The 111413-nt window shown below is 70.7% G+C and carries 107 protein-coding genes (2 of these 107 only partly in view); 52 read left to right on the plus strand and 55 right to left on the minus strand.

Annotated features, from left to right (window positions below; genetic code table 11):
• The 5 genes from ACFSNB_RS02315 to ACFSNB_RS02335 all read left to right on the plus strand — a co-directional run.
• Positions 1–722, plus strand: the 3' portion of a protein-coding gene (locus ACFSNB_RS02315) for a sulfite exporter TauE/SafE family protein (protein ID WP_377314119.1). It extends 211 nt beyond the left edge of the window; 722 of the gene's 933 nt are visible here — the last part of the coding sequence; its start codon lies beyond the left edge, outside the window; its stop codon occupies positions 720–722.
• Positions 719–1480: a TIGR02186 family protein gene (locus ACFSNB_RS02320; RefSeq protein ID WP_377314121.1), complete on the plus strand. Its 762-nt coding sequence runs from the start codon at positions 719–721 to the stop codon at positions 1478–1480. Before ACFSNB_RS02315 ends, ACFSNB_RS02320 begins: the two co-directional genes overlap by 4 nt.
• A 54-nt stretch (positions 1481–1534) precedes the next feature.
• A complete protein-coding gene (locus ACFSNB_RS02325; RefSeq protein WP_377314122.1) occupies positions 1535–2002 on the plus strand; it encodes a universal stress protein in 468 nt (155 codons plus the stop codon).
• A gap of 73 nt (positions 2003–2075) precedes the next feature.
• Positions 2076–3950: a hypothetical protein gene (locus ACFSNB_RS02330; protein ID WP_377314124.1), complete on the plus strand. Its 1875-nt coding sequence runs from the start codon at positions 2076–2078 to the stop codon at positions 3948–3950.
• A 155-nt stretch (positions 3951–4105) separates the two neighbouring features.
• Positions 4106–6055 (plus strand): methyl-accepting chemotaxis protein, encoded by a 1950-nt coding sequence (locus ACFSNB_RS02335; protein ID WP_377314126.1) that lies wholly within the window; start codon positions 4106–4108, stop codon positions 6053–6055.
• Positions 6056–6375: 320 nt separating this feature from the next.
• On the opposite strand, the gene ACFSNB_RS02340 is transcribed toward ACFSNB_RS02335, so the two are convergent.
• The 10 genes from ACFSNB_RS02340 to dapD all read right to left on the minus strand — a co-directional run bounded on the left by ACFSNB_RS02340 (position 6376) and on the right by dapD (position 17442).
• Positions 6376–6945: a hypothetical protein gene (locus ACFSNB_RS02340; RefSeq protein WP_377314128.1), complete on the minus strand. Its 570-nt coding sequence runs from the start codon at positions 6943–6945 to the stop codon at positions 6376–6378.
• 713 nt (positions 6946–7658) lie between these two features.
• Positions 7659–8768 carry an ABC transporter permease gene (locus tag ACFSNB_RS02345; RefSeq protein WP_377314130.1) on the minus strand — a complete coding sequence of 370 codons (1110 nt, stop codon included), beginning with the start codon at positions 8766–8768 and terminating at the stop codon, positions 7659–7661.
• A gap of 2 nt (positions 8769–8770) precedes the next feature.
• Positions 8771–9895 carry an ABC transporter permease gene (locus ACFSNB_RS02350; protein WP_377314132.1) on the minus strand — a complete coding sequence of 375 codons (1125 nt, stop codon included), beginning with the start codon at positions 9893–9895 and terminating at the stop codon, positions 8771–8773.
• Positions 9892–11667: an ATP-binding cassette domain-containing protein gene (locus ACFSNB_RS02355; protein ID WP_377314134.1), complete on the minus strand. Its 1776-nt coding sequence runs from the start codon at positions 11665–11667 to the stop codon at positions 9892–9894. Before ACFSNB_RS02355 ends, ACFSNB_RS02350 begins: the two co-directional genes overlap by 4 nt.
• Positions 11648–12694: a secretion protein HlyD gene (gene hlyD / locus ACFSNB_RS02360; RefSeq protein WP_377314136.1), complete on the minus strand. Its 1047-nt coding sequence runs from the start codon at positions 12692–12694 to the stop codon at positions 11648–11650. Before hlyD ends, ACFSNB_RS02355 begins: the two co-directional genes overlap by 20 nt.
• Positions 12691–13386: a CerR family C-terminal domain-containing protein gene (locus ACFSNB_RS02365; protein ID WP_377314138.1), complete on the minus strand. Its 696-nt coding sequence runs from the start codon at positions 13384–13386 to the stop codon at positions 12691–12693. Before ACFSNB_RS02365 ends, hlyD begins: the two co-directional genes overlap by 4 nt.
• Before the next feature lie 149 nt (positions 13387–13535).
• Positions 13536–14831, minus strand: coding sequence for an HD-GYP domain-containing protein (locus ACFSNB_RS02370; RefSeq protein ID WP_377314140.1), 1296 nt, complete (start codon positions 14829–14831; stop codon positions 13536–13538).
• Between the two features lie 78 nt (positions 14832–14909).
• Positions 14910–15464 carry a hypothetical protein gene (locus ACFSNB_RS02375; protein ID WP_377314142.1) on the minus strand — a complete coding sequence of 185 codons (555 nt, stop codon included), beginning with the start codon at positions 15462–15464 and terminating at the stop codon, positions 14910–14912.
• Positions 15461–16603, minus strand: coding sequence for a succinyl-diaminopimelate desuccinylase (gene dapE, locus ACFSNB_RS02380; RefSeq protein WP_377314144.1), 1143 nt, complete (start codon positions 16601–16603; stop codon positions 15461–15463). Before dapE ends, ACFSNB_RS02375 begins: the two co-directional genes overlap by 4 nt.
• Positions 16600–17442, minus strand: coding sequence for a 2,3,4,5-tetrahydropyridine-2,6-dicarboxylate N-succinyltransferase (gene dapD / locus ACFSNB_RS02385; RefSeq protein ID WP_377314146.1), 843 nt, complete (start codon positions 17440–17442; stop codon positions 16600–16602). Before dapD ends, dapE begins: the two co-directional genes overlap by 4 nt.
• Positions 17443–17683: 241 nt before the next feature.
• Here dapD and folE point away from each other — a divergent pair, with 241 nt between their 5' ends.
• Positions 17684–18304, plus strand: coding sequence for a GTP cyclohydrolase I FolE (gene folE / locus ACFSNB_RS02390; RefSeq protein WP_377314148.1), 621 nt, complete (start codon positions 17684–17686; stop codon positions 18302–18304).
• A 111-nt stretch (positions 18305–18415) separates the two neighbouring features.
• Positions 18416–18955: a DUF3833 family protein gene (locus ACFSNB_RS02395; protein WP_377314150.1), complete on the plus strand. Its 540-nt coding sequence runs from the start codon at positions 18416–18418 to the stop codon at positions 18953–18955.
• A gap of 73 nt (positions 18956–19028) precedes the next feature.
• Here the strand turns inward: ACFSNB_RS02395 and ACFSNB_RS02400 are convergent, their stop codons facing one another.
• The 9 genes from ACFSNB_RS02400 to ACFSNB_RS02440 all read right to left on the minus strand — a co-directional run bounded on the left by ACFSNB_RS02400 (position 19029) and on the right by ACFSNB_RS02440 (position 28566).
• Positions 19029–19874, minus strand: coding sequence for a peptidylprolyl isomerase (locus ACFSNB_RS02400; RefSeq protein WP_377314152.1), 846 nt, complete (start codon positions 19872–19874; stop codon positions 19029–19031).
• Between the two features lie 134 nt (positions 19875–20008).
• Positions 20009–20767 (minus strand): precorrin-4 C(11)-methyltransferase, encoded by a 759-nt coding sequence (gene cobM / locus ACFSNB_RS02405; RefSeq protein ID WP_377314154.1) that lies wholly within the window; start codon positions 20765–20767, stop codon positions 20009–20011.
• A gap of 158 nt (positions 20768–20925) precedes the next feature.
• Entirely contained in the window at positions 20926–22116 is a 1191-nt protein-coding gene (locus ACFSNB_RS02410) for a phosphoglycerate kinase (protein ID WP_377314156.1), read from the minus strand.
• A 23-nt stretch (positions 22117–22139) separates the two neighbouring features.
• Positions 22140–23147 (minus strand): type I glyceraldehyde-3-phosphate dehydrogenase, encoded by a 1008-nt coding sequence (gap, locus tag ACFSNB_RS02415; RefSeq protein WP_377314158.1) that lies wholly within the window; start codon positions 23145–23147, stop codon positions 22140–22142.
• 353 nt (positions 23148–23500) lie between these two features.
• A complete protein-coding gene (locus tag ACFSNB_RS02420) occupies positions 23501–24109 on the minus strand; it encodes a hypothetical protein (RefSeq protein WP_377314160.1) in 609 nt (202 codons plus the stop codon).
• A gap of 62 nt (positions 24110–24171) precedes the next feature.
• Positions 24172–25107 (minus strand): Hsp33 family molecular chaperone HslO, encoded by a 936-nt coding sequence (gene hslO, locus ACFSNB_RS02425; protein ID WP_377314162.1) that lies wholly within the window; start codon positions 25105–25107, stop codon positions 24172–24174.
• Complete coding sequence (gene argF, locus ACFSNB_RS02430; protein ID WP_377314164.1) at positions 25104–26021, minus strand: ornithine carbamoyltransferase; 918 nt, start codon at positions 26019–26021, stop codon at positions 25104–25106. Before argF ends, hslO begins: the two co-directional genes overlap by 4 nt.
• Positions 26018–27196 carry an aspartate aminotransferase family protein gene (locus ACFSNB_RS02435; protein WP_377314166.1) on the minus strand — a complete coding sequence of 393 codons (1179 nt, stop codon included), beginning with the start codon at positions 27194–27196 and terminating at the stop codon, positions 26018–26020. The genes argF and ACFSNB_RS02435 overlap by 4 nt, the downstream gene beginning before the upstream one ends.
• 191 nt (positions 27197–27387) lie before the next feature.
• A complete protein-coding gene (locus ACFSNB_RS02440) occupies positions 27388–28566 on the minus strand; it encodes an MFS transporter (RefSeq protein WP_377314168.1) in 1179 nt (392 codons plus the stop codon).
• Positions 28567–28671: 105 nt separating this feature from the next.
• Between ACFSNB_RS02440 and ACFSNB_RS02445 the strand changes: the two genes are divergently transcribed.
• Complete coding sequence (locus ACFSNB_RS02445) at positions 28672–29544, plus strand: LysR family transcriptional regulator (protein ID WP_377314170.1); 873 nt, start codon at positions 28672–28674, stop codon at positions 29542–29544.
• 195 nt (positions 29545–29739) lie between these two features.
• Here ACFSNB_RS02445 and grxC read toward each other — a convergent pair whose 3' ends face one another.
• The 7 genes from grxC to nadA form a co-directional block, all read right to left on the minus strand.
• Positions 29740–30003, minus strand: coding sequence for a glutaredoxin 3 (gene grxC, locus ACFSNB_RS02450; RefSeq protein WP_377314172.1), 264 nt, complete (start codon positions 30001–30003; stop codon positions 29740–29742).
• Between the two features lie 86 nt (positions 30004–30089).
• Complete coding sequence (locus tag ACFSNB_RS02455; protein WP_377314174.1) at positions 30090–30830, minus strand: ComF family protein; 741 nt, start codon at positions 30828–30830, stop codon at positions 30090–30092.
• Positions 30827–31927, minus strand: coding sequence for a glycosyltransferase family 4 protein (locus tag ACFSNB_RS02460; protein ID WP_377314176.1), 1101 nt, complete (start codon positions 31925–31927; stop codon positions 30827–30829). The genes ACFSNB_RS02455 and ACFSNB_RS02460 overlap by 4 nt, the downstream gene beginning before the upstream one ends.
• A gap of 192 nt (positions 31928–32119) precedes the next feature.
• Positions 32120–32524, minus strand: coding sequence for a hypothetical protein (locus ACFSNB_RS02465; RefSeq protein ID WP_377314178.1), 405 nt, complete (start codon positions 32522–32524; stop codon positions 32120–32122).
• Between the two features lie 33 nt (positions 32525–32557).
• A complete protein-coding gene (gene nadB, locus ACFSNB_RS02470; protein WP_465264557.1) occupies positions 32558–34171 on the minus strand; it encodes an L-aspartate oxidase in 1614 nt (537 codons plus the stop codon).
• Positions 34172–34184: 13 nt separating this feature from the next.
• Positions 34185–35042 (minus strand): carboxylating nicotinate-nucleotide diphosphorylase, encoded by an 858-nt coding sequence (gene nadC, locus ACFSNB_RS02475; protein WP_377314182.1) that lies wholly within the window; start codon positions 35040–35042, stop codon positions 34185–34187.
• On the minus strand, positions 35032–36051 hold the full coding sequence (nadA, locus tag ACFSNB_RS02480) for a quinolinate synthase NadA (RefSeq protein ID WP_377314184.1): 1020 nt from the start codon (positions 36049–36051) through the stop codon (positions 35032–35034). Before nadA ends, nadC begins: the two co-directional genes overlap by 11 nt.
• 185 nt (positions 36052–36236) lie before the next feature.
• Here nadA and ACFSNB_RS02485 point away from each other — a divergent pair, with 185 nt between their 5' ends.
• Positions 36237–36665 (plus strand): response regulator, encoded by a 429-nt coding sequence (locus tag ACFSNB_RS02485; RefSeq protein ID WP_377314186.1) that lies wholly within the window; start codon positions 36237–36239, stop codon positions 36663–36665.
• Between the two features lie 78 nt (positions 36666–36743).
• Here ACFSNB_RS02485 and ACFSNB_RS02490 read toward each other — a convergent pair whose 3' ends face one another.
• A complete protein-coding gene (locus ACFSNB_RS02490) occupies positions 36744–37919 on the minus strand; it encodes a hypothetical protein (protein WP_377314188.1) in 1176 nt (391 codons plus the stop codon).
• Positions 37916–40051 (minus strand): tetratricopeptide repeat-containing sulfotransferase family protein, encoded by a 2136-nt coding sequence (locus ACFSNB_RS02495; protein ID WP_377314190.1) that lies wholly within the window; start codon positions 40049–40051, stop codon positions 37916–37918. The genes ACFSNB_RS02490 and ACFSNB_RS02495 overlap by 4 nt, the downstream gene beginning before the upstream one ends.
• A 380-nt stretch (positions 40052–40431) precedes the next feature.
• Between ACFSNB_RS02495 and ACFSNB_RS02500 the strand changes: the two genes are divergently transcribed.
• Positions 40432–40953: an invasion associated locus B family protein gene (locus tag ACFSNB_RS02500; protein WP_377314192.1), complete on the plus strand. Its 522-nt coding sequence runs from the start codon at positions 40432–40434 to the stop codon at positions 40951–40953.
• A 285-nt stretch (positions 40954–41238) separates the two neighbouring features.
• Here the strand turns inward: ACFSNB_RS02500 and ACFSNB_RS02505 are convergent, their stop codons facing one another.
• The 3 genes from ACFSNB_RS02505 to ACFSNB_RS02515 form a co-directional block, all read right to left on the minus strand.
• On the minus strand, positions 41239–42132 hold the full coding sequence (locus ACFSNB_RS02505; RefSeq protein WP_377314194.1) for a LysR family transcriptional regulator: 894 nt from the start codon (positions 42130–42132) through the stop codon (positions 41239–41241).
• 95 nt (positions 42133–42227) lie between these two features.
• A complete protein-coding gene (trxB, locus tag ACFSNB_RS02510) occupies positions 42228–43193 on the minus strand; it encodes a thioredoxin-disulfide reductase (RefSeq protein ID WP_377314196.1) in 966 nt (321 codons plus the stop codon).
• A 119-nt stretch (positions 43194–43312) separates the two neighbouring features.
• Positions 43313–43936 carry a peroxiredoxin gene (locus ACFSNB_RS02515; RefSeq protein ID WP_377314197.1) on the minus strand — a complete coding sequence of 208 codons (624 nt, stop codon included), beginning with the start codon at positions 43934–43936 and terminating at the stop codon, positions 43313–43315.
• Positions 43937–44179: 243 nt separating this feature from the next.
• Between ACFSNB_RS02515 and trxA the strand changes: the two genes are divergently transcribed.
• The 4 genes from trxA to ACFSNB_RS02535 all read left to right on the plus strand — a co-directional run bounded on the left by trxA (position 44180) and on the right by ACFSNB_RS02535 (position 47737).
• The gene (trxA, locus tag ACFSNB_RS02520) at positions 44180–45109 is read left to right on the plus strand and encodes a thioredoxin (protein WP_377314199.1); all 930 of its coding nucleotides are present in this window, start codon (positions 44180–44182) and stop codon (positions 45107–45109) included.
• 33 nt (positions 45110–45142) lie between these two features.
• Entirely contained in the window at positions 45143–45331 is a 189-nt protein-coding gene (locus ACFSNB_RS02525) for a Trm112 family protein (protein WP_377314200.1), read from the plus strand.
• Positions 45332–45771: 440 nt separating this feature from the next.
• Positions 45772–46110 carry a P-II family nitrogen regulator gene (locus ACFSNB_RS02530; protein WP_377314202.1) on the plus strand — a complete coding sequence of 113 codons (339 nt, stop codon included), beginning with the start codon at positions 45772–45774 and terminating at the stop codon, positions 46108–46110.
• A gap of 265 nt (positions 46111–46375) precedes the next feature.
• Positions 46376–47737 carry an ammonium transporter gene (locus ACFSNB_RS02535; RefSeq protein WP_377314204.1) on the plus strand — a complete coding sequence of 454 codons (1362 nt, stop codon included), beginning with the start codon at positions 46376–46378 and terminating at the stop codon, positions 47735–47737.
• Positions 47738–47869: 132 nt separating this feature from the next.
• Here ACFSNB_RS02535 and ACFSNB_RS02540 read toward each other — a convergent pair whose 3' ends face one another.
• Positions 47870–48364: a Dps family protein gene (locus tag ACFSNB_RS02540; RefSeq protein WP_377314206.1), complete on the minus strand. Its 495-nt coding sequence runs from the start codon at positions 48362–48364 to the stop codon at positions 47870–47872.
• A gap of 273 nt (positions 48365–48637) precedes the next feature.
• On the opposite strand from ACFSNB_RS02540, the gene irrA reads away from it, so the two are divergent.
• The 7 genes from irrA (at position 48638) to dapA (ending at position 58592) form a co-directional block, all read left to right on the plus strand.
• Positions 48638–49057, plus strand: a complete 420-nt coding sequence (gene irrA / locus ACFSNB_RS02545) for an iron response transcriptional regulator IrrA (protein ID WP_377314208.1) — start codon at positions 48638–48640, stop codon at positions 49055–49057.
• Between the two features lie 396 nt (positions 49058–49453).
• Positions 49454–50944 carry an ArnT family glycosyltransferase gene (locus ACFSNB_RS02550; protein WP_377314210.1) on the plus strand — a complete coding sequence of 497 codons (1491 nt, stop codon included), beginning with the start codon at positions 49454–49456 and terminating at the stop codon, positions 50942–50944.
• Complete coding sequence (locus tag ACFSNB_RS02555) at positions 50941–52146, plus strand: glycosyltransferase family 9 protein (RefSeq protein ID WP_377314212.1); 1206 nt, start codon at positions 50941–50943, stop codon at positions 52144–52146. Before ACFSNB_RS02550 ends, ACFSNB_RS02555 begins: the two co-directional genes overlap by 4 nt.
• Positions 52147–52319: 173 nt before the next feature.
• On the plus strand, positions 52320–53717 hold the full coding sequence (locus ACFSNB_RS02560) for an NAD(P)H-dependent flavin oxidoreductase (protein ID WP_377314214.1): 1398 nt from the start codon (positions 52320–52322) through the stop codon (positions 53715–53717).
• A 151-nt stretch (positions 53718–53868) separates the two neighbouring features.
• On the plus strand, positions 53869–56922 hold the full coding sequence (locus tag ACFSNB_RS02565) for a DUF748 domain-containing protein (RefSeq protein WP_377314216.1): 3054 nt from the start codon (positions 53869–53871) through the stop codon (positions 56920–56922).
• Between the two features lie 258 nt (positions 56923–57180).
• Positions 57181–57642 carry a hypothetical protein gene (locus tag ACFSNB_RS02570; protein WP_377314218.1) on the plus strand — a complete coding sequence of 154 codons (462 nt, stop codon included), beginning with the start codon at positions 57181–57183 and terminating at the stop codon, positions 57640–57642.
• A gap of 11 nt (positions 57643–57653) precedes the next feature.
• Entirely contained in the window at positions 57654–58592 is a 939-nt protein-coding gene (gene dapA / locus ACFSNB_RS02575) for a 4-hydroxy-tetrahydrodipicolinate synthase (RefSeq protein WP_377314220.1), read from the plus strand.
• A 331-nt stretch (positions 58593–58923) separates the two neighbouring features.
• Here dapA and ACFSNB_RS02580 read toward each other — a convergent pair whose 3' ends face one another.
• From ACFSNB_RS02580 to ACFSNB_RS02640, 13 genes are all read right to left on the minus strand, one after another.
• The gene (locus ACFSNB_RS02580; protein ID WP_377314222.1) at positions 58924–59379 is read right to left on the minus strand and encodes an RrF2 family transcriptional regulator; all 456 of its coding nucleotides are present in this window, start codon (positions 59377–59379) and stop codon (positions 58924–58926) included.
• Between the two features lie 4 nt (positions 59380–59383).
• Complete coding sequence (dut, locus tag ACFSNB_RS02585; RefSeq protein ID WP_377314224.1) at positions 59384–59878, minus strand: dUTP diphosphatase; 495 nt, start codon at positions 59876–59878, stop codon at positions 59384–59386.
• Positions 59879–59906: 28 nt separating this feature from the next.
• On the minus strand, positions 59907–61112 hold the full coding sequence (gene coaBC / locus ACFSNB_RS02590; RefSeq protein ID WP_377314373.1) for a bifunctional phosphopantothenoylcysteine decarboxylase/phosphopantothenate--cysteine ligase CoaBC: 1206 nt from the start codon (positions 61110–61112) through the stop codon (positions 59907–59909).
• Between the two features lie 214 nt (positions 61113–61326).
• Positions 61327–62436, minus strand: coding sequence for a GTP cyclohydrolase II (ribA, locus tag ACFSNB_RS02595; protein WP_377314225.1), 1110 nt, complete (start codon positions 62434–62436; stop codon positions 61327–61329).
• A 73-nt stretch (positions 62437–62509) separates the two neighbouring features.
• A complete protein-coding gene (locus ACFSNB_RS02600; RefSeq protein ID WP_377314227.1) occupies positions 62510–63001 on the minus strand; it encodes a YchJ family protein in 492 nt (163 codons plus the stop codon).
• 7 nt (positions 63002–63008) lie between these two features.
• On the minus strand, positions 63009–63374 hold the full coding sequence (locus tag ACFSNB_RS02605; protein WP_377314229.1) for a hypothetical protein: 366 nt from the start codon (positions 63372–63374) through the stop codon (positions 63009–63011).
• Between the two features lie 34 nt (positions 63375–63408).
• Positions 63409–64290 carry a ParB/RepB/Spo0J family partition protein gene (locus ACFSNB_RS02610; protein WP_377314231.1) on the minus strand — a complete coding sequence of 294 codons (882 nt, stop codon included), beginning with the start codon at positions 64288–64290 and terminating at the stop codon, positions 63409–63411.
• 29 nt (positions 64291–64319) lie between these two features.
• The gene (locus ACFSNB_RS02615; RefSeq protein ID WP_377314233.1) at positions 64320–65222 is read right to left on the minus strand and encodes a ParA family protein; all 903 of its coding nucleotides are present in this window, start codon (positions 65220–65222) and stop codon (positions 64320–64322) included.
• Complete coding sequence (gene rsmG / locus ACFSNB_RS02620; protein ID WP_377314235.1) at positions 65203–65841, minus strand: 16S rRNA (guanine(527)-N(7))-methyltransferase RsmG; 639 nt, start codon at positions 65839–65841, stop codon at positions 65203–65205. Before rsmG ends, ACFSNB_RS02615 begins: the two co-directional genes overlap by 20 nt.
• An 8-nt stretch (positions 65842–65849) precedes the next feature.
• Complete coding sequence (mnmG, locus tag ACFSNB_RS02625; protein WP_377314237.1) at positions 65850–67727, minus strand: tRNA uridine-5-carboxymethylaminomethyl(34) synthesis enzyme MnmG; 1878 nt, start codon at positions 67725–67727, stop codon at positions 65850–65852.
• A gap of 229 nt (positions 67728–67956) precedes the next feature.
• Positions 67957–69282 (minus strand): tRNA uridine-5-carboxymethylaminomethyl(34) synthesis GTPase MnmE, encoded by a 1326-nt coding sequence (gene mnmE, locus ACFSNB_RS02630; RefSeq protein WP_377314239.1) that lies wholly within the window; start codon positions 69280–69282, stop codon positions 67957–67959.
• A 1-nt stretch (position 69283) separates the two neighbouring features.
• Positions 69284–69640: a (2Fe-2S) ferredoxin domain-containing protein gene (locus ACFSNB_RS02635; protein WP_377314241.1), complete on the minus strand. Its 357-nt coding sequence runs from the start codon at positions 69638–69640 to the stop codon at positions 69284–69286.
• Entirely contained in the window at positions 69637–69894 is a 258-nt protein-coding gene (locus ACFSNB_RS02640) for a DUF6489 family protein (protein WP_377314243.1), read from the minus strand. The genes ACFSNB_RS02635 and ACFSNB_RS02640 overlap by 4 nt, the downstream gene beginning before the upstream one ends.
• 136 nt (positions 69895–70030) lie before the next feature.
• Between ACFSNB_RS02640 and ACFSNB_RS02645 the strand changes: the two genes are divergently transcribed.
• Genes ACFSNB_RS02645 through scpB form a run of 3 tightly spaced genes read left to right on the plus strand, consistent with a single transcriptional unit; the run spans position 70031 to position 71756 of the window.
• Positions 70031–70501 (plus strand): methylated-DNA--[protein]-cysteine S-methyltransferase, encoded by a 471-nt coding sequence (locus ACFSNB_RS02645; protein WP_377314244.1) that lies wholly within the window; start codon positions 70031–70033, stop codon positions 70499–70501.
• 58 nt (positions 70502–70559) lie between these two features.
• The gene (locus tag ACFSNB_RS02650; protein WP_377314246.1) at positions 70560–70949 is read left to right on the plus strand and encodes a hypothetical protein; all 390 of its coding nucleotides are present in this window, start codon (positions 70560–70562) and stop codon (positions 70947–70949) included.
• 27 nt (positions 70950–70976) lie between these two features.
• Positions 70977–71756, plus strand: a complete 780-nt coding sequence (gene scpB / locus ACFSNB_RS02655; RefSeq protein WP_377314248.1) for a methylmalonyl-CoA decarboxylase — start codon at positions 70977–70979, stop codon at positions 71754–71756.
• A gap of 137 nt (positions 71757–71893) precedes the next feature.
• Here scpB and pap read toward each other — a convergent pair whose 3' ends face one another.
• A complete protein-coding gene (gene pap, locus ACFSNB_RS02660) occupies positions 71894–73414 on the minus strand; it encodes a polyphosphate:AMP phosphotransferase (protein ID WP_377314250.1) in 1521 nt (506 codons plus the stop codon).
• Between the two features lie 176 nt (positions 73415–73590).
• On the opposite strand from pap, the gene ACFSNB_RS02665 reads away from it, so the two are divergent.
• From ACFSNB_RS02665 to recN, 5 genes are all read left to right on the plus strand, one after another.
• Entirely contained in the window at positions 73591–75504 is a 1914-nt protein-coding gene (locus tag ACFSNB_RS02665; RefSeq protein WP_377314252.1) for a polysaccharide biosynthesis protein, read from the plus strand.
• A 6-nt stretch (positions 75505–75510) separates the two neighbouring features.
• The gene (gene asnB, locus ACFSNB_RS02670; RefSeq protein ID WP_377314254.1) at positions 75511–77271 is read left to right on the plus strand and encodes an asparagine synthase (glutamine-hydrolyzing); all 1761 of its coding nucleotides are present in this window, start codon (positions 75511–75513) and stop codon (positions 77269–77271) included.
• Positions 77268–78083 carry a polysaccharide deacetylase family protein gene (locus ACFSNB_RS02675; protein WP_377314256.1) on the plus strand — a complete coding sequence of 272 codons (816 nt, stop codon included), beginning with the start codon at positions 77268–77270 and terminating at the stop codon, positions 78081–78083. The genes asnB and ACFSNB_RS02675 overlap by 4 nt, the downstream gene beginning before the upstream one ends.
• Before the next feature lie 280 nt (positions 78084–78363).
• Positions 78364–79293 (plus strand): outer membrane protein assembly factor BamD, encoded by a 930-nt coding sequence (locus ACFSNB_RS02680; RefSeq protein ID WP_377314258.1) that lies wholly within the window; start codon positions 78364–78366, stop codon positions 79291–79293.
• Positions 79294–79297: 4 nt separating this feature from the next.
• Positions 79298–80962 (plus strand): DNA repair protein RecN, encoded by a 1665-nt coding sequence (gene recN / locus ACFSNB_RS02685; protein WP_377314260.1) that lies wholly within the window; start codon positions 79298–79300, stop codon positions 80960–80962.
• A 121-nt stretch (positions 80963–81083) separates the two neighbouring features.
• On the opposite strand, the gene ACFSNB_RS02690 is transcribed toward recN, so the two are convergent.
• From ACFSNB_RS02690 to hemE, 5 genes are all read right to left on the minus strand, one after another.
• Positions 81084–81299 carry a hypothetical protein gene (locus tag ACFSNB_RS02690; protein WP_377314262.1) on the minus strand — a complete coding sequence of 72 codons (216 nt, stop codon included), beginning with the start codon at positions 81297–81299 and terminating at the stop codon, positions 81084–81086.
• A 199-nt stretch (positions 81300–81498) separates the two neighbouring features.
• Positions 81499–82755 carry a transcription termination factor Rho gene (gene rho / locus ACFSNB_RS02695; protein WP_377314264.1) on the minus strand — a complete coding sequence of 419 codons (1257 nt, stop codon included), beginning with the start codon at positions 82753–82755 and terminating at the stop codon, positions 81499–81501.
• Positions 82756–83029: 274 nt separating this feature from the next.
• The gene (hemJ, locus tag ACFSNB_RS02700) at positions 83030–83467 is read right to left on the minus strand and encodes a protoporphyrinogen oxidase HemJ (protein WP_377314266.1); all 438 of its coding nucleotides are present in this window, start codon (positions 83465–83467) and stop codon (positions 83030–83032) included.
• Positions 83461–84489, minus strand: a complete 1029-nt coding sequence (gene hemH, locus ACFSNB_RS02705; protein ID WP_377314268.1) for a ferrochelatase — start codon at positions 84487–84489, stop codon at positions 83461–83463. The genes hemJ and hemH overlap by 7 nt, the downstream gene beginning before the upstream one ends.
• A complete protein-coding gene (gene hemE, locus ACFSNB_RS02710; RefSeq protein WP_377314375.1) occupies positions 84489–85538 on the minus strand; it encodes a uroporphyrinogen decarboxylase in 1050 nt (349 codons plus the stop codon). The genes hemH and hemE overlap by 1 nt, the downstream gene beginning before the upstream one ends.
• A gap of 399 nt (positions 85539–85937) precedes the next feature.
• Here hemE and ACFSNB_RS02715 point away from each other — a divergent pair, with 399 nt between their 5' ends.
• Genes ACFSNB_RS02715 through coaE form a run of 4 tightly spaced genes read left to right on the plus strand, consistent with a single transcriptional unit; the run spans position 85938 to position 88769 of the window.
• Positions 85938–86768, plus strand: coding sequence for a pyruvate, water dikinase regulatory protein (locus ACFSNB_RS02715; protein ID WP_377314377.1), 831 nt, complete (start codon positions 85938–85940; stop codon positions 86766–86768).
• Positions 86765–87355 (plus strand): Maf family protein, encoded by a 591-nt coding sequence (locus tag ACFSNB_RS02720; protein ID WP_377314270.1) that lies wholly within the window; start codon positions 86765–86767, stop codon positions 87353–87355. The genes ACFSNB_RS02715 and ACFSNB_RS02720 overlap by 4 nt, the downstream gene beginning before the upstream one ends.
• On the plus strand, positions 87352–88191 hold the full coding sequence (locus tag ACFSNB_RS02725; RefSeq protein ID WP_377314272.1) for a shikimate dehydrogenase: 840 nt from the start codon (positions 87352–87354) through the stop codon (positions 88189–88191). The genes ACFSNB_RS02720 and ACFSNB_RS02725 overlap by 4 nt, the downstream gene beginning before the upstream one ends.
• Positions 88191–88769 (plus strand): dephospho-CoA kinase, encoded by a 579-nt coding sequence (gene coaE, locus ACFSNB_RS02730; RefSeq protein WP_377314274.1) that lies wholly within the window; start codon positions 88191–88193, stop codon positions 88767–88769. Before ACFSNB_RS02725 ends, coaE begins: the two co-directional genes overlap by 1 nt.
• A 110-nt stretch (positions 88770–88879) precedes the next feature.
• Here coaE and hpnI read toward each other — a convergent pair whose 3' ends face one another.
• Positions 88880–90010, minus strand: a complete 1131-nt coding sequence (hpnI, locus tag ACFSNB_RS02735) for a bacteriohopanetetrol glucosamine biosynthesis glycosyltransferase HpnI (RefSeq protein ID WP_377314276.1) — start codon at positions 90008–90010, stop codon at positions 88880–88882.
• Positions 90011–90149: 139 nt separating this feature from the next.
• Here hpnI and hpnA point away from each other — a divergent pair, with 139 nt between their 5' ends.
• The 19 genes from hpnA to ACFSNB_RS02830 all read left to right on the plus strand — a co-directional run bounded on the left by hpnA (position 90150) and on the right by ACFSNB_RS02830 (position 109731).
• On the plus strand, positions 90150–91145 hold the full coding sequence (hpnA, locus tag ACFSNB_RS02740; RefSeq protein ID WP_377314278.1) for a hopanoid-associated sugar epimerase: 996 nt from the start codon (positions 90150–90152) through the stop codon (positions 91143–91145).
• Positions 91142–92293, plus strand: coding sequence for a glycosyltransferase (locus ACFSNB_RS02745; RefSeq protein ID WP_377314280.1), 1152 nt, complete (start codon positions 91142–91144; stop codon positions 92291–92293). The genes hpnA and ACFSNB_RS02745 overlap by 4 nt, the downstream gene beginning before the upstream one ends.
• The gene (hpnD, locus tag ACFSNB_RS02750; protein ID WP_377314282.1) at positions 92290–93138 is read left to right on the plus strand and encodes a presqualene diphosphate synthase HpnD; all 849 of its coding nucleotides are present in this window, start codon (positions 92290–92292) and stop codon (positions 93136–93138) included. The genes ACFSNB_RS02745 and hpnD overlap by 4 nt, the downstream gene beginning before the upstream one ends.
• Positions 93139–93192: 54 nt before the next feature.
• Positions 93193–95136, plus strand: coding sequence for a squalene--hopene cyclase (gene shc / locus ACFSNB_RS02755; RefSeq protein ID WP_377314284.1), 1944 nt, complete (start codon positions 93193–93195; stop codon positions 95134–95136).
• Entirely contained in the window at positions 95126–95839 is a 714-nt protein-coding gene (locus ACFSNB_RS02760) for a phosphorylase family protein (RefSeq protein ID WP_377314286.1), read from the plus strand. Before shc ends, ACFSNB_RS02760 begins: the two co-directional genes overlap by 11 nt.
• Positions 95840–96045: 206 nt before the next feature.
• On the plus strand, positions 96046–96741 hold the full coding sequence (locus tag ACFSNB_RS02765; RefSeq protein WP_377314288.1) for a beta-ketoacyl synthase chain length factor: 696 nt from the start codon (positions 96046–96048) through the stop codon (positions 96739–96741).
• Positions 96734–97516, plus strand: a complete 783-nt coding sequence (locus ACFSNB_RS02770; RefSeq protein ID WP_377314290.1) for a lysophospholipid acyltransferase family protein — start codon at positions 96734–96736, stop codon at positions 97514–97516. Before ACFSNB_RS02765 ends, ACFSNB_RS02770 begins: the two co-directional genes overlap by 8 nt.
• Positions 97513–98829, plus strand: coding sequence for an AMP-binding protein (locus ACFSNB_RS02775; RefSeq protein WP_377314292.1), 1317 nt, complete (start codon positions 97513–97515; stop codon positions 98827–98829). Before ACFSNB_RS02770 ends, ACFSNB_RS02775 begins: the two co-directional genes overlap by 4 nt.
• Complete coding sequence (locus ACFSNB_RS02780; protein ID WP_377314294.1) at positions 98822–99181, plus strand: 3-hydroxyacyl-ACP dehydratase FabZ family protein; 360 nt, start codon at positions 98822–98824, stop codon at positions 99179–99181. The genes ACFSNB_RS02775 and ACFSNB_RS02780 overlap by 8 nt, the downstream gene beginning before the upstream one ends.
• Complete coding sequence (locus ACFSNB_RS02785) at positions 99178–100842, plus strand: glycosyltransferase family 2 protein (protein ID WP_377314296.1); 1665 nt, start codon at positions 99178–99180, stop codon at positions 100840–100842. Before ACFSNB_RS02780 ends, ACFSNB_RS02785 begins: the two co-directional genes overlap by 4 nt.
• Positions 100839–101249, plus strand: coding sequence for an acyl-CoA thioesterase (locus ACFSNB_RS02790; RefSeq protein WP_377314298.1), 411 nt, complete (start codon positions 100839–100841; stop codon positions 101247–101249). Before ACFSNB_RS02785 ends, ACFSNB_RS02790 begins: the two co-directional genes overlap by 4 nt.
• A 134-nt stretch (positions 101250–101383) precedes the next feature.
• Positions 101384–101980, plus strand: coding sequence for a LolA family protein (locus ACFSNB_RS02795; protein ID WP_377314300.1), 597 nt, complete (start codon positions 101384–101386; stop codon positions 101978–101980).
• Complete coding sequence (locus tag ACFSNB_RS02800; RefSeq protein WP_377314302.1) at positions 101977–104271, plus strand: MMPL family transporter; 2295 nt, start codon at positions 101977–101979, stop codon at positions 104269–104271. Before ACFSNB_RS02795 ends, ACFSNB_RS02800 begins: the two co-directional genes overlap by 4 nt.
• Positions 104272–104369: 98 nt before the next feature.
• Positions 104370–104897, plus strand: a complete 528-nt coding sequence (locus tag ACFSNB_RS02805; RefSeq protein WP_377314379.1) for a DUF3261 domain-containing protein — start codon at positions 104370–104372, stop codon at positions 104895–104897.
• Positions 104894–106075: a beta-ketoacyl-ACP synthase gene (locus tag ACFSNB_RS02810; protein WP_377314304.1), complete on the plus strand. Its 1182-nt coding sequence runs from the start codon at positions 104894–104896 to the stop codon at positions 106073–106075. The genes ACFSNB_RS02805 and ACFSNB_RS02810 overlap by 4 nt, the downstream gene beginning before the upstream one ends.
• A complete protein-coding gene (locus tag ACFSNB_RS02815; RefSeq protein WP_377314306.1) occupies positions 106072–106536 on the plus strand; it encodes a hotdog family protein in 465 nt (154 codons plus the stop codon). Before ACFSNB_RS02810 ends, ACFSNB_RS02815 begins: the two co-directional genes overlap by 4 nt.
• Complete coding sequence (locus ACFSNB_RS02820) at positions 106533–107270, plus strand: 3-ketoacyl-ACP reductase FabG2 (RefSeq protein ID WP_377314308.1); 738 nt, start codon at positions 106533–106535, stop codon at positions 107268–107270. The genes ACFSNB_RS02815 and ACFSNB_RS02820 overlap by 4 nt, the downstream gene beginning before the upstream one ends.
• A complete protein-coding gene (locus ACFSNB_RS02825; protein ID WP_377314310.1) occupies positions 107270–108493 on the plus strand; it encodes a beta-ketoacyl-ACP synthase in 1224 nt (407 codons plus the stop codon). Before ACFSNB_RS02820 ends, ACFSNB_RS02825 begins: the two co-directional genes overlap by 1 nt.
• 86 nt (positions 108494–108579) lie before the next feature.
• Positions 108580–109731, plus strand: a complete 1152-nt coding sequence (locus tag ACFSNB_RS02830) for an iron-containing alcohol dehydrogenase (RefSeq protein WP_377314312.1) — start codon at positions 108580–108582, stop codon at positions 109729–109731.
• 178 nt (positions 109732–109909) lie between these two features.
• Here the strand turns inward: ACFSNB_RS02830 and ACFSNB_RS02835 are convergent, their stop codons facing one another.
• The 3 genes in view from ACFSNB_RS02835 to ACFSNB_RS02845 are tightly spaced (at most 33 nt apart) and all read right to left on the minus strand, a layout consistent with a single transcriptional unit that may run on beyond the window.
• A complete protein-coding gene (locus ACFSNB_RS02835) occupies positions 109910–110533 on the minus strand; it encodes a LysE family translocator (protein ID WP_377314314.1) in 624 nt (207 codons plus the stop codon).
• Positions 110534–110566: 33 nt separating this feature from the next.
• The gene (ybaK, locus tag ACFSNB_RS02840; RefSeq protein ID WP_377314316.1) at positions 110567–111043 is read right to left on the minus strand and encodes a Cys-tRNA(Pro) deacylase; all 477 of its coding nucleotides are present in this window, start codon (positions 111041–111043) and stop codon (positions 110567–110569) included.
• Positions 111040–111413, minus strand: the 3' portion of a protein-coding gene (locus ACFSNB_RS02845) for a DUF7168 domain-containing protein (protein WP_377314318.1). The gene runs 325 nt beyond the window's last position; 374 of the gene's 699 nt are visible here — the last part of the coding sequence; the start codon falls outside the window, past its right edge; its stop codon occupies positions 111040–111042. The genes ybaK and ACFSNB_RS02845 overlap by 4 nt, the downstream gene beginning before the upstream one ends.

Here is a 111413-nt window from a genome sequence, read left to right on the forward strand (position 1 = left end):
CGCAATGGCGGCGCGGCAACGTCGATGCCCGGATGGGGCTGGTCCTGATCCTCGGCGGGCTGGTCGGCTCCGGCTTCGGCGTGCTGCTGTTCCGCTGGCTGCGCCGGCTCGGCCACATCGATCTGGTGATCTCGGCCAGCTACATCGTCCTGCTCGGCAGCGTCGGCGGGCTGATGGTGGTCGAAAGCCTGCGCGCCCTGCGCCGCGCCCGCGCCGGTGGCGGCGATGCCGCGCCGAAACGCCCCCATCCACGCGGCTGGACCGACCGGCTGCCGCTCAAGATCCGCTTCCGCCGCTCGGGGCTTTATCTCAGCGCGCTGCTGCCGGCCGGGGTCGGCGCGGCGGTCGGGCTGATCTCGGCGGTGCTGGGGGTCGGCGGCGGCTTCGTGCTGGTGCCGGCGATGATCTATCTGCTCGGCATGCCGACCGCGGTGGTGATCGGCACCTCGCTGTTCCAGATCGTGTTCGTCACCGCCAGCGCCACCTTCCTTCACGCCGCGATCAACCACACCGTCGATGTGGTGCTGGCGCTGCTGCTGCTGCTCGGCGGGGTGATCGGCGCCCAGATCGGGGTCAGGGTCGGCGCCGGGATGAAGGGCGAGCATCTGCGCGGGCTGCTCGGGCTGCTGGTGCTGGCGGTGGCGGTCAAGCTGCTGGTCGATCTGCTGCTGCCGCCGGCCGAGCCGTTCTCGCTCGGCCTCGTCACCGGAGCGGTGCCGTGAGGCGGGCCGCCCCCGCCGCGCTGGCCGCCGCCCTGATCGGCGGCGCGGCGGCCGCCAGTGCCGCCGAGCCGCCGCTGGTGATCGACCTGTCGCGCCATCTGGTCGAGATCACCACCGGTTTTTCCGGCACCGACCTGCTGCTGTTCGGCGCGGTCGAGCCGGTACGCGGCGACGCCGAGCCCGACGTGGTGGTGGTGGTGCGCGGCCCCAATCTGCGGGAAACCATCCGCCGCAAACAGCCGGTGGCGGGGTTCTGGATCACCACCGGTTCGGCCCAGGCGGTCGAGGTGCCGGGCTTCTACCGTGTCGCCGCCACCCGGCCGCTCGACCGGATCGCCCCGCCGGCGCTGCGCGACCGGCTCGGCCTCGGGGTCGAACGGCTGCCGCTGCCGGTCACCCCGGCCGACCCCGAGGCCGACCCCGCCCCCTACCGCGCCGCGCTGCTGCGGCTGATGGCGGCGCGCGGGCTGATCGACGACCGGCTCGGAACCGTGGCCCTGCCGGGCCAGCGGCTGTTCCGCGCCGACGTCCATTTTCCCGCCACCGTGCCGGTCGGGCTGTACAAGGTCGAGGTCCACCTGATCAGCCACGGCCGCCTGATCGCCAGCCGCGAGACCCCGCTGGCGGTCGATCGGGTCGGGCTGGGCGCCGAGATCCACCGCTTCGCCCACCAGCAGGCCGGCCTCTATGGCCTGGGCGCGGTGCTGCTGGCCGCCTTCGCCGGCTGGCTGGCCGCCTGGGTGTTCCGCAAGGGGTGATGGGGTCCAGCGGCCGGGCGGCGCCCGGCAAACGCAGAGGGGGGAGAGAGCGAGATGTCGGGACGTCGAGTCTTCCTGGTGGTGGTGGACGACACGCCGGAAATGGCGGTGGCGCTGCGCTATGCCAGCCGCCGCGCCGCCGCCACCGGCGGGGGGGTGGCGCTGCTGCGGGTGATCGAGCCGGCCGAGTTCCAGCAATTCGCCGCGATCGGGGCGCTGATGCGCGACGAGGCCCGGGCCGAGGCCGAGATGCTGCTGACCCGCTTCGCCGCCGAGGTCGAGGCGGTGGCCGGCGCCGTCCCCACCCTTTACGTGCGCGAAGGCCAGCCGCGCGAGGAATTGCTGCGTCTGATCGCCGACGAACCGTCGATCTCGCAATTGGTGCTGGCGGCCGATCCCGGCCCGAACGGCCCGGGGCCGCTGGTCACCGCCCTGACCGGCCGCGCCGTCGCCCGGCTGCGGGTGCCGGTGACGATCGTGCCGGGCAGTCTCAGCGACCGCCAGATCGACCTGATTTCCTGATCGGGCCGCCCCGGCGGCCCATGCTATACAGGCGCCGCGCCGCTTCCGGCGCCATCCAACCCGAGGAACCGACGTGATCCGAGACGCCATCGCCTTCCTGCTGACCAACGGGCCGGCCCTGGTGCCGACCCCGGCCGACCTGACCGGCCTTGCCGCGCTGCTGGCGGTGGCGGCGGCGCTGGCGGTTCTGGGCGGCGGGCTGCGGGTCGCCGCCGGTGGCGACGATGCCCTCGCCAGCGCCGATCTGGTGGTCGGCTGGGCCGCTGCGGTGGCGGTGCTGGTGGTCGGCGGCACCCTGTTCGGGCTGGCGCTGACCCCGCTGGCGCTGGCGCTCGCCCTCGCCGTCCTGGCCGGCGCGGTGCTGCTGGTCCGCCGCCGGGTGATGCCGCTGGGCGGCGGGCTGGGCTGGCTGCTGCTGGCATTGCTGCCGGCGCTGGCGCTGACCGCCTCGATGCGGCCGTCGGAAGGCGACGATTTCGGCACCTGGCTGCCCAACCTGCGCTACCTTGCCTTGTTCGACCATTTCCCCGGCGCCGGCCTGCCGCTGTCGGACAGCCAGTTCCCCGCCTATCCCCCCGCCGGCACCCTGGTCGGCACGCTGACCGGACGGCTGACCGGAACCCTGGCCGAAACCGCCGCCAATCATTTCAACCTCGTCTTGCTGGCCGGGCTGGCCCTGCTGATGATCGACACCTGCCGCGCCGCCGCCGGAGCCGCCATCCGCGCCCCCGGCGCCCGCGCGGTGGTGATCGCCCTGGCGGCGGCGACGCTGGCCTCGCCGACCTTCGTCCCCCGGCTGGTGCTGGCCAATTACGCCGAAACCGCCACCGCGGTAACCCTGGCCTTCGCCGCCGCGCTGGGCTTGCGGCTGGTGCTGGCCGAGGACCGGCCCGGGCGCGGCCTCACCCTCCAGACCGCGCTGGCGTTCGCGCTGCTGGTGCTGACCAAGCAATCGACCCTGGCCCTGTTCGGCCTGCTGGCGCTCGGCCTCGGCCTGCTGGCCCTGCGCGCGGGCGGGGCGGGCCGGCTGGTGCGCCTGCTGCCGCCGCTGCTGGCCGCCGCCGCCGCGCTGCTGCTGTGGAAGCATCAGGTGGCGATGCTGGGCGGCGGCGAGATGCGGGTCGGCGCCTTCGCCCAGTGGCAATGGAACGCCCTGCCCGAGACGCTGGGCTCGATGCTGACCGTCGCCGCCAACAAGGCCGGCTATTTCGGGCTGGCGGTGGCGCTGGTGGCGGCCGGGCTGGTCCTGCTGCGCCGCCGCCTCGACCCGGCGCTGGCGGCGGTGCCGCTGTTCGGGATGGTGTTCCTCGGCTTCACCCTGTTCCTGACCTGGACCTACCTCGCGGTGTTCTTCGGCTATGAGGGGCGCTCGGCGGCATCGTTCTGGCGCTACAACACCCAGCTCGGCGCGCTGCAATTGCTGGCGGTGGCGGCGCTGGCCGGGGCGGCATGGCGACGCTGGGGACAAAGCCCGGCCGCGTCCCGGCTGCGCACAGGCGCCGCCGCGCTGGCGGTGGCTGCCCTGGTGATCGGACCGGTGGCGGCGATCCCGGTGCTGCGCTTCGACGTCAACCCGGTCAAGGCCCACATCGCCGCCACCGCCACCGAGGCGCGCGCCCTGCTGCCGGAGGGGGCCAAGGTCTGGTACGTCGATCCGCCCCGGGTCGGCCTCGCCAACCAGATCGACTATTACCTCGGCTTCGGCGTCCAGATCGCCGGGATGATCACCTATTTCGAGGCCGAATCGCTCTACCGCCCGCTGCTCGACGGCGACCGCGCCGCCTTCGCCTATGTCCTCAACGCCACCCCGGCGCTGGAGGCGGCGGTCGGGCTGGCCCTGCCCGACGGCGCCAGCTATCTGATCGCCCGCGACGCGCCCGGCCAGTGGCACGTGGTCCGGGCCTGGCCCTATCGCGGCTTCGCCTCCGCCCGCGCCTTCAAGTACTGACCGCAACCGCCGGCGGGCTCCCTCTGCCGGCGGTTGTGCCCGACCTATTACTTCGGATATAGTCATCTCCCGGGCAGGTTCGGCGCGGCCGCGCTGGATTCCGCCCGCGCCCCGGCGGCAACCGGCGGCGCGGAACCAGGTCGGGGAGGGCGCCGATGATCCCGTTGCGTATCGCGACCAAGATTCACCTCGCCATGGGGGCACTGGCGCTGGCGGCGCTGGTGGTCGGCCTCAGCGGCCTCGCCTCGCTGCGGTCCTACCGTCAGGTCAGCGACGAGATGGCCCGCGCCGCCCGCAGCGCGGTGCTGGGGGAACGGACCAACGCCCTGATCCTGGCGGTGGTGATGGATTCGCGCGGGATCTACATGTCGCGCGACGCCGCCGCGGCGGAAAAATTCGCGCAGCCGCTGCTGCAGAACCTCGACCGCCTGCGCGACACCCTGACGGAATGGCGCAAGGTTCACACCGGCAGCCAGGAAAATTTCGCGGCGGCGCAGCAGGCGGCCGACGAGTTCATCCGCTTCCGCGCCGAGCTGGTCCGGCTCGGCCGCGAGGTCTCCACCGCCGAGGCCCGCGTCTTCGGCGACAACGACGCCAACCGCAAGGTGCGCACCGCCCTCAACGATCGGATCAAGGCGCTGGCGGCGGCCGACGCGGTCGAGGTCAACCGGCTGGAACAGCGGGTCGATGGCGAATATGACCGCGACCTGCGCTGGCTGCTGACGGTGCTGGCGCTGGGGCTCGCGATCGGCATCGGCGCCGCCGGGCTGGTGGTGTCGCGCCAGATCGTCCGCCCGCTGCGGGCGCTGACCGACGCCACCCGGGGGGTGGTCGAGGGCCGGAGCGACGCCACGGTGCCCGGCACCGGGCGCGGCGACGAGATCGGGGTGCTGGCGCGCGGTCTCGACGCGGTGCGGCAATCGGTCGGCGAGGCCTTTCGCCTCAACCGGCTGGTCGAGGAGCAGCCGGCGGCGGTGATGCTGTGCCGGCCCGACCTGACCATTTCCTACCTCAATCGCGCGGCCCGCGACATCCTCGCCCGGATGCAGCGCGGCGGCGGAACCGACCTCGGCGAGGTGGTCGGGCGCAGCGTGCTCGATTTCCACCGCGATCCCGCCCGGGTGCGGGCGATTCTGACCGACCCCGCCCACCTGCCCTTCAGCGGCAAGTTCACCATGGGCGGTGTCACCATCGAGAACCATGTCGCCCTGCTGCGCGACCAGGACGGCGCCGTCACCGGCACCGCCCTGACCTGGAAGGACGTCACCGGCTATGTCAGCCTCGCCGAGGCGTTCGAGACCGAGGTGCGCGCCCTGGCCCAGAGCGTCAACGCCGCCTGCGAACGCCTGCGCGCCGCCGCCGAGGCGATGAACGGCAATGCCGACCAGACCCGCGCCGCAATCGGCACGGTGGCGCACGCCTCGGAACAGGCCACCACCAGCGTCGAGAGCGTCGCCGCCGCCGCCGAGCAATTGTCGGCCTCGATCGGCGAAATCAGCCGGCAGGTGTCGGGCTCGGCCGCGCTGGCGCGCGACACCGCCGAGCGGGCGCGCAAGGCCAGCGACACCCTGACCGCGCTGGTCGAATCCGCCAGCCGGATCGGCGCGGTGGTCACCCTGATCAGCGACATCGCGGCGCAGACCAACCTGCTGGCGCTGAACGCCACCATCGAGGCGGCGCGGGCCGGCGAGGCGGGCAAGGGCTTCGCCGTGGTCGCCAACGAGGTCAAGGGGCTGGCCAACCAGACCGGCCGCGCCACCGAGGAGATCGGCGGACAGGTCACCCAGATGCAGGCGATCACCGAGGAGACGGCGCGGACGATCGAGGACATCATCGCCCAGATCGGCGCGATCGACACCACCTCGGCCGGCATCGCCGCCGCGGTCGAGCAGCAGGGCGCCGCCACCGCCGACATCAGCCGCAACATCCAGGTCGCCGCCAGCGGCACCGGTCAGGTCGGCGGCGGCATCGCCTCGGTGATCCAGGCGGCCGAACGCACCGGCCTCGCCGCCGGGGCGATCCTGGGCGAGATCCGCGACCTCGCCCGCCAGACCGGCGAACTCGACCAGCGCCTCGCCGCCTTCCTCGCCCAGATGCGGCAGTAACGGGATCCCGGCATCACTTTTGAACCATTACAAAAATATCACCCGCCCGCCACCCTGCGGTAAGGCGGGCGGTGGCAGTCTCTCCTCATAAGCTTTTGAGCCTCAGCCACTCAGAAAGTCTCCCTCCAGCGACCCGCCCCCGCACCTCCCCCCCTTGGTGCGGGGGTTTCGCGTCTGAGGCAATGGATTCCCGGGCTCCGCCCGGACCCGCCAAGGGCCGCAAGGCCCTTGGATCCCTTTCCCGGTCGTCGGTGTCGGGCGGCAGCCCCGCTGCGGGACGCCGGGCCACGGCATCCTCTCTGGAAGATTACGCCCCTTCCTCAGCCGACGATGGTTGCCAGCACGGACGACTGGGTTGCCGCGTCGATGCCGCGCGCTGCCAGGGCGTTCCTCAGAAGCGACGTGTTGCAGCCATGATCGCGCATCCAGTGGGCGATGAGTTCGGCCCGGTCCCTGCGGTCGCGGTAGAGTTCGGTTGCCAGCCGCAGTTCGGGCGCCACCACCGCGACGCGATCATCACCAACGGCGATCTCGGAAAAATGCGTCCAGGGACCGCTGCCGAAGGCCTCGATCCAGGGGGACTGCGACGGAGACTCGACGGTGCTGGCATCGACCTGGACGCCGTCCACCTCGAACGCCGCGTAATATTGCCCGCAACAAGGCATCCAGCTCGGCGGGGTCAGGCATCGATGGGCGGCCAGCGCCCGCGCGAAGACATCGACATCGGCACGCGCGCGCGCCAGAAGATCGACGTCGCCGGGCTCGATCGGGACCCCGCGCAGCAGGTCTGCCGCCGTGCCGATCAGGCGGTAGCTGAGGGTGCCCTCCCGTGCCGCCAAGCCAAGCACGGTGGTGAGCGTGTGGCGCAACTGCTCCGTTGTCAGCGTCATGAGACCAAGTCCTTCCTGCGGCAGCCCGGCAAGGGTGGGGCGCGTCCATGCCTTCGCGCGAGGCGGGGGGATCGATATCGGCCGGGCATTTTATCCCGAAAACGGCGGCAGGATCCCCCTCCCGGGAAAGCACCGTCTGAATTTACGGTCATTCCGCCTGGTGACGCTGATCCGGGCCGAGGCGCGTTATCTTTGAACCATTACAAAAAGATCACCCGCCCGCCACCCTGCGGTAAGCCAGGCGGTGGCATCCTCTCCCCATAAGCTTTTGAGCCTCAGCCACTCAGAAAGTCTCCCTCCAGAGCCCCCCGCACCTCCCCCCTGGTGCGGGGGGTTCGCGTCTGGGGGCAGGCGGGCGGCGTTAGGCGGCCATAAGCGCCGCTTGATCGCGATCCCTCTCGAACCTTGACGGCCGGAGGCGGGACAATGCCCGCCAGCGTCGAACAACGGGTCGATCCCCGGAAGCGGGAGGGCGTCATGTCGGTTCAGGATCTGTTGGGCCTGATGATCGGCCTGTTGGTGCTGGGAGCCACCACCGTCTATCTGATCGTCGTCTACCGTCACCCCGAGTCCTTCCGCTGGCTCGAACTGCCGGGACAGAGCGTCTCCCCCCTGCCCGCGCCGGGCCTGAACGCGGCCGGCCCCGCCCGAGCGTCGCTGGAGCCCGGGGGCCTTGCGGCCCTTGGCGGGTGGGGGCGGCGCCCGCGTCGGGGCTATTCCAGCCGGCGGCGGAACAGCCACGCGGCGGCGGCGAGCGTGACCAGCGCGATCAGCCCGAGCGGCAGGGTCTGGGCCAGCACCTCGGCCGCCGGCAGGTCCTTGAGGAAGATCCCCTTCACCACCACCAGGAAATAGCGCATCGGGTCGAGCAGGGTCAGCGGCTGCAACCAGTCCGGCATGTTCTCGATCGGGGTGGCGAAACCCGACAGCAGCATCGCCGGCACCATGAACAGGAAGGCGCCGAGAATCGCCTGCTGCTGGGTCGCCGACAGCGCCGAGATGAACAGCCCGACCCCGATCACCGCGGCGAGGAACACCAGACCGCTGGCATAGAGCAGCGGCAAGGAGCCGCGCAGCGGCACCCCGAACACCAGCACCGCGGCGAGGATGAACAGGGTCATGTGGACCAGCCCGATCAGCAGCGGCGGGATCACCTTGCCCAGCAGGATCTCGTGGGTGCGCAGCGGCGACACCAGCAATTGGTCGAAGGTACCGAGTTCGCGCTCGCGCGCCACCGACAGGGCGGTGACCGTCAGCCCCATCAGCATCGCGATCACCCCGACCAGACTGGGGACCATGAACCAGGGATAGATCAGGTTGGGGTTGAACCAGGTCCGCGTCTCCGCCCCCACCGTCAGCGGCGCCGCCCGCCGCCCGGCCGGGCTTTCGGCGGCCAGCTCGCGCACGATCTGCTCGACATAGCCGGCGACGATCTGGCTGGCATTGGAGCGGCGCCCGTCGAGGATGATCTGGAGGTCGGCCGGCCGGCCGGCCTCGAGATCGCGCGAGAAGGTCGGGCCGATCTCGACCGCCGCCAGCACCCATTGGCGATCGATTGCCGCGCGCAGCTCGGCCGGATCGTGCAGCGGGTGCAGGCCGCGCACCGCCGGGGCGGCGGCGAGGCGCTGGGTCAGTTCCGCCCCCCACCGCCCGCCGTCGCGGTTGAGCAGGCCGAGATCGACGTTGGTGACCTCGAGGGTGGCGGCGAGCGAGAACACCACCAGCTGCACCAAGGGCGGCACGATCAGGATCATCCGCCCGCGCGGGTCGCGCAGCACCGCCAGCAATTCCTTGATCACCAGGGCGCGGATCCGGCTCCACATCGTCAGTCGATCCTTTTGCGGGTGCGGCGCAGGGCGATGGCGAAGAACACCGTGCCGATCAGCAGCATCATCCCCATCGCCGGCAGGAACATCGGCCAGAGGTCGCCGGTCAGGAACACCGTCTGCAACGACGGGATCAGGTAGCGCGCCGGCACGATCGCGGTGAACCACTGGATCGGTTGCGGCATCGAGCCGATCTCGTAGAGAAAGCCCGACAGCAGGAAGGCGGGCAGGAAGCCGCTGATCAGGGCAAGCTGGGAGGCGAGGAACTGGTTGCGGGTCACCGCCGAGATCAGCAGCCCCTGCCCCAAGGCCGGCATCAGGAAGCAGGCCGACAGGGCGTAGAGCGCGCCGAGCGAGCCCCGGAACGGCACCGCGAACACCGTCAGCGCCAGCACCAGACAGATCGTCATCGCCCCCAGCCCAAGCAGGAAATAGGGCAGCAGCTTGCCGATCAGCAATTCGGCGGTGGAGAGCGGCGTCGCCATCATCGCCTCCATCGTGCCGCGTTCCCATTCCCGCGCGATCACCAGCGAGGTCAGCAGGGTGCCGACCAGGGTCATCACGATCGCGATCGCCCCCGGCACCAGGAAATTGCGGCTTTGCAGTTCGGGATTGAACCAGAAATGGGGATGAAGGCTGATCGCCGCCCCGCCGCCGCGCTCGGCCGCCTGCCGCGCCGCCCAGGTGGCCAGGGTGGCCTGGACGTAATTGCGGACGAAATTGGCGGTGTTGGGATCGACCCCGTCGGCGATCACCTGGACCTTCGGCGCCCGCCCGGCGGCGAGGTCGGCCGGCAGCAAGGCCGGGATCACCACCAGCCCGCGCAGCCGGCCCAGCACGAGGTCCTGTTCCAGCTCGCGGCGGTCGCGCCCCTCGCGCACCGCGAAATAGCGCGAGGCGTGGAAGCTGGCGGCAAGGTCGCGCGCCAGCGGGGTGGGATATTCCACCACCAGCCCGAGCCGGGTGCGGCTGGCGTCGAGCGAGATGGCGAAGCCGGTCAGCAGCAGCAGCACCACCGGCAGGATGAAGGCGATCAGGATGCTGCTGGGGTCGCGCAGCACCTGCCGGCTTTCCTTGACGATCAGGGCGGCGAGCCGGCGCAGCCGGGCGGCGGCGGGGCTCATGACGCCGTCTCCACCGCTGGGGCCTCGCCGGCGCGGATCAGGGCGATGAAGGCCTCCTCCATCGTCGGCAGCGCCGCCCCGGCCGGCACCGCGCGGGCCTTCAGCGTGTCGGGCGGCCCCAGCGCCAGCACCCGGCCGCGATCGATCAGGGCGATGCGGTCGCAATATTCCGCCTCGTCCATGAAATGGGTGGTGACCAGCACGGTGACCCCGGTCTCGACCAGGGCGTTGATGTGGGTCCAGAATTCGCGCCGGGTGATCGGATCGACCCCCGAGGTCGGCTCGTCGAGGAACAGGGCCGCCGGCTCGTGCATCACCGCGCAGGCCAGGGCGAGGCGCTGCTTGAGCCCGAGCGGCAGATCCCTGGCCGACTGGCGGCGATGGGCGCCGAGGTCGAAGATCTCGGTCATCAGGGCGATCCGCTCGCGCCGCCGCTCCCGGCCCAGCCCGTAGACCCCGGCGAAGAAATCGAGATTCTGGCCGACGCTGAGATCGCCGTAGAGCGAGAATTTCTGGGCCATGTAGCCGAGATGGCGCCGCGCCTCGGCCCGCTCGCGCCGCAGGTCGCGCCCGGCCACCCGCCCCTCGCCCGCGCTCGGGCGCAGCAGGCCGCACAGCATGCGGAAGGTGGTCGATTTGCCGGCGCCGTTGGGACCGAGCAGGCCGAAGATCTCGCCACGCGGGATGGCGAAGCTGATGTCGCGGGCGGCGGTGAAGTCGCCGAAACATTTGGTCAGGCCGCAGGCCTCGATCACCGGCCGGTCGGCGCCGCCGCCGGCCGGCGGCGACGGCGGCCGGGCCGAATCGACCAAGGCGGAGCGGCCGCCGGGGCCGCCGCCGAGCAGATCGACATAGGCGTCCTCGAAGCGGGGTGGCGTCGGCTCCAGCCGGCCGCCGGCCAGGGTGGCGGCGGCGGGGGCGGCCCCGGCGGCGGTGACCAGCCGGATCGCCTCGCCCTGGATCACCCCGTCGATCACCGCCGGATCGTCGAGCGCCTCGGCCAGCACCCGCCGCCGCCGCCCGGCGCTGCCGACCAGCCGCGCCACCCGGCCGGCGACCCGGCCGGTCAGGTCGCCCGGCGGCCCGGCATGCAGCAGCCGGCCGCGATCGAGCAGCAGCACCGAGCGGCAGGCCTCGGCCTCGTCGAGATAGGCGGTGGACCACACCACCCCGATCCCCTCGGCGACGAGATGCTCGACCATCGCCCACAGGTCGCGGCGCGAGATCGGATCGACCCCGACCCCGGGCTCGTCGAGCAGCAGCAGGCGCGGCGTCTTCAGCAGGGCACAGGCGAGACCGAGCTTCTGCTTCATCCCGCCCGACAGGCGCCCGGCGAGCCGGCCGGTGAAGCGGGCGAGGTCGGTGAAGCCGAGCAGGCGGTCGAAGGTGGCGGTGCGCTCGGCCGGATCGAGCCCGCGCAACTCGGCATAGAGGCGCAGGTTCTCGGCGACGGTCAGATCCTCGTAGAGGCCGAAACGCTGCGGCATGTAGCCGATCTCGGCCTGGATCCGCCCCGCGTCGCGCCCGCTGTCCCAGCCCAGCACGCTGATGCTGCCGGCATCGGGCCGCATCAGCCCGGTCATCAGCCGGATCAGGGTGGTCTTGCCGGCGCCGTCGGGACCGACCAGCCCGGTGATCTCGCCGCCGCGCAGGGAGGCGCTGATCCCGGCGAGCGCGGGCGGCCCGTCGCGGCCGAACCGTTTGACCACCCCGTCGAGGCGGACCGCCACCGCCGGAGCGGACGGGGCCGGCTCAGCGGCCGGCGGCGCCATCGCCCGCCTCCACCGCCGGCGGGGGAACATGGACCGTCACCGGCATCCCCTGGCGCAGGCCGGGATCGGGCTGGTCGATCACCACCCGCAGCCGGTAGACCAGATCGGTGCGCAGATCGGGGGTTTCGACCGATTTGGGGGTGAATTCGGCCACCGGCGAGATGAAGCCGACCGTGCCGGGGCGCGGCCGCGCCGGCTCGCCGTCGGTGGTGACGGTGACGGCCATCCCGGGATGGATCCGGCCAAGCGCGGCTTCGGCGACATAGGCGCGCACCCACACCGGCCGTTCGAGCGACAGGGTCAGCACCGGATCGCTGGGCGAGACGATCGCCCCCGGCTCGCGCAGGCGCGACAGCACCACCCCGGCGGCGGGGGCGCGCAGGTCGGCATCGGCGAGATCGGTGCGGGCGGCGGCCAGCTCGGCCTGGGCGGCGGCGGCGGCGGCGCGGCCGGCGGCGATCTCCTCGGCGCGGGTGCCCTGTTCGAGCAGGCGGAGGTTTTCGCGCGCCGAGGCGGCGCGGGCGGCGGCCATGCCGCGATTGGCCTCGGCCTGATCGAGCGCGGCCTGGGCGATGGTGCCGCTGTGGCGCAGGGCGCGGGCGCGCTCCAGCGCCAGCTCGGCGTTGCGCAGGTCGGCCAGCCGCTCGGCATGGGCGGCGCGGCCGGCGGCGATCTCGGCCGGGCGCGGGCCGGCCACCAGCCGGGTCAGGCTGGCCTCGGCCTCGGCGGCGCGGGCGAGCGCGGCGGCGACCCGGTCGCGCAGCGGCTGGGGATCGAGCCGGGCCAGCGGCTGGTCCGGCGCCACCCGGTCGCCTTCATCGACCAGCAGCGCGGCGATGCGGCCGCCGACCCGAAAGCCGAGCTGGGCCTGACGGATATCGACATTGCCGTAGAGGGTCAGTTCGGCCGGGGCGGGGGAACGCCCGGCCAGCCGGGCCGGCAGATCGGCCCGCCAGCCGGCGAAAGCCAGTCCGCCCGCCAGCAGCAGGACGGCGAGGGAACGGACAACCAGCGCCCGACGGATCATCGCGTCGCCTCCCCTGCCGCCGGCAGCCCGGCCACCAGCTCTTCGACCAGCCGGCGGATCAGCGCGATCTGCTCCGGCCCCATCGTCTCCCAGCCCATCCCGCGCAGCACCGCGCCATGGGCGGTGCGGAACATCAGCACCCCGCCGATCAGGCCGAAGGTGCGCACCCCGACCCATTCGTTGGCCGGATCGAGCCCGGCCACCCGGCCGACCAGCAGGCGGGCGGCGGCGAATTGCGGCTCCATCCCGACCCGGAACAGATAGTCGAACGCCGGGCTCGGCTCCATCTGCTCGCGGATCACCACCCGGGCCCAGCTTTCCATCTCGGGCCGGATCAGGAATTCGGCCAGGGTCCGCAGCAGATCGACCAGCAGCACCCGCGCCTCGTCGGCGATGATCGGCTGGCCGTGCGCCTCGGCGGCGAAGCGGGCGGCGAGACGCAGCCGCAGCGGCCCCATCCGCGCGGCGATGTGGTCGGCGATATGGGCCACCACCGCCTGATACAGCCCCTCCTTGCCACCGAAATGATAGGGAATGGCCTGGAGATTGACCCCGGCCGCCACCGCCAGCGCCCGGGTGGTGGCGCCGTCATAGCCGAGCCGGCCGAACACTTCGATCGCCGCCAGCAACAGCTTGTGGCGGGTGGTGTCGCCGCGCTCGGCGGCAGGGGAACTGGTTTGAGTCCGTTTCATCCCTTCAAATTAATCCATTCGAATGAATTAGGCAAGTGAGACGCGGGCTCTGCCCGCACCCGCCAAGGGCCGAGGGCCCTTGGAACCCTTTGATGATCGAGGGGATCCAAGGGCCCACGGCCCTTGGCGGGCGTGGGCAGCGCCCACGTTCATTCCGCCGCGAGGCGGAAATAATGGGCGAGAACGCGGTCGGTCATCGCCTCGATCCCCGCCTCGTCGCTCTGGCTGAGGGTCCGATGCAGCTCGGGCGCGATGGCGGCGAAGCGACCGAGCAGCTCGGGATCGAAATGGCTGCCGCGCCCCTGCTCCAGCAGGGCGAGGGCGGCGTCGAGCGGCAGGGCCGGCTTGTAGGGGCGAACGCTGGTCAGGGCGTCGAACACATCGACGATGGCGAAGATCCGCGCCGCCAGCGGCACCTCGCTGCCGGCGGCGCCGTGGGGATAGCCGCTGCCGTCGAGCCATTCATGGTGGCCGCCGACCACGGTGGCGGCGTCGCGCAGCCAGGTGCTGGCGGCGATGATGTCGAGGCCGTGGGCGACATGGCCCTTCATCTCCTCGAACTCGGCCGGGTCGAGCTTGCCCGGCTTCAGCAGCACCGCGTCACGCACCGCGATCTTGCCGACATCGTGCAGCAGCGCCCCCTTGATCAGGCTGCGGATCGCCGCCGGGGCCAGCCCGAGCGCCTCGGCCAGCCGGACGGCGTAGAGGGTGACGCGGAAATTGTGGGTGCGGGTGCCGTAATCGCGCTTGGCCACCGCGCTGCCCAGCAGCTTGAGGGTGTCGAGGTTGGCCCGCAGCAGGTGGCGCGCCTCGGCCACCACCCGCCCCTGCAACGCCGCCAGCAGCGGATAGAGCGCCAGCGCGGTCAGCAGCACCGCGCCGATGGTGATGGCGAACAGGGTGACGTTGTCGAGCCGGATCGCCTGGAGGGTCTGCGGCGCCACCCGGAACAGCCCGGCGAAGCGGCCCAGTTCGCGCCCGTCGCCGTCGAGGATCGGCTCGTCGAAGCGGACGAACACCGAATCGCCGATCAATTGGCGATTGCAGCGGTCGGCGCCGAACTGGGAATGCTGGCCCTCGCAGCGTTCGAACCGGCCGATCGCCTCGGCGAACGGCGGCGCGGCGGCGCGGGCGATCACCGCGCCGGCCGGGCCGTGGCGGATCTCGACCTGGACGAAGCCGCCCCGGCTGCTGGCCAGCGATTGGTGGATCGCCGCGCGCAGGGCGGCGTCGCGGGCCGGACCATCGGTGTCGGCCACCAGCACCCGGGCGAAATTGCGCGCCTCCAGCGCGGCCAGATTGGCGCAGACCCGCTCGATCCAGCCGCTTTCGATCACGAACAGCGCCGCCCCGGCCAGCAGCGAGGCCGCCAGCCCGACCAGCACCAGCCGAAAGATCAGCTGGCGGCGGAAATAGGATGGACTGCGAATATCCTCCGGGCGCATCCCCCGCTCCGGCACGAATCGGGTCGAGCGGTCAGTCTAGCCGGTTTGCGGCGGCGGCGGAATCGCCGGCGGCGGGACTCAGCCGCCGATCCGGTCGGCGACGCCCTGGATCAGGGTGCCGAGCAGCAGATCGAGCACCACCAGCAGCGAGGCGGTCAGGCCGTTGACCGCCAGCGCCACCCGGGCGACATAGGTCTGATAGAACAGCAGGGCGATGGTGACGACGAGGTTGAGCAGCGACGGCAGCGGCCCCGGCACCGCCCAGGCCAGCAGCGCCACCGGCAGCAAGGCGGCGAGCTGGATCACCGCGCTCCAATTGTAGGCGACCAGATAGCGGCAGAACAGCGGGCCGCGCCCGATCTCCTCGGTGATCTGCGCCACCAGCAGCGGAAAGGCGGTGCAGCCGATCACGAAGGCGATGATCTGCGTCACCAGCGGCCGCAGCGACCCCGCGTCGAAGGCGCCGTCGAGCCCCTGCACCAGCAGCACCCCGGGCAGCACCAGCACCGGCCCCCAGAACGAGCGCCACACCCCGCCGGCCGACAGGGTGAACCAATCCAGCCCGCCGGCATCGCCGCGGGCGAGGCGCCAACCGCCGTAGATCGACCGGGCGATCTCGGCGAGGCCGATCATCGCCCGACCCAGCCGGCCAGCAGGCGGTGGTAGATCGCGGTCAGCCGGTCCAGGTCGGCGACGGCGACGTTCTCGTCGGCCTTGTGGATGGTCTGGCCGACCAGACCGAACTCGACCACCGGGCAAAGGGCATGGATGAAGCGGGCGTCCGAGGTGCCGCCGCTGGTCGACAGGTCCGGCAGCAGCCCGGTCTCGGCCTGGATCGCCGCGACGAGGCGGTCCGACAGCGCCCCGGGCGGAGTCAGGAACGGCTCGCCCGACACCGCGACCTCGATCTCGACCCGGCCGAGATCGGCGGCGGCGACGCTCTGCTCGATCCAGGCCTTCAGCGAGGCGCCGCTGTGGCGGTCGTTGAAACGGATGTTGAAGGCGGCGCGCGCCTCGGCCGGGATCACGTTGGTGGCCGGATTGCCGACATCGACCGTGGTCAGCGTCAGGGTCGAGGGCTGGAAATGGTCGGTGCCGTCGTCGAGCGGATGGGCGGTCAGCCGCCGCAGCAGGTCGATCAGGCGGGGGATCGGGTTGTCGGCCAGATCGGGATAGGCGGCGTGGCCCTGGGTGCCGAGCACGCGCAGGCGGGCGTTGAGGCTGCCGCGCCGGCCGATCTTGATCATCTCGCCCAGGCGGCGGGGGTTGGTCGGCTCGCCGACCAGACAGGCGTCGAGCTTTTCCTCGCGCGCCGCCAGCCACTCCAGCACCTTGACCGTGCCATCGACCGCCGGCCCCTCCTCGTCGCCGGTGATCAGCAGCGAGATCGAGCCGTGCGGCGCGCCCTCGGCCAGCAGCCGGGCCACCGCGGCGACGAAGCAGGCGATGCCGCCCTTCATGTCGGCGGCGCCGCGCCCGAACAGCCGTCCATCCCGCAGCTCGGCGGCGAAGGGATCGACGCTCCAGCCCGAACCGGGCGGGACCACGTCGGTATGGCCGGCGAAGCAGAAATTGGGGCCGGCCTCGCCGCGCCGGGCATAGAGGTTGCGGATCTCCGGCCCGCCGCTGGCCGAGCGGATCTCGTGGCAGACGAAGCCGAGCGGGGTCAGGGTCTCGATCAGCAGATCGATCGCCCCGGCGTCCTCGGGGGTGACGCTGGGGCGGCGGATCAGGGCGCGGGCGAGCGCCAGCGGATCGGTGGCCGGGCTCAATCGCGCAACAGTTCGTTGATCGACACCTTCGACCGGGTCTTGGCATCGACCTTCTTGACGATCACCGCGCAATAGAGCGACGGGCCCGGGGTGCCGTCCGGCAGCGGCTTGCCCGGCAGGCTGCCCGGCACCACCACCGAATAGGCCGGCACCCGGCCGACATACACCGCGCCGGTCTCGCGATCGATGATCTTGGTCGAGGCGCCGAGATAGACCCCCATCGACAGCACCGCCCCGGTCTCGACGATCACCCCTTCCGCCACCTCGGCGCGGGCGCCGATGAAGCAATCATCCTCGATGATCACCGGCCCGGCCTGGAGCGGCTCCAGCACCCCGCCGATCCCCGCCCCGCCCGACAGATGGACGTTGCGGCCGATCTGGGCACAGGAACCGACGGTGGCCCAGGTATCGACCATCGTCCCCGACTCGACCCGGGCGCCGAGATTGACGAAGGACGGCATCAGCACCACCCCGGGGGCGATGTAGGCCGAGCGGCGCACCACTGCGCCCGGCACGGCGCGGAAGCCGGCGGCGCGGAAGCGCGCCTCGTCCCAGCCCTCGAACTTGGTCGGCACCTTGTCGAACCAGGCGCTGCCGCCGGGCGCGCCGGGGATCGGCGCGGTCTCGGTCAGGCGGAACGACAGCAGCACCGCCTTCTTCAGCCACTGATGCACCGCCCAGGCGCCATCGATCTTCTCGGCGACGCGGAACGAGCCGTCGTCGAGCCCGGCCAGCGCCGCCTCGACCGCGTCGCGCACCGCGCCGACCGTGGCCGGGGTGATGGTGTCGCGCGCCTCCCAGGCGGCATCGATGGTCTGGGCGAGGGCGTGGGGGGACATCGGCGGAACTCCTTGGCTGCGGTCGGCGCGAACGGCAAACCATACTCCGCGAAAAAGCGGAGTCAACGAAACGGAACCCTCGCCAACCTATACCTTAGCCATAGAAAACGGCGGCATAACCCAATTTATTCTTATTTTAACCTCCCCGCCCCCTGGCGCTCCCCCTTCCCCTTGCCTACCTTCCCAAAGGTTGAGCGTGTCTCGTGCGACCCCCCTTCTCTCGAGCCAAGGAGTTCCGGCCATGAATGCTCCCAGCGTCCCTTTCCGTCCCGACCCGTCCTGGAGCGCCTCCCGCCCCAGCCGCGCCGAGGCCGAGGCGGCGGTGCGCACCCTGATCCGCTGGGCCGGCGACGATCCCGAGCGCGAGGGCCTGATCGACACCCCGGCGCGGGTGGCGCGGGCCTATGAGGAATTCTTCGCCGGCTACGATCAGGACCCGGTCGAGGTGCTGACCCGCACCTTCGAGGAGACCGACGGCTATGACGAAATGGTGATGCTGCGCGGGATCCGGCTCGAATCCCACTGCGAGCACCACATGGTGCCGATCCTCGGCGTCGCCCACGTCGCCTATCTGCCCGACCGCCGGGTGGTGGGGATCTCGAAGCTGGCCCGGGTGGTCGAGATCTTCGCCAAACGGCTCCAGATCCAGGAAAAGCTGACCGCCCAGATCGCCAACGCGATCGAGGAGGTGCTCCAGCCCAAGGGGGTGGCGGTGGTGATCGACGCCGCCCACCAATGCATGACCACCCGGGGCGTCCACAAATCCGGGGTGTCGATGGTCACCAGCCGGATGATCGGCGCCTTCCGCACCGATCCCGCCCTGCGCCGCGAGTTCCTCTCCCTGGCCAATCGCGGCGAATAGGCCGCCCGCCCCCTCCCAATCGCCTCTTGCCGCCGGGCCGGCCGGCCCGGCACGATGGGGACGGCCGCCTCCGCGGGGGAACGCGGGCGGCCGTAACGGGGGGACCGACAGATGACGATCGTGTTTTCGCTGCTGGTGCTGGCGGTCGCGGCATTTCTGCTGCGCCGGCTGTTCCGGATGCGGCCGGGCGATTTCGCCGGGGCCGAGACCGAATTGGCGCTGGAACGCTATTTTTCCGGCCATCTGCGCGGCTGGGGCCTGTTCGAGGACCGCTTCGGCCGGGTGCGCCGGCAGTTCAGCATCGATTCGACCGGGCAGTTTTTCGACACCACCCTGCAAATCGACCAGACCATCACCTTCGAGGACGGCAGCAGCCATCAGCGGGTGTGGTCGTTCCACCGCCAGCCCGACGGCCGCTATGTCGGCACCGCCAACGACGTGATCGGCGAGGCGACCGGGGCCAGTTCCGGCAACACCCTCAAACTGACCTACGCGGTGCGGCGGCGGCTGCTGGGGTTGCTGCCGCAGCGGGCCGAGGTCGAGGACTGGATGTTCCTCCAGCCCGACGGGGTGGTGATCCAGCGCGCCCGGGTGGCGAAATGGGGCTTCACCGTCGGCTGGATCAGCGCCTTCTACATCGCCGACGCGTGATCCCGCGTCGCGGGCATCAAAAACCCCTCCCGGCCGGGCCGGGAGGGGGGGAAACATCCGGGCGGCAGCCTGATTACTGCTGCGGCGCCTGGGCCGGCTTGTCCGGCAGCGCCGCGCCGTCCGGCCCGAAGCGCTTGACCTTGGCCTTCTCGCGCAGATCGGTCAGGGTCTGCTGGGCGACCTGCTCGGCCAGCTGCTGGCCGATCCGGCCCTTGGCCTGCTCGAACGGCGGCAGCTGGGACATGCGGCGGTCCTCGACCTTGATCACGTGCCAGCCGAACTGGGTCTTGACCGGGGTCTTGGAGACCTGGCCGGGCTGGAGGGCGAAGGCGGCGGCGGCGAATTCCGGCACCATGTCCTTCTGGGTGAAGTAGCCGAGATCGCCGCCGGTCTGGGTGCCGGACGGATCCTTGGTGCGGGTGCGGGCCAGCTCGGCGAAGTCGGCGCCCTTGTTCAGTTCGGCGATCACCGCCTTGGCGGCATCCTCGCTGTCGACCAGGATATGGCGGGCGTGGACTTCCTCGGCCGGAACGAAGGCCTTGGCCAGCTCGTCATAGCGGGCGCGGATCGCATCGTCGCTGACCGCGGCGCGGACGCGGTGGGCCATCCAGGCCTGGCGCATCAGGGTGGTTTCCGCCTGCTTCAGCGCCGCCTTGACCTCGGGATCGGTCTCGAGCTTTTCCTTCTTGGCCTGCTGATAGACCAATTCGTTGTTGATCGCGACCTCAAGCAGCGCGTCGTAGGGAGGCTGGCCCAGCGCCGGCGGCAACTGACGGGCGAGTTCTTCCATCTGCGACAGATGCACTTCGCTCCCGTTGACCACGGCAACCACCGTGTTCTTGTCGGCGGCAAAGGCGGGGGCGGCGGCCAGGCCGAAAGCCAGGACCAACGCCTGACCGCGCGCGGACAGCTTGTTCATGGGCGGTGTTTCCTTTTTGCGCGAAAGGCCGCAGGGCATCGCGCCGTTGCGGTCTGACAGGATGAGCAGGGGTTAAGCACAACCGACGATCCGGCACAAGCGAAAGTGTCGTGTCCGCACGGCGGCCGCAGGGGTCACGCCAGCGACTCGGCGGTGCGGCCGTGACCGCGGGAATACAGGCAGGATTCGCTGAATTCCTTGGCCTCCAGCACCCGTCCGACCAGGATCAGCGCGGTGCGGGTCAGGCCGGCGGCGGCGACCTTGCCCTCGATGTCGGCAAGGCAGCCCCGCACCAGGCGCTGATCGGGCCAGCCGACCCGGAACGCCACCACCACCGGGCAGTCGGCGCCGTAGAGCGGGGTCAGTTCCTGGACGATGTGGGCGACGTTGTGGACCGACAGATGGATCGCCAGCGTCGCCCCGCTGGCGCCGAGGGTGGCGAGATCCTCGCCATAGGGCATCGGCGTCGCCCGGCCGGTGGTGCGGGTCAGCACCAGGGTCTGGCTGATCCCGGGCAGGGTCAGCTCGGCCGCCAGGGCGGCGGCGGTGGCGGCGAAGGCCGGCACCCCCGGGGTGACGTCGTATTCGATCCCGAGCTGGTCGAGCCGGCGCATCTGCTCGCCGAGCGCGCTGTAGATCGACAGGTCGCCGGAATGCAGCCGGGCGACGTCATGGCCGGCATCGCGGGCGGCGACGAACTCGGCGGCGATCTGGTCGAGGTCCATCAACGCGGTATCGACCACCCGCGCCGCGGGCGAGGCCTCGGCGATCACCTCGGCCGGCACCAGCGAGCCGGCATACAGCACCACCGGGCAGCGGCGGATCAGGGCGAGGCCGCGCACGGTGATCAGATCAGGGGCTCCCGGCCCGGCACCGATGAAATGGACCTTCATGAACAACCCTGCCCGCTATCGGGGATTTCGCGGGCTCTGCCCGCCCCCGCCAAGGGCCGAAGGCCCTTGGAACCCATTCCTTAGTCTTTTCCGCGCCCCGCCATCAAGGGGATCCAAGGGCCTTGCGGCCCTTGGCGGGTGCGGGCGGAGCCCGCGTCTCAGGCGGCGCCGCCCAGGGCGGCGACGCCGGGCAGGGTCTTGCCTTCCAGCCATTCGAGGAAGGCGCCGCCGGCGGTCGAGACGTAGGACAGCTGATCCACCACCCCGGCCTTGTCCAGCGCCGAGACGGTGTCGCCGCCGCCGGCCACGCTGAGCAGCCGGCCCTGGCCGGTGCGTTCCGCCACCCAGCGGGCGACGGCGTTGGTGGCGGCGTCGAACGGCGCCACCTCGAACGCGCCGAGCGGGCCGTTCCACACCAGGGTGTTGCAGCCGCCGAGGCGGTCGATGATGGTCTCGGCCGAGGCCGGACCGGCATCGAGGATCATCTTGCCCTCGGGCACGGCGTCGATGCCGACCACCTCGGTCTCGGCGCCGGGAGCCAGCTTGTCGGCCACCACCACATCGACCGGCAGGACGACATGGCACTGGGCGGCGCGGGCCTTCTCCAGGATGGCGCGGGCGGTGTCGGCCAGATCGCGCTCGCACAGCGAGGCGCCGACCGGCTTGCCCTCGGCGAACAGGAAGGTGTTGGCCATCCCGCCGCCGATGATCAGGTAATCGACCTTGGCGACCAGATTGCCGAGCAGGTCGAGCTTGGTCGAGATCTTCGAGCCGCCGACGATCGCCGCCACCGGCTTTTCCGGCTTCTCCAGCGCCTTGCCGAGCGCCTCCAGCTCGGCCTGCATCAGCCGGCCGGCCGCCGACGGCAGCAGATGCGCCACCGCCTCGATCGAGGCATGGGCGCGGTGGGAACAGGAGAAGGCGTCATCGACATAAAGATCGGCCAGCGCCGCCAGCTCGCGGGCGAAGGCCGGGTCGTTGGCCTCCTCCCCCGGATAGAAGCGCAGGTTCTCGAGCAGGGCGACCTCGCCGTCGCGCAGGCTGGCGACCGCCCGCTGGGTGGCCCGGCCGATGCAGTCATCGACCCAGCGCACCGGCTGGCCGAGCGCCTGCGACAGCGGCTCGACCAGCAGTTTCAGCGAGAAGGCCGGATCGGCCGCCTTGGGGCGGCCGAAATGGCTGACGAGGATCACCCGGGCGCCCCGCCGGGCCAGATCGATCAGGGTCGCGGCCGAGCGCTCGATCCGGGTGGTGTCGGTCACCACCCCGTCGGCCGCCGGCACGTTGAGATCGGCGCGCACCAGCACGCGCTTGCCGCGAACATTGAAGCTGTCGATGGTCCGGAACATGGCGAGGCCCCCCTACTGGCCGCTCAGATCAGCTTGGCGATGGCGACGGCGGTGTCGGCCATGCGGTTGGAGAAACCCCACTCGTTGTCGTACCAGGACAGGATGCGGACCAGGGTGCCGTCGATCACCTTGGTCTGGGTCAGGTCGAAGGTCGAGGAATTGGGGTTGTGGTTGAAGTCGATGCTGACCAGTTCGCCCGCCTCGGTGCCGAGCACGCCCTTGAGCGGGCCTTCGGCGGCGGCGACCATCGCCTGATTGATCTCTTCCTTGGTCACCGCCCGCTCGGTGACGACCTTGAGGTCGATCATCGACACGTTGGGGGTGGGGACGCGGACCGAGACGCCGTCGAGCTTGCCGGCCAGTTCCGGCAGCACCAGCCCGATCGCCTTGGCGGCGCCGGTCGAGGTCGGGATGATCGACTGCGAGGCGGCACGGGCGCGGCGCAGATCCTTGTGCAGGGTATCGACGGTGCGCTGGTCGCCGGTGAAGGCGTGGACGGTGGTCATGAAGCCGTGCTTGATCCCGGCGAGCTGATGCAGCACCTGGACCACCGGGGCGAGGCAGTTGGTGGTGCAGGAGCCGTTCGACACCACCAGATGCTCGGCGGTCAGCTTGTGATGGTTGACGCCGTAGACCACGGTCAGGTCGGCGCCGTCGGCCGGGGCCGACACCAGCACCCGCTTGGCGCCGGCGGTCAGATGGGCGGCGGCCTTGTCGCGCTTGGTGAACAGGCCGGTGCATTCGAGGGCGACGTCGATGCCGAGGTCCTTCCACGGCAGCTGGGCCGGGTCGCGCTCGGCCAGCACCTTGATCGCCTTGCCGTTGACGGTGATCGCCTCGGGGGTCGCGCTGACCGGGAACGGCAGCACGCCATGGACCGAATCGTACTTCAGCAGGTGGGCATTGGCCTCGGCGGAGCCCAGGTCGTTGATGGCGACCACTTCGATGTCGGTACGACGCGATTCAACGATGGCGCGCAGCACCAGCCGGCCGATGCGGCCGAAGCCGTTGATGGCAACGCGAACAGTCATGGGAATCCTCCACAGGGTCCGGGACGGGGCGGTGACCATATTGCACAGAGTCGGCGGCGAATCCACCCCCGCTCCGGGCTTTTTTTGATGCTTGATCAAGGGGTGAGCCCAGACGGGACCGGCGCCCGGCCGGGGGAAGCCGGGCGCCTTGCTCCACGGACCTCGGAGCGTCGGGCGAGGCGGAGGGGGGGGGGGGAGCCCCGCCCGGGCCGGCGCCCCTGGGGGAAAGGGGAAGCCGGCGTCGTTACCCGAGATGTGGGGTGCCGTGACGGACACGCCACCGCGATGTTAGCGCATATCTGTCATGCGCAAAACGCATTTCTGCCCCCCCGGACCGGGGGAGGCCGACGCGATCAGCGCACCAGCCAGCGGCCGAAATAATCGCGGATCAACTGGTCGAGCTGGCGGTCGATCTCGTGCGACAGATCGTCGGTGATCTCGTACAGCACCTTGTCGCGCTGGTTGACCGACAGACCCTCCGGCACGCTGCGCGAACGCTGGGCGGTGGCGGTGACGTCGGCGACGGTCATGTGCCGGGCGTCCTGGATCTCGATCGACACCTTGAGATTGGCGTCGTAGCGCAATTCCTGCTCGGTCTTGAACGCGCCGGAGAAGCCGCGATCGACCCGCAGCGGCACCTCGACCACGCTGCCGTCGCGGATCACCACCCGGGCCGAGCCGCTATCGGCCCGCCCGATCGGCCGCAGCCGGTCCTGGGCCCAGCGCTCGATCGCGCTGCCCGGGGCCACCTGCATCACCTGATCGACGTTGGGATACTGCCCGGGGGGCTGGTATTCCCACACGATCTCGATCTGGGCGACGTTGAGCCGGAACGGCGCGCGGTCGGCAAAGCTGATCTGCGGCAGGGTCTGCGCCGGCGGACCGGCATTCTGGCACGCGGAGACGGACAGGGCGAGGGCGAGCGTGGCAGCCGCCACGCCGAGAGGCCGGATCAGACGCATCGCGAGCATCCCCAAGGCTGGAGGTAACGCCGGGCGCATTGTCGGGGCGACCGCCACCGGCGTCAAGCCGTCTGCGGTCGCGGCGCCAGTTCGGACAGGGAAAGGACGTGGCGGGTGCCGCAGAACTCGCAGGTCACCTCGATCCGCCCCTCGGCATCGGCGAGGCCGGGCAGATCGGCGTCCGGCAGCGAGGTCAGCGCCGCCGCCACCCGCTCGCGCGAACAGCGGCAGCCGGCTTCCAGCGGCCGCGCCGGGGTCAGCCGCAGATCCTCGCCGTGATAGAGCCGATGCAGCAGCCGCTCCGAACTCAGCGCCGGATCGGCCAGTTCCGCCTCGGTCAGGCTGGCGAACAGGATTTCGGCCCGGCGCCAGGTTTCCTCGGCCTCCTCGGCCAGCAGGATCGGCGCCTGCCCCGACCCGGCCGGCAGGCGCTGGATCAGCGCGGCGCGGCCGAACCAGCCGCCGTCCGCCGCCGGAGCCACCGCCAGCCGCACCCGGGTGTCGAGCTGTTCGGACTGGCGGAAATAGCCTTCGGCCGCGCTGGCGAGGCTGTCGCCCTCAAGCGCGACGATGCCCTGATAGCGGTCGGTGCCGGGGCCCTGATCGACGGTGAAGGCGAGATGGCCGGCGCCGAGCAGCGCCGCCGGGCTGGAAGAGGCCGGCGCGGCGGCCAGCCGCTCGCGGTCGAACCGGGCCATCGCCCGAACGGTGCCGGCGCTGGTCAGGTCGGCCACCACCAGCCGCACCGGGCCGTCGCCCTGGGCCTGGAGGGTGAACACCCCGTCATATTTCAGCAGCGAGGCCAAAGCCGCCGCCACCAAAGCGGTTTCCGCCACCAGCCCGGCCACCGCCGGCGGGGTGTCGGCATGGGCGGCGAGAATCCGGTCGAGCGCCGGCCCGAGCTGGACCACCCGGCCGCGCACCAGCCCGGCCGCGACCGAGAAGGACAGCGCCTGATCGGGACCGGTCCCCGCCGGGGCGGCTGCCGGCTCGCTCACGACAGGCACCAGGTCAGGATCGCCTTCTGGACGTGCATGCGGTTTTCCGCTTCGTCCCACACCACCGAACGGGGACCGTCCATCACCGAATCGGTGACTTCCTCGCCGCGATGGGCCGGCAGGCAATGCATGAACAGGGCATCGGCGGCGGCGCGCGCCATCAGCGCGTCATTGACCTGATAGGGGGCGAGCAGGCTGGCGCGGCTTTCGTCGCGGCAGCCCATCGACAGCCAGGTGTCGGTCACCACCAGATCGGCGCCTTCGACCGCCACCGCCGGATCGGTCATCAGATCGACCCGGCCGCCGCGCTGGCGGGCCCAGGCCACCGCCTTGGCCGACGGCATCAGCGGCGCCGGGGCGGCGACACGCAGGGTGCAGCCGAACTGGGCGCTGGCATGGATCCAGCTGGCGGCGACGTTGTTGCCGTCACCGACCCAGGCCACCACCTTGCCGGCCAGGGTGCCGCGATGCTCCTCGTAGGTCATCACATCGGCCATCACCTGACAGGGATGGGAATCGTCGGTCAGGCCGTTGATCACCGGCACGGTGGCGTAGCGGGCGAGATCGTCGAGCTTGGCCGGGCTGTCGGTGCGGATCATGATCGCGTTGACGAAGCGCGACAGGACGCGGGCGGTGTCGGCGATGGTCTCGCCCCGGCCGAGCTGGGTGTCGGCGCGGGTCAGCGCGACGACGTCGCCGCCGAGCTGCTTCATCCCGGCCTCGAACGACACCCGGGTGCGGGTCGAGGGCTTCTCGAACACCATCGCCAGGATCTTGCCGACCAGCGGGCGGTCGGGCCCCCGTCCGGCCTTGTAGGCCTTGCCGAGATCGATCAGGCCGCGCAGGGTTTCCGGCTCGAACCGGTCGATGTCGAGGAAGTGACGGGGCAGGCCCGGCTTGGCTGAAACGGTCATGAAGGCGCGCCTACCTCGCTGAGGGTCCGGGACAGGATGTCGGCGGCGAGATCGATCTCGGCCTGACCGATGATCAGCGGCGGCACCATCCGAACCACGTTGTCGCCCGCGCCCACGGTCAGCAGCCCGTTGGCGCGCAGCCGCGCCACCAGTTCGGTGTTGGGGCAGCGCGGCTTGATGCCGAGCAGCAGGCCGACGCCGCGCACCGCCTCGACCTTGTCGGGGAAGCGCGCCGCCACCGCGTCGAGCGCGGCGCGGAGCTGGCGGGCGGTCTGTTCGACCCCGGCCAGGAAGCCCGGGGCCAGCACCACGTCGAGCACGGTCTCGGCCACCGCCATCGCCAGCGGATTGCCGCCGAAGGTCGAACCGTGGGTGCCCGGGGTCATCCCCTTGGCCGCCGTCTCGGTGGCGAGGCAGGCCCCGACCGGGAAGCCGCCGCCCAGGCCCTTGGCGATGCCCATGATGTCGGGGGTGATCCCGGCCAGTTCATGGGCGAACAGCCGCCCGGTGCGGCCGATGCCGGTCTGCACCTCGTCGAAGATCAGCAGCAGGCCGAATTCGTCGGCCAGCGCCCGCAGCGCCCGCAGATAGTCGGGCGAGGCGGGAACGATGCCGCCCTCGCCCTGCACCGGCTCGACCAGGATCGCCGCGCTGTTGGGGCCGATCGCCGCCCGCAACGCCGCGACGTCGCCGAACGGGACGTGATCGAAGCCCTCGACCACCGGGGCGAAGCCGTCGAGATGCTTCTTCTGCCCGCCGGCGGCCAGCGTCGCCAGGGTGCGGCCGTGGAAGCCGCCGGTGGCGCAGATCACCCGGTTGCGCTCGGGATGGCCGTCGGCATGGTGATAGCGCCGCGCCATCTTGATGCAGCATTCCATCGCCTCGGCGCCGGAATTGCAGAAGAAGGCGGTGTCGGCGAAGGAATGGCCGATCAGCCGGGTGGCGACCCGTTCCTGGCCCGGCACGCGGTACAGGTTCGAGCAATGCCACAGCTTGTGGGCCTGTTCGGTCAGCGCCGCCACCAGGCGGGGATGACAGTGGCCGAGCGCATTGACCGCGACCCCGGCGGCGAAGTCGAGATAGCGTCGGCCATCGGTCGCGTAGAGATAGGCCCCTTCGCCCCGCTCGAAAGCGAGGTCGGCACGCGCATAGGTGGGCAGGACGACAGCAACCATGGCAGCTCTCCCGAACGCTCCTTCCGCAATGCCGAGAGACCCGCTTCAGGAGCGGGAAGGCTCGGCGCGCTCATGGAAAGCGGCAGAATATCGGCGCGTTTTCCCGCCCTGTCAACCTTTGCCGCAGCGGGGCCGCCGCGCCGCCCTGCCCGGAGCGCACCGCCCCCGCCGCCGCTTTTTCCCGAAAGGGGTTAAGTCGGCCGGACCTGCCGCAGCAAGGCGAGCAGGGCGAAGCCGGCACCGAGCAGGCCGGCCCCGGCCCAGCCGGCCTGGCCCCAGGCCACCGCCGCCAGCGCCGAGCCGGCGGCTCCGCCCAGGAACATCCCGGTGGTGAACACGGTGTTGATCCGGCTGCGCGCGGCGGGATCGAGGGCATAGATCACATGCTGGTTCGACACCAAAGCGAGGTGAACCCCGCAATCGAGCAGCAAAACCCCCACCGCCAGCGCCGCCAGCCCGCCACCGCTCCAGCCCAGCAGGGCCCAGGAGGCCAGGGTCAGCGCGGCGCCGACCGCGATGGTGCGGCGCGGCCCGTGGCGGTCGGCCAGCCGCCCGCCCAGCGGCGCCGCCAGCACCCCGACCAGCCCGAGCAGCCCGAACAGCCCGGCCACCTCGGGGCCGCAGCCGAAGGACGGTTCCTGGAGATGCAGCGCCAGCAGGCTCCAGAAGGTCGAGAACGAGGCGAACAGCCCGGCCTGGATCAGGGTGGCGCGGCGCAGCGCCGGGTGGGTCAGCCAGAACCGGCCGAGCGAGGCCAGCGCGGCGCGATAGCCGAGCCCGGCGGCGGGCGCCGCCCCCTTCGGCAGCAGCAGCCGCATCGCCAGCGCGGTGGCCAGGGCCAGCGGCACCCCCAGCCAGAACATCGCCCGCCAGCCCTGCCCGGCGGCGACCAGCCCGGCCAGGGCCCGGCTGCACAGGATGCCGCCGAGCAGGCCGGCCATCACCGTGCCGAGGGTGCGGCCACGGGTGGCGGGATCGGCCAGGGTGGCGGCAAACGGCACGATCTGCTGCGCCACCGAGGCCCCCATCCCCACCAGCAGCGAGGCGACCAGCAGCGTCGGCGCGTCGGGCGCCAGCGCCGCCAGCGCCAGCATCAGCGCGAGGGCGAGAAACTGGACCACGATCACCCGCCGCCGTTCGAGCAGGTCGCCGAGCGGCACCAGCAGGAACAGGCCGAGGGCATAACCGAGCTGGGTCACCGGCGGAATCTGGGCCGGCAGGGACGAGCCGGCGAGGTCGCGCTCGATCAGCCCCAGCATCGGCTGGCTGTAATAGATGTTGGCGACCCCGAGCCCGCAGGCCAGCGCCATCGCCAGGGTCAGGCCCGGCCCCAGCGGCCGGACGGGCACCGTCCCGGAATGATCCGACATCGCGCGGTCCTTTCGTCACATGGGAACAGGCCGTTGTTCTATCATTTTATCGTTGGACGAGGTATCTACCGCCATTGATAAGCCAGTATCACGGATGAGGATATAATGGATACCGAAGCCGTTGCCGTTCTGGTCGCCGCCGCCGGGGCGGGCAGCCTGTCGGGGGCGGCGCGCCGGCTGGGGCTGACGCCGATGGCGGCCTCGCGCCGGCTGGCGGCCTTGGAGCGCGGGCTGGGGGTGCGGCTGGTGCATCGCACCACCCGCGCCCTGGCGCTGACCCCGGAGGGCGAGGCGTTCCTGCCCTATGCCCGGGCGCTGGTCGAGGAGGCGGCGGCGGCGCGGGCGGCGGTGCGCGCCCCGGGCGAGGCGGTGTCGGGCCTGCTGCGGCTGTCAACCTCGGTCTCGTTCGGGCGGCGGGTGGTGGCACCGCTGGTGCCGGCGCTGCTGAAGGCCCATCCCGGCCTGCGGATCGACCTCGACCTGACCGACCGGGTGGTGGACATCGTCGCCGAGGGGGTCGATCTGGCGATCCGCTTCGGCCGGCTGCGCGACAACCGGCTGATCGCCCGCCGCATCGGCCCCAGCCCGCATCTGCTGTGCGCCGCGCCATCCTATCTGGCCGAACGCGGCGTGCCGACCTGCCTCGCCGATCTGGCCGAGCACGAATGCCTGACCCGCCCCGGCGCCTCGGCCTGGACCTTCCTGTGCGACGGACAGGAACGGACGATTCGGGTGGGCGGACGCTTCACCGCCAGCACGATGGATGGCTTGCTGGCGGCCTGCCGGGCCGGGGCCGGGCTGGTGCGCGCCGCCGCCTGGAACCTGCGCGACGATCTGCGCGTCGGCACCCTGCGCGAGATCGTGCTGAGCGACGCCCGCCCGGAGGAGTCCTCGATCTGGGCGGTCTATCCGTCGGCCCGGCTGGTGCCGCCCAAGCTGCGGGTGTTCCTCGCCGCGCTCGAAGCCGCCCTGCACTGAAGCGGGCTGCCGCCCCGCGCGCCTCGCGCGCAAACATGCACAGGTTGGCGGGCTGCCGCCCGCACCCGCTCGGGGAGCAGGGCTCCCCGAACCCCTCCCTTTTTTTTATCAATGAAAACAAAGGGGGTCCGGGGCATCGCCCCGGCGGGTCGCGGGCAGAGCCCGCGTAACCAATTGGTATTGCGCGTCAGGCGCTCAGGCGGCGCCGGCCAACAGCGGATCAAGCCGGCCGTCGCGGTCGAGTTCGTACAGATCGTCGCAGCCGCCGACATGGGTGCCGTCGATGAAGATCTGCGGCACGGTGCGACGGCCGCCGGCGCGTTCGATCATCAACCGGCGGGTGACCTCGTCGGTGGTGACGTCGATTTCGGTGTAAGTCGCGCCCTTGCGGTCAAACAACCGTTTGGCACGGACGCAATAGGGGCAAACCTTGGTGGTGTAAATCTCGATCTGGGCCATCGCCGTCTCCGCAATCCGCGCCGGCGGCGCGGGGGTGTTTCACGTGAAATATATGACCGGCGGCCGGTTTGACCAGGGGGGCCGCGTCATTCCCCGCGCAGGGCGCGGGCCAGGGTCAGCACCGCGACCGAGGCGGCGCCGCCGCGCCGCAGCACCCGGGCGCATTCCTCGGCGGTGGCGCCGGTGGTCATCACGTCGTCGATCAGCACCACCCGCCGCCCGGTCAGCCCGGTGGCGCCGCGCGCCAGGGTGAAGGCCCCGGCGACGTTGCGGCGGCGCGCCTCGGGGCCGAGATGCCCTTGCGACGGGGTGGAACGGGCCCGGCGCAGCAGATCGGGGGCGACGGCGATGCCGCTGCGGCGACCAAGCGCCAGCGCCAGCACCGCCGCCTGATTGTAGCGCCGCAGCGCCAGCCGCCAGCGGTGCAGCGGCACCGGCACCAGCAGATCGGCGCCGTCGAGCAATTCGGCCCCGGCCCGGGCCATCCAGTGGGCGTAGGCCCCCACCCCTTCCAGCCGGTCGCCATGCTTGAGCCGCAACAGCAGCGACCGCGATTCGTCGTCATAGCGCAGCACGGCGCGGGCGCGGTCGAAGCCGGGCGGATGGGTCAGGCAGGCGCCGCAGCACGCGCCCGGACCGGGATCAACCTCGAACGGCCGGCCGCAGCAGGCGCACCAGGGGGGAGCGAGAAAGCCGATCCGCTGCCAGCAGGCCGGGCACAGCGTGCCGGGCTCGGCCACCACCGCATGGCATTTGAGACAAAGCGGCGGCAGCACCGCGTCGAGCAGCAGTCGGCCGACCCGGCCCGCCGCCGCCGCCAGCCTCATCGTTCCGCCGCCGCCCGCAGCACGTCGGCGGTGGCGGCGGCGGTGCGCTCCCAGGAAAAGGCGGCGGCCCGGGCCAGACCGCGCCGGGACAGCTCGGCCGCCAGCCCCGGTTCGTCGAGCAGCCGGGCGATCTGGCGGGCGAAATCGCCGTCATCGCCGGGCCGGGCCAGCAAGGCGGCATCGGCGACGATCTCGGGCATCGCCGCCGCGTCGCTGCACACCACCGGCAGGCCGGAGGCCATCGCCTCGACCAGCGGGTTGCCGAAGGTCTCGACCAGCGAGGGAAAGGCCAGCAGGGTGGCGCGGCGATACAGCGCCGCCACCACCTCGGGCGGCTGGCCGCCGAGGAAGCGCACCCGGTCGCTCAGCCCCAGCTCCTCGACCAGCGCGGCGAGGCGGTCGGCATAAGCCGGATCGAGCCGCCGCCCGGCGATCTCCAGCCGCAATTCCGGCCGGGTCGGGGCCAGCCGGGCCAGCGCCCGCAGCAGGGTCTCGAAATTCTTCTGCACGTAGAGGTCGGACACCGCCAGCAGCAGGCCGGACTCGCGCGCCTCGCCCTCGGCGGGGGGATGGTAGAGCGGCGCCACGCCGTGATGGATCACGCTGAGGCGGGGATCGCCGTCACGGCCGAAATGGGCGAGGAAGGCGCGGGCGGCATGGGCCGACACCGCGATGGCGCGGCGGCAGCGGCAAAAACAGGCCCAGGTCAGCCCCCGCACCGCCGCCCAGTACAGCCTTTTGTCGAGCCGCCGCTCCAGGCTGGTGACCTCGAAGGCGTTGCGCAGCAGGATCACCGCCGGCGGCCCGAACAGCGGCCCGTAATTGGCCGGCGAGAACACCACGTCGGCGCCGATCCGCCGCGCCAGCGCCGGAATCGTCACCTGCTCCTGCCACAGCACGGTGCCGAGCTTGCCCCGTCCCGGCAGCTCGTGCAGCGTCACCGCCGCCGGCAGGTCGGCGAACAACGGCCGCTGGTCGCGCTGGATCGCCAGCGCCAGGGTCAGCCCCGGCCGGGCCGCCAGCGCCGGCAGCAGATGGCGCAAGGTGGTGACGCCGCCGCCGCTCTTGGCATGCACCGCGTTGACCAGCACCCGCATGTCTTTCGTCCTTCGGTTCGATGGGCGGGCTCCCGCCCGCACCCGGCCGGGGCGATGCCCCGGACCCCCTTTGTTTTCGAAAAAAGGAGGGGTTCGGGGAGCATGCTCCCCGAGCGGGCCTGCGGGCGGCAGCCCGCATAACTCCCCCGGCATGGCGCGCGAAGCGCGCGGGCGGCAGCCCGCATAACGCGCTCAGCGGAACAGCATCTTGGCGATCAGCACGTCGCGGATCAGGGTCTCGCCATATTCCTTGCGGGCGATGTCGAGGGCGGTGGCCTTCATCATCGGCGAGGGGTTGCCCTTGGTGTATTCCTCGTAGGGGATCACGTTGAAGGCCATCTTGATCTTGTCGGACAGCTTCTTCTCCGAGACCTTGGCCTCCTGGGCGGCGTAGACGATCAGTTCGATCATCGCCATGTGGTAGCCGCCATAGCGATCGTACAGTTCGAGCGGGATCGGCGGCAGCTTGATGTAGCGTTCGCCCGGGCCGGGATTCGGCAGGCGGTCCTGCTTTTTCTCCTGCTTCTTCTCCTCGGCGCGGAGGGAAAAGGGGATGGCGGCGGCGAGGGCGGACAGCAACAGCAGGCGGCGGTGCATGGCGTCTCCTTGTCGGCGCGCCGCCCGCCCGGGTCAGGCGACGCGGCGGGCGGCGAAGGTCTTGGGGACCAGGATGGTGTTCTGCGGCGGGGCGACGGTGTCGAGGGTGGGAAAATCGATGGTGTAATGCAGGCCCCGGCTTTCCCGCCGCGCCAGCGCCGAACGGATGATCAGGTCGGCCACCGTCACCAGATTGCGCAGCTCCAGCAGGTCGCTGGTGACGCGGAAGCTGCCGTAATAATCCTCGATCTCGCTGTGCAGCAGCTTGACCCGGTGGCGGGCCCGCTCCAGCCGCTTGGTCGAACGGACGATGCCGACATAGTCCCACATGAAGCGGCGCAGCTCGTCCCAATTGTGGGACACCACCACCTCCTCGTCGGAATCCGTCACCCAGGTCTCGTCCCACGGCGCCAGTGCCGGCAAAGTCGGGATTTCGTCGAGCTTGCCGGCGATGTCGCGCGCGGCGGCGGCGCCGATCACCAGGCATTCCAGCAGCGAGTTCGAGGCCATCCGGTTGGCGCCGTGCAGCCCGGTGCAGGCCACCTCGCCCACCGCATAGAGATTGTCGACGTCGGTGCGGCCGGCGAGGTCGGTGATCACGCCGCCGCAGGTGTAATGCGCCGCCGGCACCACCGGCAGCGGCTCGCGCGTCATGTCGAAGCCGTATTTCAGCGCCTCGGCATAGACGGTGGGGAAATGCTGGGTGATGAACTCGGCCGGACGGTGGCTGATGTCGAGATAGACGCAGTCGCAGCCCAGCCGCTTCATCACATCGTCGATGGCGCGGGCGACGATGTCGCGCGGGGCCAGTTCGCCGCGCGAATCGTACTCGTCCATGAAGCGGGTGCCGTCGGGGCGCAGCAGCCGGCCGCCCTCGCCGCGCACCGCCTCGGTCACCAGGAACGACTTGGCGCGGGGATGGTAGAGGCAGGTCGGATGGAACTGGGCGAATTCGAGGTTGCCGACCCGGCAGCCGGCGCGCCACGCCATCGCGATGCCGTCGCCGGTCGAGCCGTCGGGATTGGAGGAATAGAGATAGACCTTCGACGCGCCGCCGCTGGCCAGCAGCACGGTGCGGGCGGGGAAGCGGTGGACCCGCCCGTCGCCGCGATCGAACACATAGGCGCCGACGCAGCGCCCCTGCCGGCCCTGCGGCAGCCGCTCGCGGATCAGATCGACCACGTTGTGGTCCTCGAACAGCACCGCCCCGCTTTCGCGCAGGCGGGCCTCCAGGCTGGTCTGCACCGCCAGGCCGGTGGCGTCGGCGGAATGGACGATGCGGCGGTGGGAATGGCCGCCCTCGCGGGTGAGATGGAGGTCGCCATGCTCGCTGTCGAACACCACGCCGTTGGCGATCAGCCAGCGGATCGCCGCCGGGGCGCCCTCGACCACCGCCCGCACCGCCGGCTCGTAGCACAGGCCGCCGCCGGCGATCAGGGTGTCGCGGATGTGCGCCTCGATCGAATCGGTGGCGTCGAGCACGGCGGCGATGCCGCCCTGGGCATATTTGGTGCTGCCCTCGGACAGGTCGCTTTTCGACAGCACGCCGACCCGCGCCCCCGGCCGCTGCGCCAGCAGGCCCAGCGCCACCGTCATCCCGGCCGCGCCCGAACCGATCACCAACAGGTCGAAAGGCGCCGTTTCCATCTCGCTCATTCGCTCAGGTCCAATCCAGCCCGATATCCACCGCCGGCGCCGACTGGGTCAGCCGGCCGACCGACACGTAATCGACCCCGGTTTCGGCGATGGCGCGGATGGTATCGAGCGTCACCCCTCCCGAGGCCTCGGTGCGGCAGCGCCCGGCCACCAGCGCCACCGCGCGGCGAAGAGTTTCCGGCGGCATGTTGTCGAGCAGGACGATGTCCGCCCCGGCCGCCACCGCCTCGACCACCTGATCGAGGGTGTCGCATTCGACCTCGACCGGCACGCCGCCCTGCTTGGCCCGCGCCACCGCCGCGCCGACCCCGCCGCACACCGCGATGTGGTTGTCCTTGATCAGCACCCCGTCATAGAGGCCCATGCGGTGGTTGGTCGCCCCGCCGCAGCGGGTGGCGTATTTCGACAGCCGGCGCAGGCCGGGAATGGTCTTGCGGGTGTCGAGCAGGGTGCAGCCGGTGCCCGCGATCCGATCGACATAGGCGGCGGTCTGGGTGGCGATCCCCGACAGCAATTGCAGCAGGTTGAGGGCGGTGCGCTCGGCGGTCAGCAGGCCGCGCGCCGGCCCCTCGATCCGCGCCAGCACCGTGCCCGGCCCGATCCGGTCGCCATCGGCGACGCAGGCGGTAAAGCGGGCCTGCGGCACCACCCGGCGGAACACCGACTCGGCCACCGGGATGCCGGCCACCACCATCGCGTGGCGGGCCTGCATCGCCCCCTGGAACACCAGATCGGCCGGGATCACCAGGGCCGAGGTGATGTCGGCGCCGGGCCCGCCCTTGTCGGCGCCGGTATCCTCGGCCAGCGCGGCGTCGATCACCCGCGCCACGTCGTCCCAGTCGATGTCGAACTCAGCCGCCATGGCTGCCCCCGGCCATCGGCAGGCCCCGGCTCATCTCCAGCATCCGTTCGAGCGGGGCCAGCGCCGCCCGGCGCAGCGGCTCGGGCACCACCAGCGCCGGGGCGTCGTTGCGCAGGCAGAGATAGATCTTTTCCAGCGTGTTGAGCGCCATGAACGGGCAGTTGGAACAGGAACAGCCGCCATCCGCCCCCGGCGCCGGCAGGAAGGTCTTGTGCGGCGCCGCCTTGGCCATCTGGTGGATGATGTGCGGCTCGGTGGCGATGATGAAATCCTGGCGGTCGCTGGCCAGGACGAATTCGAGGATCGCCCGGGTCGAGCCGACATGGTCGGCATGGGCCAGCACCGCCTCGGGACATTCCGGGTGGGCGGCGACCAGCGCCTGGGGATGGCGGGTCTTGAGCTTGACCAGTTCCTTTTCGGAAAACTGCTCATGAATGATGCAGCTGCCCGGCCACAGCGTCATCGCGCGCCCGGTCTTGCGGGCGAGATAGGCGCCGAGATGGCGGTCGGGGGCGAACAGGATCGGCCGGTCGGCCGGCAACTGGCGCAGGATCGCCTCGGCGTTGGACGAGGTGACGATCACGTCGGACAGGGCTTTGATCTCGGCCGAACAATTGATGTAGGTGACGGCGAGATGGTCGGGATGGCGCTCGCGGAAGGCCTTGAAGGCGGCGGGCTGACAGGATTCCTCGAGCGAACAGCCGGCGGCGGCGTCGGGGATCAGCACGGTCTTGGCGGGCGAGAGGATCTTGGCCACCTCGCCCATGAAGCGGACGCCGCAGAACACGATCACCTCGGCGTCGGTGGCGGCGGCCTTGCGCGACAGATCAAGCGAATCGCCGACGAAATCGGCCAGGTCCTGGATCTCGCCATCCTGATAATAGTGAGCCAGGATCACCGCGTTGCGCTCGCGGCGCAGCCGGTTGATCTCGGCGACCAGATCGAGCCCTGGCGCGATGTCGCGCTCGGTCAACGCCGTCGGCGACGGCAGAACGATGGTCTCGGTCATCTCGGCAGGCTGCTCCCCACGGGCGGTCTCACGTTTCCGCTGTTGCGTCAAGCGGCAGAGTATAAGGTCATTTGCCCCGGGCGACGCAACCCTCATGCCAATGGCCTATGGCAATAGGTGGATTTCCTCGGTGGGATTCTTTCCCACATGATAAAAACTTGGGCTCGTCAGGAAAGGCCGGAAAGGTGTCGGCGATCGGCAGTGAAAGAGCCGGATCCGGGGGCGCGGCCGCCGGGGGCCGGGTGGTGGTGGTGATCGAGGACGAGGCGATCGTTCTCGCCGGCTACCAGATGCTGTTCGAAAGCTGGGGCTATGTGGTGGTGGCGGCGCAGTCGGCCGACGAGGCGCTGCAAATGCTGACCGCGACCCCGTTGCCGCCCGGCTTCATCCTGGCCGATTTCCGCCTGCGCGACGGCCAGACCGGCACCGAGGCGATCGAGCGGGTGCGCGCGGCCTTCGGCGCCGACATTCCCGGGGTGGTGGTCACCGGCGACACCACCGTGACGGTGGAGCGGCTGCGCCTTGCTGCGTCGGAAGGGATGCCGATCCTGCACAAGCCGGTCAATGGCCGCCAGTTGCAGGACATGCTGACCCGCTCGTTCAAGGGCGCCTGAGCGAAACCAGCCCGATGCGACGCCACGGCCCCGCCTGGAGGCTGCGCGCCGCCGGACCTTCCCCTTTGTGCCGACGTGTCATCTCCGAGCCCCGGTGGGAAGCTCCCGCAGCGCGGCGGCGAGACGGCGGACCACGCCGCCCCAATCGCCCGGCCGGTCCTGGCGGAACAGCCGCAGCGAGGGATACCACGGGGAATCCTCGCGCTCGGTCAGCCAGCGCCACTCCCCGATGTAAGGCAGCATCACCCAGGCCGGACGGTTGAGGCCGCCGGCGAGGTGGACCGGCGAACTGTCGACCGAGATCAGCAGGTCGGCGACGCGGAGGATCGCCGCGGTGTCGTCGAAATCGGCGATCTCGCGGTCGAGATTGGTCAGGGTCAGTCCCGGCGGCGGGGTCTCGGCCTCGGCGGCCTTGGGGCCTTTCTGGATCGAGATGAAACTGCCTCCGCCCGCCTCGGCCAGCGGCGCCAGGGTGGACAGGGACATCGAACGGTTGGCATCGTTGGCGTGGTTGGGACGGCCGGCCCAGACCAGGGCGACGATCGGCCGGGGCAGACGGGCCAGACGGTCCCGCCAGCGGCGCAGGCGCTTCGGATCCGCCGCCAGATAGGGCATCTCCCCCGGCAGGTCCGCGAGCCTCAGGCCCAGCGCCATCGGCAGGCTCATCATCTCGCAATGCATGTCGAACGGTGGCGGCAGCTCGCCCCGGCGGATGATCTGGTCGATGCCGGGGATCCGGCGGGCGAAGCTTTCCTGATCGGCGTTGATCTGCAACACCAGCCGGGCGCCGCTTTTCCGCTTGGCCCAGGGGACCAGCCGGATGAACTGAAAGGTGTCGCCGAAGCCCTGCTCGTCGTGAATCAACAGGGTCTTGCCCGCCATCGCCCTTCCGTCCCAGCGCGGACGCTGCACCTTGCGCGCCAGCGCCACGGTGTGGACCAGATCGTAGCGGTAATGGTATTCCCGCCAGCCCCGCTCGAATTCGCCCAGTTGCAGCAGGGTTTCCGCCAGATCGAAGCGCAGATCAAGGTTGCTCGGCAGGTGATCGACCAGCATCTCCTGGATCGGCCGGGCCTCGGCGAACCGGCCCTGGCGGCGCAGGGCCAGGACGAGCAGCGACCAGATCGCCACCGGCGCCCCCTGCCCGGCTCCCAGAAACGCGCGGACCAGCGCCTCGGCCCGCGCCGGATCGTTGGCGGCCAGCGCCTGACGGGCCTGCCCCTCGGCCTCCTCGCAGGTCAGCGGGGGGATCATGCCTCCTCCGCGATCCCCAGCGCGGCCAGCAGCGGCCCGAGATGGCGGGCGTGGCGGCGCCAGCGCCCGACGCTCGACCGATAGATCGGCTGACGGACCTGCACCGCGCTGGCGGTCCGGACGATGCGCGCGCCACGGTGGAAGGACAGGCAGGCTTCGTCCCAGTCCAGCCCGCAGAAGGCCACCAGCCGGCGGGCCTCGCCGTCGAGATCCGCCACCACCGCCTCGTAGGAGACCTCGGTATAGCGGTCGGCCGGCAGCACCCGCCGCCAATGCTCGGCCAGCCGTTCAAAGCCGCGGTGGAACCGGCCGAGTTCGGACAGGTCATAGGCGAATTTCTGCTCGCCGCTGAAGTTTCTGGTGTAACAGGACAGGCAGGTGTCAACCGGATCGCGCCGGCATTGCAGGATGCGGGCGTTGGGGAACAGGGCGTGGATCAGGCCGGCATAAAGGAAATTGGCCGGCATCTTGTCCACCACCCGGGTCCGGCCCGCCGCCAGGGGGGAGATCCGGTCGAGATAATGCCGGGCCAGCCGGGGCATCTCCTCGGGCGCGATGACGTCGATCAGCCGGGGATAGCCGAGCGGCACCCGGTCCGGGCCGGCGATCCGATCGACCATCGACTGGATCAGCCGCAACTCGCCCGCCCCATGCACCAGCGGATGGGCGGCGAGAATCTGCTCGACCAGGGTGGTGCCGGAGCGGGGCATGCCGATCACGAACACCGGCAGTTCGGACGGATCGCCCTGCTCGGCCAGACGGGCACACTGATCCGGGGTGCAGGTGGCGATGATCTCGTCGATCCAGCGGTCGGTCGCGTCGGGATCGTAGGGGATGGTGGCCCGTTTCAGCCGGTTGGCCTCGGCGAAGAAGGCGAAGGCGCGGTCGTCCTGGCCGGCGTCAAGGCAGGCCTTGCCCAGGGCGAAGGACAGGGCGATCCGGTCGTCGCGGCCGATGCCCTGGCGGCCGCCCTCGATCAGCAGCCGTTCCATCGTGGCGAGGTCGGGATCATCGGGGCCGAACGTCTTGGCCTCGCTGCGGTTGAACCAGACTTTGGCCGAGCGGGGATTGATCTCCAGCGCCGCGTCGAACGTCGCCCGCGCCTCCGCGATGCGCCCGAGGCCCAGCAGCAGCAGCGCCTTCTGTTCCACCGGGCCTTCCGGGCAGGGCCCGGGCAGCGCCGCCGCCTGCTCGAATTCGGCCAGCGCCTCCTCGGCCCGGTCCATCGCCTGCAACACCTGCCCCAGCCGCTGATGGGCCTCGCCGTTTTGCGGCGCGGCGGCCACGGCGCGGCGGGCGAACTGCTCGGCGGCGACGAAATCCTCGGTCTCCTGGAGCACCAGGGCCATCGCCATCAAGGCGCCGGGATGATCGGGAGCGAAGGAAAAAATATTGTTGATCCAGCGGATCACCTCGTCGGGCTGCTTCATCGCCAGCGCGATCGCGGCGGCGTTGAGATAGGCGTCGGCGTTGCGGGGATTGAGATCGATCGCGCGCCGCACCGCCGCCAGCGCCGCCGCGTGCTCCCCCAGCTCGTTGAGCAGATGGGCAAGGTTGGCGTGGGCCTCGGAATAAGAGGGGTTGAGGGCCAGCGCCGCCTCGTATTCGGTTCGCGCCTCGTTGAGCCGGCCCAGCCGCCGGTAGGTGTTGGCGAGATTGTTGTGGGCCTCGGGGCTGTCGGGCATCAACTGGCAGACCCGGGTCAGGCAGTGCAGGCTTTCCTCGAGCTTGCCGGATTCCTGGAGGATGATGCCGAGATTGACCCAGACGGCGGTGACCCGGCTGTCGAGGGCCAGGGCCCGGCGGGCGGCGGCCTCGGCCTCGACATGGTGGCCGGCCTGACGCAGCATCTCGGCCAGATTGCTGTGGAAGAGCGCGGGCGCCCGCGGCGCGGCGCAGGCCCGGCGCAGGAAATCGATCGCCGAGGGCAGGTTGCCGAAGCCATGGGCGAGCAGGCCGAGCAGGTGCAGCGCGTCGGGATGCTCCGGCCACGCCGCCAGCACCTGACGGCACAGATATTCGGCCTGCTGGGCCTGACCGGCATTCCAGTGGCCGTAGGCGGTGGCGATCGCCTGATCGATCGTCATCCCCTGGGAAGCGGGGGGGGCGGAAGAAGGGGTCAGGGGCGGCACGTCGGGTCTCCCGGGAACAGAACCGGTCGGACGGAGGGACGGCATCGGGTCCATTCGGCCCGGCCGGCCGCGTGAGCAGACTTTTCGCAGCGGGATAACCGAGCGTCAACGCCGGACCCTCGTGAAAGGCAGCCCCTTCCCCGCCGCCCCCGGGGATCGGCCGGGGGAGGGGCAGTATCGCAGATCCGCCAAGGATCGGTCAGCCCCAATCGGACCGCCATCGGGTCGGGTGGGCGACGAGGCGGCCGGTATAATTGACAAGGCGTCAGGCCTCGTATCAGATCGCGCCCCAGGCGGTCGAACGAGCGCAGAACCATTCCGATTCTGGTCCCCGCCCCTGTCTCGGTCCACACCGGCATGATCCGGGGGACAACAACGAGGTGACGAGATTGCGACCGTTCCCGTCCGCGCGGATCTGTTCCGCCCTGCTCTCCCTCTTGGCCTTCGGCCTTGCCGCCCCCCCGGCCCTCGCCAAAGACGAGCCGGCGCCGGCGCCCGTCTGGGGCCAGCATTGCGGCAAGGACGGCGACAGCGCCAAGGAGGCCTGCGTCCTGCAACAATTCGTCACCGCGCAGCCGCAGAACACGCCGCTTTTGGTGGTGCAGTTCGGCTTCAACGGTCCGGAAAACCGGCCGCGCCTGATCCTGTCGGCACCGCTCGGGGTGATGCTGACGGCGGGCATCACCCTGGCCATCGACGGACACAAGGCGGTGACCGCGCCGTTCCAGATCTGCAACAACGGCGGCTGCCTGTCGGTGCTTGACATGGATGTGGCCGCGCTCGACCAGTTCCGCCAGGGCAAGGTGCTGACGGTGCGCTATTTCGCCGCCGAGCAGAAGCCGATCGATCTGCCGGTCAGGCTCGACGGCCTCGACGGCGCCCTCGCCAAGCTCGCCCCATGACACCGGCCGCCCACAGAAAAAAACCCCCGGGACGAACCCGGGGGCTAAGTCAAACAGGGAGGCTTCACGTCTAGGAGACGTAGGGATCCGAAGACCCCCAACCCGGGCACGAGTCCCGGGAACACGTTGGCGGCAAAACCGCCGGAAACTCTGGGGACGACTGCGCCGCAGCCGACCGTTGTCCGGATGTTTAAGGCAAGTCGTCCCGCCCAACCATCCCGAATATCTCGGCCTGGGCATGCACTCTGCGCATAACGATGGGAGCAACCACGGAATTCGCCGAGATCAGTAAGCCTCGGCGATTTTCTCCAACAGAAAATCGCGGAACGCGGTTATCCGTTTCGAGTGGCGCAATTCCTCGGGATAGACGAAATAGGCGTCGAAGGTCGGGCCGGCGATTTCCGGCAGCACCGGAATCAGATCGTCGGCGGCCGAGATCATGTAATCCGGCATCGCGCCGAGGCCGAGCCCGCTTTTGACCGCGCGATAGATGCCGTAGATGTTGTTGACCTCCAGCACCGGCCGGCGCGGCCGGTCGGGCGGCGCCCCGGCATCGAGCAGCCAGTTGACGTTGGACAGCGGCGGCGCCACCCGGGCATCCTCGCCGAACACCACGATGCGGTGATGGTCGAGATCGGCCAGGGTCAACGGCAGGCCGTGGGCCTTGACGTAGTCCGGCGCGGCGAACACCGTGTATTTCATCGTCATCAGGTGGCGCTGCACCAGATCGGGCTGGCGTGGCGGCGTCATTCGGATCGCCACGTCGGCCTCGCGCATCGCGAGGTCAAGCTCGCCGTCCGACAGCACCAGCGACACCGCGATGTCGGGATAAAGATCGAGGAAATCCTTGATCCGCGGCGTCAGCCACAGCGACCCGAAGGCGACGGTGGTGGTGATCTTGAGCGGGCCCTGGGCGCGTTCGCGGCTTTCGGTCAGCAGCGCCTCGGTCATCGCCAGCTTCGAAAACACGTCGCGGGCGGTGCGGTAGAGCAACTCGCCCTGCTCGGTCAGGATCAGGCCACGGGCGTGCCGATGAAACAGCGGCAGGTTGAGGCTTTCCTCCAGCGCGCTGATCTGGCGGCTGACGGCGGACTGGCTGAGATTGAGCACCTCCCCGGCGTGGGTGAAGCTGCCCGCCTCGGCAACGGCGTGAAAAACCCTCAGCTTGTCCCAATCCATGGCGACCCGGCGACTCCCCGCTTCGGCAACGACCCGATCGGCCCGGCAAGACCGGGGGCGCTTTCCCCCGGCCGCCCGGACCGACCTTCGCGTTCCTACTCTGCCGCAGGCTCGTCGTTCTGTCCATGCAGGGCGAGGAAGCGTTCCGCCTCCAGCGCCGCCATGCAGCCGGTGCCGGCCGCCGTCACCGCCTGACGGTAGATTTTGTCCTGCACGTCACCCGCGGCGAACACCCCGGGGATGTTGGTGGCGGTCGAACCGGGGGTGGTGACCAGATAGCCTTCCTCGTCGAGGGTCAGCGTCCCCTGGAACAGGCCGGTGTTGGGGGTGTGGCCGATCGCCACGAACACCCCCTCGACCGCGAGATCGGACAGCGCCCCGGTCTTGACGTTGCGCAGCCGCACCCCGGTGACCGACGGCGGCTGGTCGGTGCCGACGATCTCCTCGATCACGCTGTCCCACACCACGCTGATCTTGGGATGGGCGAACAGGCGCTGCTGGGCGATCCGCTCGGCGCGCAGGCTGTCGCGGCGATGAACCAGGGTGACCTTCGATGCGAGGCCGGCGAGATAGATCGCCTCCTCCACCGCCGAATTGCCGCCGCCGACCACCACCACCTCGCGCCCCTTGAAGAAGAAGCCGTCGCAGGTGGCGCAGGCCGAGACGCCGAAGCCGGAGAATTTCTTTTCCGACTCGATCCCCAGCCAGCGCGCGGTGGCGCCGGTGCAGATGATCAGGGTGTCGCCGGAATAGGTGTCGCCGGAATCGCCCACCGCCTGGAACGGCCGGCGCGACAGATCGACCGAGACGATCAGATCGTCCTGGAAGCGGGCGCCGACATGGGCGGCCTGCTGCTGCATCTGCTCCATCAGCCACGGCCCCTGCACCGCCTCGGCGAAGCCGGGATAGTTCTCGACGTCGGTGGTGATGGTCAGCTGGCCGCCGGGCTGCATCCCCGCCACCAGCAGCGGCGACAGGTTGGCCCGCGCCGCATAGATCGCCGCGGTGCAGCCCGCCGGCCCCGAACCGAGAATGAGAACCTTGCTGTGATGGTGCGCCATCGCTGTCGTGCCCCGCGCTGTGCCTGTGGAAGAAAGAAGCTCGCTTGCCCAAAACATACGGAGGGGGCGCGCCGGCGGCAAGCGGCGCGCCCCCCCGAGGGGGAAGGGACAGGCCGGCCTTACAGTTCGGCGGCGTGCGAGGCGAGATAGTCGGCCACCCCCTTGGGGTCGGCCTTCATTCCGGCCTTGCCCTTGCTCCAGCCGGCCGGGCAGACCTCGCCATGCTCCTCGTGGAACTGGAGGGCATCGACCAGCCGCAGTGCTTCATCGACATTGCGGCCGAGCGGCAGGTTGTTGACGTGCTGCGACTGGACGATGCCGTTCTTGTCGATCAGGAAGGTGCCGCGCAAAGCGACGCCGCCCGGCAGCAGCACGCCGTAGGAACGGGCGATCTCCTTGGTCAGGTCGGCCACCAGCGGGAAACCGATCTGGCCGAGGCCGCCCTTGTCGACCGGGGTGTTGCGCCAGGCGAGGTGGGTGAAGTGGGAATCGACGCTGACCCCGATCAGCTTGGTGTTGCGCTCGGTGAAGGCGGCGACGCGGTGATGGTGGGCCAGGATCTCCGACGGGCAGACGAAGGTGAAGTCGAGCGGGTAGAAAAACAGCACCCCGTAGGAGCCCTTCAGATAGGACGACAGGCTGAACCCTTCGTCGATCTGGTTGTCGGGCAGCACCGCCGCCGCGGTGAAATCGGGGGCGGGCTGACCGACCAGGACGGACGGGGTCGAAAGCACTTCGGTCATTGCAGGGTCTCCCTGACTGGGGTGGTACGAACCGGATGACGTACACTTTATAGGGTCTCTGGCCGCACCTCAATATGGAATCATTATAACTCAAGATTGGGCCACAGCCGGTTGGCTGCGACCCACCCGGCCGGCCGGCGGGCGGGATTGTCCCGCCCCGCCCCCACGCGGTGCTTGCGCCGCGCCCGGCGACAGTCCATCTATTGGCGCTACCTGTTTTCCCCATCAGCGACGAGAGCGACCATGGATCCCTTGTTTCCTTCCGGCGTTCCCTCCCGGGGGCGAGGCCCCGCTCCCGGCGGCCAGGATCTGATCAAGGACGGCAGCACCGCCAGCTTCCGCGCCGACGTGCTCGAAGCGTCGATGCAGGCGCTGGTGCTGGTCGATTTCTGGGCCCCGTGGTGCGGCCCGTGCAAGCAGCTGACCCCCCTGCTGGAAAAGCTGGTGCGCGAGGCCAAGGGCACGGTGCGGCTGGTCAAGATCGACGTCGACGCCAACCAGCAGCTGGCGGCCCAGTTGCGGATCCAGAGCGTGCCGACGGTCTACGCCTTCCAGGGCGGCCGCCCGGTCGATGCCTTCCAGGGCGCCCTGCCCGAAAGCGAATTGCGCGCCTTCATCAAGCAGCTGGCCGGCCCGGGCGAGGCCCCCAACCTCGACGAGGTGGTGGCCGAGGCCAAGACCCTGCTGGCCCAGGGCGAGACCGAAACCGCCGCCGCTCTGTTCCAGCAGGTGTTGCAGGCCGAACCCGAGCATCCCGCCGCGCTGGCCGGGCTGCTGCGCTGCCTGATCGCCGCCGGCCAGGGTGAGCAGGCGGCGGCGATGCTGGCCGAGTTGCCGGCCGAACTGGCCCGCCATCCCGAACTGGCCGCCGTCGCCACCGCGCTGGAACTGGCCCGCCACGGCGCCGAGGTCGGCGAGACCGCCGCCCTGCGCAAGCGGCTGGCGGTCGATGCCAACGACCATCAGGCCCGGTTCGATCTGGCGATGGCCTATTACGCCGGCGGCGAGAGCGAGACCGCGATCGACGAACTGCTCGATTTGTTCCGCCGCGACCGCGCCTGGAACGACGATGCCGCGCGCAAGCAGCTGGTCAAGCTGTTCGAGGCGCTCGGCTCCGCCCATCCCGCGGTGGCGGCGGGACGGCGCCGGCTGTCGTCGCTGCTGTTTTCCTGACGCCTCTTTTTATTTTTGACTGGAGATCTCCGCATGCCCGCCTTCGATCCCAAGCTGCTCGAAATCCTGGTGGCCCCCGGCACCCACGCTCCCCTGCGCTATGATGCCGGCCGTCAGGAGCTGATCGACGACAAGGCCGGCCTCGCCTACCCGATCCGCGACGGCATTCCGATCATGCTGGCCGACGAGGCGCGGGCGATCGAGCCGGGCTCCGCCGCCTGACCCCGGCCCACGACCCAAGCGACCCAGGCGGGCTGCCGCCCGCACCCGCTCGGGGAGCCAGGCTCCCCGAACGCCTCCCTTTTTTTCTCGATAAAAACAAAGGGGGTCCGGGGCCTCGCCCCGGCCGGGCCTGTGGGCGGGAGCCCGCGCCCCGACTCGACATTCCGCGCATAAAACGGGCAACAACCGGCCGGGCCGCCCATCAAACGGGCAGGCCCGGCTGCCTTTTTTCGCGGCCCCTGCCGCCAATCCCCCCGAAATCCCCCGCCGGACGCAATCCCTTCCAATCGGCACGCCGTTTGAAAGGAGAGAAAACGCGGAACCGCGCAAGACCTCTTGCGACCCGACTTCAATCCGGCCCGCGCTCCTTCCGTCGCCCGCAGGGCGGCGGGTTCCGCGACGGAGCGCCGGACCGACAGAATAGGAATGGGGACCACACGATGAAGCTGATCATGGCCATCATCAAGCCCTTCAAGCTCGACGAGGTCCGCGAGGCCCTGACGCCGCTGGGAGTGCAGGGCCTGACCGTGAGCGAGGTGAAGGGTTTCGGCCGGCAGAAGGGCCAGACCGAGATCTATCGCGGCGCCGAATACGTCGTCAACTTCCTGCCCAAGGTCAAAATCGAGGTCGCGGTCAACGACGATCTCGCCGACCGGGTGATCGAGGCGATCCAGACCGCCGCCCGCACCGGCAAGATCGGCGATGGCAAGATCTTCGTCACCGAGATCCAGCAGGCCTTCCGCATCCGCACCGGCGAAACCAACGCCGAGGCGCTGTAACCGCCATGGCGCCCCTGGCCGCCCCCGCCCCCGTCGCCGCCCCCTGCCCAATTCGGCATCAGGGCGCCGGGGCTCTGCCTAAATCCGCGTCAAAAATCGGCGCCGCGATAGGTGGAAACCGCAAGGGAGCGCACCGGGGGGAAGGATTTGCCGCCGCCGCGCCTGTTGGCACGGTTCTTGTTAACTCGAAACGCGCCGACCGGAGCACGGGATCCTCCCCACCCTCGTCGGCACGTCCTCTCGCAGAGCCGCTTCGGGGGTAACCATGATTCACCGTTTGAGATCCACTATGCTGGGCGCGGGCTCGGCGCTGGGCGCCGCCCTGCTGTCCAGCGCCGCCTGGGCGCAGGAAGCCGCCGCCCCGGCCGCCGCCGCCGCCGCTCCGGCCGCCGCCGCCGCGCCGACGCTCGACACCGGCGCCACCGCCTGGATGCTGACCTCCAGCGCCCTGGTGCTGTTGATGACCATTCCCGGCGTCGCTCTGTTCTACGGCGGCATGGTCCGCAAGAAGAACGTCCTCGCCATCATGGCGCAGAGCTTCGCCATCACCGCGCTGGCCACCGTGCTGTGGGCCGTGGTCGGCTACAGCCTCGCCTTCACCGGCGACAATCCCTACATCGGCGGCTTCAGCCGGGTCCTGCTCGACGGCCTCGAAAAGGGCACGCTGAGCGGCACCATTCCGGAATCGGTGTTCTGGGCCTTCCAGTGCACCTTCGCCATCATCACCCCGGCGCTGATCACCGGTGCCTTCGCCGACCGCATGAAGTTCTCGGCGCTGCTGGTGTTCATCGCCCTGTGGTCGATCGTGGTCTATGCCCCGATCGCGCACTGGGTCTGGTCGCTTGATTCGAGCGGCGCCGCCCTCGGCTTCCTCGGCAAGATGGGCGTGCTCGACTTCGCCGGCGGCACCGTGGTCCACATCAATGCCGGCGTCGCCGGTCTGGTCGCCGCCCTGGTGCTTGGGCCGCGCAAGGGCTACGGCACCGACAACATGGCCCCGCACAACCTGACCCTGTCGATCATCGGCGCCTCGCTGCTGTGGGTGGGCTGGTTCGGCTTCAACGCCGGCTCCGCCGTCGCCGCCGACGGGCGTGCCGGCATGGCCTTCCTGGTGACCCACATCGCCACCGCCGCCGCCGCGCTGTCCTGGGCCTTCGCCGAATGGATCCTGCGCAAGAAGCCGTCGGTGCTGGGCCTGATCTCGGGCGCGGTCGCCGGTCTGGTCGCCATCACCCCCGCCGCCGGCTTCGTCGGCCCCAAGGGCGCGCTGGTGATCGGCTTCGCCGCCGGTGTCGGCTGCTACTGGGCCTCGACCTGGCTCAAGCATGCCCTCAAGTATGACGACTCGCTCGACGCCTTCGGCGTGCATGGCGTGGGCGGCATCATCGGCGCGATCCTGACCGGCGTGTTCGCGGTCGAGGCGATCGGCGGCACCGCCGGCGCGCTCGAAGGCAACAGCGGCCAGGTGCTGACCCAGGTGTGGGGCGTGCTGATCACCACCGCCTACACCGCCGTGGTCTCCTACGTCCTGCTGAAGCTGGTCGATTGGACCATCGGTCTGCGCGTCACCGCCGAAGAGGAACGGGAAGGCCTCGACATCGCCCTGCATGGCGAGACCGTCCACTAAGACCGCCTCTGCCGCCCTGCGGCGGATCGGCCGAGGAAGGGGCGCCGGGGAAACCCGGCGCCCTTTTCGTTTGCCCCGCCCACCGCTTGGAAGGAGGGGGCGGCGGTCGGTGACGATCGCCGCCCCTGGCCGTCAGGCCAGCAGGCTGCGCAGCATCCACGCCGTCTTTTCGTGCAGCTGCATCCGCTGGGTCAGCAGGTCGGCGGTGGATTCGTCATGGGCCTTGTCGACCACCGGGAAGATCGAGCGGGCGGTGCGCACCACCGCCTCCTGCCCCTGCACCAGCTGGCGGATCATTTCCTCGGCCGGCGGCACCCCGGTTTCCTCGCTGATCGAGGACAGCTCGGCATATTGGCGGTAGCTGCCGGGGGCGGGGAAGCCGAGGGCGCGGATCCGCTCGGCGATCAGATCGACCGCCAGCGCCAGTTCGTTGTACTGCGCCTCGAACATCAGGTGCAGGGTGTTGAACATCGGGCCGGTGACGTTCCAGTGGAAATTATGGGTCTTGAGATACAGCGTATAGGTGTCGGCGAGCAGCCGGGCCAGCCCGGCCCCGATCTCCTCCCGCGCCCGGTCGTCGATGCCGATGTCGATCCGGGGGGCCCCCTGCGCTTTGTCCTTGGCCATTGCTCTCTCCCTATCCCTATGGGTTGGTGCGATGGCCCGAGTGTGCCTTGCTGGCGCATTCATTTCAATAGAGGGCTTTACGTGCCTTGTTAAAAAAATTCCAGTGAGCAGTATGCCGCCGTCCGGAGGGCGCCCTTCCCGGCGCCGCCGGCCCAAGCCTATGGCCTACCCCTTCCTTCTTATAATGATTTCCGTATCACCTCTGGTTTTTTCGAACGGTTCCAGCTAAAATCATCCTCGGATACCCCTCGTCCCTGTCACAAGGCGCCTCCCATGACGATGATGACCGTCCGCCCCTACAGCCAAGCCCTCGATCGCCTGCGCGCGGTCGGGCTGCGTCCGACCCGCCAGCGCCTGGCCCTGGCCCGATTGCTGTTCGACGGGGGCGACCGTCATATTTCCGCCGAACAGCTTCATTCCGAGGCGATGGCCAGCAACATCCGGGTGTCGCTGGCGACGGTCTACAACACCCTGCACCAGTTCACCGATGCCGGGCTGCTGCGCGAGATCGTGGTCGAGTCCGGCCGATCCTATTTCGACACCAACACCTCGGACCACCACCATTTCTTTTACGAGAAGACCAGCCAGCTCTGCGACATCCCGCCCGAGCTGATCACCGTCACCAAGGTTCCCAGCGCCCCAGCCGGCCACACCATCCGCCGGGTTGACGTCATCGTCCGCGTCGACGGCTGAGCCGGCCGCTTTTTCCGAACGGCTGAAGGCTCTTATCGGGTCCCTGGGGGGGCGATTCGCGGGCTCTGCCCGCACCCGCCAAGGGCCGCAAGGCCCTTGGAACCCTTTCCCTGCCCTTCGCGCGGCAAACATCCGCGCCCAAGCTGACAGGCCGTTCCGCGCCCGACCCTCAACGGGATCCAAGGGCCTTGCGGCCCTTGGCGGGCGTGGGCGGAGCCCACATCCCCCCCCAACGGTTCCGGTCCGGCCGGCGCTCGCCGCTGGCGCGGCGGGGGCTTTCATGCTATTGCCCCGCGACACCCGCCCGGCATGAAATCGCCCTGGAGGCCCGGATTGGACGCTGCGACCACCCCCCCTTCACCCGGCGCGGGTGCGCGCTGGCGTCCGGTGCTGTGGGTGAGCCTGCTGACCGTCGGGCTGGCCCTGCTGCATGCCGGGGTGGCGGCCAGCGGCCTGCTGTCGGGCGATGAAGCCTATTACTGGCTGTGGTCGCGCCGGCTGCAACTGTCCTATTTCGATCATCCCGGCATGGCGGCGTGGTGGCTGGCGGCGACGCGCTGGCTGCTCGGCGACACCGAACTGGCGGTGCGGCTGCCCTCGGTGCTGGCGGCGGCGGCGGTGACCCTGCTGCTGTACGACACCACCCGCCGCGCCTTCGCCTCGACCGCCGCCGGCCTGACCGCCGCGCTGTGGCTCAATCTGACCCTGCTGTTCGGCGCCGCCGCCGTCACCGCCACCCCGGACGCGCCGCTGCTGGTGTTCTGGGCGCTGGCGCTGTGGGCGATGGTGCGGCTGATGCGCGGCGGCGGCCTCGGCTGGCTGCTGCTGCTGGCGCTGGCGCTCGGGCTCGGCTTCACCGCCAAATACACCGTGGTGCTGATCGTCCCCGGTCTCGCCGTCACCTTCCTCGCCTTCCGCGCCGGCTGGCGCTGGCTGCGGCGGCCGCTGGCGCTGGCGGCGGCGGCGGGGCTCGGCCTCGCCTGTACCCTGCCGGTGCTGCTGTGGAACGCCCGCCATGACTGGGTGTCGTTCCGCAAGCAGCTGTCGCATTCGTTCGACACCCCGGTGGCCGATCCGCTCGCCAGCCTCGGCACCTTCCTCGGCACCCAGGCCGGGCTGGTGACCCCGCTGCTGTTCGGCTTCTGCCTGTGGGGCATTGGCTGGGCGCTGTGGGCCGGCTGGCGCCGCCACCGCCCCGACTGGTTCGTGCTGGGGGCCACCGCGCTGCCGGTGCTGCTGTTCTTCGCCCATCACGCCTGGGGCGGACTGGTCCAGCCGCATTGGGCCGGCCCGGCCTGGCTCGGCGCGATCGCCGCCGCCTGTGGCGGCTGGCACGCGATCGGCGCCCGCTTCAAGGCCGGGCCGCGCTGGCGGCTGGCGCGGCGGCTGTTCGTCGCGGCACCGGTCCTGGGCGGCGTGCTGGTCGGCGTCGCCTACCTCCAGATGGCCACCGCGCTGCTGCCGATTCCCCCCAAGCTCGACCCGCTCGGGCGGCTGGGCGGCTGGGACCGGCTGGCCCAGGCGGTGACGGCGCAGCGCGCCGCCCACCCCGACGCCTTCGTCTTCGTCGCCAAGCACGAACTGAGCGGGCTGCTGACCTTTTACCTGCCCGACCATCCCACCGTGTTCCTGACCGGATCGGGCGGGGTGCCGCGCATTCCGTCCTATGATGGCGCCGACGTCGCCGCCCTGCCCGGGCGCGACGGCCTGTTCGTGATCCGCACCGGCACCCCGGCGGTGGAGGACATCGCCCGCTTTTTCGTCCGGGTCAGCCGGCTCGACGGGATCGAGCGGCGCTGGGGCGGACGGGCGATCGACCGTTATGAGATCTGGCTGGGGGAATCCTATCAGCCGGGCCTGTTCGAAGAGAGGAGGGAGCTGCCGTGAAGGTCGACAGCATGCGCCGGATCGATTTCTGGGTGGGCGTGCCGCTGTGCGCCGCCCTGACCGCCTGGCTGTGGCTGTGGCGACGGCTGCGGCCGGGACGGCCGGCCCGCTCCGGGCGCAACCTGCTGTTCATCGAACTGTCGGAGATGGGCAGCACCATCCTGGCCGACCCGGCGATGCGGCGGGCCCAGGCGCTGTTCCCCGAGGCCGGGCTGTATTTCCTGATCTTCACCGCCAACCGCGCCAGCCTCGACATCATCGGCACCATCCCGCCCGAGCGGGTGCTGACCATCCGCGCCGATTCGTTCGTCACCCTGGCCTTCGACAGCCTGCGGGCGATCCTGGCGATGCGGCGGCTCGACCTGCACGCGGCGATCGACCTCGAGCTGTTCTCGCGCTACAGCGCCCTGCTGACCTTTCTGTCCGGCGCGCCGGAGCGGGTCGGCTTCCACCGCCTCGCCAATGAGGGGCTCTATCGCGGCGAGCTGCTGACCCGCCGCGTCGCCTATAATCCGCATCACCATGTCGCCAAGAGCTTCCTCGCTTTGGTCGAGGCGCTGGCCGAGCCGGCCGACACCTGCCCGCACAGCAAGGCGCTGATCCCCGACGCGGCGATCCGCCTGCCGCCCTTCACCCCCGCCCCGGCCCGCCTTGCCGCCTTCCGCGACCGGCTGCGCGCCGCCTATCCCCAGCTCGCCCGCCATCCGCGCTGGATCATCCTCAACCCCAACAGCAGCGAGCTGATGCCGCTGCGGCGCTGGCCGGCGGAGCGTTACCGCGCCCTGGCCCGCCGCCTGCTCGAACGCGACGGCGTCGCGGTGCTGTTCACCGGCACCGGCTCGGAACGGGCCGAGGCCGAGGCGCTGGCCGCCGGGCTCGATCCGGACCGGGTGGCGGTGCTGTGCGGCTTCACCCGCCTCGACGAACTGCCGCTGCTTTATTCGCTGTGCGCGGCGATGATCACCAACGACAGCGGCCCGGCCCATTTCGCCGCGCCGACCGGGCTGCGCACCGTGGTGCTGTTCGGGCCGGAGACGCCGGCGCTGTACGGCGCTCTCAACCCCAACGCGCGATTCGTCTTCGCCGGTTTGGCCTGTTCGCCCTGCGTCTCGGCCGCCAATCACCGCAAAACCCTCTGCACCGAGCCGCGCTGCATGAGCGCGATCGAGGTGGAAATGGTTCTGGATCAGTTGGATGCCTGAAGCCCGCCGCGACCGCCCGACCGCACCGTTTCGGCCGGGTCCGGCCGGGGTTTGTCTATGCGTCACTAATTCGTAATGTCACTGGTGGTTTCCCCCGCCAAGGCTCTATATATGTCCTCCCCCCTCGTTCGGCCGTGCCCACGGCCCTGGCCAGCCAAGGAGTGATCGTCGCCTTGAAACCCCTTGACCCTATCCTGATTTCCGGTCGCGAGGTCCTGCCTCTTGTCGAGGGGGGCAAAGGTGTCAACATTTCCACCGGGATAAGTTCGGGGGCCTGGGCCGCGGCCGGTGGCGTCGGCACCTTCTCCGGGGTCAATGCCGATTATTACGACGAGGACGGCAACCCGGTGGCGATCCGCTACCACGGCAAGACCCGCCAGGAGCGGCACGCCGAGCTGATCGTCCAGGGCATCAGGGGGGGGATCGCCCAGGCCCGCATCGCGCACGACATGGCCGGCGGCCAGGGGCGCCTGCACATGAACGTGCTGTGGGAGATGGGCGGGGCCGAACCGATCCTCGAAGGCATCCTCGAGGGGGCGAAGGGGCTGATCCACGGCGTCACCTGCGGCGCCGGCATGCCCTACCGCGTCGCCGAGATCGCCGCCCGCTTCAACGTCTATTACTACCCGATCATTTCCTCGGCCCGCGCCTTCCGCGCCCTGTGGAAGCGGTCCTACCACAAGGCGCCCGGCCTGCTCGGCGGCGTGGTCTACGAGGATCCCTGGCTGGCCGGCGGCCATAACGGCCTGTCCAACAGCGAGGACCCCGCCACCCCCGAGGCCCCGTTCGGCCGGGTGCGCGAACTGCGCAAGGCGCTCAACGAATACGGCCTGACCCAGGTGCCGATCTTCGTCGCCGGCGGGGTGTGGTGGCTGAAGGAATGGGAAGAGTTCATCGGCAATCCCGAGATCGGCCCGGTGGCGTTCCAGTACGGCACCCGCCCGCTGCTGACCCGGGAAAGCCCGATCTCCGACGCCTGGAAGCAGCGCCTGCTGACCCTCAAGCCGGGCGACGTGCTGCTGCACCGTTTCAGCCCGACCGGCTTCTATTCCTCGGCGGTCAAGAACGCCTTCCTGCTCGAACTGTGCGAGCGGCTCGACCACCAGATCCCCTACTCGCCCGAATGCGTCGGCGACCACGTCGCCGAACTGCCGATCGGCGCCCGTGGCCGCATCGTCTGGGTCACCCCGCATGACCGCCAGCGCGCCGAGGGCTGGATCGCCCAGGGCTTCTCGGTCGGGATGCGCACCCCGGATTCGACCCTGGTCTTCGTCCGCCCCGAGCGGGCCGAGGCGATCCGGCGCGATCAGGTCGAGTGCATGGGCTGTCTGTCGCAGTGCCAGTTTTCCAACTGGGCCCAGAACGAGACCGGCACCACCGGCAAGAAGGCCGATCCGCGCAGCTTCTGTATCCAGAAGACCCTCCAGGCGATCGGCCATGGCGCCGACGTCGAGACCGAGCTGATGTTCGCCGGCCACAACGCCTACCGCTTCGGCCAGGATCCCTATTACGCCGGGGGCTTCATCCCCACCACGCGCGAGCTGATCGAGCGGATCCTCACCGGGGAATGACCCCGCCCCGGGAGGCGGACCAACCGGTCCGCCTCCCGGCTGCTTTCTCCATCGAACGATAGATCCCCCCGCCCGATCGGCAGTTCCCGATCGGCGCGGCGCCTCCCGTTGCGGTCGATCCGGGCTTGCCTTTTTTCGCAGGCCAAAGATCATGGAGGGACGGCAACGGCGGGTGGTGACGGCAATGGCGCGGATCCGACTGGGGCGACGCGGCTGGTGGGCGCTCGGCACGGCGGCGGGACTGGGCTCCCTGGCGCTGGCCGGCTGGCTGCTGCCGGATGCCGGGCTGCGCTGGGGCCTGATCCGCACCCTGCGCGATTACGGCATGGTCGAGGTCAGCGTCGCCGACAGCGCCCTGTCGCTGTTCGACGGCCATCTGGTGGTGCGCGACGTGGTGGCGCGGCCGCCGCTCGGCAGCGCGCTCGGCATCGGCGATTTCGCCCTCAATTTCCGCTGGGGCCCGCTGTTCCGCCGGCAGGTGGTGATCGACCGGCTGGCGCTGACCGGGGTCACCATCGACATCCAGCGCGAGGCCGGCAGCGACGTGATCGTGATCAACGGCCTGCCGCTCGCCGCCGGCGAACCGCCCCCGCCGGCCGGCCAGCCGGCCCCCGCCCCGTCCCCCGCCCGCGCCGCCAAGACCCCGGGCTGGGGGGTCGATCTGACCGAACTCGACCTGACCGACAGCCGGCTGCATCTGGCCAGCGGCCCACTGGTCGCCGACATCGCGATCAAACACCTGCATGTCGCCAACCTGCACAGCCGCAAGCCCGATCTGCCGGTGAGCTTCAGCCTCGACGGCAGCCTCAACGGCGCGCCGGTGACCCTGTCCGGCACGGTGCTGCCGTTCGCCGCCGAGCCCGCCTTCACCCTCGACGCCTCGGCCAGCGGGCTTGATCTCGCCGCGATCGCCGCCGGGCTGGCCGAGATCGGCCTGACCGAGGCCCGGGGCGCCGCCGACCTCGCCGTCACCGCCAGCGGCCGGCTGGGCGCCGACGGGGCGCATGTCGAGGGCCAGGGCCGGCTCGACATCGCCCGCGCCGCGTTGGCCCAGCCGGTGACCTTCCGCGCCGACCGCTTCGCCCTCGCCCTCGGCCATCTGACCTGGGCCGGCGGCCAGCTCGACCTCGACGGCAGCGCCGAGGCGGCCGGGCTGACCATCGATCTCGGCGGCGGCACCGCGCTGGCGGCGAGCAAGGCCCGGCTGGAAACCCCGGCGGCGCGACTGGTCGGCCGCCATCTCACCGCCCAGGGCAGCCTCGACACCGAAGGCTTCGCGGTCAAGGGCAGCCCGCCCGCCCTGACCGCCGCGCGCGGGCATTGGGCCGGCGACCTCGAGTCCGACCGCGGCGCCCCGTTCCGCATCGGCGGCACGGTGACCCTCGACGAGGCCAAACTGGCCGACCGCGCCTATAGCGGGCAGGCGGGACGGGTCAGCCTGACCGGCCGGCTGCTGACCACCCCGGCCGGCGCGCCCTTCCCGCTGCGCTCCGACGGCGCGCTGGAAGCCGGGCTCGACCGGTTGCACCTCACCGCCGGCGACATCTCCGCGACGGTCGGCCAGACCCGCCTCAGCGCCCGGCTCGAACCGGCCCCGGCCCGTTCGGCCCTGCCGCTGACCCTGGCCGGCCCCAGCCGGCTCGAATTGCGCGACGGCCGCCTGACCGCCGGCGAGGTCGCCGCCAGCCTGGGCCACGGCGAGGTCACCGCCGAACTCGCCCCGGTGCCGGCCGGCGCGGCGGTACCGGTGACGGCGCGCGGCAAGATCGCGGCGGAGCGGCTCGCAATCGGCCCGGCCCGGGGCCATGAGGAGTGGCTGGCGGTGGAGCGGATCGCCGGCGACGAACTGGCCCTGACCCGCGACGGCCACGCCGGCGCCGCCCGCATCCGCGCCGAGGGACTGGCCGCGCTGCGGCGCACCGGCGGCAACGCCTATCCCTGGCGGATCGAGGCGCGGGCGCTGCGGCTCGACCGCCCCAGCCATGACGGCCGCACCACCCGCGCCGAGGAAGCCCGGCTCGACGATCTGACCCTGCGCCTGACCCGCACCGGCGAGGGGCTGCTCGGCTTCAGCGCCGCCACCGCCGCCACCGGCACCGATGACGGCCGGCCGCAGCCGCCGCCCCGGCTGGCGCTGGGGCGGGTGGTGGTGGCGGGCGCCAGCCGGCTGACCTTCCACGACCGCACCCTGCCCGAGCCGCTGCGGCTGGAGGTCAGCCCGATCGACCTGACGATCGAGCGGCTCGACGGCACCCACCCCGATCACGACAGCCCATTCCGCCTCGCCACCGCGATCGGCAGCGCCAGCATCGCCGCCAGCGGCACCCTGCGCCCGTTCGCCTCGCCGCCGGGCGGCCGGATCGACAGCCGGATCAGCGCGCTCGAACTGCCGCCCTTCTCGCCCTACGTCGCCGACGCGCTCGGGCTCCAGCTCCGCACCGGCCATTTCGACGGCACCCTGCGCGGCGAGGCCAAAAGCGGCGCCCTCGACGCCGGGCTCGACCTGACCCTGTCCAATCTGGCGATCGCCGCCCCCGATCCCCACGCCCCGCTGCTGCAACGCACCGGCCTGCCGATCGAGACGGTGCTCGACCTGCTGCGCGACGGCGAGGGGCGGATCAAGCTGTCGATCCCGGTCAAGGGACGGCTCGATTCGCCCGATTTCGATTTCAGCGACGCGGTCAATCAGGCGATCGGCGGCGCGCTGTCGAGCGCGGTGATGACCACCCTCAAGGTCGCCTTCCCGCTGACGGCGCTGATTTCACTGATCGGCGAGGACAGCGACGGCGGCCGGCTGACAGTCGCGCCGCTGACCTTCGCCCCGGGCGACGCCAGCCTCGGCGACGAGCAGCGGGCATTGCTCGACCGCGCCGCCACCCTGTTGCAGGGGCGGGCCGGGCTGCATCTCACCCTGTGCGGCAAGGCCACCCTGGCCGAGGGGCCGGTGGTGGCGGCGCGGCGCCGGGCCGATGACCACCCGGTGCTGAGCCGGCTGCAACGGCTGATCGGCGCCGAACCGCCGCCGCCGGGCGAACTGACCGCCGAGGACCGCGCCGCGTTGCAGGCCCTGGCCGACCGGCGCAGCGCGGCGGCCAAGGCCTATCTGGCGGAAAAGGCCGGAATTCCGCCCGAGCGGCTCTATTCCTGCCGGGGCGAAATCGAGGAGGGGAACGACAAGGCGCCCCGGGTCGATCTGCTGCTGTAGAAACGCGGGCTCCGCCCGCCCCCGCCAAGGGCCGAAGGCCCTTGGATCCCTTTGGGGATCGGCGATACGGCCGATGACGTCGCGGAGATTGCCATCGTTGCCTCGCGCGATCCGGGCGCGACATTCACCGCCACGAACAAGGCAGCCCTCAGACGACGCTGACTCCGTTGATGCGCCGCTTACGCAAAACCGCGTGGAACCATGATTGGCGGCAGCGATAGGCTTGCTCCAGCGTCAATTGCTTAGGATTGGTTCGCCATGTCGACCGCCTTGAAATTGCAGCCTTCCTTGCCTGCCGACGTCCCCACCCCGTGCCGCACCCAGATCCTCCTCGCCGCCACCGCCGTCCGGGCGAGTGACCGGGTGGTGGTGATCGGGCCAGGGTCGTTCGATCTGCTGCTCGGGTTGGCCCGGAACGGCTGCAAGAGCGCCACCACCCTACGCTCCCCCGCGCGGTGCCGGAGCGAGGTGAGCGCAGCCGACGTGGTCTGCTTCACCGGTATCGAGGCCATCGACGCCGACTTGGCCACCGCCATCGATCACCTGGAGACGCCCCGCATCGTCACCATCCAGCTGACCCGTGACAGTGCCAAGGCCGGGCTTGCGTCCATTCTCGATCAATTGCGTGCCAAGGGCTTTGCCGATCAGGCGATCACCCAGGCCGGCGGCCGGACCCTGGTGGTGGCGTCGCGCCCCGCCTGGCTGCGTCGCGTCATTTAGGAGATGCCCCGATGTCCAGCAATCGCCTCGATCACCTGGGCGGCTCCATGGTCGCGTTGGTCACCCCCTTTACCGATGGCCGGGTCGACGAGGAGGCGTTCCTTCAACTGTGCGAGCGCCAGATTCGCGCTGGCAGCAGCGCCCTGGTGCCCTGCGGCACCACCGGCGAAGCCCCGACCCTGTCCCATGCCGAGCAGATCCAGATCATCGGTTTGGCGGTCCGGGCGGCGAGGGGCCGAGTTCCGGTGATCGCCGGTGCCGGCTCCAACTGCACCGCCACCACCATCGAATTGGTGCGCCACGCCGAAATGCTCGGCGCCGACGCGGCGCTGTGCATCACGCCGTATTACAACCGCCCGTCCCAGGAAGGCTTGTTCCGCCATTTCGAGGCGGTACAGGCCAGCACCACCCTGCCGATCATCCTTTACGACGTGCCGAAGCGCACCGGGATCACCTTGGAGTTGGAGACCATCGTCCGGCTGGCGCAATTACCCAACATCGCCGGGCTCAAGGATGCCTCCGGCGACATGGCGAAGGCGGGACGGGTGCGCTATTCGGTGCCGCCGGAATTCCTGCGGCTGTGCGGCGACGACGATCTGGTCGCCGACCATCTGGCGCTCGGCAGCCAGGGCTGCATCTCGGTGATCGCCAATGTCGTGCCCGCCCTGTGTGCCGCCCTGCATCAGGCATGGGCGGCCCATGAGTACCGCCGCACCGCCCAGCTCGCCCATCAACTGGCCGAGCTGAACACTGCCCTGTTCGTGGAGAGCAACCCGGTACCGGTGAAATGGGCGCTGGCCCGTCTCGGCCAGATCAAAGGCGAACTCCGCCTGCCGCTGACCTCCCTGCAGGCGTGCCACGAGCAGCAGGTTCAGCGTGCCCTCCAGGCTATCCTTCCGGCAGAGGCACAGGCGGCGATCGGCGTGGAACGGTTCGCTGCCGTGGCGTAATCACCAAACGACATCGACCAGCCCCCGGGCCGATATCTGGAGTCAGAAAGCCGAGGGAACAATTTCACGGGAAAGTTAAGTATGCCGCCATGTGTGGGCCGTCAGACCGGCCGCCCTTTGAACGGATCCGTTCGGCGGCCGGCAAGCCCGCGCGGCGCCTGAACGTCACCGTCTCGGCCTGAACTGACCCCGACGGGTCAGTTCATTGGCCGGGCGGTATCAGGCGACGTTTACGGGGGCCGACCTCGCGCGAATTGAGCCTGCGAAAAGGAAGGGGGGCATCGCCCCAAATGGACTTGGGCGAGTGCCCAACAAGAGAACGGTGTTGACCTCAGATGGTGAAGTCGAGTTTCTGGGCGGCCTCGCTCGGCACGCCGTCGCGATAGGCCCGCATGCACAGCTCGTCGATGCTGATGCCGTCGAGCCGGGCCATGATCTCCTCGCCCAGGTCGCCCCACATCGGGCGGATCACCTGACGGCCGAGGGCGGAGGCCGGCGGTTCCTCGGCACCGTCCTCGATCGTTTCGAGATTGCGCACCACCCGGACGATCTCGCCGACCGAAATGCGGCGGCGTTCGCGGGCGAGGCGATAGCCGCCGCGCGGGCCGCGCACCCCGACCAGGATCCCGGCCCGCACCAATTGCTGCAAGGTCTGTTCGAGATAGCGGCGGGGAATCCCCTGGCGGCGGGTGATCTCGCGGCTCTGCACCGGCTCGCCGCCGGCATGATAGGCGATGTCGAGCACCGCCTCGATCGCGAACAGCATCTTCTTGGACGGTTTCAGCATCCCCCTAGCGTCCCTTCTCCGTCCCGGTCGAGCCGAACCCGCCGCCGCCACGCGCGGTCGCGGCCGAAAAGGCCTCGACCACAGCCAGGGCCGGACGCACCACCGGGACGAACAGCAACTGGGCGATGCGGTCGCCCGGGGCGATCACGATCGGCTCGGTCCCCGGCGCCGAGCGGTTCCAGGCGCTGATCATCACCTCGGCGGTGTAATCGGCGTCGATCAGCCCGACCGCGTTGCCCAGCACCAGCCCCTGTTTGTGACCGAGCCCGGAGCGCGGCAAAACCAGCGCGGCGACATGATCGTGACCAATATACACCGCGATTCCCGAGGGTATCAACTGAGCCGGCGTTTGGGGGTGTAGAATCAGCGGATTGTCCAGACAGGCGCGCAGATCGAGCGCGGCGGCCTGCTCGGACTGATAACGCGGCAGCCCCCATTGGTGCAGGCGCTGATCGAGCACCCGCACCTCGACGCGGGGCAGCAGGACGGACTCGGGCATCGACGGGGCTCCCTGGGGCGGCGGTGGATTATTCGGCCAGCGCGGCGGCGATGCGCTGGGCGAGGCGGCGGCCGACCTCGCGCTTGCTCATCCGCGGCCAGCTTTCGACGCTCTCGCCATCGAGCAGATGAACGGTGTTGTCGGCCCCGCCGAACGAGCTGTCGTCGCCCTCGGCCACGCTGTTGGCGAGGATCCAGTCGCAGCCCTTGCGCTGGCGCTTGTCGCGGGCATTGTCGAGCAGCGCCTCGGTCTCGGCGGCGAAGCCGATCACCAGACGCGGCCGGTCGGCCTCGGCGCGGGCCAGGGTGGCGAGGATGTCGGGATTGGGGGCGAGCTGGAGCACCGGCGGCGGCTCGCCGATCTTCTTCTTGCGCTTCTCGGTCGAACGGTTGACCACCGTCCAGTCGGCCACCGCCGCCGCGCACACCGCGATGTCGGCCGGCAGCGCGGCGCGCGCCTCGTTCAGCATCTGGAGCGCGCTTTCGACCCGCACCACCGTGCAGCCGGGCGGATCGGCCAGCGCCACCGGGCCGCTGACCAGGGTGACGCGGGCGCCGAGTTCGGCCAAGGCGGCGGCGATGGCGTGGCCCTGGCGGCCGGTCGAGCGGTTGGCGATGTAGCGCACCGGGTCGATCGGCTCGATCGTCGGGCCGCTGGTGACGATGGCGTGGCGGCCGGACAGCGGCCCGGCCCCCAGCAGCGCCTCGATCCGGGCGACAATCGTCTCGATCTCGGCCATCCGCCCCTCGCCGGTCTCGCCGCAGGCCAGGGTGCCGGCGGCGGGGCCGACCCGCTCGACCCCCCGCGCCGCCAGTACGGCGAGGTTGGCCTGGGTGGCGGGATGGTCCCACATCCGGCTGTTCATCGCCGGGGCGACCAAAACTTTCTTGTCGCTGGCCAGCAGCAGGGTGGTGGCGAGATCGTCGGCCAGCCCGACCGCCATCCGCGCCAGCAGATGGGCGGTGGCCGGGGCCACCACCACCAGATCGGCCTCGCGGGTCAGGCGGATATGGTCGATCCCGCCGGGATCGGCGGCATGGCCGAACATCTCCTGATGCACCGCCTCGCCCGACAGGGTGGCGAGCGACAGCGGAGTGACGAACTCGGCCGCCGCCCGGGTCAGGACGCAGCGCACCTGGGCGCCGCGCTCCTTGAGGCGGCGCACCAGATCCAGCGACTTGTAGGCGGCGATGCCGCCGGAAAGGATCAACAGAATCCGCCGGCCGTCGAGCACGCTCACTCTCCCCACAAACGATCGATTTGATGCGGCGTCACCCTAGCCGCCGCCGGGGCCGGGATGCAACAGGACTGAGAGCGGGCGCTGCCCGCACCCAGCCCCGGGCCACAGGGCCCTTGGAACCCTTTCCCTTGTCCGGCGTGCCCCGACCATCGAGGGGATCCAAGGGCCTTGCGGCCCTTGGCGGGCGTGGGCGGAGCCCACATCCGGCTCAGAACAGATGGCCGCTGCGCCGCGCCTTGGTGCGCAGATAGCCCTGATTGTGGTCGTTGGAGGGAAAGACGTGGGGCACCCGCTCGACCACATCGACGCCGTGGCGGGCCAGCGCCTCGACCTTGCGCGGATTGTTGGTCATCAGCCGCACCTTGTGGATATCGAGCCGGTCGAGCATCTGCGCGGCGGGCAGATAGATCCGCTCGTCATCGTCGAAGCCGATCTGAAGATTGGCGTCGAGGGTATCGAAGCCGGCATCCTGCAACTGGTAGGCCCGCAGCTTGTTGACCAGGCCGATGCCGCGCCCTTCCTGGGCGAGGTAGAGCAGCACCCCGCTGCCGGCGGCGGCGATCTCGGCGATGGCGCCGCGCAGCTGGTCGCCGCAATCGCAGCGCAGCGAGCCGAGCAGGTCGCCGGTGAAACATTCCGAATGCAGCCGGGTCAGCACCGGCCGGGCCGGGTCGGGATCGCCGATCACCACCGCCAGATGCTCGATGCCGCCGTCGGAGGGGCGAAAGGCGACGATGCGGGCGTTTTCCGCCTGGGCCAGCGGCACCCGCGCCTCGGCCACCGGGCGCAGCGAGCGGGCCACCGTCACCTGATGGCGCAGCACCGCCTCGGCCTCGACGGCGAGGCGGTCGGCGGTGGGAGCGGTCAGCGGCACCACCAGCGCCGCCGGCAGCAGCCGGGCCAGCTTGGCCAGGGTGACGCAGGCCTGATCGAGCCGGTCGCCCGGCAGCGCCGGTTCGGGCCGGAGCGACGCGGTCGCCTCGGCGCAGGGATTGGCCAGCAGCGACACCTGCTCGGCGTCGCCGCATTCCGGCCCGCTCAGGCGGCCGACCGCGCCGGCCTCGTCCTCGCCGAGCCCCAGCGCGGCGAGGCGGCGGCCAGTCAGCAGCAGCACCGGCGGAATGTCGGACAAGGCGGCGAGGCGGGCGAGGCTCTGCCCGGTCACCGCCTCGGCGGCCAACATCGCCACCCGGCGCTCGGGCGCGGTCACTTCGACGATCTGGCCGCGCCGCAACTCGGCGATGGCGCGATCGACCGCGATCATCGGGCGATCCACCTCCGGCTGGGGGCGGGGGCTGAGGTCAAGGCTGGGGGTCATCGCGGGGGGGCCTTTCGGTCGCGGCGGTGGCCTGAGGGGGACCGGCCGGAGCATTCCGGCCGGCGCGGCGGACTCAGGCGCCGCAGCACTTCTTGAACTTCTTGCCCGAACCGCACGGACAGGGATCGTTGCGCCCGGGCAGATCGTTGTGGCGGGTCACCGGCATCATCTTGCCGACATCGCCATCGACATAGACCCAGCGCCCCTGATCCTTGCGGAAGCGCGACAGTTCGAGGTGGGTTTCCTGCTTGCCATCATAGACGAACTTGGCGCGGAAGGCGACGCGGCCGGCCTCGTCCTCCGGCCCGCCGGCCTCGGTCGCCAGGATGTCGAGCCCGACCCATTCCGAATCGCGCGCCCACTGCTCGGTGTCGGCGCGGTTGAAGCGGTCGCGCCGCTCCTCGGCCAGGGTGTCGTGCAGGTAATCGATCGCCTGGACGGTGAAGGCGGTATAGCGCGACCGCATCAGCGCCTCGGCGGTCGGCGGCAGCGCGGCCCCGGTGATGTAGGGCTGGCAACAGGATTCGTAGCTCCGGCCGGAGCCGCAGGGGCAGGACGACGTCATCGGGGCCTCAGAGAGTGATCAGGTGGGACAACAGCAGCGGCACGACCCGGTCCACCAGGACGATTGCGCCAAATAAACACAATAAAAACAATATGTTAAGCCGAGTGATCCGGGGATGGAGCCCCCATTCGCGCCGCCGACGCTCCGGCGCGCGGCGCTCGGGCCCGGCCACCAGGGTCAGGAAATAGCGCCGGCGGCCGAACGGCAGCGACAGGCGGAAGTCGATCGGGAAGCGGCGCCAGTTCATCGGGGTCGAGGCCCGCCACAAAGCGGCGCGCTGCTCGGGGGTGAAGGACTCCACCACCTCGGGGGGGAGATTGACCAGCATCGCCGCCAGCGGCGAAGACTCCCGCCCGCTCGGATCCTCGTTCACCTCTGCCCCCTCCCCTGCCCGCTCGCCCCTCGGCTCACACCGCGTCGGCCCGGGCCGCCGGCGCGCGCGACAGCCGCGACAGCAGGTCGTCGAGCTGTTCGAGCGAGCCATAGGCGATGGTCAACTCGCCGCCCTTGCCGAGCGGATGCACCGTCACCCGGCAGCCCAGGCTTTCGGCCAGATCGCGTTCGAGCGCGATCAGGTCGGGATCGCGCGGGGCCGGCTCGCCCCGCCCGCCCGCCGGCTTGGGCTTGCCCTGGCTGCTGGCCAGCTTTTCGGTCTGGCGGACGTTGAGGCCCTTGGTCACCACCTGATGGGCGAGGCCGACCGGATCGGGCGCGGTCAGCAAGGCGCGGGCATGGCCGGCGGTCAGTTCGCCCTGTTCCAGCAATTCACGCACCGGATCGGGCAGCGCCAGCAGCCGGATCATGTTGGCGACGTGAGAGCGGCTCTTGCCCACCGCCTTGGCCAATTGTTCCTGGGTGTGGGAGAATTCCTCCATCAGCCGGCGGTAGCCGTCGGCCTCTTCCAGCGGCGACAGGTCCTGGCGCTGGAGATTCTCGACCAGGGCGATTTCCAGCGCCTCGCGGTCGCTGAGATCGTTGACGATCACCGGCACCTGATGCAGCCGCGCCCGCTGCGCCGCGCGCCAGCGCCGTTCGCCGGCGATGATCTCGAACCGGCCCTGCGGCCCCGGCAGCGGCCGCACCAGCAGCGGCTGCAACACCCCCTTGTCGCGGATCGATTCGACCAGATCGGCGATGTGCTCCTCGTCGAAATGGCGGCGCGGCTGGAACCGGCCGGGCTGGAGCCATTCGACCGGCATCGTCCGCAGGGTGCCGAGACCGCTGGCGCTCTCCCCCGTCGCCGGGGCCGGGGCCTGATCCCCCAGCAGCGCCGACAATCCCCGTCCCAACCCCTTCCGTCTTTCCTCGGCCACGATGCTTATGCCCTCACATCCGATTCGATCGCGTCGTCATCCCCGTCCTCATCCGCCCCGGCCTGGCCCGGCCCCGGCTCGCTCCCGTCCGGGCCGGGCGGCAGACCGCGCTCGCGCCGCAGCAATTCGCTGGCGAGGCCAAGATAGGCCTCCGAGCCGCTGCATTTGACGTCGTAGATCAGCACCGGCTTGCCATGGCTCGGCGCCTCCGACACCCGGACGTTGCGGGGGATCACCGTGTTGTAGACCTTGTCGCCGAAATAGGCGCGCACGTCGGCGGCGACCTGTTCGGACAGGTTGTTGCGGCGGTCGAACATCGTCAGCACGATGCCCTGAAGTTCGAGCCCGGGATTGAAGGCGTGGCGCACCCGCTCGACCGTCTTGATCAGGTGGCTGACCCCCTCGAGGGCGAAGAATTCGCATTGCAGCGGCACCAGCACCGCATCGGCCCCGACCAAAGCGTTGAGGGTCAGCAGATTGAGCGAGGGCGGGCAATCGATCAGGACGTAATCGAACGCCGCCACCGCGCCGTCGAGGGCGTCGTGCAGCCGCTGTTCCCGCCGGTCGAAATCGATCAGCTCCAGCTCGGCCCCCGACAGATCGACCCCGGAGGGGATCAGGGAGAGGCCGGGGATCTCGGTGGTGATCATCGCCTCGGCCAGGGTCGCCTCGCCCAGCAGCACGTGATAGATCGTCACCGCCCGGGCGGTGCGATCGATGCCGAGCCCGGTCGAGGCGTTGCCCTGGGGATCGAGATCGATCACCAGCACCGAACGGCGGGTGGCGGCCAGGGCGGTGGCGAGATTGATCGCGGTGGTGGTCTTGCCCACCCCCCCCTTCTGGTTGGCGATGGCGATGACCCGCGTCGCCGCCGGAACGGCGTCGCTGCTAGGGCTGGTCTGGGCCACTTCGTACCTCGCGAAGCTGAAGGATGGCGCCGTCCGGGTCGGTCAGCGACGGGATGCGGCGGTGGCCGATCTTCCAATCTTTCGCGGCCGCGGTCAATTCGTCTTCCGCGCCACGACCCTTGAGAAACAGGCATTGCCCGCCGGGGGCGAGGTGCGGCGCCGCCCAGGCGAGCAGACGCGGCAACGGCGCCAACGCGCGGGCGGTGATCACGTCGGCCCCGAGCGGCGGGATCTGCTCGATCCGGCGCGACAGGATCGTCACCGGGGTGGCGGTGATGCGGGCGGCCTCGCGCAGGAACGCCCCCTTGCGGGCGTCGCTTTCGACCAGATGGACGTCGGGGGCGCCGAGGATCGCCAGCACCAGCCCGGGGAAGCCGGCACCGCTGCCGAGATCGACCAGCCGCCGCGCCCCGTCCGGCAGATGCGGCCACAGCTGGGCGGAATCGATCAGATGGCGCCGCCACAGCGCCGGCACGGTGTCGGGGCCGACCAGATTGATCCGCGCCTGCCAGCGCACCAGCAGCGCGGCATAGGATTCCAACCGCTCGATTGTTTCACGTGAAACGCCGAACCCAGCCAGGGTGGCCCGTTCGGCCTCGCTGGCTTCCGGAACCGTCATCGGGGTGTTCATGCCCGTCCCTCCCCGCCTTGCGCCTGTTTGCGGACATGGCCGAGCAGCGCCGTCACCGCCGCCGGAGTGATGCCCGGGATCCGCGCCGCCGCCGCCAGACTGTCCGGCCGCACCGCCTTCAGCTTCTGCCGCACCTCGTTCGACAGCGAGCCGATCGCATCATAATCGAGATCGGCCGGCAGGCTCAGTCCCTGCTCGGCGCGATAGGCGCGAATATCGGCCTCCTGGCGGGCGAGATAGCCGGCATAGGTTCCTTCCGCCTCCAGCACCTCGGCCAGGGCCGGATCGAGCCCTTCCAGCGCCGGCCACACCTGCCGCAGCCGGGCCAGATCAAGGTCGGGATAGGCCAGCAGGTCCCAGGCCGAGCGGGCCACCCCATCCTGGTTGATGGCGAGGCCGGCGCGGGCCAGTTCGGTCGGACTGGCGCTCACCCCCTTCAGCAGCGCCCGCCCCTCCTCCAGCCGCCGCACCTGTTCGGCGAAGGCGGTGGCGCGGACCGAACCGACACAGCCGGCCGCCAACCCGAGCGGAGTCAGCCGCTGGTCGGCATTGTCGGCCCGCAGCAGCAGGCGGTATTCGGCCCGCGAAGTGAACATCCGATAAGGTTCGCTGGTGCCGCGCCCGACCAGATCGTCGATCATCACCCCGAGATAGGCGTCGGCGCGGTCGAGCAGCAGCGGCCCCTGGCCGCCGCAGGCGCGGGCGGCATTGATCCCGGCGACGATCCCCTGCCCCGCCGCTTCCTCGTAGCCGGTGGTGCCGTTGATCTGGCCGGCGAGATACAGCCCGGCCACCGCCCGGGTCTCCAGCGAGCGTTCCAGCGCGCGCGGATCGACGTAATCATATTCGATCGCGTAGCCCGGCCGCAGCATCACGCAGCGTTCCAGCCCGGGGATGGTGGCGATCATCGCCGTCTGAACATCCGTCGGCAGCGAGGTCGAGATGCCGTTGGGATAGACGGTGTGATCGTCGAGCCCCTCCGGTTCGAGGAAGATCTGATGCCGCTCGCGGTCGGCAAAGCGGACGATCTTGTCCTCGATGCTGGGGCAGTAACGCGGCCCGGTGCCGCTGATCTGACCGGTATAGATCGGGGCGCGGTCGAGGTTGGCGCGGATCACCGCATGGGTGGCCGGAGTGGTGGCGGTGATGCCGCAGGCGATCTGCGGGGTGGTGATCCGTTCGGTCAGGAACGAGAACGGCACCGGCGGATCGTCGCCCGGCTGGCGGTCGAGGCTGTCCCAATCGATGGTGCGGCCGTCGAGTCGGGCCGGGGTCCCGGTCTTCAGCCGCCCCAGCGGCAGCCCCACCCGCCGCAGCGCCTCGGCCAGCCCGAGCGAGGGCGGCTCATCGATCCGGCCAGCCGGCCAGGTGTCGGCACCGAGATGGATCACCCCGTTGAGGAAGGTGCCGGTGGTGATCACCACCGCACCGCAGGCGAGGGTCCGGCCGTCGGCCAGCACCACCCCGCTCACCCGCCCGGCCTTGATCTCAAGGTCGGTGACGCTGGCTTCAAGCAGGTCGAGCCCGGCCACCGCGTCGAGCGCGGCGCGCATTTCGCGGCGATAGAGGGCGCGGTCGGCCTGGGCACGCGGCCCCCACACCGCCGGTCCCTTGGCCCGATTCAGCATGCGGAACTGGATCCCGGCGCGGTCGATCACCCGCCCCATCAGCCCGTCGAGGGCATCGATCTCGCGCACGATCTGGCCCTTGGCCAACCCGCCGATCGCCGGGTTGCACGACATCTCGCCAATGGTGGCGAGACGGTCGGTCACCAGCACGGTGCGGGCTCCGACTCGCGCCGCCGCCGCCGCCGCCTCGCAGCCGGCATGGCCGGCCCCGATCACCACCACGTCCCATTGTTTCACGTGAAACATCCTCTTCCTGACTGATCGCGCGGGCTGCCGCCCGCACCCGCCCGGAGGCGGAGCCTCCGGACCTCCCCTTTTTTCAAGGATTATTCAGGGAGCCCAAGGGTCATGAGCGGACGTGCCAGGCCATGCCCCGCCCTTATACCCCGGAGTTCTGTCAGGAACCAAAAAAGAAGGGGGTCCGGGGCATCGCCCCGGGTGGGTTCACGGGCGACAGCCCGTGCGTACTCCCCCCTCATTTACCGATGCAGAATTCGCCGAAGATCGCGTCGAGCAATTCCTCGCTATCGACCCGGCCGGTGATCCGGCCCAGTGCCGCCGCCGCCGCCCGCACCGCTTCGGCGGCGAGGCCGAGGTCGCCCCGGGCCGACCAGCCGTCGAGGGCGGCACGGGCTGCCTCGGCGGCGGCGCGGTGCCGGGACCGGGTCAGCAGCGGCGCGGCCCCCCCGGCCAGCCGCTGTTCGAGGGCAAGGGCGAGGTGGTCGAGCAGCGCCTCGATCCCGTCGCCCCGCCGCGCCGACACCGCCAGCGCCGGGCAGCCGGCGACGCAATCGGGCAACGGGGCCGTCACCAGTTCGCTCTTGTTGAGCAGCACCAGGGTGGCGTCGTCGATCATCGCCAGGGTGGCGGCGTCCAGCTCGGGCCAATGGGTAGCGTCGAACACCGCCAGCTTGAGGTCGGCCTGTTCGGCGCGGCGAAGGGCGCGGCGTACCCCTTCCGCCTCGATCGCCGCCTCGGCCTCGCGCAGGCCGGCGGTATCGGCCAGGATCGCCGGCCAGCCGCCGAGATCGAGATGGACCTCGATCACGTCGCGGGTGGTGCCGGCCTCGGCCGAGACGATCGCCGCCTCGCGTCCGGCCAGCCGGTTGAGCAGGCTCGACTTGCCGGCGTTGGGGGCACCGATCAGGGTGATCTCGACCCCATCGCGTACCGCCTCGCCCCGCCGTCCGGCGGCGAGATGGGCGGCGAGGTCGGCGGCAAGAGCGGCCGCCTCGGCCTCGACCCGGGCGATCAGATCGTCGGGCAGATCCTCCTCGGCGAAATCGATCGCCGCCTCCAGCCGCGCCGCCAGCCCGACCAGCCGGGCCCGCCAAGCCTCGACCTCGCGGGCGAGGCCGCCTTCCATCTGCCGCAGCGCCTGCCGGCGCTGGGCGGCGGTTTCGGCCGCGACCAGATCGGCGATCGCCTCGGCCTGGCTGAGGTCGATCTTGCCGGCGAGGAAGGCGCGGCGGCTGAACTCGCCCGGCTCGGCCGGACGCAGGCCGAGCCGTTCCAGTGCCGCCGCCAAAGCGCGGGCGACGGCGCGGCCGCCATGAAGCTGAAGCTCGACCACCGCCTCGCCGGTGAAGCTGTGGGGGGCGGGGAACCACAGCGCCAGCCCGTCATCGATCGGCTCGCCCGCCGCGTCGCGCAAGCGGACCCGGCCGGCCCGCCGGGGCGGCGGCAGCGGCCGGCCGCTCAGCGCCTCCAGCGCGGCGGCGCTGCCCGGACCGGACAGCCGCCACACCGCCACCCCGGCCCGCCCCGCCCCGCTGGCGAGGGCATAGATGGTGTCGGTCATCTCAGGCGGTCAGCACCGGGGTCACCGGGCCATCGAGCAGCAGGCGCTCGACCCGCTCGCCCCGGCCGAGATGACGGTCGAGGATCTCGTCGATGTCGGCGATCGAGTCGAAGCGGTACCACGCCGCGTCGGGATAGATCACCAGCACCGGCCCCAGCGCGCAGCGGCCAAGACAGCCGGCATTGTTGATCCGCACCTCGCCCAGGCCGAGCTCCTTGGCCCGGCGCTTGAGATGGTCGCGCGCCGCCGCGCTGCCCCGGTCGCCGCAGCCGCGCCGGGCCTCCTCGGCCGGGCGCTGGTGGGTGCAGACGAAGACATGAAGGCGATAGTAGGACGCGACGGACTCGGGCGAACTCACGATTTACTCTCCCTGCTGCGACCGCCGGCGGCGGCGAACTGTGACCAGAACATCTTCTGCAATTGCTCGATCCCCTGCACCCCGGCGGGCAGCCAGACCTTGAGCATGGTTTCGGGATCGGCGGCGGCGAGACTGGCCGCCATCCGGTCCTGCATCTGGCGCATCAGGGCCTGCTGCATCGGCTGAACGTCGGGCAGGCCGAGAAAGGCGCGCAATTCTTCCGGGGTGCACTCGACATCGACGGAGATCTTCATGACCGCTCCCTGATCGATCGGGTGAGGGCGAACCGGCCAGGGCGGCGGCTCCGCCTGGGTTCCAGCCTAAGCCGTGGCGCCGGCCGGCGCAATTGCCCCTCCCCTTCCCCGCCTTGCTGCTGTTATCGTAGCCGCCATGGCTCATCTGTCGTTCCCCTCCCCGCTCGGCCCGCTGACCCTGATCGAAACCGATGGGGCGATCACCGCGCTGGCCTGGGGTGAGCGGGGGGGCGCGACGGAAACCCCGCTGCTGCGGCAGGCGCGGGACGAGATCGCCGCCTATTTCGCCGGCCGGCTGCGCCGCTTCACCCTGCCGCTGACCCCGGCCGGCACCCCGTTCCAGCGCCGGGTGTGGGCGATGCTGGCGGAAATCCCGTTCGGCCAGACCCGCAGTTACGGCGACCTCGCCCGGGAACTCGATTCGGGCCCCCGCGCCATCGGCGGCGCCTGCGGCCGCAATCCGATTCCGCTGCTGATCCCCTGCCACCGCGTGCTGACCGCCGACGGCCGCCTGGGCGGCTATTCCGGCCAGGGCGGCCTCGCCACCAAGGCGCGGCTGCTGCGCCATGAAGGGGCGATCCCGCCCGAGCCGGCCGGTCCGGGTTGAGCTTCGCCACCGTCTTGCTAGAATAGCCGCCATCACGCATCGCGAGAGGACGCCTTCAGTGAGTCAGGGCAAGGTTGGCAAGTCGGTCGCGACCGCGTTGTGCCTGCTGTGGATCGGCTGGGGGGTATGGAGCCAGTTTCTCCTGCCCGCCGACGAACTGGAAAATCACAGCTCGCTGTCGGTGCGCGACCGGCTGAGCGACTGCACCGGCACCTTCCAGCAACGCTACGATTGCAAGAACGCGATCGTGATCGCCACCGATCGCGGCAATTTCTTCAACGTCATCGGCCGGATCCTGATCATCGTGCTGCCGCCCCTGCTGGTGGCGGGGGCGTGGCGGCTGGTGACCCGGCCGCGCGATGACGGCGAGGGCGGCGGCAACGAGGAATGGTCGGACCCCTACGGCACGCCGCGCCGGCGCTATCACCGCCGTACCGGCCGTCACTGATCATCCTCACAAGCGGGAGGCGCGACGATGGCGCTGGTGCGATTCGAACAAAAGGGCTTCCTCGTCATCCTGACGATGGCCCATCAGCAACGCCGCAACGTGCTGGGCGAGGCGCTGATCGGCGAGATCATCGCCGGGCTGGAACAGGCGCGCGCGGTCAAGGCGCGTTGCGTGATCCTGCGCGCCGAACCGGGCGTCGCGGTGTGGTCGGCCGGGCATGACATCGGCGAACTGCCCCACACCCACCGCGACCCGCTCGGCTGGGGCGATCCGCTGCGGGTGGTGATCCGCGCCATCGAGGAATTCCCCGCCCCGGTGATCGCCCTGCTCGAAGGCGGCGTGTGGGGCGGCGCGTTCGAAATGGCGCTGGCCTGCGACATCCTGGTCGCCACCCCCGGCGTCCATTTCGCCATCACCCCGGCCAAGCTGGGCATCCCCTACAACATTTCCGGCCTGCTGACCTTCGTCAACGCCGCCAGCCTGCATGCGGTGCGCGAAATGGTGTTCACCGCCCAGCCGATCAGCGCCGAGCGCGCCCACGCGCTGGGCATGGTCAACCATCTCCAGCCGGCCGACCGCATCACCGCCTTCTGCGAGGACATGGCGGCCGGAATCTGCAAGCTCGCCCCGCTGGCGATCGCGGTGATGAAGGAGGAATTGCGGGTGCTGGTCGCCGCCCACGCCATCACGCCGCGGATGTTCGAGCGGGTCCAGGGCCTGCGCCGCCAGATCTATGACGGCGAGGATTATATCGAGGGTATTAACGCTTTCCGGGAAAAACGTTCACCTAATTTCTCTGGAAAATAAAAAAGAGCGGGCTCTGCCCGCACCCGCCAAGGGCCGCAAGGCCCTTGGATCCCATGCCTTGTCCTCGCCACACCCGACCATCGACGGGTTCCAAGGGCCCTCGGCCCTTGGCGGGCGTGGGCGGAGCCCACATCCTGTTATTTTTTCTTCGCCCCCAACGCGGCTTCGAGCGCGTCGGCGACGGTGCGCATCACCTTGACCCGGGCATGGGGCTTGGAATTGGCTTCGACCAGGGTCCAGGGGGCGTTGTGGGTCGAGGTGCGCTCGACCATGTCATTGACCGCCTGCTCGTAGAGCCCCCATTTCTCGCGGTTGCGCCAATCCTCCTCGGTCAGCTTCCATTTCTTGTAATCGATCTCGCCCCGGGCGGTGAAGCGGGCCAATTGTTCCTCGGCGGTGATGTGCAGCCAGAATTTGCACAGCACGATGCCGTGCCCGGTCAGCTGCTGTTCGAAATCGTTGATCTCGCCATAGGCGCGGCGCCACGCCTCGCCGGAACAGAAGCCTTCGACCCGCTCGACCAGCACCCGTCCGTACCAGGAGCGGTCGAACACCGTCACCCGGCCGGCGCGGGCGAGATGGCGCCAGAACCGCCACAGATAATGATGGGCCCGTTCCTCCTCGGTCGGGGCGGCGATCGGGATCACCTGATAATCCCGCGCGTTGAGGGCGTTGGTCAGCCGGCGGATGGTGCCGCCCTTCCCCGCCGCGTCCCAACCCTCGAACACCAGCACGGTGGACAGCCGGGTTTCGATGGCGCGGCGATAGAGCAGCGCCAGCCGGGCGCGCTGCTCCTGCAACGCCTGGGCATAGAGGGCGGGATCGAGCGCCACCGTCATGTCGAGCGAGGACAGGATCGACGGCTGCGGCGGCAACGCGGCGGTCACCGCCGAGCCGTTGTCGCGGCTCTCGTCGCGCAGTTCGGCATCGACCTTGCGCGCGGCGGAGCGGGCGGCGAGATGGGACCCAATCGCCGCCTTCAGCGTCTCCAGCACCACCGCGGAGCGATAACGCTGGTCGGCACCCTCGACGATCCGCCAGGGGGCATGGCCCTTGCTGGTCTGCATGATGATCCGCTCGGCGGCGGCAAGGAACTTGTCGTACTGCTCGTAATGCTTCCAGTCGGTCTCGCTGACCTGCCACGCGGTCAGCGGGTCCTTCTCCAGGCTTTTCAGCCGCTTCTTCTGGGCCGGCTGTGACAGATGCATCCAGAATTTGAGGATCAGCGCCCCTTCGTCGGCCAGGGTCTTCTCGAAGCGCAGGATCGGCGCCAGCGCCTCGTCGAGTTCGGCCGGGGTCAGCCTGCCCTGTACCCGGTCGATCAGCGGAGCATGATACCAGGAGGACAGGAACAGCCCGATCTTGCCCTTGGGCGGCAGGTCGCGCCAGAACCGCCAGAACGGCGGCCGCTCCGCCTCCTCGTCCGAGGCGGCGCCATAGGCCCGCGTCTCGATCCAGCGCGGGTCCATCCATTCGTTGATCAGGTTGACCGTCTCGTTCTTGCCGGCGCCATCGACCCCGGCGAAGACGATGATCACCGGGAAATCGGCCCCGCGCAGCTGCTGCTGCAATTCCAGCAGCTCGGTGCGCAGCGCGGGGGCGAGGGCGTCGAAATCCTCGCGCGAGATCTTGCGTCCCAGTTCCGCCGCCTCGAACATCGCGCCCCTCCCCGGTCGTCCCCGAACCTCCAAACAGCATGGGCCGAAAGATAGGGGTCGGCAAGGTCGAATCCGTCCATCCGGCGCGGTCGCGACGCCGCCACCACCGTCAGTTCCGTGACAGGGGGGGAAATCCGGGCTAAAAGAGGCGCCGTGAAGACTCCCGAGGTCAGGGAATGAAGTTCAAGCCGTCGCGCGCCCATGTCGCCTTCGCCCACGATGTCGTCATGGCCGCGTCCTCGTTCGTCGCCGCGCTCTATCTGCGGCTGGGCGACGGGCTGTGGCTGCTGTGGAGCAACGGCGATCTGCTGCTCGGCGTCGTGCTGTTCGTCGCCGTCGCGGTGCCGGTGTTCCTGTCGCTGCGCCTGTATCGCGGGGTGTGGCGCTATGCCTCGACCAACGACATGGTCGGGCTGGTGCGCGCCGCCACCCTGACGGTGACCGCGTTCACCGTGCTGCTGTTCCTGGTCAACCGGTTGCAGACGCTGCCGCGCTCGGTGCTGATCATCAACTGGCTGGTGCTGCTGATCCTGCTGGGCGGGCCGCGCTTCATCTACCGCAATTTCAAGGATCGCCGTCAGGCCCGCCGCTTCGCCAATCCCGACGCGGTGCCGGCGCTGCTGGTCGGCGCCGGCGACGAGGCCGAGCTGTTCATCCGCGCCACCCGCTCGGCGGTGGCGGAATACCGCGCCGTCGGCGTGGTCAGCCCGCGCGGCGCCCGGGTCGGCCGCAACATCCACGGCATCGAGGTGCTGGGGGCGATCGACGAACTGGCCGAGGTGGTGGCCGAACTGCGCCGGCGCGGACAGGCGCCACAGCGGCTGATCATCACCGATCACGGCCTCGACGGCGCCACCGTCCGCGCCTTGCTCGACGAGGCCGACCGGCTCGGCCTCGCGCTGGGGCGGATCCCGCGCCTGACCGAGCTGAACGGCGTCGATGAGACCGTGCCGATCCGGCCGATCGCGGTCGAGGATCTGCTCGGCCGGCCGCAGCAGGCGCTCGACCGCAGCGGGCTGGAGGCAATGATTCGCGGCCGGCGGGTGATGGTCACCGGGGCCGGCGGCTCGATCGGCTCGGAACTGGTGCGCCAGATCGCCGCCTGCGGCCCCGAGCGGCTGGTGCTGTTCGAGGCCTGCGAGTTCAATCTCTACAGCATCGATCAGGAACTGACGGCGCTGCCCAACGCCCCGCGCGTGGTGCCGCTGCTGGGCGACGTGCGGATGGCGGCCCGGGTCGGCGAGGCGATGGACACCCACCGCCCCGAACTGGTGTTCCACGCCGCCGCCCTCAAGCATGTGCCGATGGTCGAACGCAATCCCGAGGAAGGGATCCTGACCAACGCCGTCGGCACCCGGATCGTCGCCGATGCCTGCGTCGCCGCCGGGGTGCGGGTGATGGTGCAGATCTCGACCGACAAGGCGGTCAATCCCACCAACGTGATGGGGGCGACCAAGCGGGTGGCCGAGATGTACGCCCAGGCGCTCGATCTCGCCGCCGGGGGCAATCCGGGCGGCACCCGCTTTGTCACCGTCCGCTTCGGCAACGTGCTGGGCTCGACCGGCTCGGTGGTGCCGCTGTTCCAGAAGCAGCTTGCCGCCGGCGGGCCGCTGACCGTCACCCACCCCGAGATGACCCGCTATTTCATGACCGTGCGCGAGGCGGTCGAGCTGGTGTTGCAGGCCTCGCGCCTCGGCGCCACCGACGCCGCCTATCGCGGCAAGATCTTCGTGCTCGACATGGGCGAGCCGGTGCGGATCGTCGATCTGGCCCGCCAGATGATCCGCCTCGCCGGACTGCGCCCCGACCACGACATCTCGATCGCCTTCACCGGCCTGCGTCCGGGCGAAAAACTGTTCGAGGAGATCTTCCACGGCGCCGAGCCGCCGGTCGCCACCGGCGAGCCCGGCCTGCTGCTGGCCGCGCCGCGCGCGGTCGAGGCGGTGCCGCTCGGCCGCGCCATCGACGAGTTGCGCGAGGCCAGTCTGGCCCGGCGCGGCGAGGCGGCGCTGGCCCTGCTGCGCCGGCTGGTGCCGGAATATCAGCCGTCGCGGGCCGGGGCCGCCCCCGCCGCCCCGGCGACGGAGTAGCGCGCGATGTGCGGCCTGGTCGCCCTGTTCGCCGCCGCCGGCGCCCCCCCGGTCGATCCGGCCGAATTGCTGGCGATCCGCGACCGGATGACGGCGCGCGGTCCCGATGGCGCCGGCAGCTGGCTCAGCCCCGACCGCCGGGTCGGGCTCGGTCACCGCCGCCTGTCGATCATCGATCCCAGCCCGACCGGCGCCCAGCCGATGGCCAGCGCCGACGGGACGATGAAGGTGGTCTTCAACGGCGAGATCTACAATTACCGCGCCCTGCGCGCCGGGCTGGAGGCCGAAGGCGTCCGCTTCCGCTCCGGTTCCGACACCGAGGTGGTGGTCGAGCTGCTGCGCCGCTACGGCCCCGGGGTGCTGTCGTCGCTGCGCGGCATGTTCGCCCTGGTGGCGTGGGACGGGCGGGCGCGGCGGCTGATCGCCGCCCGCGACGGCCTCGGCATCAAGCCGCTCTACCTCGCCGAGGCCGGCGGCACGGTGCGGATCGCCTCCCAGGTCAAGGCGCTGCTGGCCGGCGGCCGGATCGACACCAGCCCCGACCCGGCCGGCCATGCCGGCTTCTTCCTGTGGGGCCATGTCCCCGAGCCGTTCACCCTCTATCGCGGCATCCGCGCCCTCGCCCCCGGCGCTTGGGAAAGCTGGGACGCCGACGGCAGCCACCGCCACGGCCGTTTCTTCGACCTGACCGAAACCCTGCGCGGCGACGGCGGCGACGGCCCGGCGCCGACCCTGGCCGAGGCGCTGGCCGACAGTGTCGCCCATCACCTGATCGCCGACGTGCCGGTCGGGCTGTTCCTGTCGGCCGGACGGGATTCCGCCACCCTGTGCGCGCTGGCGGCGGCGCGGGCGCCGGGCCGGCTGGCGACGGTGACGCTCGGCTTCGACGAGTTCGCCGGCACCCCGGGCGATGAGGTGCCGCTGGCCGAGCAGGTCGCCGCCGCCTACGCCACCGATCATGTCACCGAGCGGATCCCGGCCGGCGATTTCGCCGAGGCCCGCGACCGCATCCTGGCCGACATGGACCAGCCCTCGATCGACGGGGTCAATGTCTGGCTGGTGGCCCGCGCCGCCGCCCGCCGGGGCCTCAAGGTCGCCCTGTCCGGCCTCGGCGGCGACGAGCTGTTCGCCGGCTACGACACCTTCCGCAAGGTGCCGCGTCTGGTGCGGCTGATGCGGCCACTGGCGGCGCTGCCCGGCCTCGGCGACGGGCTGGCCCGCCACGGCGCCGGCCTCGCCCGCCGCCTCGGCCGGCCCAAGGCCGCCGGGCTGATCGCCTGGGGCGGCAGCCTGCCCGAGGCCTATTTCCTGCGCCGCGCCTTGTTCCTGCCCGACGAACTGCCGGCGGTGATGGACCCCGACATGGCCCGCGCCGGGCTCGACCGCCTCGCCCTGCGCGAACGCCTCGCCGCCTGCGTCGCCGGCATCGACGATCCGCGCCGGGCGCTGTCCTGCCTGGAAATGGGCTGCTACATGCGCTCGCAATTGCTGCGCGACGCCGATTGGGCCGGAATGGCGCACGGAGTCGAAATCCGGGTACCGCTGGTCGATACCGCCCTGCTCGGCGCGGTGCTGCGGATCGGCGCCGCCAGCGGCCAGTTGCCGGACAAGGCGGCGATGGCCGCCTGCGCCGCCCCGCCGCTGCCGGCGGCGCTGCTGACCCGGCCCAAGACCGGCTTCTCGGTGCCGGTGGCGCGCTGGCTGGGCGAATCCTCGCTGCGCGGCTGGGCCGGACGGGTCCACCGCGCCCAGGTCGCCGCGTCATGAGCCGGCGCGACCGCCTCGCCGCGCTGATCCTGCCGGAAGTCCGGCTGTGGCGCCGGCTCGCGCCCGGCGGCTTCCGCATCCTGCTGCTGCACGACGTGCCGCCGGCCCAGCGCCCGGTGCTGGCGCGGATCCTCGGTGATCTCGCCGCCGCCGGCCGTCTGATCGGCCCGGCCGAGGCCGAAACGCTGCTTGACGGTGCCGCGCCGCCGCCCGGCCCGCCGCCGCTGCTGGTCAGCTTCGATGACGGCTTCGCCTCCAACCGAATCGTCGCCGAGTCGATCCTGGCGCCGCTGGGGATCCGGGCGCTGCTGTTCGTTTGCCCCGGCCTGATCGAGCTGGCCCCGGCCGAACAGGCGGCCGCCGTCGCCGCCAACGTCCTGCGCGGCCAGCGCCCCGCGCCCGAGCCGCTGCTGGGCTGGGACGAGCTCGCCGCCCTGGCCGCCGCCGGACACGTCATCGCCAACCATACCCTGACCCATCCCCGCCTCGCCGGCCTGTCCCCCGCCCGCCTCGCCGACGAGATCGGCGGCGGCGCCGACCTGCTGGCCCGCCGGCTCGGCCCCAGCGCGTGGTTCGCCTTTCCGTTCGGCGATGTCGGTTCGATCGATTCCGCCGCTTTCGCCGAGATCGGCCGCCATCACCGCTTCTGCCGCTCCGGCGTGCGCGGCGGCAATGACGCGACCACCCCGAAGCTGGCGCTGCGGGCCGACCATCTCGACCTCGCCGCCGCCCCGGCCTGGCAGGCGCTGACCCTGGCCGGCGGGCTTGATCCGGCCTATCGCGCGGCGCGGAAGCGGCTCGATCGCCTGTGATGTGGGCTCCGCCCACACCCGCCAAGGGCCGCCAGGCCCTTGGATCCCTTTCCCTGTCCTTCGCGCGGCAAACGCCCGCGCCCAAGCTGACCGGCCTTTCCGTGCCCGACCATCAATGGGTTCCAAGGGCCGTGCGGCCCTTGGCGGGTGCGGGCAGAGCCCGCGCGTCTCGCCCCGACAAATCAAGGCGTTAGCGGATTCACGCGCCGATGGCTCTTCCCCCTCCGCGCGGTCATGCTATAGTTCGCCGCCGCCTTTTCCCCACCGCCGCCGAGTGTCCATGCGCCCTGTATCCGCCTCCGCTCCGCCCGCGCGCTTCATCGGTCGGCCGCTCTGTGCCGCGATCGGGCTCGGCCTGCTGTTCGCCGTCGCCGCCTGCGCCGAAAAGAAGGAGGAGTACGTCGAGAAGCCGGTCGAGGAGTTGTACAACAACGCCATGGACCTGATGGACAAGGACGAGTACCAGCGGGCGGCGAAGCAGTTCGACGAGGTCGATCGCCAGCATCCCTACTCGGCCTGGGCGACCAAGGCGCAGTTGATGGCGGCCTATGCGCTGTATGCCCGCAACAAATACGATGACGCCCTGCCCGCGCTCGACCGCTTCATCCAGCTTCACCCGGGCAACAAGGATGCCGGCTACGCCTATTATCTGAAGGCGCTGTGCTATTACGAGCAGATCACCGACGTCGGCCGCGACCAGAAAATGACCGAGCAGGCGCTGAAATCGTTGCAGGAAGTGGTCGATCGCTTCCCCAGCAGCGTCTATGCCCGCGATTCGCGGCTCAAGATCGACCTCGCCCGCGACCACATGGCCGGCAAGGAAATGGCGATCGGGCGCTATTACCTCGACACCAAGCAATATCTCGCCGCGCTCAACCGCTTCAAGCTGGTGACCGAGCAGTACCAGACCACCAGCCACGTCCCCGAGGCGCTGCACCGGATGGTCGAGATCTACACCATCCTCGGCCTCGACGCCGAGGCGCAGCGCAGCGCCGCGGTGCTGGGCCACAATTTCCCCGGCTCCGACTGGTACCAGGACAGCTACGCCATCGCCGCCCATGGCGATTTCGACCCGTCGAAGCGGCGCCAGGATCTGTCCTGGTACAATTTCTGGTCGGACCGCCCGACCACCAAGGCGCCGCCACCGCCCACCGCCGACGATCCGGCCAAGACCAGCGGCGGCTGGTTCAACTGGGCCAAGTTCTGGTAAGGCGATGCTGGCGTCGCTCGCCATTCGCGACATCGTCCTGATCGAGCGCCTCGATCTGACCCTGGCGCCCGGTCTGGCGGTGTTCACCGGCGAAACCGGCGCCGGCAAGTCGATCCTGCTCGATTCGCTCGGGCTCGCGCTGGGAGCGCGGGCCGAGGCCGGGCTGGTGCGCCACGGCGCCGCCCAGGGCTCGGTGATCGCCGCCTTCGACCTGCCGCCCGACCATCCCGCCCGCGCCTCGCTGGCCGAAGCCGGGCTCGGCGGCGATGACGGCCTGCTGCTGCGCCGGGTGGTCACCGCCGATGGCCGCTCCCGCGCCTTCCTCAACGACCAGCCGGTCAGCCTCGCTTTGCTGCGGCGGATCGCCGGGCAATTGGTCGAGATCCATGGCCAGTTCGAAAGCCACGGCCTGCTCGACCCCACCACCCATCTCGGCGTGCTCGACGCCTTCGCCGGGCTCGGCGCCAGCCGTGCCGCCGTCACCACCGCCTGGGAAGCCTGGCGCGCCGCCAGCGCCGCCCGGGCCGAGGCCGAGGCCAGCCAGGCCCAGGCCCGCGCCGAGGAGGAAACGCTGCGGGCGGTGGTCGAGGATCTCGCCACGCTCGATCCCCGCCCGGGCGAGGAAGCCGAACTGGCCCGCGACCGCACCCTGCTGATGCAGGGCGAAAAGCTGGTCGAGGCGATGAACGCCGCCCAGGCCGCCCTGGTGCGCAACGGCGATGTCGAGGCCAGCCTGCGCGCCGCCCGCCGCGCCCTGGAACGGGTGGCGGAACGGGCCGAGGGCCGGCTCGATGCGGTGATCGCCGCCCTCGACCGCGCCGAGATCGAAGCGGCCGAGGCGGTCACCGCGCTGGAACGGGCCTCGACCGGGCTCGACCTCGACCCGCGCCGGCTGGAAACGGTCGAGGAACGCCTGTTCGCCCTGCGCGGCGCGGCCCGGCGCCATGGCGTCGCGGTCGATGACCTGTCCGAACTGCGCCAGCGTCTCTCCGCCCGGCTCGACCAGCTGGAGGATGGCGGCAGCAGCCTCGCCCGCCTCGCCGCCGCCGAGGAGCAGGCCCGCGCCGCCTATCTGACCGCCGCCCGCGCTTTGTCCAAGGCCCGCGCCAAGGCCGCGCGCGGCCTCGACAAGGCGGTAGCGGCCGAACTGCCGCCGCTCAAGCTCGAAAAAGCCACCTTCCGCACCCGGGTGGTGGCCGAGGAGGAACGCGGCTGGGGGCCCGACGGGCTCGACGCGGTGACGTTCGAGGTGGCGACCAATCCCGGCAGCCCGCCCGGACCGCTGGCCCGCATCGCCTCCGGCGGCGAACTGGCGCGGTTCATGCTGGCGCTGAAGGTGGTGCTGGCGCGCGGCGCGCCCACCGCCACCATCGTGTTCGACGAGGTCGATGCCGGCATCGGCGGCGCGGTGGCGGCGGCGGTGGGCGAACGCCTCGCCCGGTTGGCCACCGATCTTCAGGTGCTGGTGGTGACCCATTCGCCCCAGGTCGCGGCACGCGGCCAGCACCATTTCCGCGTCGCCAAGCACAGCCGGGGCGCCGTCACCGTCACCGGGGTCGAACCGCTGGCGGCCGCGGACCGGCGCGAGGAGATCGCCCGCATGCTGGCCGGCGAAACCGTTACCGATCCCGCCCGCGCCGCCGCCGAAGCCCTGCTGGCGGCACGGTAGCGCGCGGGCTCTGCCCGCGACCCGCCGGGGCGATGCCCCGGACCCCCTTTGTTTTCATCGTCTGCTTGCGGGAGGGGGGGATCGGGTCCCGGCTAGGGCCTGTCGGCACCGGCCGGCGGCTTCAGGACGCGCCGTGGGACTCGTCCTTGCGTTCGACGTGCAGATGGAAGCAGGACAGGCACCACAGCACCGGCGCCACCACCCGTTCACGGCTGACCCGGTGCGGGGTCTTGCGGCCGCATTCCGGGCAGTGGACATGTTCGATGCCATCGGGGGCCAATGCCGAGGCGGGGGCCGGGCCGGGGGTGGGGAAGGCGGAGGTGGAAACGCTGACCATGGGAACCGTTCGTGTCAAATCGTTGGTCGTGGCGGACATATAGGCCCACCCCGGCGCATTTTCATGCCCGGTGGTGTGAAATTTTTTGGCTGTGAAGGAAATCTTCCAGGGACCTGGCCTGGACCGGGTGGCGGCGGCCGCCACAAAAGCCGAGGGAGGAAAGCCGCCATGGCGGCTCTCCTCCCGGCCGGAAACAGGATCAGGAATTCATCGCGTCGAAGAAATCGGCGTTGTTCTTCGAGTGCTTCAGCTTGTCGACCAGGAATTCCATCGCATCGACCACGCCCATCGGCATCAGGATGCGGCGCAGCACCCACATCTTCGACAGGATGCCCTTCTCGACCAGCAATTCTTCCTTGCGGGTGCCCGACTTGGTGATGTCGATCGCCGGGAAGGTCCGCTTGTCGCTCAGCTTGCGGTCGAGGATAATTTCCGAATTGCCGGTGCCCTTGAACTCTTCGAAGATCACCTCGTCCATGCGCGAGCCGGTATCGATCAGGGCGGTGGCGATGATCGACAGCGAGCCACCCTCTTCGATGTTGCGGGCGGCACCGAAGAAACGCTTCGGCCGTTGCAGGGCGTTGGCATCGACACCGCCGGTCAGCACCTTGCCCGAGCTGGGCACCACGGTGTTGTAGGCGCGGGCAAGGCGGGTGATCGAATCGAGCAGGATCACCACGTCGCGCTTGTGTTCGACCAGCCGCTTGGCCTTCTCCAGCACCATTTCGGTGACCTGGACGTGGCGCGAGGCCGGCTCGTCGAAGGTCGAGCTGATCACCTCGCCCTTGACCGACCGCGCCATGTCGGTGACTTCCTCGGGGCGCTCGTCGATCAGCAGGACGATCAGATAGACTTCGGGGTGATTGGCGGAAATGGCGTGGGCCATGTTCTGCAACATCACCGTCTTGCCGGTGCGCGGCGGGGCGACGATCAGGGCGCGCTGGCCCTTGCCGATCGGCGCGACCAGATCGATCACCCGGGTGGTGAGATCCTTCTTGGTCGGATCGTCGATCTCGAGCCGCAGCTTCTCTTCCGGATAAAGCGGGGTCAGATTGTCGAAATTGATCCGGTGCCGCACGTTTTCCGGCGGCTCGAAATTGATCGAATTGACCTTGAGCAGCGCGAAATAGCGTTCGCCGTCCTTGGGCGAGCGGATCTGGCCCTCGACGGTGTCGCCGGTGCGCAGGCCGAAGCGGCGCACCTGGCTCGGGCTGACATAGATGTCATCGGGACCCGGCAGATAATTCGCTTCCGGGCTGCGCAGAAAACCGAATCCGTCCTGAAGAATCTCCAGCACGCCGTCGCCGTAGATCGGGGTGTCGTTGTCGGCGAGCTGCTTGAGGATCGCGAACATCATGTCCTGCTTGCGCAGGGTGCTGGCGTTCTCGATCTCGAGCTCCTCGGCAAACGCCAACAGCTCGGCGGGAGACTTCTTTTTCAGGTCCTGAAGATGCATCGAATCAGTATCCGTTCAAATGCCTTGGAGCGGATCGGCATCGGTCCGAGAAGAAGGGCGGACAGGATGGGTCTCGGGCCGGGAAGCCGGAAGCTGGGCCGGTCGGATCCGGCAAGGGGCGGGACGGGTAGGAAAAGGCCGGGGCGGATAAGCGAGCCCGGGCGCTGGCTCATCCTTTAGCTAAACGCCGCCCGTCTGTCAAATCCGATGTGGCGGCTCGGCGGGGCGGCGCGCGGGGGCCGGGGCGGCTGGCCCCGGCCCGGCCGGCGGATCCCTACCAGGGTTTGACGATCACCATGATGACGATGACGATCATCAGCAGCGTCGGCACCTCGTTGAGAACGCGGAAGAACTTCTCCGGCCGGGTGTTGCGGTCGGCGGCGAAATCGTTCTTGCAGCGGATCAGGAACAGGTGCGACGCGGTCATCGCCACCACCATCGCCAGTTTGACGTGAAACCACGGCTGGCTGAACATGCCGTACTCGATCGCGATCCACAGGCCGAGCACCCAGCTCACCACCATCGCCGGCGTCATGATCGCCTTCAGCAGGCGGCGTTCCATGATCTTGAACTTCTCCGAAGCCTCGGAGCCCTTCTCGACCTGGGTGTGATAGACGAACAGGCGGGGCAGATAGAGCATCCCCGCCATCCACGACAGCACGGCGATGACGTGGATCGACTTGACCCACAGATAGGCTTGACCGCTCAGCATTGACAGCCCTTTCCAAGACAGGTGCGGCCCAGGGAACTGCAACCATCCTTGCCGGCGCCGGACTGGGGATCGCGCACGACTTCGGCCAGGGCCTTGATGAACGAGGGATGGCAGCCGAGGGTCGGCACCCGGACATAGGCGGGAATGCCGAGCTGTTCGGCCTGCCGCCGGTATTCGATGTCGAGTTCGACCAGGGTTTCCGAATGTTCCGAAACGAAGGCGACCGGCACCACCACCACCGGCACCTTGTCGTGCCCGGCCCGCTCCAGCTCGCTTTCGATCGAGGGGCCGATCCATTCCATCGAGCCGACCCGGCTCTGATAGCACACGCTCCAGTCGAGATCGGCCAGCCCGGTGGCCTGGGCCACCGCCTCGGTGGTCTGCTCGACCTGGCTCTGATAGGGATCGCCGCGGTCGATCATCTTCTTGGGCAGGCTGTGGGCCGAGAACAGCACCCGCGGCTTGCCGGCCTTTTCGGCCTCGGCATAGCCGGTGCGGACCAGATCGGCCAGCGCCGCGACCATGTGGCGCTGGGTCGGATAGCAGCAGGACAGCCGCGTCGGCGCGGTCATCCGCAGTTTTTTCGCCTGGGCCTGCCATTCGCCCAGCGAGGATCCCGCCGTGGTGGCGGAAAATTGCGGGTAAAGCGGCAACAGCACGACGTCGGTGGCGCCCCAGGCCTTGACGGACTCGACCGCCTCGCTGGTGAAGGGGTGCCAGTAGCGCATCGCGATGAAACAGCGATAGCCCGGGCCGAGCAGCAGTTCCAGATCCCGGGCCTGGGCCCGGGTCTGCTCGACCAGCGGCGAGCGGCCGCCGAGATTCGCGTAGATGTCGCGCGCGGTCGGCGCCCGCCGTTTCGAGATCATCTTGGCGATCAGCCAGCGCAGGGGGGCCGGAACGTCAATGATCGCCCTGTCGTTGAACAGGTTGAACAAAAACGGCTCGACCGCCTCCGGACTGTCCGGACCGCCAAGATTGAACAGAACGACGGCCGTTCTCGTGGCCGTGGGTTGGTTCATCAGCCTTTCCAGTTTTTGACCCGCTCGGCCAGCCGGGCGACATTTTCCGGCGGGGTCGGCGGCACGATGCCATGGCCGAGATTGAAGATGAACCGGCCCTTGCCCAGGGTGTTGAGCACCCGGTCGATCCCGGCGTCAAGCGCCTCGCCGCCCGCGACCAGCAGCAGCGGGTCGAGGTTGCCCTGCACGGTGCAGTGCGGTTGGAGTTCGGCCGCGGCCCAGGCCAGCGGCACCGAGGAATCGATCGACACGCCGTCAACCCCGGTTTCCTGCACGTATTTCTTGTAGAGGACGCCAGCACCACGCGGGAAGCCGATCACCGGAATGCCGGGACGTTCGGCACGGATGCGCTCGACCAGGGTGCGGGTCGGCGCGATCACCCACTTGGCGAATTCCTCTTCCGGCAGGGCGCCGGCCCAGGTGTCGAAAATCTGGATCGCTTCGGCGCCGTTGTCGATCTGACGGATCAGATAATCGCCGGTGGCGCGCACCAGCAGATCCATCAGCCGGCCGAACAGCTCCGGCTGGGAGAACATCATCCCCTTGGCGTTGGGGAAGTCCTTCGAGCCGCTGCCCTCGATCATGTAGGTGGCGACGGTCCACGGCGCGCCGGAGAAGCCGATCAGCGCGGTGGTGGCCGGGATCGCCTTCGCCAGACCGGCGACGGTGGCGTAGACCGGAGCGAGATGCTGGTGGAAGCCCGCGAGGTCGAGCCGGTCAAGGTCCGCTGCTGAGCGAATCGCCGGCAGGACCGGACCTTCCCCTTCCTTGAAGGCGACCTTCTGTCCGAGCGCATCGGGGACCACCAGGATGTCGCTGAACAGAATCGCCGCGTCGAAGCCGTAGCGCCGCAGCGGTTGCAGGGTGACCTCGACCGCGAGGTCCGGCGTGTAACACAGGTCGAGGAAACTGCCCGCCTGAGTGCGCGTAGCGCGATATTCGGGCAGGTAGCGGCCGGCCTGACGCATCAGCCAGAACGGAGGCGGCGTGACGGTTTCACCGGCGAGGGCGCGCAGGAAGGGTTTGGATGTCTGGGACACGGGGCTCAGCCTTGGTTCGATGTGGTTCCCTCTCTTACCTTTTTTGGGAAGGAGAGAAAAGATGGCAGTGAGTGGTGGGTGCCTGTGGATGACGGGGATCCCCGTTCGGATCGATTCTGTCCCCAGGCTTGTCCGCCGACTCGTTTCGGTTGTCGCGATTCGGGGACAGGTCGCCCGCGTTCCGAGTCCAAGTCGTTGAATCCCGTCGTGAGTCCGCCTTGCGGATAAAGCGGTGGATAACGGGGAAAACTGGTGGCCCCGGCCGGGATTCACGCTATCCTCGACCCGTAAGACGAGTCTTTTCGACAGACTCACCGATCGGCGGAGCGAAAAAGCGGATCGGGGAGCGAATCCGGCGAAAGGCGCCGTCACCCCGGTTATCCCCAGGATTGAGACTTGTCCACCGCCATGAGCGAGCTGCACATCCATCTGGTTTCCGACGCCACCGGCGAGACCGTCGCCTCGATCGTCCGCGCCTGTCTGGCCCAGTTCGAAACGGTCCAGCCGACCCTGCACACCTGGGGGCTGGTTCGTACCGTCGGCCAGATCGAGCGGGTGATCGCCGATTTCGCCGACCGGCCCGGGCTGGTGTTCTTCACCCTGGTCGATTCCGAGGTGCGCCGCCGGTTGGAAGAGGCCTGTCGGCTGCGCTCGATGCCGTGTGTTTCGGTGCTCGATCCGGTGATGGCGTCGCTGTCGACCTATCTCGGCAGTCCGGTCGCGGCGGCGCCGGGGCGGCAATATCAGCTCGATGCCGAATATTTTCGCCGGATCGACGCGATGCAGTTCACCCTGGCCCATGATGACGGCCAGTTGATCGAGCTGGTCGAGGAGGCCGACGTGGTGCTGGTCGGGGTGTCGCGCACCTCGAAGACGCCGACCAGCATGTATCTGGCCAATCGCGGCCTCAAATGCGCCAATTATCCGCTGGTGCCGGGGGTGCCGCTGCCGCCCGAACTGGAAAACGCCACCAGCCCGCTGGTGGTCGGTCTGACCAAGGATCCGAAGAGCCTGTCCGACATCCGCCGCGCCCGGCTGCGGCTGCTCAATCAGACCGAGGAAACCGATTACGCCCAGTTCGAGCGGGTGCGCGAGGAGGTGCAGCAGGCGCGCCGCCTGTTCACCCGGCTCGGCTGGCCGGTGGTCGACGTCACCCGCCGCTCGATCGAGGAGGCCTCGGCCACCATCATTCAATTGTACGATCAGCGCCGGGGCACGGTGGAGGGGGTGGCGCCATGATCGTTCTCGCCTCCGGCAGCCGGGCCCGTCAGGCGATGCTGGCCGCCGCCGGGGTGGTGGTGACGATCGATCCGCCCCGGATCGACGAGACGCGGATCCAGCAGGCGATGCGCCAGGGTCATGCCGGCGCGGCGGCGATCGCCGCCACCCTGGCCGGGCTGAAGGCGGCCGAGGTGTCGGCCCGCCATCCCGGCGCGCTGGTGATCGGCGCCGACCAGACGCTTGATTGCGACGGGGCCGGGTTCGACAAGCCGCGCGACCGGGCCGAGGCGCGGGATCAGTTGCTGGCGCTGCGCGGCCGCGAGCACCGGCTGATCAGCGCGGTGGCGCTGCTGCGTGACGGCCATCCGCGCTGGACTCACCGGGCCGAGGCGCGGCTGACGATGCGGGACTTTTCCGAAACCTTCCTCGACGCCTATCTTGATCAGGCCGGGGCGGCGCCGCTCGCCTCGGTCGGGGCCTATCAGCTCGAAGGCCTCGGCGCGCAGTTGTTCACCGGGATCGAGGGGGATTTCTTCACCATCCTCGGCCTGCCGCTGCTGCCGCTGCTCGAAGTTTTGCGGGAGGAAGGGGAACTGCAACAATGATTCTGACCGGACAGGCCCGGCTGGCCGGGGTGCTCGGCTGGCCGGTGGCGCATTCGCGTTCGCCCCGGCTGCATGGCTACTGGATCGACCGGCTCGGCCTCGATGCCGCCTATCTGCCGCTGGCGGTGGCGCCCGAGCATCTCGCCCAGGCGGTGCGTGCCTTGCCCCGGCTCGGGTTTCGCGGCGCCAACCTGACCATCCCGCACAAGGAAACGGTGCTGCCGCTGCTTGATGCGATCGAGCCGCTGGCGGCGCGGATCGGCGCGGTCAACACCCTCGTGATCGACGAAGAGGGCCGGATCACCGGCCGCAACACCGACGCCTTCGGTTTTCTCGAAAATCTGCGCCGCAACGCCCCGTCCTGGCGTCCGGCCGCCGGTCCGGCCATGGTGATCGGTGCCGGCGGCGCCGCCCGCGCGGTGATCGCCGCCCTGACTGATGCCGGCGTGCCGGAAATCCGGCTGGTCAACCGCAGCCGGGTTCGTGCCGAGCAGCTTGCCGCCACCCTCGGCGGCCCGATCCATGTCACCGAATGGGCCGATCGCGAAGACCAGCTCGACGGCGCCGCTTTGCTGGTCAACACCACCAGCCTCGGCATGCACGGTCAGCCGCCGCTCGACCTCGACCTTGCCGCCTTGCCGGTCACGGCGGTGGTGACCGACATCGTCTATGTCCCGCTCGAAACCCCGCTGCTGGCTGCCGCCCGCCGGCGCGGCCATCCGGTGGTCGATGGCCTCGGCATGCTGCTGTGGCAGGCGGTGCCCGGGTTCGAGGCCTGGTTCGGCCCGCGTCCCGAGGTCGATGCGGCGCTGCGTGCCTTCGTCATGGCGGGCTGATGCGGATCATTGGCCTGACCGGGTCGATCGGCACCGGCAAAAGCACGGCGGCGCGGATGCTGCGCCGCGCCGGCCTGCCGGTGCACGACGCCGATGCCACCGTCCACGCCTTGTTCGCTCCCGGCGGCAAGGCGGTTGCCCCGGTGGAAGCCGCCTTTCCCGGAGTCGAGCGCGACGGCGCGATCGATCGCGCCGCCCTCGGTCGCCGGGTGTTCGGCGATCCCGCCGCTTTGCGCCGGCTCGAAGCGATCGTTCACCCGCTGGTGCGCGCCGCCGAGGCCGACTTCCTGCGCCGTCAGCGTCGCCGCCATGCCCGGATGGTGGTGCTCGACATTCCGCTCCTGTTCGAAACAGGGGCCGACCGCCGCTGCGATCTGGTGGTGGTGGTGACCTGTCCGCCGTTTCTTCAGGCCCAGCGAGTGCTGGCCCGCCCCGGCATGACCCTGGAGCGGTTGCGCCAGATCCGCACCCAGCAAGCGCCCGAGGCCGACAAGCGCCGCCGCGCCGACGTGGTGGTTCCCACCGGCTGCGGTCCTCGCCCGGCCCTGCGCCGTCTGCGCCGCGCCCTCGGCCTGTAAGCGCGACCAACGCCCGCGCCCAAGCTGACAGGCCGTTCCGCGCCCGACCATCGATGGGTTCCAAGGGCCTTGCGGCCCTTGGCGGGTGCGGGCAGAGCCCGCGATTTTTTTCAGCCGACCCGCTTCATGCTGAGGCCGTGATTGGTGACCATCACCTGATTGTTCCACCGCACCCGGCGGCCGAACATGGCGAGGCCGATCACCAGCCCGTTGAGCAATTCGCGGGCGACGATCTGCCAGGGCTTGGCCGGCGGCAGGCTGGGATAGAGCCGACGCAGGCGGCGGTGGAGGTGCTGGCGCAGTCCGATCTGCACCGCCAGCGCCGGCAGCGCCACCCACAGGGTCCAGCCGAACAGGGTCGCCAGCAGCATCGGCCCGAGCGGGCTCATGAAGATGCAGCCGAAATGTTCGAGCGGGCGGATGGCGCGGACGGCGCGGCTCCAGCGCAATTCGTGCTGGATCAGGTCGCGCAGGCGGGTTTCCGTCACCACGGTGGCGACCACCGGCTGGGCGAGGCGAACCTTGAAGCCGTGGCGGTAGAGCTGGTGGCCGAACACATAATCCTGCGCCACCGCGTCGGCCATCGCCTCGAATCCGCCGATCGCCGCCAGCGATTGGCGGGTGACCGCGATCGCCGCACCGTAGCAGATGTCCATGTCGTGGCGCGACAGATCGACCAGCACCGAGGGAATGAACCAGTCATTGTGATAAAGCGCGCCGATCTCGGCCACCGCGTTGGGTTCGGGCGCGCCGGAATAGAGGCTGGTGACGCCGCCGACCCCGGGTTCGGACAGCGGCTGGATGAAGCGGGCGATGAAATCGGGCTCGAGCAGCACGTCGCTGTCGATCATCGCCAGGATATCGTGCTTGGCCGCCGGCAGCATGTTGGCGAGGTTGGCGTTTTTGGGATTGCTGCCGAGCCGGCGCTCGTCGATCACCAGTGCGGTGTCGAGCGCGGGGAAATCGGCCCGCACCCGCTCGATCACCGGCCGGGCCGGGTCGTCGGCGCTGTGCAGCCCGAACACCACCTGCAACCCGGGGTAATCCTGGGCGCAGATCGAACGCAGACATTCCTCCAGCCGGGGCGGGGTGCCGTGGGCCGGCACCAGCACCGACACCGGCGGCCGCCAGCTCGGCGGCGGCCCGGGCGGCTGAACGGAACGGAGTTGGCGGAAAGCGAGAGCGAGATACGCGTAACCACCGACGGCGAAGGCGCCGCCGACCAAACTTGCCAAGAACATCGTTGAAAAGATTCCCTTATTACGGGATAAGCTGTTTGAGGACAGGATCAAAGAATCTGTGGCGGATGCCAACACAAAAGATGTAACTAACCCGACCGCCCGCACGAAACGTCGTTCGGGCGCATGGGGGCGTTTGCGCATGAACGGGATCACGCTTGTCACCGGGGCCACCGGATTCGTCGGTTCGGCGATCGTTCGGGCCTTGCTGGCGCGCGGCGAACGGGTGCGGGTGCTGGCGCGGCCGGGCTCGGACCGCAGCAATCTGACCGGCCTTTCCGTCGAGATCGCCGAAGGCGCGCTCGAGGATCAGGCCTCGCTGGCCCGGGCGGTCGCCGGCTGTGCCCGCCTCTATCACGCCGCTGCCGATTACCGCCTGTGGGTGCCGGACGAGGCGGCGATGCTGCGCGCCAATGTCGAGGGCACCCGGGCGCTGATGCAGGCGGCCCAGGCGGCGGGGCTCGAACGGATCGTCTACACCAGCTCGGTCGCCACCCTCGGCCATGTCGAGTATGGCGCCGCCGACGAGAACACCCCGAGCGGGCTGGCCGAGATGATCGGCCCCTACAAGAAATCGAAATTCCTGGCCGAGGCGGTGGTGCGGCGGATGGCCGACGAATCCGGTCTGCCGGTGGTGATCGTCAATCCCTCGACCCCGATCGGCCCGGGCGACATCAAGCCGACCCCGACCGGGCGGACCATCGTCGAGGCGGCCAACGGGCGGATGCCGGCCTATCTCGATACCGGGCTCAATCTGGTCCATGTCGCCGACGTCGCCGAAGGGCACCTGCTGGCGATGGAACGCGGCCGAATCGGCCAGCGTTACATCCTCGGCGGCGACAATCTGCCGCTGTCGGAAATTCTCGGCCGCATCGCGCTGCTGACCGGGCGCAAGCCGCCGACGGTGCGCCTGCCGCGCCTGCCGCTGTTCCCGCTGGCGGTGGGGGCCGAATTGTGGGCCCGCTTCGGCGGCGGCGAGCCGTTCCTCACCGTCGATGGGCTGCGGATGGCGCGCTGGCGGATGTATTTCTCCTCGGCCAAGGCCGAGGCCGAGTTGGGCTATCGTCACCGTCCGGCCGATCAGGCCCTGGCCGACGCGGTCGAATGGTTCCGTGCCCAGGGCCGGGTGGCACGATGAAGGCTGCGGCTTGGGCCGGTCTGGCCGGCCTGCTCGCCTGGGGCTGGCTGCTGACCCAGCGTGGCGGATTCTGGCGGATCGAGGCGCCCGCGCCGGTGCCGGAACCGGAAATCTGGCCGGAAGTGGCGGCGGTGATTCCCGCCCGCGACGAGGCCGAGGGAATCGGCGCCACCGTCGCCTCGCTGCTGTCGTCCGATTATCCCGGCCGGCTGACCCTGGTGGTGGTCGATGATCACAGCAGCGACGGCACCGCCGCGCTGGCCCGCGCCGCCGCCGAGGCGATCGGTGCCGGCGACCGTCTGACCGTGCTGGCCGCGCCCGATCTGCCGCCCGGCTGGGCCGGCAAGATGTGGGCGCTGCATCACGGCCTCGCCGCCGCCCGCGCCGCCCGGCCCGAGGCCGGCTTCATGCTGCTGACCGACGCCGACATCAGCCACGCCCCGGGCGAACTGCGTCAGGTGGTGGCCCGCGCCCTGGCCGAGCGGCTCGACCTCGCCTCGCGCATGGTCCGGCTCAGCACCGCCAGCTGGTGGGAACGGGCGGTGATTCCGGCCTTCGTCTTCTTCTTCCGCATGCTCTATCCCTTCGCCTGGGTGCGCGACCCGGCCCGGCCGACCGCCGCCGCCGCCGGCGGCTATGTGCTGATCCGGCCGCAGGCGCTCGACTGGATCGCCGGCGTCGATGCCATTCGCGGCGCGGTGATCGACGATTGCAGTCTGGCCGGGGTGGTCAAGCGCGCCGGCGGGCGGGTGCGGATCGACCTGAGCTGGGACACCACCAGTTCGCGTACCTATTGGGGCCCGTCCGGGCTGTGGCGGATGATCGCCCGCTCGGCCTATGCCCAGCTCAACCATTCGCCGCTGCTGCTGGCTGGTACCGTGCTGGCGATGACCCTGGTGTTCATCGCCCCGCCGCTGCTGGCGCTGTCGGGCTCGCTGTTCGGGCTGCTGGCCTGGGCGGCGATGACTGCCGCTTATTGGCCGACGGTGCGCCGGTTCGGCCTCGCCCCGGCCTGGGCGGCGGCGCTGCCGGCGGTGGCGCTGTTCTATCTCGGCGCGACGGTGCAGTCGGGAGTGAGCTGGCACCGCGGGCGCGGCGGGGTGTGGAAGGGTCGGGTTCAGGATCAGCGACCGGAGGGCAAGCGATGATCACCGTCGATCCCGTCCTCTATGAGGACATGGCGGCACGGGTGCGGGCGGCCGGCACCTCGTTCTATTGGGGGATGCGGCTGCTGGAAACGCCGCGCCGCTACGGCATGTACGGCATTTATGCCTTCTGCCGCGAGGTTGACGACATCGCCGACGAGCCGGGCGATCCGGCCGACAAGCGCCGCCGCCTCGGCTGGTGGCGCGAGGAGATCGAGCGGCTGTATCAGGGCGCGCCGACCCATGCGGTCACCCGCGCGCTGCAAGGGCCGATCCGCGAATACGAATTGCCCCAGGCTGATTTCGTCGCGGTGATCGACGGCTGCGAGATGGACGGCGACAATGCGATGGTCCGCCCCTCGCTGGCCAAACTGGAGCTTTACTGCGACCGGGTGGCGGCGGCGGTCGGCCGGCTGTCGGTGCGGGTGTTCGGCGAAAGCCGGCCGCAGGGCCAGCGCGTCGCCAACGCCACCGGCATGGCGCTGCAATTGACCAACATCCTGCGCGACGTCGCGGTCGATGCCGAGATCGGCCGGCTTTATCTGCCCGACGAATTGCTGTCGGCCCACGGCATCGCCAGCCATGATCCGGCCGAGGTGCTGGCCCATCCCGCCTTGGCTTCGGTCTGCCGCGAGCTGGCCGAGACGGCGCGGCGCCATTTCGCCGAGTCCGACGCGGCGATGGCGACCTGTTCGCGCCGGGCGATGCGGCCGGCGACCCTGATGAAGGAAATGTATCGCGGCGTGTTCTGCCGGCTGGAGGCCGAGGGCTTCCAGCCGCGTCTGCCGCCGGTCCGGATGCCGACCGGGGCCAAGCTGTATTGCGTGCTGCGCTATGGCCTGATCTGACGGCCCCCACCCTTTTTCGTCCGCAAGATGAGGTCCGACGTGCCTGCCAGTGAAATGAAAGAGCGTTCGGCCGATTCCGCTCCCGCCCCCGACGCGGTCGAGGCGGCGGTGCGCGCCGCCGCCGCCGCCCTGATCGGGCGGCAGCGGTCCGACGGGCATTGGGTGTTCGATCTCGAAGCCGATGCCACCATTCCGGCCGAGTTCGTGCTCTACCTGCATTATCTCGACGAACGCGATCCGCCGCTCGAACAGCGGATCGGGGTCTATCTGCGCGACACCCAGGACCGCGCCCATGGCGGCTGGCCGCTGTTCCATGGCGGCGATTTCAACATCAGCGCCACGGTGAAGGCCTATTTCGCCCTCAAGGCGATCGGCGACGACATCGACGCCCCGCACATGAAGCAGGCGCGCGACGCGATCCTGGCCCATGGCGGGGCGGCGGCCAGCAACGTCTTCACCCGCACCCTGCTCGCCTTGTTCGGCCAGATCCCCTGGACCGGCGTGCCGGTGATGCCGGTCGAGATCATGCTGCTGCCGAAATGGTTCCCGTTCCATCTCGACCGGGTCAGCTACTGGTCGCGCACGGTGATCGTGCCGCTGATCGTGCTGATGAGCCTCAAGCCGCAGGCGCGCAACCCGCTCCGGATCAACATCCGCGAGCTGTTCACCGTTCCGCCCGAGCGGGTCACCAACTGGAACCTGGAGCCGGCGCGGTCGGGCTGGGCCCATTTCTTCCGAGGCCTCGACAAGGTGCTGCATCAGGTCCAGCCCTATTTCCCCCAGGGCCTGCGCCGGCTGGCGGTGGAAAAGGCGGTGGCCTTCGTCGATGAGCGCCTCAACGGCGAGGACGGGCTGGGGGCGATCTTCCCGGCGATGGTCAATGCCGTGCTGATGTACGACCTGCTCGGCGTGCCGAAGGACGATCCCCGGGTGGTGACCGCCAAGGCGGCGATCCGCAAGCTGGTGGTCGAAGAGGGCGATCGGGCCTGGGTCCAGCCCTGCGTCTCGCCGGTGTGGGACACCGCGCTCGCCACCCATGCTTTGCTTGAGGCCGGCGGGGCCGAGGCCGAGGCGGCGGCGCGGCGGGCGGCCGATTGGCTGGTCGAACGCCAGATCACCGACGTGGTCGGCGATTGGGCGGCGCAGCGCCCCGGTTTGCCGCCGGGCGGCTGGGCGTTCCAGTATGCCAACCCGCATTATCCCGACGTCGATGACACCGCGGTGGTGATGGCCGCGCTCGACCGGCTCGATTCGGCCAAGTACGGCGCGGTGGTGGACAAAGGCGCGGTGTGGCTGCGCGGGATGCAGTGCAGGAACGGCGGCTGGGGCGCGTTCGACGCCGAGAACGACGCCCAGCACCTCAACCACATTCCGTTCGCCGATCACGGCGCCCTGCTCGACCCGCCGACGGTCGATGTCTCGGCCCGCTGCGTCTCGGTGCTGTCGGTGCTGGGCGAGCCCCGCACCGATCCGGTCGCCAAGGAGGGGGTCGCCTACATCCTGGCCGAGCAGGAAGAGGACGGGTCCTGGTTCGGCCGCTGGGGCACCAATTACGTCTACGGCACCTGGTCGGCGCTGTGCGCCCTCAACGCCGCCGGGCTCGATCACGGCCTGCCGGCGATCCGCAAGGCGGTGGCGTGGCTGGAGAGCAGGCAGCGCGCGGATGGCGGCTGGGGCGAGGACGGCCGTTCCTACTGGGACAACCAGCCGCGCGGCGAGGGCCCGGTCAGCACCCCGTCGCAGACCGCCTGGGCGGTGCTCGGGCTGATGGCGGCGGGCGAGGGCGACAGCCCGGCGGTGCGGCGCGGCATCGAGTACCTGCTGCGCACCCGCAGCGACCAGGGGCTGTGGGACGAGGCGCATTACACCGCGGTCGGCTTCCCCCGGGTGTTCTATCTGCGTTACCATGGCTACCGCGCCTTCTTCCCGCTGTGGGCCCTGGCGCGCTACCGCAATCTGACCAGCGGCAATGCCGGACCGGTGCTGCATGCCCTCTGACGACGAAACCTTTCCCGCCACCTGCTGGCCCGACGGCGTTCCCGGCCAGACCCGGGTCGGGGTGGTGGTCGGGATGGAATCCGAGGCGGCGCTGCTGCCGCCCGGTCTGCTGATCGGCATCGCCGGGGCCGATCCGGTCGCGGCGGAATATCAGGCCCGCCGCCTGCTCGACCAGGGCGCCCAGGCCCTGCTCAGCTTCGGCATCGCCGGCGGGCTCGACCCGACCCTGGCCTCGGGCGACCTGATCGTCGCCACCGGGGTGATCGAGGGGCTCGATCATTTCCCGGCCAATTCGGTGTGGATGTGCCGGTTGCTCAACGCCCTGCCCGAGGCGCGGCGCGGTCCGGTGTTTTCCGCCAACCGGGTCATCGCCGGCCATCAGTCCAAGCGGGGGCTGTTCGCCTCGGTCGGTGCCCGCGCCGTCGATATGGAAAGCGGCGCGGTGGCCCGGGTCGCCGCCGGGGCCGGCTGTCCGTTCGCGGTGCTGCGCGCCATCGCCGACCCGGCCGGGTTCTCGCTGCCCAGTGCCGCCGCCGCCGGGCTCGGCCCGGACGGCAAGCCGCGTCCGTTGGCGGTGCTCGGCAAGCTTGCCTTGCGGCCGTGGCAATTGCCGGGGCTGATCCGGCTCGGTCTCGCCTCGCGCGGCGCCCATCACGCCCTCGCCACCGCCGTTGCCCAGCTCGGTCCCGGCTTCGCGCTGTGATGTGGGCTCCGCCCACACCCGCCAAGGGCCGCAGGCCCTTGGATCCCCTTCCCTGATCTTTTTCGACGCCGCGCCTCGGGTCTCCCCCTCTTTTGCGCGTTCGGAGGTCATGCTACCTTTTTGAGTTGAAGGACGACGGGGAGAACCCAAAGGTGTCGGGAGCGCGAGCGAACCGAACCAAGGCGGCCAGAAGGCTGCGGTTTCGGGTGGAGGCCTGGGCCGGCTGGTTTGCCGGCGCCGAGGCGCTGGAACAGGGCGGTGCGATCGCGCCGGCCCGGCCGTTGCCGACGCCGTTGCGGCGGCGGATCACCCCGATCGGCCGGCGGGCGCTCGAGGCGGCCTGGGCGGTGCTGCCCGAGGGACCGATGCCCCGGCTGGTGCTGTCGTCGCGCCATGGCGAATATCAGCGCACCTTCGACCTGCTCGGCCAGTTGGCCGCCGAGGGCACGGTGTCGCCGGCCGATTTCAGTCTGTCGGTCCATCACGCCCTGGCCGGGCTGCTGTCGATCGTCACCGGTGGCGACGGCGGCCACACCGCCGTGTCGGCCGGGCCGGAAAGCTTCGGCTTCGGTCTGATCGAGGCCGCCGGCTGCGCGGCCGAGGACCGGGCCGGGGCGATCCTGCTCCATTTCGACGCGCCGCTGCCCGAGCTTTACCGCCCGGTCGCCGCGCCCGACCGGCCCGAACTCGCGCTGGCGCTAAGGCTGGCCCCGCCCGGGTCCAGTGCCGGGATCGGGCTGGAGTTGGCGCTTGATCCGGGCGGCACGGGCGATGACGGGCTGGCGGAAAGCTGCGCCCGGGTGCTGCGCGGCGCGGCGGCGGCCGAGGCGGCCGGGCCGCGCTTCGGCTGGCGCTGGCGCCGCGGCGATTCTGGCCCGGACGGGGGAGGCGACGATGGCTGATCCCCGGCGCTGGTGGCGCGCGATCGGCGTCGGCCTGTTCCTGGCGATCATCGGCCTGGGCGGCACCCTGCTGGCCTTGACCCTGTTTCCGCTGATCGGTTGGCTCAGCCGCGACCCGGCGGCGCGGCGGCGGCGGATCCAGGGGGTGCTGCACCGTCTGTTCCGGCTTTATTGCCGGGCGATCGACCGGCTGGGCATCGCCGACGTCGAATTCGCCGGGATCGAACGGCTGGGCGACCTGTCCGGCACCCTGATCGTTGCCAACCATCCTTCGCTGCTCGACGTGGTGATGATCATGGCGGCGGTGCCCCGGGTGCAATGCGTGGTCAAGGGCGGGCTATGGTCGAACCCGTTCTTCCGTTTCACCGTCGAGGGCGCCGGGTATCTGCGCAACGACCTGCCGCCCGAGCAACTGGTCGAATCCTGCCTCGGTGTGCTGCGCGACGGCGGCTGCCTGATCCTGTTCCCCGAGGGCACCCGCACCCCGCCCGGCACTCTGCCCCGCCTGCAACGCGGCTTCGCCCATCTGGCGACGCTGGCGCCGTGCGATCTTCAGGTGATCACGCTGCGGGCCGATCCGCCGCTGCTGAGCAAGGGCCAGACCTGGTGGCGGGTGCCGGAGCGGCGCACCCGCTTCCGGCTCGAGGTGGACGAGCGGATCACGATCGAGCGGTTCCTGGCGGAGCCGCGCCGGCCGGTGGCGGCGCGGCGGCTGACCACTTATCTCGAGGCGCTGTTCGCCGCCCGCCTCGCCGCCCCGGAGTCGGGGCGATGATTCCGGCTCCGCTCGCCGCCCTGCTGGCTGGCACGGCACGGCCGGGCCATGCCGTGGTGGCGTGGCGCGACGGCGAGGCGCTGACCTGGGACCGGCTGCGCGGCGATGTCGGCGCGCTGGCGGCCCGGCTGGACGGTGAGCGGGTCGCCCTGCGCAGCGAGGACGGCTATGCCTTCTGTGTCGGGCTGCTGGCCGCCGCCGCCGCCTCTTGCCCGGTGCTGCTGCTGCCGCCGGGCGCGCCGGCGCTGATTGAAAGCCTCGCGCCGCATTGGGACCGTCTGCTCGGCGATGGCGGCGAGCCGATCCTGACCGGCGCGGCCGCCGCTCCGCCGGCCGGATTCGATCCGGCCCGGGCGACGGTGACCTTCCTGACCTCGGGCAGCACCGGGCAGCCGAAGCGGATCGGGCGCAGCCTCGCCCGGCTGGAGGCCGAGGTGGCGGCGGTGGCCGCCCTCGCCGGCCCGCTCGGCCCCGGCTGCCACCGCGCCACCGTGCCGCATCACCATGCCTACGGCCTGATCTTCAAGCTGCTGTGGCCGCTGCTGGCCGGGCGGCCGTTCGCCGCCCGCTCCTATCCGCTGTGGGAACCGCTGCTGGCCGAGCTGCATGACGGCGACGTGCTGGTCAGCGGCCCGGCCCATCTCGCCCGGCTCGACGGGCTCGCCTCGGCGCGGCGGCCGGACCTGATCCTGTCGGCCGGGGCGCCGCTGCCGACCGCCGCCGCCTCGGCCGCCGCCCGCCTGTTCGGCCGCGCCGTCAGCGAGATCCTCGGCAGCACCGAGACCGGGGCGATCGCCCACCGTCCCGGCGGCGGCACCATGGCGTGGCTGCCGCTGCCCGGGGCCGAGATCGACCATGACCGCGACGGCCTGCTGCTGGTGACGGCGCCGTGGCTCGACGGGCAGGCGCGCGGGGCCGACCGGATCGTGCCCGCTTTGGCCGGCGGCTTCCATCTGCTCGGCCGCGCCGACCGGGTGGTCAAGATCGAGGGCGCCCGGGTCGGTCTGGCCGGGGTCGAGGCGGCGCTGGCCGCCCTGCCGGAAATCGACGAGGCGGCGGTGGTGGTGCTGCCCGAGGGCGGCACCACCCTCGCCGCCGCCGTGGTGCTGAGCGAGCCGGGTCGGCTGCGTCTGGCCGATGACGGCGCCTTCCGGCTCGGCCGCGCCCTGCGCAACCGGCTGGCCGAGCGGCTGGAACCGGCGGCGCGGCCGCGCCGCTGGCGCTTTGTCCCCAGCCTGCCGGTCAACGCCCTCGGCAAGCGCACCAATGCCGCCGTGATGGCGCTGTTTCCCTCCGGGTCTGCCGATGCCTGATATCCCCCCGCGTTGCCTGCCGGCGATCGCCGGCCGGACCCGTGCCGAGGCCGGTCTGGTCCTCGACCTTGATCTCGCCCCCGCCGCCGGCTGGTTCGCCGGCCATTTCCCCGGTTGTCCGATCCTGCCCGGGGTGGTGCAGATCGATTGGGCGCTGGAGCTGGCGGCGCGCGAATTCGGGCTCGGCCCGCTGGCCGCCGCCGGGTTGCAGGTCAAGTTCAAGGCGCCGATCCGCCCCGGCGACCGGCTGACCCTGATCCTCGACCATCGCCCCGAGCGGGGCCGGCTGGGATTCGAATACCGTCGCGACGGCGAAATCTGCGCCAGCGGCCGGATCGCGCTGGCGTCATGACCGACTTCCGTCCCTGCGTGGCGATTCCCAGCCACGATCATGACCGCGCCCTGCCCGCCTTGGTCGCCGCCCTGCGCGGCCACGGCCTGCCGGTGCTGATCGTCGATGACGGCAGCGCCGCCGAAGCGGCGGCGGCGATCGCCCGGCTGCACGATCCGGCCGGCGGGGTCAGCGTGCTGCGCTTCGCCGTCAACCGGGGCAAGGGGGCGGCGGTGATCGCCGCCTTCGACCACGCCGCCGCCGCCGGCTACAGCCATGTGGTGCAGATCGATGCCGACGGCCAGCACGACCTCGCCGCCCTGCCCGCCTTGCTCGCCGCCGCCCGCGCCCACCCCGCCGCCCTGGTCAGCGGCCGCCCGGTCTATGACGCGACCATTCCCCGGGCGCGGCGGATCGGCCGCTGGATCACCCATCTGTGGGTGTTCGTCGAGACGCTGTCCTTCCGCATCACCGACAGCATGTGCGGGTTCCGGGTCTATCCGCTGGCGCCGACCCTGGCCCTGCTGGCGGAAGAGCGGGTCGGGACGCGGATGCAGTTCGACACCGAGATCATGGTGCGGCTGTTCTGGCGCGGCACCCCGCCGCTGATGGTGCCGGTGGCGGTGACCTATCCGCCCGGCAACAGCTCGAATTTCGATCCCTGGCGCGACAATCTGCGCATCAGCGCGATGCACACCCGGCTGGTGACCACCTTGCTGCTGCGGCTGCCCTCGGTGCTGGCCCACCGCCCGCCCCTTCTGGAGCCGCCGCGTCACTGGGCGGCGCTGGCCGAGCGCGGCGCCGGCTGGGGGCTGGCCCTCACCGCGTGGCAATTGCGCCATCTCGGCCACCGCGCCACCCTGGCCCTGCTGGCGCCGGCGCTGGCCTATTTCTTCCTCACCGGCCGGACCCAACGCGCCGCCGCCCGCGCCTATCTCGCCCGGGTCGGGGCCGGTCCGGCCGGTCCGTTCGCCCCGCTGCGGCTGATGGCCGATTTCGCCGGCCGCGCCCTCGACACCGTCGCCGCCTGGGCCGGGATGCTGCCGCCGGCCGCGCTGGAGCCGGCCGATCCCGCCGGGCTGGCGGCGCTGACGGCCGATCCGCGCGGGGCGGTGCTGGTGGTGTCGCATCACGGCAATGCCGAACTGGCCCGCGCTTTGGCCGATCCGGTCTGGCGCGACCGTCTGACCGTGCTGGTCCACACCCGCCATGCCGAGAATTTCAACCGGGTGCTGGCCCGCTTCGCTCCGGCGGCGGCGGCGCGGCTGATCGAGGTGGCTGATTTCGGTCCCGACACGGTGATCGCCCTGCAACAGCGGATCGAGCACGGCGAATGGATCGCGATTGCTGGCGACCGCGTCCCGGTCGCCTCGCGCGGCCGGGTCGGCCGGGCGCCGTTCCTGGGGGCGCCGGCCGCCTTCCCGCACGGGCCGTGGCTGCTGGCGGCGCTGCTCGGCTGCCCGGTCCATCTGCTGTTCTGCCGCCGGATCGCCCCCGGCCGCTGGCGGCTGAGGGTGGAGAGGATGGCGGAACGGATCGAGCTGCCGCGCGCCGGCCGCGCCGCCGCGCTCGACGGCCTGATCGCCGCCTATGCCGCGCGGCTGGAGGCGGAATGCCGCGCCGCGCCGGAGCAATGGTACAATTTCTATGATTTCTGGGCGGTGGAGGAGACCAAGGGGTGATTTCGGCCGAGGTGGGCATCACGGTGCCGTTTTACGATCTCGATCCGATGCAGGTGGTGTGGCACGGCAATTACGTCCGCTATCTGGAGGAGGCGCGCTGCGCCCTGCTCGACCGGCTCGATTATTCCTATCCCCGGATGGAGGAATCCGGCTACCTGTGGCCGATCGTCGATCTGCGGCTGAAATATGTCCGCCCGGCCCGCTTCGGTCAGGCGCTGCGGGTGATCGCCACCCTGACCGAATACGAGAATCGCCTGCGCATCGCCTATCGCATCCTCGATGCCGCCAGCGGCGAGGTGCTGACCAAGGCCGAGACCACCCAGCTCGCGGTGGTGGCGGCGACGCGGGAGCTGTGCCTCGAATCGCCGGCGGTGCTGCTCGAACGGGTGCGGGCGGTGCTGGCATGAGGGGGGCTGCCGCCCCAACCCCCCTTTGTTTTCGAAAAAAAGGGGGTCCGGGGCCTCGCCCCGGCCGGGCCCGCGGGCGGAGCCCGCGCAACTGGTTTGATTGCGCGCGAAGCGCGCGCGCGGGAGCCCGCTTTTTGCTGGCCGTCTTATGCCTGTTTGCCGCCACGGCCCAGGCGGAAGAACCGGCCCGGCTGGCTCCCGGCGAGATTCTGCGCGGCGGCTTCAGCCTGGACCGCAGCCTGACCGGGTTTCCCCGCCCGCTTCATTCCGAGGGTCGCTTCCTGCTGGCGCCGGGCCAGGGGCTGGTGTGGCGGGGCGAGACGCCGTTCCGGCTGGTCAGCGTGATCGCCCCGGGCGGCCTGACCCAGAGCCTCGACGGGCATGAGACGATGCACCTGTCGGCGGCGAAGCTGCCGTTCCTCGGCCCGCTGCACGACCTCCTGTCGGCGGCGATGCAGGGCGACTGGCAGCCGCTGGAGCGGTCCTTCACCGTCACCCGCGTGCCGCATGGCGCCACCAGCACGATCCGGCTGGTGCCGCGCGCCGACGCCCCGGTTGGCGGCCTGCCGGTCAGCGCGATCGAGGCCGAAATCGGCCGCTTCGTCGAAAGCGTCACCATTTCCCGTCCTGGCGGCGACAGCGACCGGCTGGTGTTTACCGCCCAGCGGATCGAGCCCGGTCCGCCGCCGGACGAGGACCGGCAGGCGCTCGACCGCGCCAACCGCCGATGAGCCGGCTGCGACGGATCGCGGCGCTGGTCTGGCTCGGGCTGGTGCTGGCCGCCGCCGGCTGGCTGGGCTGGCACGGGGTGACGCTGGCGACCGACCTGACCGCGCTGCTGCCGGCCGGGCAGCAGGATCCGGCGCTGGCCGCCGCCACCAGCCGGATCAACCAGGATCTGGCCGGGCGGGTGGTGCTGCTGGTCGGCGCCGACACGCCCGAGCGCACCCGCGCTGGCGCCGCCCGGCTGCGCGACGGACTGGCGGTCGGCGGTGTTTTCGTCCCCGGCCGCGACGTGCCCGATGCCGAGGCGCTGCGCCGGCTGGCCGCCACCTGTTTTCCCCATCGCGCCGGGCTGCTGGCCGAGCCCGACCGCCAGCGCCTTGCCGCCGGCCAGGGCGGCGCCCTGGTCGAGCGCGCCCTGGCCCAACTGTTCGGGGTGGGCGGTCTGGCCGATGCCCGCCTGCTGGCCCAGGATCCGTTCCTGCTGTTTCCCGCCTTCCTGTCGTCGCTGCCGCTGCCGGCCAGCCGGCTTGCCCTCGAAGAGGGCTGGCCGACGGTGCATCAGGACGGGCAGACCTGGGTGCTGCTGAGCGGCCGGGTCGGCGGCAATCCCCAGGCGATGGCGGATCAGCGCCGCTTCGTCGCCGCCACCCAAGCGGTGGTCGACGCGGCGCGGGCCGAATTTCCCGAGCTGCGGCTGCTGCGGCTCGGCGCGGTGTTCTATGCCGAGGCCGCCGGCCGCCAGGGGATGGACGAGGGCAGCCTGATCGGCCTGTTGTCCGGACTGGGCACGATCCTGCTGCTGGGGGCGGTGTTCCGCCGCGCTGGCCCGGTGCTGCTCAGCCTGGGCGCGGTGGCGGCGGCGATGGCGGTGGCGGTGGCGGCGACGGTGGCGGCGTTCGGCGCGATCCATGTCGCCGCCCTGGCCTTCGGCGGCAGCCTGATCGGGGTCGGGGTCGATTACGCCCTGATCTATTTCGCCCAGATCTTCGCCGGACCCTGTACCCCGCGCCAAAGGCTGGCCCGGGTGTGGGTCGGCGCCTTGCTCGGGCTGCTGACCAGCCTGATCGGCTATGCCGCGCTGGCGCTGGCGCCGCTGCCGGGGCTGCGGCAGGTGGCGCTGTTTTCCGCTGTCGGTCTGGTTGCCGCCTTCCTGGCGATGGCGCTGTGGTTCCCGCTGCTCGACCGCAGCCCGGCCCGACCGCTGCCGGCGGCGCTGGCCCGCCCCTGCCGCGCGCTGTGGCGGCTGGGCGCCGATCCGGCACAAGTGCGTCTGCGCCGGGGGATCCTGGCTCTGCTGCTGCTGGCGGCCGGGCTGGGGGCGACCCGGCTGGAATGCGACGACGACATCCGCCGTCAGCAGGCACTCGATCCGGCGCTCAAGGCGGAACAGGCCGAGCTGGTGCGGCTGACCGGCCTGTCCCTCGGCGGGCAGGCGCTGGTGGTGACCGCCGCCGACAGCGAAACCGCGCTGCGGCGCGAGGAAGCCTTGGCCGAGCGCCTCGCCCCGTTGCGGGAGGCCGGCCAGCTCGGCGGCTGGCACGGCCCGGCCGGCTTCGTCCCTTCGGCGGCGCGGCAGGCCGACAATGCCGCCCTGCTTGAGCGGGCGCTTTATGCTCCCCATCTCGCCGCCTACCGCGCCACCATCGGCCTGCCCGACCTGCCGCCGGTGCCGCCGGCCCCGCCCTTGACCCCCGAGGCGGTGCGGGCGACCGGGGCGATCCCGCTGCTCGATCTGCTGACGATCGCCCCCGGCCTGCATCTGGTGCTGCTCGACCCGCCGTTCGATCCGGCGGCGCTGCGCGGTGCGATCGACGGGCTCGACGGGGTGCGGCTGCTCGACCCCACGGCCGATCTGTCGGCCCTGCTCGCCACCTATCGCGACCGCGCGGTCGGGTTGCTGGCGCTGTCGGCGCTGCTGATGGTGCCGCTGCTGGCGCTGCGCTATCGCTGGCGCGGCGCGCTGCGGGTGCTGGCGCCGCCGCTGCTGGCGGTGGTGCTGACCCCGCCGCTGCTGGCGCTGGCCGGGGTGCCGTTCAGCTTCTTCGCGGCGATGGCGCTGGTGTTGACCCTGGCGGTCGGGGTCGATTACAGCGTGTTCTGCGCCGAGGCCGGCCCCGCCGGCGACGACGCGACCCAGCTTGCCACCCTGCTTGCCGCGTTGACCACCCAACTCTCGTTCGGCCTGCTGGTGTTCAGCGCCGTCGCCGGCCTGCGCGGCTTCGGCGCGACCATGCTGCTCGGCCTCGCCTTGGCCGTGCTCGCCGCCCCTGCCGCCGCCCGGAGATCCCCACCATGAGGGAAAGAAAGACGCGGGCTCTGCCCGCACCCGCCAGGAGCCAGCGGCTCCTGGACCTGCTTCGATTCAAGGGATCCAAGGGCCCGCTGTTGGTTTTGGTGTTGCTGTTGTCGGCCTGTGCCGAGGCGCCGCCGCCAACGGTGGCGACGGTGGCGCCCGGGGTCACCCTGGCGCTTTCCGCCGCCGGGCGGGGCGCGCCGGTCGAGGTGGTGCAACTGGTCGCCGCCGATCACGGCGACGATACCTTCCTGCTGGAGGCCCGGTTGTCGGCCGGGCCGGGGCGGCTGCTGCTGGTCGGCACCGATCCGATGGGGCGGCGGGCGATGCGGCTCGACTGGCATGACGGCCGGCTGGAGAGCGAGCGGGCGCCCTGGGTGCCGGACGAACTGCCGCCGGCCAACGTGCTGGCCGATCTGATGCTGCTGTTCTGGCCGGCCGGATTGGTGCGCGACGCCCTCGCCGGGGCCGACCTGGTCGAGGAGGGCGACACCCGCATCCTGCGCCGCGACGGCCAGGATCTGGTGGTGGTGCGGCGCGGTCCCGATCCGTGGGAGGGCGATGCCAGCCTCGATCATCGCCTCTGGCATTACCGTCTGAGCGTTCAGTCGCACCGGGTCGCGCCATGACCGCGCCGCTTTACCTGTCCGACCTCGCCCTCGCCTCCTGTCTCGGCCTCGACCGGGCTGCCCATCTCGCCGCCTTGTTGGCTGACGCTCCGCCCGGACGCTTCACCCCCTGGCCGGGCGGGCGCACCCTGGTCGGCGCCCTGCCCGCGCCGCTGCCACCGCTGCCGGCGGCGCTGGCCGGGTTCGACTGCCGCAACAACCGGCTGCTGTGGCAGCTCGCCGGCCAGATCCTGCCGGCGCTGACCGGGGCGGCGGCGCGGTTCGGACCCGACCGCGTCGCGGTGGTGATCGGCACCAGCACCGGCGGCATCGCCGAGGGCGAGGCGGCGCTGGCGGCCTATCTGGCGGAGGGACGTTGGCCGGCCGGCTATCATTACCGCCAGCAGGAACTGGGCAGCGGCGCCGAGATGCTGGCGCGCGGGCTGGGGCTGGCGGGGCCGGCGCTGGCGGTGGCGACCGCCTGTTCGTCGGGGGGCAAGGCCTTTGCCGCCGCCCGCCGGCTGATCCGGCTCGGGCTGGCCGACGCCGCGCTGGTCGGCGGCGCCGACACCCTGTGCGCGATGACCATCGCCGGCTTCTCGGCGCTGGAAGCGGTTTCGGCGACCGCGTGCCGGCCGTTCAGCCGCGACCGCGACGGCATCACCATCGGCGAGGGCGGGGCGCTGTTCCTGCTCGGGCCGGATCCGGCGCCGGTCGCCCTGCTGGGGATCGGCGAAAGCTCGGACGCTTACCATGTCAGCGCCCCCGACCCGAGCGGGCGCGGCGCGGCGCTGGCGATGCGCCGGGCGCTCGACGATGCCGGGCTCGACCCGGCGGCGATCGGCTATCTCAACCTGCACGGCACCGCCACCCGGCTCAACGACGCGATGGAGGGACGGGCGGTCGCCACCCTGTTCGATCCGCCGCCGCCCTGCGGCTCGACCAAGGGGCTGACCGGCCACACCCTCGGCGCCGCCGGGGCGATCGAGGCCGGGCTGGCCTGGCTGACCCTCCATCCCGACTGGAATCCCGGCCGCCTTCTGCCGCTCCATCGCTGGGACGGCGCCGCCGACCCCGACATCCCGCCGCTCGATCTGGTCGGGCCGGGCCGCACCCTGGCCGCCGGCGCGGCGGTGATGAGCAGTTCCTTCGCCTTCGGCGGCAGCAACTGCGCCCTGATCCTGGGAGAGGGACGATGAGCGTCAACGAGCCCTGGCCGATCGCCGAGCTGCTGCCGCACGCCCCGCCGCTGCGGCTGCTCGACCGGCTGCTCGGCCATGACGCCACCACCGCCCGCAGCGAAGCGGTCCTCGGCCCCGACCATCCCTTCGCCCGCGCCGGCCGGGTCGGCGCCCATGTCGGGCTCGAACTGATGGCCCAGGGCTGCGGCGCCCATGTCGGCGCGCTGGCGCGCGCGCGGGGCGAGGCGGTGCGGCTGGGCTTCCTGCTCGGCAGCCGCGATTTCCGCGCCGATCCGGCCGGCTTCGCCGTCGGCGACCGGCTGGAGATCGTGGTCGCGCAGGCGATGAACGAGGCGGGGATGGGGGTTTACGACTGCCGGATCGAGCGCGACGGGGCGGTGGTCGCCACCGCGCGGCTGACCCTGTACCAGCCCGAGGATCCGGCGGCGATCGCGACGATGATGAGGGGAACACCATGACCGACGACAGCGCCCGCACCATTCTGGTCACCGGGGCGAGCAAGGGAATCGGCCGGGCGATCGCGCTCCGGCTGGCGGCCGACGGCTTCACCGTCGGGGTGCATTACCACCGCGACCGCGCCGGGGCCGAGGCGACGGCGGCGGCGGTGATGGCGGCGGGCGGCGCCGCCTTCGTGCTCGGCTTCGATCTGGCCGACCGGGCCGGCACCCGCGCCGTGCTGGAGGAGATGGTGGCGGCGCGCGGCGCGCCGTGGGGGGTGGTGCTGAATGCCGGCATCGCCCGCGACGCCGCCTTCCCGGCGATGACCGAATTCGACTGGGACAGCGTGATCGACACCGATCTCGACGGCTTCTACGCCGTGCTGCATCCGCTGGTGATGCCGATGGTCCAGGCCCGGCGCGGCGGGAGGATCGTCACCCTGTCCTCGGTGTCGGGTCAGGTCGGCAATCGCGGTCAGGTCAATTACTCGGCGGCCAAGGCCGGGCTGATCGGTGCCACCAAGGCGCTGGCGCTGGAACTGGCCAAACGCTCGATTACCGTCAATTGCGTCGCCCCCGGCATCGTCGAGACCGCGATGACCGCCGATCTGCCCAAGGACGAGATCGCCAAACTGGTGCCGATGCGCCGCCTGGGCCGGCCGGAGGAGGTGGCTTCGGTGGTGGCGTTCCTCTGCTCCGATCAGGCCTCCTACCTGACCCGGCAGGTGATCGCGGTCAACGGAGGGATGATCTGATGCGGCGGGTGGTGGTCACCGGGATGGGCGGCATCACCGCTTTGGGCGACGATTGGGCGACGGTGCGGGCCAACCTCGCCGCCGGCCGCACCGCGATCCGGCGGATGGCCGACTGGGACCGCTTCGACGGCCTCAACACCCGCCTTGCCGCCCCGGTCGCGCATTTCACGATCCCCGATTCCTGGCCGCGCAAGAAGACCCGCACCATGGGCCGGGTGGCGCAATTGGCGGTGGCGGCGAGCGAACGGGCGCTGGCGGCGGCCGGCCTGCTCGACGATCCGCTGCTGCGCTCGGGCCGGGTCGGCGCCGCCTACGGCTCGTCGTTCGGCAGCCCCGACGCGGTGCTCGGCTTCTACGAACTGAAGCTGCACGGCCGCTCGAAGGCGCTCAACGCCACCACCTACATCCGGATGATGGGCCACACCACCCTGGTCAATCTCGGCCTGTTCTTCGGCCTGACCGGGCGGATGATCCCGACCTCCAACGCCTGCACCTCGGGCAGTCAGGCGATCGGCTTCGCCGCCGAGAGCATTCGCCTCGGCGCCGCCGACGTGATGCTGGCCGGCGGCGCCGAGGAACTCGACGTCACCGACGCGGCGGTGTTCGACACCCTGTTCGCCACCTCGACCCGCAACGATGAACCCGAACGGACCCCGCGCCCGTTCGACCGCGACCGCGACGGGCTGGTGATCGGCGAGGGCGCCGCCACCCTGGTGCTGGAGGAATACGAGCACGCGCGCGCCCGGGGGGCGACGATCTTCGCTGAACTGGTCGGCTTCGCCACCAACGCCGACGGCAACCACGTCACCCAGCCCCAGCCGGAGACGATGGGCCGGGCGCTGACGCTGGCGCTCGAAAATGCCGGCCTGCCGGCCGGGGCGATCGGTTTCGTCAGCGGCCACGGCACCGCCACCGAGGGCGGCGACATCGCCGAGGCCGAGGCCACCCGCGCCGCGCTGGGGGACGGCGTGCCGATCCATTCGCTGAAGGGCCATTTCGGCCACAGCCTCGGCGCCTGCGGCGCGATCGAGGCCTGGCTGGGGATCGAGATGCTGCGCGAGGGCTGGGTCTGCCCCACCGCCAATCTGACCAACGTCGATCCGCGTTGCGCCGGGCTCGACCATATCCTGGGCGAGGCGCGGCGGATCGAGGCCGAGCATTTCCTCTCCAGCAATTTCGCCTTCGGCGGGGTCAACAGCGCGCTGGTCTTCCGCCGGATGTGAAGCGGCGCTACCATCCTCGCCCGCGTGCCGCCCCCGTTCCCCGGGGACGGCGCCGGCCTGTTGTTCCCCCCGCAGAGGACGGCCCCATGCTCGATTTCGCCTATGTCAATCCGACCAAGATCCTGTTCGGCGCCGGCTGTATCGCCAAGCTGGGCAAGGAGATTCCGGCCGACGCCCATGTGCTGGTCACCTATGGCGGCGGCAGTGCCGAACGCAACGGCACCCTGGCCGAGGTCGAGGCCGCCCTGCCCGGCCGCCGGATCAGCCGTTTCGGCGGGATCGAGCCCAACCCGACCTACGAGACCCTGATGCGCGCGGTCGAACAGGCCCGCCGCGACGGGGTTGATTTCCTGCTGGCGGTTGGCGGCGGCTCGGTGATCGACGGCACCAAATTCATCGCCGCCGCGATCCCGTTCGAGGGCGAGCCGTGGGACATCCTGGCCCGGCAGGCCCGCGTCACCCGGGCGGTGCCGCTCGGGGTGGTGCTGACCCTGCCGGCGACCGGCTCGGAATCCAATGCCTTCGCCGTGATCAGCCGCGCCGCCACCCAGGACAAGCTGGCCTTCTCGACCCCGAAGGTCTTCCCCCGCGTCGCCGCGCTCGACCCGGCCCGCACCCTCAGCCTGCCCGAGCGGCAGGTCGCCAACGGCATCGTCGATGCCTTCGTCCATGTCATTGAGCAGTATTTGACCTATCCGGCCGAGGCCCCGTTGCAGGACCGCCTCGCCGAGGGGATCCTGCTGACCCTGATCGAGGAAGGGCCGAAGACCCTGGCCGACCCCACCGCGCCCGGCCCGCGCGGCAGCCTGATGTGGTGCGCCACCCTCGGCCTCAACGGCCTGATCGGCGCCGGGGTGCCGCAGGACTGGGCCACCCACCTGATCGGCCACGAAATCACCGCGCTGACCGGGCTCGATCACGGCCGCACCCTGGCGATCGTGTTGCCGGCCCTGCTCGACGTCCGCCGCGAGGCCAAGCGCGCCAAGCTGATCCAGTTCGGAAAGCGGGTGTGGGGGCTGTCCGGCGATGACGACAGCGTGATCGATCAGGCGATCGCCCGCACCCGGGCGTTCTTCGAATCGCTTGGCGTCGCCACCCGGCTGTCGGCCGCCGGCCTCGCCCCCGATCTGGTCGAGCGCATCCCCGAACGCCTGACCGCCCACGGCCTGACCGCGCTGGGCGAACGCCAGGATATCGGCCCCGATACCGTCGCCGAAATCCTTCGCCGCGCGCTGTAACAGGGAAAACGCGGGCGCTGCCCGCACCCGCCAAGGGCCGCAAGGCCCTTGGAACCCGGGCCTTTTTCGTCGGGGGGAGGCGGCAATGTTTCACATGGAACATCGTCGCCGTCTCCCTCCAGGTGAAGGGATCCAAGGGCCTTGCGGCCCTTGGCGGGTGTGGGCAGCGCCCACGACCTCAGAAGGCGAGGCTGCCGAGGGCGGCGGCGCCGAACACCACCAGCAGGGCGCCCGAGCCGTGATTGAGCAGCTTCATCCGGTGGGGCGTGAAGCGCGAGCGGGCGGCGGCGGCGGCGGCGGAGAGGGTCAGCCACCACAGCGCCGAGCCGGTGAACACCCCGCCGATCAGCAGGCCGGACTGGAGCGAGCCGTCGGCATGGCCGGAGGGGCCGAGGGCGGCGAACACGCCGACCACGCCGAGGGCGGTGCCGGGATTGGTGATGGTGATGAAGAAGGCCGAGACGAAATCGCGCCACGGCCCGGCGCGTTCGGAATCCGGATCGACCGCCACCGCCGCGCTGCGCCAGGAATGGACGCCGAGGCCGATCATGAACAGCCCGCCGACGATCTTCAGCGCCTCGGTATGGCCTTCGAGCGCGGTGATCACCGCGCCGATCCCCAGCACCGTCACCGCGCCGAACAGGGTGTCGGCCAGCGCCGCGCCCAGCCCGGCGAGGAAGGCGGCGAGGTAGCCGTCGGCCAGCGCCTTGCGGATACAGAGGATGCCCACCGGTCCGATCGGTGCCGCCACCGCGAAGCCGATGGCCAGTCCGCGCAGGAACAGGGTGATTTCAGTCTCCAAAATCGGCGGATCCTCCGGCGGTCGCGGCTGGGCTCAGCGAGTGGCGATCACCGCCACCGTCGCCTGGGTGGCGGCGATCAGGTCGGCGGGCGCCGCCTTGATCTGAAGACCGCGTTGACCGCCATTGACGACGATGAACAGATGGTCGAGCGCGCTCTGGTCGAACAGGGTGCGCAGGCGTTTCTTTTGGCCGAGCGGCGAAATGCCGCCGACCTTGTAGCCGGACAGCCGTTCCGCCTCGGGCACCGGCATCATCCGGATCGCCTTCTTGCCGGCGGCGTGGGCCAGCGCCTTGAGGTCGAGTTCGTGGTCGGACGGCACCACCGCGATCAGCGCCTCGTCGCCGGCGGTGACCATCAGGGTCTTGAACACCTGGGCGGCGGGCAGGCCGAGCGCGGCGGCGGCGGCCAGCCCGATCGAGGCGGCGTCGGGATCGTATTCGTAGGACAGCAGTTCGAACGGTTTGCCGGCGCGCTGCATCGCGGCGGTGGCGGGGGTGGCCCTGCTCATGCCCTGCTCCTTCCTACCCCGGGGCGGATCGTCAGCGTCCGTCCGGCTTCCTGGCCGGCGGCGAAGGCGTTGGCGGCGACCCGCTTGCCCGAGGCGCGGCCCCGGCGCAGGGTCAGGTCGAGCCGGGCGAATTCGGCCTCGACCACCGCCTGACGCACCACCACCAGATCGCGGCCGCTGCCGATCCGGGTGGCCTCGTCGCGCTCCTGCTTCATTTCGGCCAGCCGCTCGGCCACCGACACCGCCATCCCGAACAGGAACGAGCCCTTTTCGTCGCGGCCATAGCGGATCAGCCGCTGGTCGCGGCGGTGGCGCTCCCATTCGGTCTGCATCGCGGTGGCGATGATGTCATGGACGTATTGCGCCAGTT

It is taken from the genome of Phaeospirillum tilakii (assembly GCF_042683125.1).
Classification (GTDB): domain Bacteria; phylum Pseudomonadota; class Alphaproteobacteria; order Rhodospirillales; family Magnetospirillaceae; genus Phaeospirillum; species Phaeospirillum tilakii.

Bases quoted from the DNA above. Each gene is read 5' to 3' on its own strand.
- ACFSNB_RS02445 (WP_377314170.1), top strand. From the start codon at position 28,672: ATGGATACCGAAGCCGTTGCCGTTCTGGTCGCCGCCGCCGGGGCGGGC.
- hlyD (WP_377314136.1), bottom strand. From the start codon at position 12,694: ATGATCCGTCGGGCGCTGGTTGTCCGTTCCCTCGCCGTCCTGCTGCTG.
- folE (WP_377314148.1), top strand. From the start codon at position 17,684: ATGAATGCTCCCAGCGTCCCTTTCCGTCCCGACCCGTCCTGGAGCGCC.
- hpnA (WP_377314278.1), top strand. From the start codon at position 90,150: ATGAACGGGATCACGCTTGTCACCGGGGCCACCGGATTCGTCGGTTCG.
- mnmG (WP_377314237.1), bottom strand. From the start codon at position 67,727: ATGTTTCACGTGAAACAATGGGACGTGGTGGTGATCGGGGCCGGCCAT.
- scpB (WP_377314248.1), top strand. From the start codon at position 70,977: ATGGCGCTGGTGCGATTCGAACAAAAGGGCTTCCTCGTCATCCTGACG.
- ACFSNB_RS02335 (WP_377314126.1), top strand. From the start codon at position 4,106: ATGATCCCGTTGCGTATCGCGACCAAGATTCACCTCGCCATGGGGGCA.
- ACFSNB_RS02810 (WP_377314304.1), top strand. From the start codon at position 104,894: ATGACCGCGCCGCTTTACCTGTCCGACCTCGCCCTCGCCTCCTGTCTC.
- rho (WP_377314264.1), bottom strand. From the start codon at position 82,755: ATGCATCTTCAGGACCTGAAAAAGAAGTCTCCCGCCGAGCTGTTGGCG.
- ACFSNB_RS02720 (WP_377314270.1), top strand. From the start codon at position 86,765: ATGATCGTTCTCGCCTCCGGCAGCCGGGCCCGTCAGGCGATGCTGGCC.
- ACFSNB_RS02395 (WP_377314150.1), top strand. From the start codon at position 18,416: ATGACGATCGTGTTTTCGCTGCTGGTGCTGGCGGTCGCGGCATTTCTG.
- ACFSNB_RS02640 (WP_377314243.1), bottom strand. From the start codon at position 69,894: ATGAAGATCTCCGTCGATGTCGAGTGCACCCCGGAAGAATTGCGCGCC.
- ACFSNB_RS02565 (WP_377314216.1), top strand. From the start codon at position 53,869: ATGGAGGGACGGCAACGGCGGGTGGTGACGGCAATGGCGCGGATCCGA.
- ACFSNB_RS02460 (WP_377314176.1), bottom strand. From the start codon at position 31,927: ATGCGGGTGCTGGTCAACGCGGTGCATGCCAAGAGCGGCGGCGGCGTC.
- asnB (WP_377314254.1), top strand. From the start codon at position 75,511: ATGTGCGGCCTGGTCGCCCTGTTCGCCGCCGCCGGCGCCCCCCCGGTC.
- ACFSNB_RS02780 (WP_377314294.1), top strand. From the start codon at position 98,822: ATGCCTGATATCCCCCCGCGTTGCCTGCCGGCGATCGCCGGCCGGACC.
- hpnI (WP_377314276.1), bottom strand. From the start codon at position 90,010: ATGTTCTTGGCAAGTTTGGTCGGCGGCGCCTTCGCCGTCGGTGGTTAC.
- ACFSNB_RS02400 (WP_377314152.1), bottom strand. From the start codon at position 19,874: ATGAACAAGCTGTCCGCGCGCGGTCAGGCGTTGGTCCTGGCTTTCGGC.
- irrA (WP_377314208.1), top strand. From the start codon at position 48,638: ATGACGATGATGACCGTCCGCCCCTACAGCCAAGCCCTCGATCGCCTG.
- ACFSNB_RS02420 (WP_377314160.1), bottom strand. From the start codon at position 24,109: ATGCGTCTGATCCGGCCTCTCGGCGTGGCGGCTGCCACGCTCGCCCTC.
- pap (WP_377314250.1), bottom strand. From the start codon at position 73,414: ATGTTCGAGGCGGCGGAACTGGGACGCAAGATCTCGCGCGAGGATTTC.
- ACFSNB_RS02465 (WP_377314178.1), bottom strand. From the start codon at position 32,524: ATGCACCGCCGCCTGCTGTTGCTGTCCGCCCTCGCCGCCGCCATCCCC.
- ACFSNB_RS02345 (WP_377314130.1), bottom strand. From the start codon at position 8,768: ATGTGGAGCCGGATCCGCGCCCTGGTGATCAAGGAATTGCTGGCGGTG.
- ACFSNB_RS02490 (WP_377314188.1), bottom strand. From the start codon at position 37,919: ATGATCCCCCCGCTGACCTGCGAGGAGGCCGAGGGGCAGGCCCGTCAG.
- ACFSNB_RS02435 (WP_377314166.1), bottom strand. From the start codon at position 27,196: ATGGTTGCTGTCGTCCTGCCCACCTATGCGCGTGCCGACCTCGCTTTC.
- ACFSNB_RS02365 (WP_377314138.1), bottom strand. From the start codon at position 13,386: ATGAAACGGACTCAAACCAGTTCCCCTGCCGCCGAGCGCGGCGACACC.
- ACFSNB_RS02820 (WP_377314308.1), top strand. From the start codon at position 106,533: ATGACCGACGACAGCGCCCGCACCATTCTGGTCACCGGGGCGAGCAAG.
- dapA (WP_377314220.1), top strand. From the start codon at position 57,654: ATGTCCAGCAATCGCCTCGATCACCTGGGCGGCTCCATGGTCGCGTTG.
- ACFSNB_RS02340 (WP_377314128.1), bottom strand. From the start codon at position 6,945: ATGACGCTGACAACGGAGCAGTTGCGCCACACGCTCACCACCGTGCTT.
- mnmE (WP_377314239.1), bottom strand. From the start codon at position 69,282: ATGACCGACACCATCTATGCCCTCGCCAGCGGGGCGGGGCGGGCCGGG.
- argF (WP_377314164.1), bottom strand. From the start codon at position 26,021: ATGACCGTTTCAGCCAAGCCGGGCCTGCCCCGTCACTTCCTCGACATC.
- ACFSNB_RS02825 (WP_377314310.1), top strand. From the start codon at position 107,270: ATGCGGCGGGTGGTGGTCACCGGGATGGGCGGCATCACCGCTTTGGGC.
- nadB (WP_465264557.1), bottom strand. From the start codon at position 34,171: ATGGAAACGGCGCCTTTCGACCTGTTGGTGATCGGTTCGGGCGCGGCC.
- recN (WP_377314260.1), top strand. From the start codon at position 79,298: ATGCTGGCGTCGCTCGCCATTCGCGACATCGTCCTGATCGAGCGCCTC.
- ACFSNB_RS02375 (WP_377314142.1), bottom strand. From the start codon at position 15,464: ATGATCGGCCTCGCCGAGATCGCCCGGTCGATCTACGGCGGTTGGCGC.
- ACFSNB_RS02350 (WP_377314132.1), bottom strand. From the start codon at position 9,895: ATGAGCCCCGCCGCCGCCCGGCTGCGCCGGCTCGCCGCCCTGATCGTC.
- shc (WP_377314284.1), top strand. From the start codon at position 93,193: ATGAAAGAGCGTTCGGCCGATTCCGCTCCCGCCCCCGACGCGGTCGAG.
- ACFSNB_RS02785 (WP_377314296.1), top strand. From the start codon at position 99,178: ATGACCGACTTCCGTCCCTGCGTGGCGATTCCCAGCCACGATCATGAC.
- ACFSNB_RS02440 (WP_377314168.1), bottom strand. From the start codon at position 28,566: ATGTCGGATCATTCCGGGACGGTGCCCGTCCGGCCGCTGGGGCCGGGC.
- dapD (WP_377314146.1), bottom strand. From the start codon at position 17,442: ATGTCCCCCCACGCCCTCGCCCAGACCATCGATGCCGCCTGGGAGGCG.
- ACFSNB_RS02455 (WP_377314174.1), bottom strand. From the start codon at position 30,830: ATGAGGCTGGCGGCGGCGGCGGGCCGGGTCGGCCGACTGCTGCTCGAC.
- ACFSNB_RS02410 (WP_377314156.1), bottom strand. From the start codon at position 22,116: ATGTTCCGGACCATCGACAGCTTCAATGTTCGCGGCAAGCGCGTGCTG.
- ACFSNB_RS02680 (WP_377314258.1), top strand. From the start codon at position 78,364: ATGCGCCCTGTATCCGCCTCCGCTCCGCCCGCGCGCTTCATCGGTCGG.
- nadA (WP_377314184.1), bottom strand. From the start codon at position 36,051: ATGACCGAGACCATCGTTCTGCCGTCGCCGACGGCGTTGACCGAGCGC.
- ACFSNB_RS02800 (WP_377314302.1), top strand. From the start codon at position 101,977: ATGAGCCGGCTGCGACGGATCGCGGCGCTGGTCTGGCTCGGGCTGGTG.
- ACFSNB_RS02665 (WP_377314252.1), top strand. From the start codon at position 73,591: ATGAAGTTCAAGCCGTCGCGCGCCCATGTCGCCTTCGCCCACGATGTC.
- ACFSNB_RS02770 (WP_377314290.1), top strand. From the start codon at position 96,734: ATGGCTGATCCCCGGCGCTGGTGGCGCGCGATCGGCGTCGGCCTGTTC.
- ACFSNB_RS02760 (WP_377314286.1), top strand. From the start codon at position 95,126: ATGCCCTCTGACGACGAAACCTTTCCCGCCACCTGCTGGCCCGACGGC.
- rsmG (WP_377314235.1), bottom strand. From the start codon at position 65,841: ATGACGGTTCCGGAAGCCAGCGAGGCCGAACGGGCCACCCTGGCTGGG.
- ACFSNB_RS02580 (WP_377314222.1), bottom strand. From the start codon at position 59,379: ATGCTGAAACCGTCCAAGAAGATGCTGTTCGCGATCGAGGCGGTGCTC.
- ACFSNB_RS02600 (WP_377314227.1), bottom strand. From the start codon at position 63,001: ATGACGTCGTCCTGCCCCTGCGGCTCCGGCCGGAGCTACGAATCCTGT.
- ACFSNB_RS02515 (WP_377314197.1), bottom strand. From the start codon at position 43,936: ATGACCGAAGTGCTTTCGACCCCGTCCGTCCTGGTCGGTCAGCCCGCC.
- hemH (WP_377314268.1), bottom strand. From the start codon at position 84,489: ATGAACCAACCCACGGCCACGAGAACGGCCGTCGTTCTGTTCAATCTT.
- trxB (WP_377314196.1), bottom strand. From the start codon at position 43,193: ATGGCGCACCATCACAGCAAGGTTCTCATTCTCGGTTCGGGGCCGGCG.
- ACFSNB_RS02525 (WP_377314200.1), top strand. From the start codon at position 45,143: ATGCCCGCCTTCGATCCCAAGCTGCTCGAAATCCTGGTGGCCCCCGGC.
- gap (WP_377314158.1), bottom strand. From the start codon at position 23,147: ATGACTGTTCGCGTTGCCATCAACGGCTTCGGCCGCATCGGCCGGCTG.
- coaE (WP_377314274.1), top strand. From the start codon at position 88,191: ATGCGGATCATTGGCCTGACCGGGTCGATCGGCACCGGCAAAAGCACG.
- ACFSNB_RS02830 (WP_377314312.1), top strand. From the start codon at position 108,580: ATGCTCGATTTCGCCTATGTCAATCCGACCAAGATCCTGTTCGGCGCC.
- ACFSNB_RS02745 (WP_377314280.1), top strand. From the start codon at position 91,142: ATGAAGGCTGCGGCTTGGGCCGGTCTGGCCGGCCTGCTCGCCTGGGGC.
- ACFSNB_RS02775 (WP_377314292.1), top strand. From the start codon at position 97,513: ATGATTCCGGCTCCGCTCGCCGCCCTGCTGGCTGGCACGGCACGGCCG.
- ACFSNB_RS02815 (WP_377314306.1), top strand. From the start codon at position 106,072: ATGAGCGTCAACGAGCCCTGGCCGATCGCCGAGCTGCTGCCGCACGCC.
- ACFSNB_RS02570 (WP_377314218.1), top strand. From the start codon at position 57,181: ATGTCGACCGCCTTGAAATTGCAGCCTTCCTTGCCTGCCGACGTCCCC.
- ybaK (WP_377314316.1), bottom strand. From the start codon at position 111,043: ATGAGCAGGGCCACCCCCGCCACCGCCGCGATGCAGCGCGCCGGCAAA.
- hpnD (WP_377314282.1), top strand. From the start codon at position 92,290: ATGATCACCGTCGATCCCGTCCTCTATGAGGACATGGCGGCACGGGTG.
- grxC (WP_377314172.1), bottom strand. From the start codon at position 30,003: ATGGCCCAGATCGAGATTTACACCACCAAGGTTTGCCCCTATTGCGTC.
- ACFSNB_RS02325 (WP_377314122.1), top strand. From the start codon at position 1,535: ATGTCGGGACGTCGAGTCTTCCTGGTGGTGGTGGACGACACGCCGGAA.
- ACFSNB_RS02530 (WP_377314202.1), top strand. From the start codon at position 45,772: ATGAAGCTGATCATGGCCATCATCAAGCCCTTCAAGCTCGACGAGGTC.
- ACFSNB_RS02540 (WP_377314206.1), bottom strand. From the start codon at position 48,364: ATGGCCAAGGACAAAGCGCAGGGGGCCCCCCGGATCGACATCGGCATC.
- dut (WP_377314224.1), bottom strand. From the start codon at position 59,878: ATGCCCGAGTCCGTCCTGCTGCCCCGCGTCGAGGTGCGGGTGCTCGAT.
- ACFSNB_RS02535 (WP_377314204.1), top strand. From the start codon at position 46,376: ATGATTCACCGTTTGAGATCCACTATGCTGGGCGCGGGCTCGGCGCTG.
- cobM (WP_377314154.1), bottom strand. From the start codon at position 20,767: ATGAAGGTCCATTTCATCGGTGCCGGGCCGGGAGCCCCTGATCTGATC.
- ACFSNB_RS02690 (WP_377314262.1), bottom strand. From the start codon at position 81,299: ATGGTCAGCGTTTCCACCTCCGCCTTCCCCACCCCCGGCCCGGCCCCC.
- ACFSNB_RS02715 (WP_377314377.1), top strand. From the start codon at position 85,938: ATGAGCGAGCTGCACATCCATCTGGTTTCCGACGCCACCGGCGAGACC.
- ribA (WP_377314225.1), bottom strand. From the start codon at position 62,436: ATGACCCCCAGCCTTGACCTCAGCCCCCGCCCCCAGCCGGAGGTGGAT.
- trxA (WP_377314199.1), top strand. From the start codon at position 44,180: ATGGATCCCTTGTTTCCTTCCGGCGTTCCCTCCCGGGGGCGAGGCCCC.
- ACFSNB_RS02675 (WP_377314256.1), top strand. From the start codon at position 77,268: ATGAGCCGGCGCGACCGCCTCGCCGCGCTGATCCTGCCGGAAGTCCGG.
- ACFSNB_RS02505 (WP_377314194.1), bottom strand. From the start codon at position 42,132: ATGGATTGGGACAAGCTGAGGGTTTTTCACGCCGTTGCCGAGGCGGGC.
- nadC (WP_377314182.1), bottom strand. From the start codon at position 35,042: ATGGCGGCTGAGTTCGACATCGACTGGGACGACGTGGCGCGGGTGATC.
- ACFSNB_RS02355 (WP_377314134.1), bottom strand. From the start codon at position 11,667: ATGGCGCCGCCGGCCGCTGAGCCGGCCCCGTCCGCTCCGGCGGTGGCG.
- ACFSNB_RS02645 (WP_377314244.1), top strand. From the start codon at position 70,031: ATGGCTCATCTGTCGTTCCCCTCCCCGCTCGGCCCGCTGACCCTGATC.
- hemJ (WP_377314266.1), bottom strand. From the start codon at position 83,467: ATGCTGAGCGGTCAAGCCTATCTGTGGGTCAAGTCGATCCACGTCATC.
- ACFSNB_RS02725 (WP_377314272.1), top strand. From the start codon at position 87,352: ATGATTCTGACCGGACAGGCCCGGCTGGCCGGGGTGCTCGGCTGGCCG.
- ACFSNB_RS02370 (WP_377314140.1), bottom strand. From the start codon at position 14,831: ATGCGCCCGGAGGATATTCGCAGTCCATCCTATTTCCGCCGCCAGCTG.